At 43.7% G+C, this 115343-nt stretch carries 107 protein-coding genes, 2 tRNA genes, 1 other RNA gene, 5 pseudogenes and 1 CRISPR repeat array (1 of these 116 running past the window's edge); of the genes and pseudogenes, 72 read left to right on the plus strand and 43 right to left on the minus strand.

The genetic code is table 11. The features are described from left to right. From DK423_RS00005 to rfbB, 7 genes are all read left to right on the plus strand, one after another. Positions 1-2909 (plus strand): glycosyltransferase (locus tag DK423_RS00005; RefSeq protein WP_162541083.1); only part of this gene is annotated, 2909 nt, incomplete at its 5' end. Further along, a complete protein-coding gene (locus DK423_RS00010) occupies positions 2900-3445 on the plus strand; it encodes an acyltransferase family protein (protein ID WP_032996570.1) in 546 nt (181 codons plus the stop codon). The genes DK423_RS00005 and DK423_RS00010, both read left to right, overlap by 10 nt. After that, positions 3442-4389 carry a glycosyltransferase family 2 protein gene (locus DK423_RS00015; RefSeq protein ID WP_005556354.1) on the plus strand — a complete coding sequence of 316 codons (948 nt, stop codon included), beginning with the start codon at positions 3442-3444 and terminating at the stop codon, positions 4387-4389. The genes DK423_RS00010 and DK423_RS00015 overlap by 4 nt, the downstream gene beginning before the upstream one ends. Beyond that, complete coding sequence (locus tag DK423_RS00020; protein WP_005556355.1) at positions 4352-5770, plus strand: sugar transferase; 1419 nt, start codon at positions 4352-4354, stop codon at positions 5768-5770. Before DK423_RS00015 ends, DK423_RS00020 begins: the two co-directional genes overlap by 38 nt. 546 nt (positions 5771-6316) lie before the next feature. Further along, a complete protein-coding gene (gene xthA, locus DK423_RS00030; protein WP_005556358.1) occupies positions 6317-7120 on the plus strand; it encodes an exodeoxyribonuclease III in 804 nt (267 codons plus the stop codon). After that, positions 7120-7914: a TIGR01619 family protein gene (locus tag DK423_RS00035; RefSeq protein WP_005556360.1), complete on the plus strand. Its 795-nt coding sequence runs from the start codon at positions 7120-7122 to the stop codon at positions 7912-7914. The genes xthA and DK423_RS00035 overlap by 1 nt, the downstream gene beginning before the upstream one ends. A 24-nt stretch (positions 7915-7938) precedes the next feature. Beyond that, on the plus strand, positions 7939-8967 hold the full coding sequence (gene rfbB / locus DK423_RS00040) for a dTDP-glucose 4,6-dehydratase (protein ID WP_005556362.1): 1029 nt from the start codon (positions 7939-7941) through the stop codon (positions 8965-8967). 77 nt (positions 8968-9044) lie between these two features. Here rfbB and DK423_RS00045 read toward each other — a convergent pair whose 3' ends face one another. Continuing rightward, the gene (locus tag DK423_RS00045) at positions 9045-9785 is read right to left on the minus strand and encodes a hypothetical protein (protein WP_061886553.1); all 741 of its coding nucleotides are present in this window, start codon (positions 9783-9785) and stop codon (positions 9045-9047) included. Between the two features lie 271 nt (positions 9786-10056). Then, positions 10057-10710 (minus strand): GTP cyclohydrolase II, encoded by a 654-nt coding sequence (gene ribA / locus DK423_RS00050; RefSeq protein ID WP_005556366.1) that lies wholly within the window; start codon positions 10708-10710, stop codon positions 10057-10059. A 76-nt stretch (positions 10711-10786) separates the two neighbouring features. On the opposite strand from ribA, the gene DK423_RS00055 reads away from it, so the two are divergent. Together DK423_RS00055 and nagK are read left to right on the plus strand one after the other, a co-directional pair. Then, entirely contained in the window at positions 10787-11527 is a 741-nt protein-coding gene (locus DK423_RS00055; protein ID WP_005556368.1) for a phosphatase PAP2 family protein, read from the plus strand. 50 nt (positions 11528-11577) lie between these two features. After that, a complete protein-coding gene (gene nagK, locus DK423_RS00060) occupies positions 11578-12492 on the plus strand; it encodes an N-acetylglucosamine kinase (protein ID WP_005556370.1) in 915 nt (304 codons plus the stop codon). Positions 12493-12548: 56 nt separating this feature from the next. On the opposite strand, the gene DK423_RS00065 is transcribed toward nagK, so the two are convergent. Continuing rightward, positions 12549-13133: a DUF1439 domain-containing protein gene (locus DK423_RS00065; protein WP_005556372.1), complete on the minus strand. Its 585-nt coding sequence runs from the start codon at positions 13131-13133 to the stop codon at positions 12549-12551. A gap of 87 nt (positions 13134-13220) precedes the next feature. Here DK423_RS00065 and DK423_RS00070 point away from each other — a divergent pair, with 87 nt between their 5' ends. From DK423_RS00070 to DK423_RS11465, 3 genes are all read left to right on the plus strand, one after another. Continuing rightward, on the plus strand, positions 13221-13856 hold the full coding sequence (locus tag DK423_RS00070; protein WP_005556374.1) for a hypothetical protein: 636 nt from the start codon (positions 13221-13223) through the stop codon (positions 13854-13856). Between the two features lie 65 nt (positions 13857-13921). Continuing rightward, positions 13922-14662 (plus strand): lipopolysaccharide kinase InaA family protein, encoded by a 741-nt coding sequence (locus DK423_RS00075; RefSeq protein WP_032996572.1) that lies wholly within the window; start codon positions 13922-13924, stop codon positions 14660-14662. After that, entirely contained in the window at positions 14659-14787 is a 129-nt protein-coding gene (locus DK423_RS11465) for a lipoprotein (protein ID WP_005542417.1), read from the plus strand. The genes DK423_RS00075 and DK423_RS11465 overlap by 4 nt, the downstream gene beginning before the upstream one ends. Positions 14788-15000: 213 nt before the next feature. On the opposite strand, the gene tesB is transcribed toward DK423_RS11465, so the two are convergent. Beyond that, complete coding sequence (tesB, locus tag DK423_RS00080; protein WP_005556378.1) at positions 15001-15867, minus strand: acyl-CoA thioesterase II; 867 nt, start codon at positions 15865-15867, stop codon at positions 15001-15003. A gap of 136 nt (positions 15868-16003) precedes the next feature. On the opposite strand from tesB, the gene ffs reads away from it, so the two are divergent. Beyond that, positions 16004-16102: signal recognition particle sRNA small type (ffs, locus tag DK423_RS00085), an RNA gene on the plus strand. 24 nt (positions 16103-16126) lie between these two features. Here the strand turns inward: ffs and cydC are convergent. The 5 genes from cydC to DK423_RS00110 form a co-directional block, all read right to left on the minus strand. Further along, entirely contained in the window at positions 16127-17860 is a 1734-nt protein-coding gene (cydC, locus tag DK423_RS00090; RefSeq protein ID WP_109043835.1) for a heme ABC transporter ATP-binding protein/permease CydC, read from the minus strand. Continuing rightward, entirely contained in the window at positions 17860-19623 is a 1764-nt protein-coding gene (gene cydD, locus DK423_RS00095) for a heme ABC transporter permease/ATP-binding protein CydD (protein ID WP_109043836.1), read from the minus strand. Before cydD ends, cydC begins: the two co-directional genes overlap by 1 nt. Before the next feature lie 103 nt (positions 19624-19726). Continuing rightward, the gene (trxB, locus tag DK423_RS00100) at positions 19727-20680 is read right to left on the minus strand and encodes a thioredoxin-disulfide reductase (protein WP_005556383.1); all 954 of its coding nucleotides are present in this window, start codon (positions 20678-20680) and stop codon (positions 19727-19729) included. A gap of 58 nt (positions 20681-20738) precedes the next feature. Next, the gene (locus DK423_RS00105) at positions 20739-21596 is read right to left on the minus strand and encodes a co-chaperone YbbN (RefSeq protein WP_005556385.1); all 858 of its coding nucleotides are present in this window, start codon (positions 21594-21596) and stop codon (positions 20739-20741) included. Between the two features lie 330 nt (positions 21597-21926). After that, the gene (locus DK423_RS00110) at positions 21927-22748 is read right to left on the minus strand and encodes a D-hexose-6-phosphate mutarotase (protein WP_005556389.1); all 822 of its coding nucleotides are present in this window, start codon (positions 22746-22748) and stop codon (positions 21927-21929) included. A 76-nt stretch (positions 22749-22824) separates the two neighbouring features. Between DK423_RS00110 and DK423_RS00115 the strand changes: the two genes are divergently transcribed. From DK423_RS00115 to rnd, 5 genes and pseudogenes are all read left to right on the plus strand, one after another. Beyond that, positions 22825-24741 carry an ATP-dependent DNA helicase gene (locus tag DK423_RS00115; protein ID WP_061886556.1) on the plus strand — a complete coding sequence of 639 codons (1917 nt, stop codon included), beginning with the start codon at positions 22825-22827 and terminating at the stop codon, positions 24739-24741. A 21-nt stretch (positions 24742-24762) separates the two neighbouring features. Next, positions 24763-25485: a tRNA (adenosine(37)-N6)-threonylcarbamoyltransferase complex dimerization subunit type 1 TsaB gene (tsaB, locus tag DK423_RS00120; protein ID WP_005556393.1), complete on the plus strand. Its 723-nt coding sequence runs from the start codon at positions 24763-24765 to the stop codon at positions 25483-25485. 31 nt (positions 25486-25516) lie between these two features. Then, positions 25517-26074 carry a Slp family lipoprotein gene (locus DK423_RS00125; protein ID WP_005556395.1) on the plus strand — a complete coding sequence of 186 codons (558 nt, stop codon included), beginning with the start codon at positions 25517-25519 and terminating at the stop codon, positions 26072-26074. Positions 26075-26115: 41 nt separating this feature from the next. Then, positions 26116-27785 (plus strand): annotated as a pseudogene (gene fadD / locus DK423_RS00130) (long-chain-fatty-acid--CoA ligase FadD). A 66-nt stretch (positions 27786-27851) separates the two neighbouring features. After that, positions 27852-29009: a ribonuclease D gene (rnd, locus tag DK423_RS00135; RefSeq protein ID WP_005556401.1), complete on the plus strand. Its 1158-nt coding sequence runs from the start codon at positions 27852-27854 to the stop codon at positions 29007-29009. A gap of 87 nt (positions 29010-29096) precedes the next feature. Here the strand turns inward: rnd and DK423_RS00140 are convergent, their stop codons facing one another. Further along, positions 29097-30482, minus strand: a complete 1386-nt coding sequence (locus DK423_RS00140) for a cytochrome-c peroxidase (RefSeq protein WP_005556403.1) — start codon at positions 30480-30482, stop codon at positions 29097-29099. Between the two features lie 339 nt (positions 30483-30821). Between DK423_RS00140 and DK423_RS00145 the strand changes: the two genes are divergently transcribed. After that, a complete protein-coding gene (locus DK423_RS00145; RefSeq protein ID WP_005556405.1) occupies positions 30822-31031 on the plus strand; it encodes a hypothetical protein in 210 nt (69 codons plus the stop codon). A 56-nt stretch (positions 31032-31087) separates the two neighbouring features. Further along, positions 31088-31510: a DUF417 family protein gene (locus DK423_RS00150; protein ID WP_005556407.1), complete on the plus strand. Its 423-nt coding sequence runs from the start codon at positions 31088-31090 to the stop codon at positions 31508-31510. A 69-nt stretch (positions 31511-31579) separates the two neighbouring features. Here the strand turns inward: DK423_RS00150 and DK423_RS00155 are convergent, their stop codons facing one another. Then, a complete protein-coding gene (locus DK423_RS00155; protein WP_005556409.1) occupies positions 31580-32071 on the minus strand; it encodes a DUF302 domain-containing protein in 492 nt (163 codons plus the stop codon). 209 nt (positions 32072-32280) lie between these two features. On the opposite strand from DK423_RS00155, the gene DK423_RS00160 reads away from it, so the two are divergent. The 5 genes from DK423_RS00160 to DK423_RS00180 all read left to right on the plus strand — a co-directional run bounded on the left by DK423_RS00160 (position 32281) and on the right by DK423_RS00180 (position 36205). After that, the gene (locus DK423_RS00160; protein WP_005556411.1) at positions 32281-33102 is read left to right on the plus strand and encodes an endo alpha-1,4 polygalactosaminidase; all 822 of its coding nucleotides are present in this window, start codon (positions 32281-32283) and stop codon (positions 33100-33102) included. A 524-nt stretch (positions 33103-33626) separates the two neighbouring features. Then, positions 33627-34553, plus strand: a complete 927-nt coding sequence (locus DK423_RS00165) for an SPFH domain-containing protein (RefSeq protein WP_005556413.1) — start codon at positions 33627-33629, stop codon at positions 34551-34553. Positions 34554-34575: 22 nt separating this feature from the next. Next, on the plus strand, positions 34576-35022 hold the full coding sequence (locus DK423_RS00170) for an NfeD family protein (protein ID WP_005556415.1): 447 nt from the start codon (positions 34576-34578) through the stop codon (positions 35020-35022). 8 nt (positions 35023-35030) lie between these two features. Then, positions 35031-35642 carry an NAD(P)H-dependent oxidoreductase gene (locus DK423_RS00175; protein ID WP_109043837.1) on the plus strand — a complete coding sequence of 204 codons (612 nt, stop codon included), beginning with the start codon at positions 35031-35033 and terminating at the stop codon, positions 35640-35642. Beyond that, complete coding sequence (locus DK423_RS00180) at positions 35642-36205, plus strand: TorD/DmsD family molecular chaperone (protein ID WP_005556418.1); 564 nt, start codon at positions 35642-35644, stop codon at positions 36203-36205. Before DK423_RS00175 ends, DK423_RS00180 begins: the two co-directional genes overlap by 1 nt. A 57-nt stretch (positions 36206-36262) precedes the next feature. Here DK423_RS00180 and DK423_RS00185 read toward each other — a convergent pair whose 3' ends face one another. Then, on the minus strand, positions 36263-37198 hold the full coding sequence (locus tag DK423_RS00185) for a Kdo(2)-lipid IV(A) acyltransferase (RefSeq protein WP_005556420.1): 936 nt from the start codon (positions 37196-37198) through the stop codon (positions 36263-36265). A gap of 114 nt (positions 37199-37312) precedes the next feature. Between DK423_RS00185 and hldE the strand changes: the two genes are divergently transcribed. After that, complete coding sequence (gene hldE, locus DK423_RS00190) at positions 37313-38743, plus strand: bifunctional D-glycero-beta-D-manno-heptose-7-phosphate kinase/D-glycero-beta-D-manno-heptose 1-phosphate adenylyltransferase HldE (protein ID WP_061886731.1); 1431 nt, start codon at positions 37313-37315, stop codon at positions 38741-38743. 43 nt (positions 38744-38786) lie between these two features. Here hldE and DK423_RS00195 read toward each other — a convergent pair whose 3' ends face one another. The 4 genes from DK423_RS00195 to DK423_RS00210 all read right to left on the minus strand — a co-directional run bounded on the left by DK423_RS00195 (position 38787) and on the right by DK423_RS00210 (position 41045). Beyond that, entirely contained in the window at positions 38787-39167 is a 381-nt protein-coding gene (locus tag DK423_RS00195; protein ID WP_005556425.1) for a SufE family protein, read from the minus strand. Beyond that, positions 39164-40363: an aminotransferase class V-fold PLP-dependent enzyme gene (locus DK423_RS00200; RefSeq protein WP_005556427.1), complete on the minus strand. Its 1200-nt coding sequence runs from the start codon at positions 40361-40363 to the stop codon at positions 39164-39166. The genes DK423_RS00195 and DK423_RS00200 overlap by 4 nt, the downstream gene beginning before the upstream one ends. Positions 40364-40368: 5 nt before the next feature. Further along, entirely contained in the window at positions 40369-40869 is a 501-nt protein-coding gene (locus DK423_RS00205) for a thermonuclease family protein (protein WP_005556429.1), read from the minus strand. Positions 40870-40959: 90 nt separating this feature from the next. Next, positions 40960-41045: transfer RNA gene (locus DK423_RS00210), tRNA-Leu, on the minus strand. Positions 41046-41287: 242 nt separating this feature from the next. On the opposite strand from DK423_RS00210, the gene DK423_RS00215 reads away from it, so the two are divergent. From DK423_RS00215 to DK423_RS00225, 3 genes are read left to right on the plus strand one after another with little or no spacing between them, the layout of a single operon-like run. Then, complete coding sequence (locus DK423_RS00215) at positions 41288-41698, plus strand: CidA/LrgA family protein (RefSeq protein ID WP_005556431.1); 411 nt, start codon at positions 41288-41290, stop codon at positions 41696-41698. After that, the gene (locus DK423_RS00220; RefSeq protein WP_005556434.1) at positions 41698-42390 is read left to right on the plus strand and encodes a CidB/LrgB family autolysis modulator; all 693 of its coding nucleotides are present in this window, start codon (positions 41698-41700) and stop codon (positions 42388-42390) included. Before DK423_RS00215 ends, DK423_RS00220 begins: the two co-directional genes overlap by 1 nt. A gap of 1 nt (position 42391) precedes the next feature. Then, positions 42392-43744, plus strand: coding sequence for an anti-phage deoxyguanosine triphosphatase (locus DK423_RS00225; protein ID WP_061886732.1), 1353 nt, complete (start codon positions 42392-42394; stop codon positions 43742-43744). A gap of 36 nt (positions 43745-43780) precedes the next feature. Here the strand turns inward: DK423_RS00225 and DK423_RS00230 are convergent, their stop codons facing one another. Beyond that, positions 43781-44074 (minus strand): addiction module antidote protein, encoded by a 294-nt coding sequence (locus DK423_RS00230; protein WP_005556438.1) that lies wholly within the window; start codon positions 44072-44074, stop codon positions 43781-43783. 1 nt (position 44075) lies between these two features. Next, positions 44076-44378: a type II toxin-antitoxin system RelE/ParE family toxin gene (locus tag DK423_RS00235; protein WP_005556440.1), complete on the minus strand. Its 303-nt coding sequence runs from the start codon at positions 44376-44378 to the stop codon at positions 44076-44078. Between the two features lie 152 nt (positions 44379-44530). Between DK423_RS00235 and DK423_RS00240 the strand changes: the two genes are divergently transcribed. The 7 genes from DK423_RS00240 to DK423_RS00270 all read left to right on the plus strand — a co-directional run bounded on the left by DK423_RS00240 (position 44531) and on the right by DK423_RS00270 (position 51745). Next, entirely contained in the window at positions 44531-46432 is a 1902-nt protein-coding gene (locus DK423_RS00240) for an ABC transporter ATP-binding protein (protein WP_005556442.1), read from the plus strand. Positions 46433-46613: 181 nt separating this feature from the next. Next, positions 46614-46994: a 6TM ABC transporter family protein gene (locus DK423_RS00245; RefSeq protein ID WP_032996573.1), complete on the plus strand. Its 381-nt coding sequence runs from the start codon at positions 46614-46616 to the stop codon at positions 46992-46994. 8 nt (positions 46995-47002) lie between these two features. Continuing rightward, positions 47003-47983, plus strand: a complete 981-nt coding sequence (locus DK423_RS00250; RefSeq protein WP_109043838.1) for an ABC transporter transmembrane domain-containing protein — start codon at positions 47003-47005, stop codon at positions 47981-47983. Between the two features lie 344 nt (positions 47984-48327). Continuing rightward, positions 48328-48597, plus strand: a complete 270-nt coding sequence (locus DK423_RS00255) for a PTS sugar transporter subunit IIB (RefSeq protein WP_005556448.1) — start codon at positions 48328-48330, stop codon at positions 48595-48597. Between the two features lie 23 nt (positions 48598-48620). Next, on the plus strand, positions 48621-49976 hold the full coding sequence (locus DK423_RS00260) for a PTS ascorbate transporter subunit IIC (RefSeq protein ID WP_005556450.1): 1356 nt from the start codon (positions 48621-48623) through the stop codon (positions 49974-49976). A 10-nt stretch (positions 49977-49986) separates the two neighbouring features. Beyond that, positions 49987-50811 (plus strand): transketolase, encoded by an 825-nt coding sequence (locus DK423_RS00265; RefSeq protein WP_005556451.1) that lies wholly within the window; start codon positions 49987-49989, stop codon positions 50809-50811. Then, a complete protein-coding gene (locus DK423_RS00270; protein ID WP_005556452.1) occupies positions 50801-51745 on the plus strand; it encodes a transketolase family protein in 945 nt (314 codons plus the stop codon). Before DK423_RS00265 ends, DK423_RS00270 begins: the two co-directional genes overlap by 11 nt. 168 nt (positions 51746-51913) lie before the next feature. Here DK423_RS00270 and prmB read toward each other — a convergent pair whose 3' ends face one another. Then, positions 51914-52864, minus strand: a complete 951-nt coding sequence (gene prmB / locus DK423_RS00275) for a 50S ribosomal protein L3 N(5)-glutamine methyltransferase (RefSeq protein ID WP_005556453.1) — start codon at positions 52862-52864, stop codon at positions 51914-51916. A 62-nt stretch (positions 52865-52926) separates the two neighbouring features. Here prmB and smrB point away from each other — a divergent pair, with 62 nt between their 5' ends. Continuing rightward, a complete protein-coding gene (smrB, locus tag DK423_RS00280; protein ID WP_005556454.1) occupies positions 52927-53433 on the plus strand; it encodes an endonuclease SmrB in 507 nt (168 codons plus the stop codon). Here smrB and yccS read toward each other — a convergent pair. From yccS to DK423_RS00300, 4 genes are all read right to left on the minus strand, one after another. Beyond that, complete coding sequence (gene yccS, locus DK423_RS00285; RefSeq protein ID WP_061885894.1) at positions 53430-55571, minus strand: YccS family putative transporter; 2142 nt, start codon at positions 55569-55571, stop codon at positions 53430-53432. The two genes, smrB and yccS, sit on opposite strands and share 4 nt — an antisense overlap. A gap of 8 nt (positions 55572-55579) precedes the next feature. After that, a complete protein-coding gene (locus DK423_RS00290) occupies positions 55580-56053 on the minus strand; it encodes a YccF domain-containing protein (RefSeq protein WP_005556456.1) in 474 nt (157 codons plus the stop codon). Further along, a complete protein-coding gene (gene mgsA, locus DK423_RS00295) occupies positions 56053-56511 on the minus strand; it encodes a methylglyoxal synthase (protein ID WP_005556457.1) in 459 nt (152 codons plus the stop codon). Before mgsA ends, DK423_RS00290 begins: the two co-directional genes overlap by 1 nt. A 62-nt stretch (positions 56512-56573) precedes the next feature. Next, positions 56574-57254, minus strand: a complete 681-nt coding sequence (locus tag DK423_RS00300) for a curli polymerization inhibitor CsgI-related protein (RefSeq protein WP_005556458.1) — start codon at positions 57252-57254, stop codon at positions 56574-56576. Between the two features lie 144 nt (positions 57255-57398). Here DK423_RS00300 and DK423_RS00305 point away from each other — a divergent pair, with 144 nt between their 5' ends. Further along, entirely contained in the window at positions 57399-57671 is a 273-nt protein-coding gene (locus DK423_RS00305; RefSeq protein WP_005556459.1) for an acylphosphatase, read from the plus strand. On the opposite strand, the gene afeD is transcribed toward DK423_RS00305, so the two are convergent. The 6 genes from afeD to DK423_RS00335 all read right to left on the minus strand — a co-directional run bounded on the left by afeD (position 57646) and on the right by DK423_RS00335 (position 62294). After that, the gene (gene afeD, locus DK423_RS00310; RefSeq protein ID WP_005556460.1) at positions 57646-58494 is read right to left on the minus strand and encodes an iron ABC transporter permease subunit AfeD; all 849 of its coding nucleotides are present in this window, start codon (positions 58492-58494) and stop codon (positions 57646-57648) included. The genes DK423_RS00305 and afeD overlap by 26 nt on opposite strands. After that, positions 58491-59348 (minus strand): iron ABC transporter permease subunit AfeC, encoded by an 858-nt coding sequence (gene afeC / locus DK423_RS00315; protein WP_005540332.1) that lies wholly within the window; start codon positions 59346-59348, stop codon positions 58491-58493. The genes afeD and afeC overlap by 4 nt, the downstream gene beginning before the upstream one ends. Next, a complete protein-coding gene (afeB, locus tag DK423_RS00320) occupies positions 59348-60238 on the minus strand; it encodes an ironABC transporter ATP-binding protein AfeB (protein WP_005556461.1) in 891 nt (296 codons plus the stop codon). The genes afeC and afeB overlap by 1 nt, the downstream gene beginning before the upstream one ends. Continuing rightward, positions 60238-61119 (minus strand): iron ABC transporter substrate-binding protein AfeA, encoded by an 882-nt coding sequence (gene afeA, locus DK423_RS00325; RefSeq protein WP_005556463.1) that lies wholly within the window; start codon positions 61117-61119, stop codon positions 60238-60240. Before afeA ends, afeB begins: the two co-directional genes overlap by 1 nt. A 96-nt stretch (positions 61120-61215) precedes the next feature. Continuing rightward, complete coding sequence (locus DK423_RS00330; RefSeq protein ID WP_005556465.1) at positions 61216-61545, minus strand: TusE/DsrC/DsvC family sulfur relay protein; 330 nt, start codon at positions 61543-61545, stop codon at positions 61216-61218. 86 nt (positions 61546-61631) lie between these two features. Beyond that, positions 61632-62294 carry a Bax inhibitor-1 family protein gene (locus tag DK423_RS00335; RefSeq protein ID WP_032996613.1) on the minus strand — a complete coding sequence of 221 codons (663 nt, stop codon included), beginning with the start codon at positions 62292-62294 and terminating at the stop codon, positions 61632-61634. 454 nt (positions 62295-62748) lie between these two features. Between DK423_RS00335 and DK423_RS00340 the strand changes: the two genes are divergently transcribed. The 8 genes from DK423_RS00340 to DK423_RS10985 all read left to right on the plus strand — a co-directional run bounded on the left by DK423_RS00340 (position 62749) and on the right by DK423_RS10985 (position 71709). Beyond that, positions 62749-63027: a hypothetical protein gene (locus DK423_RS00340; protein ID WP_005556469.1), complete on the plus strand. Its 279-nt coding sequence runs from the start codon at positions 62749-62751 to the stop codon at positions 63025-63027. 93 nt (positions 63028-63120) lie between these two features. Then, positions 63121-63717 (plus strand): type III DNA modification methylase, encoded by a 597-nt coding sequence (locus DK423_RS11555; protein WP_325048005.1) that lies wholly within the window; start codon positions 63121-63123, stop codon positions 63715-63717. 171 nt (positions 63718-63888) lie between these two features. Further along, positions 63889-66603, plus strand: a complete 2715-nt coding sequence (locus tag DK423_RS00350; RefSeq protein WP_061886734.1) for a DEAD/DEAH box helicase — start codon at positions 63889-63891, stop codon at positions 66601-66603. Positions 66604-66717: 114 nt separating this feature from the next. Next, on the plus strand, positions 66718-67392 hold the full coding sequence (cas5c, locus tag DK423_RS00355; protein WP_005556486.1) for a type I-C CRISPR-associated protein Cas5c: 675 nt from the start codon (positions 66718-66720) through the stop codon (positions 67390-67392). After that, on the plus strand, positions 67389-69167 hold the full coding sequence (cas8c, locus tag DK423_RS00360; RefSeq protein ID WP_061885970.1) for a type I-C CRISPR-associated protein Cas8c/Csd1: 1779 nt from the start codon (positions 67389-67391) through the stop codon (positions 69165-69167). Before cas5c ends, cas8c begins: the two co-directional genes overlap by 4 nt. 12 nt (positions 69168-69179) lie before the next feature. Further along, positions 69180-70046 (plus strand): type I-C CRISPR-associated protein Cas7/Csd2, encoded by an 867-nt coding sequence (gene cas7c / locus DK423_RS00365; protein ID WP_005556491.1) that lies wholly within the window; start codon positions 69180-69182, stop codon positions 70044-70046. 92 nt (positions 70047-70138) lie between these two features. Then, complete coding sequence (locus tag DK423_RS00370) at positions 70139-70729, plus strand: O-methyltransferase (protein WP_005556493.1); 591 nt, start codon at positions 70139-70141, stop codon at positions 70727-70729. 431 nt (positions 70730-71160) lie between these two features. Beyond that, a CRISPR array of direct repeats spans positions 71161-71525; the repeat unit is 33 nt; unit sequence AGCGGCCATCTTCGGGTGACTGTGTGTTGAAAC. 113 nt (positions 71526-71638) lie between these two features. Then, positions 71639-71709 (plus strand) — tRNA-Val (locus tag DK423_RS10985). Between the two features lie 157 nt (positions 71710-71866). Here DK423_RS10985 and metE read toward each other — a convergent pair. Then, positions 71867-74140 carry a 5-methyltetrahydropteroyltriglutamate--homocysteine S-methyltransferase gene (metE, locus tag DK423_RS00375; protein WP_005556496.1) on the minus strand — a complete coding sequence of 758 codons (2274 nt, stop codon included), beginning with the start codon at positions 74138-74140 and terminating at the stop codon, positions 71867-71869. Between the two features lie 289 nt (positions 74141-74429). Between metE and DK423_RS00380 the strand changes: the two genes are divergently transcribed. From DK423_RS00380 to DK423_RS00390, 3 genes are read left to right on the plus strand one after another with little or no spacing between them, the layout of a single operon-like run. Next, on the plus strand, positions 74430-75362 hold the full coding sequence (locus DK423_RS00380) for a LysR family transcriptional regulator (protein WP_005556500.1): 933 nt from the start codon (positions 74430-74432) through the stop codon (positions 75360-75362). A gap of 4 nt (positions 75363-75366) precedes the next feature. Further along, positions 75367-76095: an AzlC family ABC transporter permease gene (locus DK423_RS00385; RefSeq protein WP_005556502.1), complete on the plus strand. Its 729-nt coding sequence runs from the start codon at positions 75367-75369 to the stop codon at positions 76093-76095. Beyond that, a complete protein-coding gene (locus DK423_RS00390; protein WP_005556504.1) occupies positions 76096-76428 on the plus strand; it encodes a branched-chain amino acid transporter permease in 333 nt (110 codons plus the stop codon). A gap of 66 nt (positions 76429-76494) precedes the next feature. Here DK423_RS00390 and DK423_RS00395 read toward each other — a convergent pair. Beyond that, positions 76495-77475: pseudogene (locus tag DK423_RS00395) on the minus strand (insulinase family protein); the annotation flags it as partial. Then, positions 77475-77834: pseudogene (locus DK423_RS00400) on the minus strand (TonB-dependent receptor plug domain-containing protein); the annotation flags it as partial. The pseudogenes DK423_RS00395 and DK423_RS00400, both read right to left, overlap by 1 nt. Positions 77835-78125: 291 nt before the next feature. Between DK423_RS00400 and DK423_RS00405 the strand changes: the two are divergent. The 8 genes and pseudogenes from DK423_RS00405 to yciH all read left to right on the plus strand — a co-directional run bounded on the left by DK423_RS00405 (position 78126) and on the right by yciH (position 84416). Further along, a pseudogene (locus DK423_RS00405) lies at positions 78126-79020 on the plus strand (VirK/YbjX family protein). After that, positions 79010-79693 (plus strand): (d)CMP kinase, encoded by a 684-nt coding sequence (gene cmk / locus DK423_RS00410; protein WP_176607396.1) that lies wholly within the window; start codon positions 79010-79012, stop codon positions 79691-79693. The pseudogene DK423_RS00405 and the gene cmk overlap by 11 nt, the downstream one beginning before the upstream one ends. Before the next feature lie 97 nt (positions 79694-79790). Next, positions 79791-81437 carry a 30S ribosomal protein S1 gene (gene rpsA / locus DK423_RS00415; protein ID WP_005556515.1) on the plus strand — a complete coding sequence of 549 codons (1647 nt, stop codon included), beginning with the start codon at positions 79791-79793 and terminating at the stop codon, positions 81435-81437. Positions 81438-81498: 61 nt separating this feature from the next. After that, the gene (locus DK423_RS00420; RefSeq protein ID WP_005556517.1) at positions 81499-81786 is read left to right on the plus strand and encodes an integration host factor subunit beta; all 288 of its coding nucleotides are present in this window, start codon (positions 81499-81501) and stop codon (positions 81784-81786) included. A gap of 100 nt (positions 81787-81886) precedes the next feature. After that, positions 81887-82183 carry a LapA family protein gene (locus DK423_RS00425; protein WP_005556520.1) on the plus strand — a complete coding sequence of 99 codons (297 nt, stop codon included), beginning with the start codon at positions 81887-81889 and terminating at the stop codon, positions 82181-82183. After that, on the plus strand, positions 82183-83361 hold the full coding sequence (gene lapB, locus DK423_RS00430) for a lipopolysaccharide assembly protein LapB (protein ID WP_005556522.1): 1179 nt from the start codon (positions 82183-82185) through the stop codon (positions 83359-83361). The genes DK423_RS00425 and lapB overlap by 1 nt, the downstream gene beginning before the upstream one ends. A 39-nt stretch (positions 83362-83400) precedes the next feature. After that, positions 83401-84093, plus strand: coding sequence for an orotidine-5'-phosphate decarboxylase (pyrF, locus tag DK423_RS00435; protein WP_005556524.1), 693 nt, complete (start codon positions 83401-83403; stop codon positions 84091-84093). A 5-nt stretch (positions 84094-84098) separates the two neighbouring features. Next, positions 84099-84416 carry a stress response translation initiation inhibitor YciH gene (gene yciH, locus DK423_RS00440; protein ID WP_032996583.1) on the plus strand — a complete coding sequence of 106 codons (318 nt, stop codon included), beginning with the start codon at positions 84099-84101 and terminating at the stop codon, positions 84414-84416. A gap of 35 nt (positions 84417-84451) precedes the next feature. On the opposite strand, the gene DK423_RS00445 is transcribed toward yciH, so the two are convergent. The 6 genes and pseudogenes from DK423_RS00445 to DK423_RS00470 form a co-directional block, all read right to left on the minus strand. Continuing rightward, entirely contained in the window at positions 84452-84802 is a 351-nt protein-coding gene (locus DK423_RS00445) for a SirB2 family protein (RefSeq protein WP_005556528.1), read from the minus strand. Between the two features lie 67 nt (positions 84803-84869). Continuing rightward, positions 84870-87542 (minus strand): DNA topoisomerase (ATP-hydrolyzing) subunit A, encoded by a 2673-nt coding sequence (gene gyrA, locus DK423_RS00450; RefSeq protein ID WP_005556531.1) that lies wholly within the window; start codon positions 87540-87542, stop codon positions 84870-84872. 167 nt (positions 87543-87709) lie between these two features. Then, positions 87710-88150, minus strand: coding sequence for a ferric iron uptake transcriptional regulator (fur, locus tag DK423_RS00455; RefSeq protein WP_005556533.1), 441 nt, complete (start codon positions 88148-88150; stop codon positions 87710-87712). Between the two features lie 18 nt (positions 88151-88168). Further along, positions 88169-88693: a flavodoxin FldA gene (gene fldA, locus DK423_RS00460; protein WP_005556534.1), complete on the minus strand. Its 525-nt coding sequence runs from the start codon at positions 88691-88693 to the stop codon at positions 88169-88171. Further along, positions 88665-88987: pseudogene (gene ybfE / locus DK423_RS11220) on the minus strand (LexA regulated protein). Before ybfE ends, fldA begins: the two are co-directional and overlap by 29 nt. A 122-nt stretch (positions 88988-89109) precedes the next feature. Then, positions 89110-89910, minus strand: a complete 801-nt coding sequence (locus DK423_RS00470; protein ID WP_005556536.1) for an alpha/beta fold hydrolase — start codon at positions 89908-89910, stop codon at positions 89110-89112. Positions 89911-89996: 86 nt separating this feature from the next. Here DK423_RS00470 and seqA point away from each other — a divergent pair, with 86 nt between their 5' ends. The 12 genes from seqA to DK423_RS00530 all read left to right on the plus strand — a co-directional run bounded on the left by seqA (position 89997) and on the right by DK423_RS00530 (position 105652). Continuing rightward, the gene (seqA, locus tag DK423_RS00475; protein WP_005556539.1) at positions 89997-90614 is read left to right on the plus strand and encodes a replication initiation negative regulator SeqA; all 618 of its coding nucleotides are present in this window, start codon (positions 89997-89999) and stop codon (positions 90612-90614) included. Between the two features lie 5 nt (positions 90615-90619). Continuing rightward, on the plus strand, positions 90620-92035 hold the full coding sequence (gene menE, locus DK423_RS00480) for an o-succinylbenzoate--CoA ligase (RefSeq protein WP_005556540.1): 1416 nt from the start codon (positions 90620-90622) through the stop codon (positions 92033-92035). 8 nt (positions 92036-92043) lie between these two features. Then, positions 92044-95367, plus strand: coding sequence for a mechanosensitive channel MscK (gene mscK, locus DK423_RS00485; RefSeq protein WP_005556541.1), 3324 nt, complete (start codon positions 92044-92046; stop codon positions 95365-95367). Between the two features lie 20 nt (positions 95368-95387). Continuing rightward, complete coding sequence (gene aroC, locus DK423_RS00490) at positions 95388-96461, plus strand: chorismate synthase (protein ID WP_005556542.1); 1074 nt, start codon at positions 95388-95390, stop codon at positions 96459-96461. A gap of 21 nt (positions 96462-96482) precedes the next feature. After that, positions 96483-97355, plus strand: a complete 873-nt coding sequence (gene mepA / locus DK423_RS00495; protein WP_061886735.1) for a penicillin-insensitive murein endopeptidase — start codon at positions 96483-96485, stop codon at positions 97353-97355. Positions 97356-97358: 3 nt separating this feature from the next. Beyond that, positions 97359-98126 carry a TSUP family transporter gene (locus DK423_RS00500; RefSeq protein WP_005556546.1) on the plus strand — a complete coding sequence of 256 codons (768 nt, stop codon included), beginning with the start codon at positions 97359-97361 and terminating at the stop codon, positions 98124-98126. Positions 98127-98448: 322 nt separating this feature from the next. Continuing rightward, a complete protein-coding gene (gene lpxM, locus DK423_RS00505; RefSeq protein ID WP_005556548.1) occupies positions 98449-99405 on the plus strand; it encodes a lauroyl-Kdo(2)-lipid IV(A) myristoyltransferase in 957 nt (318 codons plus the stop codon). A 21-nt stretch (positions 99406-99426) separates the two neighbouring features. Next, on the plus strand, positions 99427-100038 hold the full coding sequence (apt, locus tag DK423_RS00510; protein ID WP_005556550.1) for an adenine phosphoribosyltransferase: 612 nt from the start codon (positions 99427-99429) through the stop codon (positions 100036-100038). Between the two features lie 32 nt (positions 100039-100070). Continuing rightward, complete coding sequence (dnaX, locus tag DK423_RS00515) at positions 100071-102116, plus strand: DNA polymerase III subunit gamma/tau (protein WP_005556551.1); 2046 nt, start codon at positions 100071-100073, stop codon at positions 102114-102116. 2 nt (positions 102117-102118) lie between these two features. Further along, positions 102119-103009: an endonuclease/exonuclease/phosphatase family protein gene (locus DK423_RS00520; RefSeq protein WP_005556553.1), complete on the plus strand. Its 891-nt coding sequence runs from the start codon at positions 102119-102121 to the stop codon at positions 103007-103009. Between the two features lie 142 nt (positions 103010-103151). Next, positions 103152-104105, plus strand: coding sequence for a glycosyltransferase family 2 protein (locus DK423_RS00525; RefSeq protein ID WP_005556555.1), 954 nt, complete (start codon positions 103152-103154; stop codon positions 104103-104105). A gap of 2 nt (positions 104106-104107) precedes the next feature. Beyond that, a complete protein-coding gene (locus DK423_RS00530) occupies positions 104108-105652 on the plus strand; it encodes a glycosyltransferase family protein (protein WP_109043839.1) in 1545 nt (514 codons plus the stop codon). A 40-nt stretch (positions 105653-105692) separates the two neighbouring features. Here the strand turns inward: DK423_RS00530 and DK423_RS00535 are convergent, their stop codons facing one another. Beyond that, positions 105693-106046: a RidA family protein gene (locus DK423_RS00535; protein WP_005556558.1), complete on the minus strand. Its 354-nt coding sequence runs from the start codon at positions 106044-106046 to the stop codon at positions 105693-105695. Positions 106047-106147: 101 nt separating this feature from the next. On the opposite strand from DK423_RS00535, the gene DK423_RS00540 reads away from it, so the two are divergent. Further along, positions 106148-106864: a YwiC-like family protein gene (locus DK423_RS00540; protein ID WP_005556560.1), complete on the plus strand. Its 717-nt coding sequence runs from the start codon at positions 106148-106150 to the stop codon at positions 106862-106864. Then, a complete protein-coding gene (locus tag DK423_RS00545; RefSeq protein WP_032996585.1) occupies positions 106861-107580 on the plus strand; it encodes a tetratricopeptide repeat protein in 720 nt (239 codons plus the stop codon). The genes DK423_RS00540 and DK423_RS00545 overlap by 4 nt, the downstream gene beginning before the upstream one ends. Positions 107581-107629: 49 nt before the next feature. Here the strand turns inward: DK423_RS00545 and DK423_RS00550 are convergent, their stop codons facing one another. The 3 genes from DK423_RS00550 to parE form a co-directional block, all read right to left on the minus strand. Beyond that, positions 107630-108241, minus strand: a complete 612-nt coding sequence (locus tag DK423_RS00550; RefSeq protein WP_005556564.1) for a glutathione S-transferase family protein — start codon at positions 108239-108241, stop codon at positions 107630-107632. A gap of 278 nt (positions 108242-108519) precedes the next feature. Further along, a complete protein-coding gene (gene parC / locus DK423_RS00555; protein ID WP_005556566.1) occupies positions 108520-110775 on the minus strand; it encodes a DNA topoisomerase IV subunit A in 2256 nt (751 codons plus the stop codon). Positions 110776-111076: 301 nt separating this feature from the next. After that, the gene (parE, locus tag DK423_RS00560) at positions 111077-112975 is read right to left on the minus strand and encodes a DNA topoisomerase IV subunit B (protein WP_005556568.1); all 1899 of its coding nucleotides are present in this window, start codon (positions 112973-112975) and stop codon (positions 111077-111079) included. A gap of 502 nt (positions 112976-113477) precedes the next feature. Here parE and DK423_RS00565 point away from each other — a divergent pair. Further along, on the plus strand, positions 113478-114365 hold the full coding sequence (locus DK423_RS00565; protein WP_005556570.1) for a YadA C-terminal domain-containing protein: 888 nt from the start codon (positions 113478-113480) through the stop codon (positions 114363-114365). Between the two features lie 102 nt (positions 114366-114467). Here the strand turns inward: DK423_RS00565 and ettA are convergent, their stop codons facing one another. After that, positions 114468-115343, minus strand: partial view of an energy-dependent translational throttle protein EttA gene (gene ettA / locus DK423_RS00570; protein ID WP_032996587.1) — the 3' portion only. Its footprint extends 795 nt past the window's final position; 876 of the gene's 1671 nt are visible here — the last part of the coding sequence; its start codon lies beyond the right edge, outside the window; its stop codon occupies positions 114468-114470.

Below are 115343 nucleotides of genomic sequence, written 5' to 3' on the forward strand. Positions count from 1 at the left end.
TAAGTAAATATAAAACTATTGAACGAAATGATTTACAGTTAGAAAATATCTCTTCTAGATATGAAGGTAAAATTAAATCTCTTGAAAATAAAATCCATTTTAATCTTAAAAAGCACGAAGATGAACTTAGATATCTTAAAAATAAGATTAACTTTAATCTTAAGGAATATGAAATTAATTTACTAGTAGAGAGAAATAAGATTGAAATTTTAAATAATAAGATTATTTCAAAGAATAATATTTTGAGAAAGTTATATAATAAATATCGAAAAAATGTTAGATCCCAAAATGATTATATAGTATCACTGTCTAATCAAAGGTTAGTTTTGGAGAAAAATTTATCTGAAATAATTAATGACAGGGAAAAAAAGATAAGAGACTTAGATGCTATTTTAACAGGAATTATGCAATCTAGAGGTTATAAACTACTTATGAAAATAAAGAAAATCTTTAACAAGACAGATTATGATATCCTCAGAAAGTCTGGATTGTTCAATTCTGAATACTATTTAAATAATAATCAAGATGTTAGAGAAGCTAATGTAGATCCTATTCAGCATTTTTTAGATTATGGTTGGAAAGAAGGGCGAAATCCTTCTCCTAAATTTGATCTAAATGGTTACCTTGATTCTTATAATGATGTAAAATCAGCTAATATTAATCCATTGTTGCATTATGTAAAATATGGTAAAAAAGAAGGAAGAAAGATCAAACCTGTAGAATTTGGGATGTTATATTTAATTAAAAATATGATTTTTTTAATAAAGAAAAATCCTAGTTTAATTTCTAAATTCTTTTTCTTATTAAAGTCAAAAGGCATTAGATATGCTATTCAAAAATCAAAAAATAAATCTAATTTAGAAATAAATAAAAAAACAAAAAATGAATCTAACTTAAAAATAAATGAAAAAACAAATGAAGTAGAATTATTATTAGATGAATTACTCCTTTCATTAAATATTGAAAATCTATCTAGAATTAAGAATTTCTATCATAATTATACAAATAGACCTATAGATATAATTATCCCTGTTTATAATGGATATGAGTTTCTTGATAAATTATTTGAAAGTATAAAAGAAAATACTTCTTTACCATATAGATTACTTATATCTGATGATAAAAGCTCAGATGAGAGAGTTGTACCTTTTATTGAAAGATTTATTGAACAAAATCCTGATATAGATGCTATTTTCATAAAAAATAAGGAGAATTTAGGATTTCTAAAAACAGTTAATCTACTTTCGACATATGCAGAGAACCACTTAGTCTTATTAAATACTGATACGGAGCTACCTGAATTTTGGTTAGAAAGATTAATGTACCCTATTTTTACAAATAACGATATTGCAAGTACAACACCATTTACTAATTCTGGTACTATTTGTAGTTTCCCAAATTACTTAGTTGATAACAAATATATTTATGGTAATTTAACTTTAGAGAAAGTTGATAATATCTTTAAATTAGTAAATGTAGATAGCACTATGTTAGAAGTTCCTACAGGGGTCGGATTTTGTATGGGGGTTAATTTTAACGTAGTAAAAGAAATTGGTATGTTTGATGAAATTTATGGAAAAGGATATGGAGAAGAGAATGATTGGTGTCAAAGAGCCATAAGTGCTGGTTATAAGAATATTCATATTACTAATTTATTTGTATACCATAAACATGGTGGATCATTTTTGTCTGAAGATAAGATACGAAATATAAATGAACATTATCAAACTCTTCTTAATAAATTTCCAACATATGATAATCAAATACAGAAAATAATAAAAGATAACGCGTTAAATGGCTTGAGAATATTAGTAAGATCTATTATTAGTTTTAAACATTCAACAAAAGAAAATGTTTTAATAGTAGATCATGAATTAGGTGGTGGGGCTAATTTATATCAAAAGCAGAAAGTAGAAGAAATGATTAATCAAGCTAAAGGTATTATAGTTTTTAGCTACAATATTACTAAGAATATATATTCTTTATCGTTCCTTACATCTGAGTTTAATCAGTGTTTTGTTATAAAAAATATTAATTTAATACTAGATATTTTAGATTTTATAAATATAGAAGAAATTATATTAAATGGCGTAGTATCTTTTCCTAATGTATATGAAATTCTTAATCTGGTATTAAGAGTTAAAGATAAGTGTAATGCAAATTTAGTATTTCCATTGCATGATTACTTCTGTATTTCTCCTAGTTATACATTACTTACTGAAAATAATATATATAATGGAGTACCAAAAGACTTAAACGCTCATAGTAAATTTCTTAAAAATAGTGATGGAGAATTTAAACTATTTTGTAAAGAAAACAATGCACTTGTTTGGCAAAGTAAATGGGAACATTTTTTATCCTCTTGTAATAAAATTCTATGTTTTTCGCACTCATCTGAAGATATTTTAATAGAAGCTTATCCTGCTTTAAAAGATAAATTATCTTATATCCCTCACGATATTAGTGGTACTTTTGAAAATGTTTATCGTAAGCAGAAGAATAGTAAACGTGTTATTGGTATATTAGGAAATATTAATTTAGCAAAAGGTAGCTCAATTATAAAAGAGATTATTGAATATATTGATAAACACAGTTTAAATATTCAAGTCGTTTTAATTGGAAATTTAGATATTGAAATACGTTCAGACTCATTTATAAAAACAGGTAGTTATAAAAAGTCTGATGTGCCATCGTTATTGATTAAATATGAAGTTAATGAATTTTTAATTCCTTCTATTTGTCCAGAAACGTATTCTTATACTACAGACGAAATCATGCAATTAGGTTATCCTATCACTGTATTTAATCTAGGAGCACCAGCTGAGCGAGTTAAGTTATATGAAAAAGGCAGAGTTATTAATCTAAATTCTAAGAATTATATTGAGGAAATTTGTCAGTTATGGTTTTAACATTAAAGGATATTTATAATCAAAAAAATAACTATTTTGATGATTTTAGATTTATTTTAGCAACATTAGTTGTTTTTTATCATTCATATGAATTGGTTTCAAAACCAGAACATGATTTTATTAGTAAAACAATGTTAGGGCAATCAAGTTTAGGTGAAATAGCTGTCTACAGTTTTTTTACAATTTCTGGCTTTTTTATGATTCAGAGCTTGGAGAATTCTAAGACAGTTATAAGATACTTTAGAAATCGAATTTATAGAATTATTCCAGCCTTTTGGTTCTCTTTAATCTTTTTTTCATTATTTATAATCCCATTATTTTCTAATGTTTCATTTTGGGGAGATGGTGGAAGCTTAGATTTTATCGTAAAATCAGGAATATTTCATGTTTTAATAATATCTAAACTAGAAGTGATGTTTACTACATTTTCTATATGGATTTCCATTCCTTTAATAGTTATATTAACATTTTCAATTGGTTTTATATTAGGAATGATAATGAAAAAACATTCAATTCTGAGTAAATTATTAGGATGAAAGTATTATTATGCATACCAACCTACAACGCAGATCAGCAATGGCAAGCTTGGATTGCAGCCTATCAGCAACAAACCAGAAAAGCCGATGAGGTGATTGTGGTAGATTCTTCTTCCTTCGACCAAACGGTAAAATGGGCGGAGGCGGCAGGCTTTTCTGTACATAGTATTTCACAATCTGCGTTTAAGCACGGTAGAACCCGCAATCAAGCGGTTAAATTTGCTAAAAGTTTTACAGATATTATTGTGTTTATGACACAAGACGCGATTTTGGCTTCGCCTGATTCATTGGCAAATTTAGTGGCACCTTTTGAGAATCTTGAAGTTGCGGCGGTGTGTGGCAGGCAGTTGCCCCACGCCAATGCAACGCCTCTTGCCGCTCACGCACGTTATTTTAATTACCCGGCGCAATCGAAGTTAAAATCAAAAGCGGATATTATATCTTTAGGCATTAAAACGGTTTTTGTGTCTAACTCTTTTGCGGCGTATCGTCGTTCGGTGTTTGAAGAGCTTGGGGGCTTTCCTGATAATACAATTTTAGCGGAAGATATGTACTTAACCGCCAAAATGGTGTTAGCGGACTATAAAGTTGCCTATTGTGCAGAAGCAACGGTATTTCATAGCCACAACTATACCTTATGCCAGGAATTACAACGCTATTTTGACACGGGCGTGTTTCAGCAAGAACAAGGATGGATTCAGCAAACCTTTGGAAAAGCGGCTTCAGAAGGAAAGAAGTTTGTGCTTTCTGAATTCCAATTTCTTGTAAAAAATGCACCGCACTTGTTACCCAAAGCCTTGTTATCAAACTTTATCAAATGGCTTGGCTTTAAACTGGGGTATCATTATCAAAAATTGCCTTATGCGTGGTGTAAGGCATTAAGTATGCACAAAGGATATTGGAAAGATGAGAAAAACAGAAGGTTCCGCGCCTCTCATCAATAAAATCAGTTTGATTTTCACCGATATGGTTTCGTATTTTTTTGCGATTGCGGTGGGCTACTGGCTTTCACCTTTAGATGATTTTTCTCGCGATATTTTGGAACTGAAAGGTTCCATCTATCGGGCGAGTTCCTTTTTCTTGGCGATGTTAGCAAGCATCTGGATTTTGTGGGTATTTTATCGTCATTACACTTATCGTAAACCGTTTTGGGATGAGTTGAAAGACACCTATTTTTCACTCTTTGTGATTGCCTTTGTTAATTTGGCGCTGTTGGTGTTTGCCAAAGTACCCGATCCCGTGGAAACATGGGTTTATGTCTATGGCGTGCTTTTCCTCTGTTTTCCTCTCTTTCGGATCATTTGTAAAAAAGTCCTCAAATTTAACCGTTTGTGGGATATGCCAAGCGTGATCATCGGCACGGGGCGCAATGCTTTTCGTGCATACAAGGCGATTCAGGCTGAGTCCAACCTTGGTTATAAAGTGCAAGCTTTTGTTTCTCAACAAGAAAGTTGCGTGCTGGCAAAACACCTGGACTTTATGTCTGAACGGGAATTTTTAAAACATTTGCACCGCTACGAAAAAGTGTTTATTGCCCTGGAACACGATCAGGCAGATTTATTGGCATATTGGGTGAAAAAACTCTCGGCGCTGAATTTTCGCAATGTATCTATTATTCCGTCGTTACAAGGCATTCCACTTTATGGGGCGGAAATTTCGCATTTCTTTAGCTCTGAAACCATTGTGCTGCGGATCCCCAATAAGCTCGCTAAGCGTTCAACCCGTTTGATAAAACGAACGTTTGATATTGTGGTTTCCGGCCTATTGTTGATTCTGTTTGCTCCGCTTTTCTTGGTGCTATTTTTGATGATTCGTAAAGATGGCGGGAAAGCAGTGTATAGCCAAGTTCGGGTCGGGCGAGATCGCAAAGTCTTCAAATGCTATAAACTCCGTACGATGGTGGTTAATTCTCAACAAGTGCTGCGTGAATTATTGGCTAAAGATGAGGAAGCCCGCGAGCAGTGGAATAACGAGTTTAAACTCAAGAATGACCCTAGAATCACGCCAATCGGCAGAATTTTGCGTAAAACCAGCCTTGATGAGCTGCCTCAATTATGGAACGTCTTTAAAGGTGAAATGAGCCTTGTTGGTCCTCGCCCTGTAACGAGGCAAGAGTTGAAACACTATGGCGATGATTTAATTTACTACGAAATGGTTCGCCCGGGGCTTTCAGGCTTATGGCAAGTGAGCGGGCGTAACGACATTGGCTACGCCACCCGAGTATATTTAGATGCATGGTATGTGAAAAACTGGTCGTTGTGGAATGATATTGTGATCTTGGCAAAAACCGTCAACATTGTGTTGAGAAGAAAAGGGGCATATTAGCCCAAGCAGCTGGTTGATTTTCTCTGATAAAATGCAAAACATACTAAGCTCAAACTTAGTACGTTTTTTATTTACCCGCTGCCACATTCTTAAAGGCGAGTATTTTTCTCGCTTTGGTATGTTGACGATGTAGCCTATTGGTTCCGTATTTTTCAAAGTGTTGTAACCAAACTATAACGGAAGAATGGGTGTCGAGATGGAAGTATTGTGTGACTTCACGAATGCCTCAATGCTCTTCTAAAATAAGTTTGATGATGTGATTGAATTCGATTGAATAATGTTTACTCATAAAAAGCTGCACTTTAACTGGTTAGGTGTGGTATCCAATTTTTAAGTGGCGGATCATCGATGCCGATATGTTAAAAATTGGTTTTTATGGAATGATTTTGCCATTTTATGCTGAACCTTAAAAACTGTATTAGTTCGAAATGGGACTTATTAAAAGCTTGTTCATTAGATAAGCATCTCAAAAAAGCAGAATAAACTTCTGCTTTTTTGTTTGTTGCAAGTATAATGTTGTCCTTACACAAAGCAAAGGAACAAAACATGAAAGTCATGTCGTTTAACATAAACGGGTTAAGAGCCAGACCACATCAATTAGAAGAAATTATTGATAAATATCAACCGGATGTGCTGGGATTACAGGAAATCAAAGTGGCGGATGAGGTCTTTCCTTATGATTTGGTGAATCACCTCGGCTATCACGTCAATCATTTCGGGCAAAAGGGGCATTATGGCGTTGCGTTATTGAGTAAACAGGCGCCGCTGTCCGTCAGAAAAGGGTTTCCGACAGATGATGAGGAAGCGCAAAAGCGGATCATCATGATTGATTTGGAGACGAAATTCGGCCAGCTTACGGTCATTAACGGTTATTTCCCGCAAGGGGAAAGTCGTGAACACCCGACCAAATTTCCGGCGAAGCAAAAATTTTACGCGGACTTACAGCGTTATTTAGAGCAGGATCATAACGCACAAAACCTGGTGATTATCATGGGGGATATGAATATCAGCCCCTCCGATTTAGATATCGGTATCGGCGAAGAAAATCGTAAACGTTGGCTGCGTACCGGTAAATGTTCTTTCCTACCGGAAGAACGCGAATGGTATCAGCGTTTATATGCGTACGGCTTGGAGGATACTTTCCGTCACATGAATCCGACGGTTAATGATAAATTCTCCTGGTTTGATTATCGCTCCAAAGGATTTGACGACAACCGCGGTTTGCGTATTGACCACATTTTAGCAAATAAAGCCTTGGTGGCACATTGTGTGGATACCGGTATTGCCTTGGATATTCGCGCCATGGACAAACCTTCCGATCACGCACCGATTTGGGCGGAGTTTAAATAATGCCGTTGAAAAATCCCGAACCGAATTGGCAAAATTACCGCACATTAATTAATGGCAAAATTGCCAGTTGTACGGTTAATTTGGATATTTTTGAGGCATTCTCTCCACAAAAATACAATAAAGTCGTGCAGGTTTCTTTGCCTTATGAGCCTGATGAAAGTGCCATGCCAACCTTGGCTGAACATCATCGTGTCATTACGGAATTGTTCAAAATTCTGATTCAGGTTTCGGCACTATCCGATGTACTTTATGCCGGGCATATCATTGGTGACGGGCATTTGCAGTTGCATTTTTATTGCGATGAACCGACCGCACTTTTTGATGTGCTTGACCAATTCAAGGAACATATTGATCACACGGGCGTGCAGGATGATCCGAATTGGGATACTTATTTTGACTTTTTGCTGCCGTCGCCATTGGAAATGAAGCTTAACGTTACGGAAGAAATTCTGGATATGTTGTTGCAAAACGGAAGAAATTTGGCGGATAACTATCTCATTGAACACACCTTTCGATTTGCCGATGAACAGCTGATGTATCAATTTATGGAAGAAACTAATCTCAGTGACATTTCTTTCAACACCATGAGTTACAGCAATGCGCCTATTACTTTTTCTGATTCTGATGCGGAAAATAAAGAAAGCTTTTACATTGTTAAAATCGAACAGGAAATGTCTTTGGATACGGATGAAATTTTTGCTTATGTTGAACAGTTTGATCGTTTGGCGGAAAAATTTTCCGGTGAATATGTGGGCTGGGAGAGTGACACGATTAATCAGGTGAAAGCGAATTAACCCTTCTATAACAATAACTAATCTATGCAAATTCTCATTACCGGCGGTGCCGGTTTTATCGGTTCGGCGTTGATTCGGTGGCTGATTCAACATACTGAACATGACATCATTAATGTTGACAAGCTCACCTACGCCGGCAATTTATGTGCCTTGCACACCGTGGAAACCCATCTGCGTTATCACTTTGAACAGGCGGATATTTGCGATGGGCAAATGATGGCGCATATATTGGCGCAATATTGTCCTGATGCCGTCATTCATTTGGCGGCAGAAAGCCATGTGGATCGGTCGATTGAGGCACCTGCCGCGTTTATGCAAACCAATATTATCGGCACTTACACTTTGCTGGAAGCCGCCCGTCGTTATTACGAAAAATTGACAGCCGAGAAAAAAGCGGGATTCCGTTTTTTACATATTTCTACCGATGAAGTGTATGGCGATGTGGTGGAAAATCACGTCTTATCGAAGGAAGACACCGCGTATGCGCCAAGTAGCCCGTATTCCGCGTCAAAAGCCTCTGCCGATCATTTGGTTCGTGCCTGGCAGCGCACTTATGACTTGCCGACAATCATCACTAATTGCGCCAATAATTACGGCTCATACCAATACCCCGAAAAACTGATCCCGCTCATGATCTCCAATGCACTAAATGGCAAACCGTTACCGGTCTATGGCAACGGGCAGCAGATTCGTGATTGGCTTTATGTGGAAGATCATGTTCGCGCCTTGTATTTAGTGCTTATGAGAGGCAGCGTAGGCGAAAGCTACAATATCAGCAGTCATTGCGAAAAAACGAATTTGGCTGTGATTCACGCCATTTGTGATCTCTTGGAAGAATTGGCGCCTAATAAACCGATGGATGTAAAGCGTTATGCCGATTTAATTGTTCACATTACCGATCGTCCCGGTCACGATCGCCGCTACGCCCTTGATGCCACAAAAATTCGACAAGAATTAGGCTGGCAGCCACAAGAAAATTTCTCCTCCGGAATGCGAAAAACCGTGCAATGGTACATAAATAATCGGAGCTGCTTGGATAAAGTGCGGTCATAAAAACGTTGTTTTTTTCACCGCACTTTTTGAACCGAGTATTAGTTTTTATTCACAAAGTCCGCCTCAAAAACAGCTGTTTATTCAGGTTGTTTCGGTATGCTTTCCATGTTGATTACTTGAACGTGACATAAAGAACTAGGATCGATTTTGTATAGATAAAAGTTACCATTGGTCGCGTGAATACTTTTAGCTAAGATGAAGGTATCGCTGTATTTTGCTAAAACGTAATAGGCTATACCTTCAATTTCCAAGGAATCAAACACTGTTTTGAAATACGGGCGGCTGTAGCCGACAATAAAGGCACAGATTACAAAATAGCAATAAGTAGACAACATTACATAACTTTTATTTCTATACAGAAAAGTAATAGTAGTATTGAGCGAGATTGTACTTATGTGTTTCCGAATGTAATGCTTAAAGAGCAGGGTAACAATAAACGTTATAATGATGTAAGTGAGTATAAAAAGATAACTTATTTTCCCAACAGTCAAAATATAACCAATAACACCTGGGATAAAGAAAACGGTACATAAAATATAGGTCCTTAGCAGACTAAGACAAGCATCTGTCATATAAGGCTGGGCTTTCTTCAGTCCGAATAAGCCGATTAAATAGGTGCCAAGAAGAATAATGTTGACCCAGATCACATAGCCGAAACTACGAGCTACATTGCCCGTGCCTACATCTACATACCACCATGGAAAGCCGTAAAAATAAGATTGTCCCCAACCATAGGCATAAGCAGTGGACCAGCCTAAAACAACTAAAAATGCCATAGAAATGGAAGATGAAATAAGTTTACTTAAGGTTTTGAACATAAATATCTATTTGTATCTATTGTTGTTAAAATATAAATGAGAAGCATTTTATTTAAAATTCGTCTAAATTCAAGTTTAAGCAGAACTGTTTGTGTAAAAATTACCCTATTATTAGTGTGGATTTGTTGAGATGAATAGTATGAGTAAAATAAACTTACTATCGTGCCGGACAGCTGAAAGAGGTTGTATAGCGGTGTAAAATGGGATCAGAAAGCACAGTCCTTGTTCCGGTACTGTGCCTAAAAGCCTATAAGTGCGGTGAATTTTTGTGTTATTTTTTCGGCACTTCTTCCTGGCAATACGGGCATTCCATTAAATGTTGTTCGCCGTTATGCACGATAAAATGCCCCATTTTTTTCGCTTTGGTGTCCAAATAGGCGGTGTTATAACGATTCTCACCCACATTTAACGGCACCCGCTCAACCACGTTGATACCTGCCTGTTTCATGGTTTCGATTTTGTTCGGATTATTGGTGAGCAGACGAATTTGTTTTACGCCCAATAAATCAAAAATATCCGCACATACGCCAAAATTGCGTTCATCGGCGGCAAAGCCTAAAGCCAGGTTGGCTTCGATGGTATCCATGCCCTGATCTTGCAGGGAATAGGCGCGGATTTTGTTGATTAAGCCGATGCCTCTGCCTTCTTCGCGGTGATAAATTAATACGCCGCGCCCTTCCTGTTGAATTTGACGCAACGCCGCTGCCAGTTGGAAACCGCAGTCGCATTTTAGGCTGTGTAATGCGTCGCCGGTTAAACATTCGGAATGAATGCGCGCCAATACCGGTTCGTCCGAATTGCGGATGTCGCCTAAAACCAATGCAACGTGTTCTTTTTGGGTGTCGGGAAATTCAAAGCCCACGATTTTAAACAGACCGAACTCGGTCGGTAAATTCGCTTGGGCAACCAATTCAATTTTTGTCATAACTTGTCCTTAATTAGTCCTTATTCTTTTTCTCTTGTCGAATTCTGATGATAAAATGACAGTCCGATTTTCATTTATGGTTATGAATATGTTAAAAAGATTGTCATTATATACGCTATTGCTTTGTCTTGCCCCTGTTTTTGTCTGGTTATCCGCATGGCAGTGGAACGGAAATCAGGTTTTTGAGGATTACGAACATCCTTTATATTGGCTCACGGAAACCGGCAGTGTGCCTTATGCCGTTATCACTTGCGGCGTTTTTGCGCTGCTCTTTTTACCATTATTTTCTAATCGTAAACAATGGATTTTAGCTGTTGCTGTAATGGCTTTTTCGATGGTGGTGACGCAAGGGTTAAAATCCGGTTTAAAAAATGCGTTTGCCGAACCGCGTCCTTTCGTCACTTACATCGCCGAACAAACCGGCACGGGTACCGACGCTTTTTATGCGCAAGATCGTAAAGCGCGGGCACAAATCGTTGACCAATTCTATCAAGCCCAACCTTCGGTGCCTGAATGGATTAAAGGGCATTATGCCGATGAAGTGGGCTATTCCTTCCCTTCCGGACACACCATTTTTGCCGCCAGCTGGCTGATGTTAACCGTGGGCTTTGTGCAATTAATCGGCAACAGAAAAGGGCGCGCAAAATTATTACTCGGCTTTATGAGCATTTGGGCGCTATTGATGTTGGTCAGTCGCCTACGTTTTGGTATGCATTATCCGATAGATTTATTGATTTCCGTGTTAATGGCGTGGCTGGTGCATTGGGTGATGTTCGCGTTTTTAGCCAAAAAGCGGTATTTCCAAAAAGCGGAATAAGTTTGCCAAAAGTGGGGTCGTTTTTTTAGGTATTTTAACAGGAGAAACAGATGTTATACGGATTAGATATCGGCGGAACCAAAATTGAGTTGGCAGTGTTTAACTCGCAGTTGGAGAAGCAATATCGCGAACGGGTGGAAACACCGAAAACCAGCTATGAAGATTGGCTGAATAGCATTGCCGATTTGGTGAAAAAAGCCGATGAAGAATTCGGCTGTAAAGGTTCCGTCGGCTTAGGCATTCCGGGCTTTGTGAATCAAGCCACCGGCATCGCGGAAATCACCAATATCCGCGTGGCGGATAACAAACCTATTTTGCGCGACTTATCCGCTATTTTAGATCGCGAAGTGCGCGCCGAAAATGACGCCAACTGTTTTGCCTTATCGGAAGCCTGGGACGCGGAAAACGCCCAATATCCTTCCGTATTAGGTTTAATCTTAGGCACCGGCTTTGGCGGCGGTTTCGTGTTAAACGGCAAGATTCATTCCGGGCAAACCGGCATGGCGGGCGAGTTAGGGCATTTGCAATTGAACTACCATGCGTTGAAATTGCTCGGCTGGGACAACGCACCGATTTACGACTGCGGTTGCGGCAACAAAGCCTGTTTGGACACCTACTTATCTGGTCGCGGTTTTGAAATGTTATACCGCGATTTAAAAGGCGAAGCCTTATCCGCTAAAGAAATTATTCAACGTTTCTACGCCGGCAATAAAAGTGCGGTGGATTTTGTCGGCGTTTTTGTGGAGCTTGCCGCGATTTCCATCGGCAACATCATTACCGCCTTTGACCCGCATTTAATCGTGCTCGGCGGCGGATTGTCCAATTTCGATTATTTATACGACGCCTTGCCGAAAGCCTTACCGCCGCATTTAATGCGTAGCGCTAAGGTACCAGTGATTAAAAAAGCCAAATACGGCGATTCCGGCGGTGTGCGTGGCGCCGCAGCGTTGTTTTTATCCCGTTAATGCTGAATGCAATAAAAAAGGCTGAATCGTTGTTCAGCCTTTCTTTTTGCCTGAGATTATGGTTTTAGCAAATTATCAAAGGTATCCACTTCCAATCTGCCTTGTTCTACCCGAATGGCTTTGGCGGCTTGTTTAATCATCATATCCCGTGGATTTTTTTCGTCTAACGTATAAACCGGCGTGTTGCTCAAATAGGTTGCGATATTGTTGGTGAGTAACGGCACCAGACTTTGAATTTGTCCCATGTATTGTTCCGGCGAGCCGGACCAGCGCAGTACGCGAATATCTTTCAAATAAATCGCGCCTTTTTGCGCATCATAATAAGGCACGGTGTCGAAAGTGAGATTCAATTTGGCGGAAAACTGATCGGTAGGTAGTTTGAATAAGCCATCGACAGTGCCGCTCAATTCCAGGCGTTTTTCTGCAGATTGCCCGATTCTGGCGCTGAAATCGTGCAGATTGTAATCCACACCGGCAAGACCGGGAATGCTATAGTTATTTTTATAATTATTGTGCCGAGCCAGCAATTGGTTGATTTCATTCTCGCCGATGGCAAGGGCAAATGCGGATGTTGATAATGTTGAGGTCAGCAAAAATGCACAAAGTAATGTCATAAATTTCGGTTTTAACCAAGCAAACATAGGTGTTCTCCAAATCGTAAGGTTTAAAAAAAATAAAAAAACGGTTAAACTAGACCGCACTTTTGTCAATTCAAGGAGCTTATTTTCATGCATAAACATATCACCAGGGTGACCTTATGCTCATCAATTTTACTGTTATCGGCGTGTGGTTCGTTATTCGAAATGAAAGCCGAGGGTACGCCTGGTTACATCACTGAAGCAGCGCCGGCAAATGCCGATGTGAAAGCCTTGCTGAAAAAAGCGGAAACTTTGCCGACATTTGAGTATGTCAACAACAATACGCAATATACAGCTTACTTAAATGGACAACCGGAATTGATTAAAGTTAGCAACGGTAGTGACAATAAATTATTTTTCTATAAAGGCGGCAAAGTTTCCGTCGTGCAGGAAAATGGCAAAGTTCATCACATTGACACGGCAAACCAAGAGCAAAAAGCCTTGATTGCCGAAGCGAAAAAGTTGCACAAAATGTTGGGCACAAACAATGCGGACAAAGGCGCGGCTAACGTGAAAACCGGTAACGATGCCAAATTAAATTACCTTTGTATTGCAAAAATTCAACAGGTGGCGCAAACTTCACGCGTATTTCGTAGTTCTGCTAACCATGCTAACAGCAATTCCCGCTTAACTGCCGATGTGCGTTTAAACGGTAATCGGTTCTATAAAATGGATTGTCAGTTAGCCGGCAACCGGGTTGCAAAATTAAGTTTAATTAAGAAATAATCAGCAGGATTGCACAAAAAGTGCGGTTAATTTTGGCCGCACTTTTCGTTTATAGGGATTCTATTATGTCAGGCTCAGTGAAGTTTTCCTTTGCGCAATATGTTCGGCAGCTCTTGGCGGAACATAAAGGGGAGCGGGTCTATTATTTTACCTACGGAAACAAAAATTATTGGCTGAAGCAGCCGGAGCAATTAAAAGGCGTGTGGCATTTGCTAAAACCGCATCCGCAGCAGGCATTTCAAAACGAGCTTCGGAGTTTGCAGTATCTTGCACAACGACAAGCACCGGTGCCGAAATTAGCCGCTTTTGGTGAAGATTATCTGGTGCTGGAAGATGGTGGCAAGAGCGTAGCGAATTGGGTTGACGACAATATTCCAACGCAAACCAAACAACAGATTCTGCTGGATTGCGCTAAAGCCTTGGCGCAGTTACATCAACAGGGACTGGTACACGGGCGCCCGGCAATTCGGGATATTTTATGGCATGACGGCAGGGTGTTATTTATTGACTTTGAAGTGGATGCAACAAAACGGAACTTACCTCGTCAGAAAGTGCGCGATTTGATTTTGTTTATTTATAATTTATGTCGCGAGGAAAATATTTCCGATGAAACCATTCGCATGGTTATGCGCGGTTACCAACAAGATTGTGAGCCGCAGGAATGGCAGGATATGATGTCTTCCGTATGCCATTATCGTTTTTTGTATTATTTATTATTGCCGTTTAAATATATTGCCAAAAAAGATTTAATCGGGGTGTATCGTTTATTTAGGAATGTGGAAAAAGTGAAAAGGGGCGAAGCATGAAAAAAATCATCCTGGCAGTTTTTATTCTATTTAGCCTGGCGGCGTGTTCCGTAGGTGTCGGCGCAAGTGGCGGTTCCAATGGCGTCGGTGTGGGGTTCGGTGTCGGCACCGGTGTACGTTTATAAAAAAATGCCTGATAAATTTCGTTATCAGGCATTTTTTCAGTCTTAATATAAGGCGTTAACCCGCTTTATAAATCCGGTTTAATTCATGCCGTGTGAGTTGTATCGGAAAGTGCGGTCATAAAAACTCCGTTTTTTGAACGTTGGCTATGCCAGCGGCCCCGAAGGGGTGAATAAATCACTTCAGTGATTTATGAATATTTTTTCCCTCGTTTTTTATTGTTCTTCCGGAAGATAACGAATCAGTCCTTCCTGCTGCGTAGTGGCGATGAGTCTGCCGTCGGCGGAGAAGAACTGACCGCGCGCCAAACCGCGGGCGGCATAGGCGTTGTTGCTTTCGATGGCGTACAGCAGCCAGTCGTTTATGTCGAAAGGGCGATGGAACCAAATTGAATGGTCGATAGTGGCGACTTTCATACCTTTCTGTAAAAAGCCTTTTTCGTGCGGATGAAGTGCGGTCAAAATGCAGTGAAAATCTGAAAAATAGGCGAGCAGGCATTGTTGAATGTGGTAATCCGTCGGCGCTTCGCCATTAGTACGCACCCAAGAGAATTGTCGCGGTGGCAGCTTGCGCCCGTGGAACGGGTTATTCAGGTATTTGGTGCGAATATCAAAGGGGCGTTCCGCCGTAAATTTATCGCGTACTGCTTCTGGAATCATTTGCGCCATTTGCTGGATCACCGAGCTTTCCGACATGAGTGCGTCGGGGGCTTCCACTTTTGGCATTTCACTTTGATGCTCAAAGCCTTGCTCCAAAGTTTGGAAAGAGGCGGTGATGTGGCAAATCGGTGATTTGTGCTGAATGGCTTTGACGCGCATGGCGGTGAAATTTCTGCCTTCGCGTAGAATTTCCACATCATAAATAATCGGATATTGGCTATCGCCCGGGGATAAAAAATAGGCATGGCAAGAATGTAAAAAGCGATCCGTCGGCGCCACCTGAATGGCGGCGGAAAGAGCTTGTGCTACGACTTGTCCGCCGAAAACCTGGCGAAAGCCTAAATCCTGACTTTCGCCGCGAAAGAGTAAATCGTCGATTTTTTCCAGTTTTAACAAGTCGATAAGTTGATGAAGTGCGGTCATTATTTTCCTCGTTTGTTTAAAGTTAGGGTACTTTCCCTTTCATACGGAGATAACATTTGCAATTCGGCGGGGCTTATTGCATAATGCGAACCCTTAATCGCAGGTGTGAAGTCTTGCGGTTAATTCAATGGAAACCTTTTCGGTCCCTCGCAATGAAGTCTGGTTTACCAGGTCAGGTTCGGAAGAAAGCAGCCAGAGTCAGAATTTTCGTGTGCCGAGATCAAGCCGGGAAGGTTTCCACCTTTCCGGCCTTCTCCATTTAAATACGTTGTGTCAATTGCTTGAAGAAGCCATTTTCTTTATTGATTAGCTCCTGATAAACACCTTGTTCGATTAATCGGCTGTTATCAATCATGACCAGTTGATCAAATTGTTCAATCGCCGTTAAGCGGTGCGTCACCATAATTAATGTTTTGTCGCGACTATGTGTCAAAATTGCCTGCAAAATATTGCGTTCCGTTTCACGATCCAAACCTTCCGTCGGTTCATCTAACAGTAAAATCGGGGCGTCATTTAGTAACACTCTAGCCAAGCCCAAGCGGCGTTGTTCACCGCCGGATAACGGACGACCGCCGTCACCCAGCCATAAATCCAAACCCTGTTCCTGGTTCACGAGTTTTTCCAAGCCGACTTGGAGTAGCACGGCAATCATTTTTTCATCGCTTAGCGGAGCATGATTGGCAAGTTGCAGGTTGTTGCGCAAGGTGTCGCTGAAAACGTGTACCCGTTGGGTTAAGAAGCAAAATTGTTGGCGCAGACTGCTTTCGCTATATGTCTGAATGGCTTTACCCGCCAAAAGCATTTCACCCTGATTGGTATCATAGTTACGCACCAGTAATTGCAATAAAGTGGATTTACCGCTGCCGGTTTTGCCTAAAATGGCAATTTTTTCGCCGGCTTGAATGTTAAGGCTGAAATCAATTAGTGCCGGATTGGTTCGCTGTGGGTAAGTGAAATGCAGATTTTGGATTTGCAATAACGGCTGTTGTTTATCGATTTCTATTTCTTGAGTGCCGGAAAAATCCACTAACGGCTGTTGTTCGATAATGTCCGTCACCCGTTCGGCGGAAGCAACCACTTGCCCGATGTGCAAAAATGCCGCGCCGATAGGCATCAGGATTTCAAAAGAGGCGAGGGCGGCAAAAGCAAATAAACCGATAAACGCCATGCGGTATTTATCGTTGCCCAAATCCGCCTGGGCGGCAAACCACAAGGTGGCACATAACAGCAAACCGTTGGCGAATAATAAAAGTGCGGTGGAAAATCCTGATAAATTGGCTTCCCGTTGTTGGTAGGCTTGCCATTGTTGTTCCGTTTGGTTCAGTTTTTCTTTGACTTTGTCCTCGCCGTTGAACAGCAATAATTCCGCTTGCGCCTGGATAAATTCAATAAATTGCGTGCGGTAAAGGGCGCGGGATTGGGTGAGTTTGGCACCGAATTTGTTACCCAAATGGTAAAAAATCGTCGGGATAACCAGCAAAAGCGCCAGTAACGTGAAACCGATAAACAACGCGAGCGGAGCGTTGATAAAACTCAAGCCAAGGGTAATGAACGCAATCACCACGATGGCGCTGATAAAGGGCGCAATAAGGCGAAGATATAGGCTGTCGAGCGTGTCCACATCAGCAACCAAGCGGTTTAATAAATCGCTGTTACGATAACGGTTGAGCACCGCAGGGCTTAGCGGAATGATTTTACTAAACACCTGCACGCGCAGTTTTGCTAATACGCGAAAGGTGGCGTCATGGGCGACTACTTTTTCAAAATAGCGTGCTACAGTGCGCCCGATTGCTAAGCCGCGTACGCTGGCGGATGGGTAGAAAAAGTTAAATAGCGAACCGAAACCGGCAATGGCGGTGGCAGCAAGAAACCAGCCGGAGAGGGTGAGCAACCCGATACTGGAAGCCAGCCCTAAAATCATCAGCAAGCCGCCTAAAATTAGCGGCAACTTGGCGAATTTAAATAAACGAAGAAAAGGCAATAATGCGCGCATTAGTGAATATCCTGTTGTCGTTGGGCTAATAATTCGGCGAAGAAACCTTGGTGTTGCAGTTGGTCAAAATGCCCTTGCTGGATAATTTGCCCGTGGCGCATGACCAAAATATTGTCGCATTGTTTCAGATCTTCAATGCGGTGGGTAATCATGACTGTGGTTTGTTGTTGGCTAATTTGTTGTAATGCCTGTAACACCTGATTTTCCGATTGGGCATCCAGGCTGGCGGTAGGTTCGTCCAGTAACAGCAAATCGCCCTTGCGCAGCAATGCTCGAGCCACTGCCAAACGCTGCGCCTGTCCCACGGAAACGCCGATACCGCCTTCTTTAATTTCTGCCTCCAGACCAAGCCGATCGGTAAACTCTTTTGCTTGTGCCAAATGCAAGGCATGATCAATTTCCCGTTCGTCGGTTTGAATATCACCCAGCAATAAATTTTCTTTGATGGTGCCTTGTAGCAACAACGGGTTTTGCCCCACCCAAGCGATATGTTTACGCCATTGCATTAAATCCAGATCGCGCAATTCCTGTCCATTGATTTTCAGGCTGCCTTGATAGGGCAGAAAGCCTAACATGGCGTTGATGAGCGAGGTTTTGCCGGCGCCGCTTTGCCCGACGATGGCAATGTGGTTACGTGGCGGAATAGAAAAATTCAGGGCTTCCGTCAGCGGTTTGCCTTGCGGTGACAAGACCACCAGATTTTCACCTGAAATTTCCACCGCACTTTTTCCTTCAAATGCCGCTTTTTTATCGCCTTGGGCGATTAAATAATCGGCTTCCAGAAAATCCACAATGGCATCCGCCGCCCCGATACCGGCGGCGCGGTCGTGATAATAGGTGCCGAGATCGCGCAACGGTTGATAAAATTCCGGTGCGAGAATCAAGCAGAAGAAACCGATAAACAATGTGATTGGCGTGTCGTAAGTGCCGAATTCGATTTGTCCTAAATAACTGAAACCGAAATACACCGCCATTAATGCGATAGAGATGGAAGTGAAAAATTCCAGTACGGCAGAGGAGAGGAACGCCATTTTCAGCACGTCCATCGTGGTTTCACGGAAGTCTTCCGTGCTTTCTTCAATGTAGTGGGTTTGTTCCGCAGTGCGGTCAAATAAACGTAAGGTTTCCAAGCCGCGTAGCCGATCTAAAAATTGCCCGCTTAAACGGGCGAGGGTATCCATGTTCTTTTGGCTGCTGTCCGCCGCTGCTTTGCCCACTAAAATCATGAAAATCGGAATCAGCGGTGCGGTGCCCATTAAAATTAAACCCGCTGCCCAGTTTAACGGAAACACGGCGATTAGAACAATGATCGGCACAATAGCGGAAAGCACCTGTTGCGGCAAATAGCGGGCGTAGAAATTGTGCAGGTTTTCCACCTGCTCCAACATGATCGTCGCCCAGCTGCCCGCCGGTTTGTTGTTAATGGTGGCAGGCCCCACCTGATGAATTTTATCCAGAATTTGCCGGCGAATACTATTTCGTAATAATTGACCGCACTTAAAGCCGATTTTTTCCCGTAACCATAAAATCAGCGCGCGCAATGCAAAGCCCGCAATCAAGCCGACAAAATAGGGTACAAGACCACTAATTGCTTTATTAACAATAATGAGTTCATACAGCAATGATGCCAGTAAATAGGTTTGCGCCACGAGAATGACGGAAGAAAGGGAAGCAAGGAGGATGTTAAGGTTTAAATATTCTTTAATTGGCTTTTGCTGCGTGCGTAACCATTGTTGCAAATACTTTTGACGGGATTTGTCCATAAGTTGCGGTTTTTACAAAAGATAGAAAAAACATAAGGCGGGCTTAAAGCCCACCGTGTTATAACATCATGATTTTATTGACGGAACACAACGCCCGTCTGATTTATTTTTGCGCGTCTAAATAACGCTCGGCATCCAATGCCGCCATACAACCGGTGCCGGCAGAGGTAATCGCCTGGCGATAATTGTGATCCATCACATCACCGGCGGCAAAGACACCCTCCACGGAAGTGGCTGTGGCATTACCTTCTAAGCCCGATTTCACCACAATATAGCCGTTGTTTAATTCAAGCTGACCTTGGAAAATTTGCGTGTTCGGCGCATGACCAATGGCGACGAATACGCCGTCTAACATCACGTCTTCGGTGGCTTCGGATTGCACGTCTTTTAATCGTACACCGGTCACCCCCATGTTATCACCTAATACTTCATCTAAAGTGCGGTGGGTATGCAGAATGATTTTGCCTTCTTCTACTTTTTTGTATAAGCGATCAATAAGGATTTTTTCCGCGCGGAAGCTGTCGCGACGGTGAATCAAATGCACTTCGCTGGCAATATTGGCTAAATACAAAGCTTCTTCCACCGCCGTATTGCCACCACCGATCACTGCAACGGGCTTATTGCGATAAAAGAATCCGTCACAGGTGGCACAGGCGGAAACACCACGACCTTTGTAGTTTTCTTCGGTTGGTAAGCCCAAATATCGGGCGGAGGCGCCGGTGGCAATAATTAACGCATCACAGCTAAAGGTTTGTGCATCACCGTACAATTTGAACGGACGGGAGGAAAGATCGACACGGTTAATATGATCGAAGACGATTTCCGTTTCGAATTTTTCTGCGTGCTGTAGCATTCTTTGCATCAGTTCCGGACCGGTGGTTTCACCGAAATCGCCCGGCCAGTTTTCAATTTCATTGGTGGTAGTTAATTGACCGCCTTGTTGTAAACCGGTTACTAATAATGGTTTTAAATTAGCGCGTGCCGCATAAATCGCAGCAGTATAGCCGGCAGGGCCGGATCCTAAAATAAGTAATTGAGCGTGTTTAATTTCAGACATAAATAATCCTTTTTAAAATAATAGTTGAAAGGGCAGGTACATTATAGAAGATTTCCCGTCAGTACAACAACGAATAGATCAATCGGCGGTATTTATTAGCCACGGGATCATTGTTACCGATGGCGGCTAAAATCGCTAAAAATTCCTGTTTGATTTTACCTTCTTCCGCGCTTAAATCCTGACGCAAAATCTTAAATAACAGATCCAGCGCTTCTTCATTGCGGTTGGCTTGATGTAATTGCAACGCCAGTTTTAAGGCAAGATCGTTTGTCGGCTGTTGGGCAAATTCTTCTTGTAATTGCTGGATTTCCGGCGTGTCGGCAGCTTTAATCAATAATTCAATTTGCGCCTGTAAGCCCTGCCAGCGGCTGTCACGATCCTGCAGCGGAATCTTATTTAAAATCTGCTGCGCCGGCTCGGTTTTCTTCATGGCGATATAGGTTTCCGCATAGAGCAGCGCAATTTCACTGTTTTTCTGGTCGGACAACTCCCAGGCGTCTTTTAACAACGGCAATGCCTGTTCATAATTTTCGACCGCAAGCAATTCCAGCGCCTGATTAAACTTAATTTCTTCCTCTTTCGGCAAAATCGCACTCAAACGTTGTTGCAATGTGGTGTTATCCAATACCCCTTGAAATGCATCCAACGCTTGCCCGTCTCTGAATAAATACGTAGTTGGCAACGCCTGAATGCGGAATTGCGCCACCACCATTTGTTCTTTTTCACAATCCACTTTGGCTAACACAAACTGCCCTTGGTATTGATTGGCGTAGCTTTCCAACGTTTTAACAAACGTCACGGAATCGGCCTGGCTTGGTGCATAAAAGACAATGGCTAACGGGTAATTTTGGGAAAGTTGCAGGATTTCGTTAAGGTTATGTTCGTTGAGGTCGCGAATATAGGGAAAGTCGGTCATGATCGTCTCTTATTTTTTAGGTGAAATTAACGGGGCGCATTATAGCAAAGTGCGGTCAGTTTTTTTAGTGTTTTTCATTTGAGTGTTTTTAAAAAAGGCGCGCGGGGAACGCGCACCGGCGTAATTATTCATATCTCGTCAAAAGTGCGGTGGTTTTTTCGAGTGTTTTTTGAACTCAAAAAACACGTTCAATATCCACCGCACTTTTTCTGTCTTTTCCGGTGCATTCGGTAAATAACTCTCCCCTGTAATAGGGATGGCGCGCGTCTCCCGATGCGTGCTTATTTTCAGAGATTGGGAACATACGTCAGAAATAACTAAAATCATTCATTATTCCACCCGCAATCGCACCGCCACCGTTTCCCCCACGTCAAGATAGCGACTGATCCGTGCCGTTTCCACGCAGACCATGGTTTGATAGCCGTTTTCCGTCATGTTGCCCGTTGGTTTTTGCCATGGGTTCCACAGTACTACATCGCCGGCATTGTGGTGTTCTACAATAATCGTGCGTTGATTGCCGTGGTCGTGAATTTCCGTCGGTTGTGGTGGCGCGTTGTAAATGCAATCCACATTTTCGGCGATATGGCGCGGTGACGGAACGCTTTCCGTTTGACGGGTGAGGGAGTTGAAACATTCCGTCGGCAGGTTGGCAATGTCGGTACGGCTGATGTCGCCGATGTTGAAATAACTGTGTAGCGCCAGTTGCACCTTCTCCATTCCCGCTTCGCCGTAATGGGTAAAGCGCAGGTCGCAGTGTTCGCCGAAAAGCATTTCCACTTTCGCCAAGATGATATGTTGTGCTGAAAACAACGAAAAAACTAACCGCACTTTATCGGCGCGAATGTCGTAGTCGCTTAATTGCCACAGGCTGATGCGGGCGAAACCGTGCGCGGGCGTGCCGGCATTGTTAAACCACGGGTAGCAAATAGGAATGCCACCGCGAATTGCCGTGCCGGTTTCAAAGGGTTCGATTTCGCTTAACCACAGTACGTCCTGTTTACTGTGCGCCGGCTGCCAACTGAATAAATGCGCCCCTTGTAACGCGATTTTTGCCGTGCCGACAGCGTGTTGTAAATGTAAAACGGGAATCTCGTTATAAGTATATAAGCTCAGTTCGGGCGTGATTTGTTGTTGTCGTTGAATGTTGATCATCATCTTGTCCTTGTTGATTCAGAAAGAAGGGAAATCTGCTATACTGTGCCGACTTTTTTAACAGATGAAAAAGATAATGGCGTATTCGGAACAAATTAGCAAGGTATTTTCCCATGACGGCGAGTTAAGCGCGCATATCAAGGGCTTTCGTCCCCGCGCGGAACAGCAGGACATGGCGATGGCGGTGGGCAAAGCCATTGAACGGCATGGGGCGTTGGTGGTGGAAGCCGGCACTGGTACGGGTAAAACCTTTGCCTATTTGGCGCCGGCGCTGTTGGCAAAAAAGAAAACCATTATTTCCACCGGTTCCAAAAACTTGCAGGATCAGCTGTTTAATCGCGACCTGCCTGCCATTCAAAAAGCCCTGGGGTACAGCGGCAAAATCGCGTTATTAAAAGGGCGTGCCAATTATTTATGTTTGGAACGGCTGGAACAGGTCATTGCGCAGGGCATACTGGGCGATCGCAGCGTGTTGCATGATTTATCCAAAGTACGTAAATGGCGCAATACCACGAAAACCGGCGATTTGTCCGAATGTATTGAAATTGCCGAAGACAGTCCGATTCTGCCGCAATTAACCAGCACTGCCGAAAGTTGCCTTGGCAGTGATTGCCCGAATTATGCCGATTGTTATGTGGCGCTGGCGCGTAAAAAAGCGCTCAATGCGGATTTGGTGGTGGTTAATCATCATTTATTTTTTGCCGACATGGCGGTGAAAGAAAACGGCTTCGGTGAATTGATTCCCAATGCGGAAGTGATCGTGTTTGACGAAGCTCATCAGCTCCCCGACATCGCCAGTCAATATTTCGGGCAATCGGTCACTTCTCGCCAACTGTTTGATTTGTGCAAAGATATTCAAATTACGTACCGCACTGAAGTGAAAGACATGAAACAACTCGGTGTGGCAGCGGATCAACTGGTAAAAATCGTGCAGGATTTCCGGTTAATTCTGGGAGAAGGCAATCTGCGTGGCAATTGGCGGCAAATGTTGCAACAAAGTGCGGTCAAAAAATCCTTTGATTTTTTATTGGAAAAACTTAATTTTACGGCGGAAGTGGTGAAGCTCGGCTTGGGGCGTTCGCAAACCCTGGACAGCATTTTCGAGCGTATCGCCCAGTTACAAAATTTGCTGAAACGCCTCACGGAAACGGAAATTACCGGCTATTGCTATTGGTTTGAATGTATCGGGCGTCAATTCGGTTTGCACATTACGCCGCTGACCGTGGCGGATAAATTCGGCGAGCAAATGGCGAAGCAAAAATGCGCCTGGATTTTCACTTCGGCGACCTTGGAAGTAGGCGGGACTTTTGAACATTTCTGCCATCGGTTAGGCATTCAAAACGCGACGCAGAAAATTCTGCCGAGCCCGTTTAATTACGCGCAACAATCCCTGCTTTGCGTGCCGCGTTATCTGCCGGTAACCAATCACAGCAGCACGTTCAGTCAATTGGGTAAAATGTTGCTGCCGATTATTGAGGCCAACCAAGGGCGTTGTTTTGTGCTTTGTACCTCTTATGCCATGATGCGCAGTTTGGCGGAATATTTCCGCGAACACAGCGAGCTGACCATTTTGTTACAGGGCGAAACGGCGAAAGGCACTTTGTTGGAACAATTTATTTCGCAATCCCACAGCGTGCTGGTGGCGACCTCCAGTTTCTGGGAGGGCGTGGATGTACGCGGTGACGCGTTGTCCTTGGTGATTATTGACAAACTGCCGTTTACCGCGCCGGATGAACCGCTGCTGAAAGCGCGCATTGAAGATTGCCGTTTACAAGGCGGCGATCCCTTTAATGATATTCAGATTCCCGAAGCGGTGATTACCTTGAAGCAGGGTGTCGGGCGCTTAATTCGTGACGTCACCGATCGCGGCGCGGTCATTATTTGCGATAATCGCTTGGTGATGCGTTCTTATGGCGAAACCTTTTTGCGCAGTTTGCCGAATTTTAAACGTACGCGGGATTTGCACAAAGTGGTACAATTCCTCACAACATAATAAAGAAGAATCGGAATAACGATGAAAAACGTCACATTGCTTGCTTTAGATACGGCAACAGAAGCCTGTTCCGTCGCCTTGTTACGCGGTGGGGAAAAGATACATTCGGAACAATTTGCACAACGTGAACACACCAAGCATATTTTGCCGATGGTGGATGAAATTTTGGCGCGGGCGGGGATTAAACTCCATCAGGTGGATGCCTTGGTTTTCGGGCGCGGTCCGGGCAGTTTTACCGGTGTTCGAATCGGAGCGGGCATTGTGCAAGGGTTGGCGTTCGGTGCCAATTTGCCGGTGATCCCTGTGTCCAACTTAGCCGCCATGGCACAAGCCGCTTATGTGCAATATCAGGCGGAAAATGTGCTGACCGCCATCGACGCGCGCATGAATGAAGTGTATTTTGCCCAATGGCAAGCGCAAAAAGTGCGGTCGGATTTCGGCACGTTTTTAGCTTGGCAACCCATCATTGCCGAGCAGGTGTGCAGCCCGTCGAAAGTGCTTGAGCAGGTGGAGCAACAGATTCGTGGCGATACGGTTCTTGCCGGCAGCGGTTGGGCAGCGTACCCGCAACTCACCGAGGCTAATCTTGGTAAAAGCACCGATATTACCCTGCCTTCGGCATTGTATATGCTGGATTTGGCGCTGCCGAAGTGGTTTGCCGGCGAGACCATCAGCCCGTTGGAAATCGAACCGATTTACTTACGTAACGAAGTCACTTGGAAGAAATTACCGGGACGGGAATAGATCTTAATTACCTTTTAAAAGGAGAATTAAAATGAACAAAAAAACACTTTTATTTTGCACCGCACTTTCCCTTGTGTTAACCGGCTGTGTGTCGGCGCCGCAGGGTTTGGAAGCTAAACAGTTCGAAGCGTTAAATCTGAAAAATGTGCAGGCGCAGGATTACGATTGCCGCTGCCTGAAAGTGCGCTTGGGCGGTAAAGTGGTTTCTGCCAAAGCATTAAAAGATAAAACCAAAATTGAAGTATTGAATCAAACAGTGGCGTACTTTTCCGCAAAACCTATCGTGGATAGCCACAGCAGCGGACGTTTTATCGCCTATTTAAACGGCTTTGTGGATCCGGAAAATCTGAAAGATCAGTATGTGACAGTTGGTGGCGTGCTGAGCGGCAAAGAGCAGGGCAAAATTGAGCAGGCGGATTACAGTTATCCCGTGGTTCAAGCCGATCAATACCGCATTTGGAAGCTGGTGAAAGAATATTATTACGACCCTGACGACATTTATGATTACGCGCCGTTTTACCCTTACGGCTGGGGATTTTCGTCCCGCTTCTTTTGGGCCCAACCGCGCGTGCGCTATAATTTATATTAATTAACCGATTAACAATAACCAAACTTCCCTAAGGAACGGCAATGGAAAAACTTTGGTTTAAAAATTATCTGGAAGGTGCGGAGCGTCAATTAGACACCTCGGAATACGATTCGATTTTAGATATGTTTGAAAAAGCGGTACGCGAACATCCCGATCGCGCCGCTTATATTAATATGGGCAAGGTGTTGACATTCCGTAAATTGGAAGAACGTAGTCGTGCTTTTGCCGCCTATTTGCAAAATGAACTGAAATTGGAACGCGGTGATCGCGTGGCATTAATGATGCCGAACTTGTTGCAATATCCCATTGCGTTGTTCGGGGTGTTGCGCGCCGGATTGGTGGTGGTCAACGTGAACCCGCTTTATACCCCGCGCGAGTTGGAACACCAGCTGCAGGATAGCGGCGCCAAAGCTATTGTGGTGGTGTCGAATTTTGCCTCCACCTTGGAAAAAGTGGTGTTTAACACCGTTGTGAAGCATGTGATTTTAACCCGCATGGGCGATCAGCTTTCTTTCGGTAAACGCACTTTGGTGAATTTCGTGGTGAAATATGTGAAAAAGCTGGTGCCGAAATATAAACTGCCGAATGCGGTAACTTTCCGTGAGGTGTTGAGTGTGGGAAAATATCGCCAATATGTGCGCCCGCAAATGGAACGGGACGATTTGGCGTTCCTGCAATATACCGGCGGCACTACGGGTGTCGCGAAAGGGGCGATGTTATCCCACGGCAATATTATCGTGAACGTATTCCAAGCCAAATGGATTGCTTATCCGTTTGTGGGCGATCGTGGACGTGAACGCTTGGCGATCCTCGCGTTGCCGCTTTATCATGTCTTTGCGCTAACGGTAAACTGCTTATTATTCATTGAGTTAGGTGTGACCGCTGTGTTGATTACCAACCCGCGCGATATTGAAGGCTTTGTGAAAGAGATGAAAAAGCACCGCTTTGTGGCGATAACCGGGGTGAATACCTTATTCAATGCCTTGTTAAACAATGAGAATTTCAAAGAAGTGAATTTCTCCGCATTGAAACTTTCTGTCGGCGGCGGCATGGCGATTCAACAAGCCGTAGCCACCCGCTGGCATGAATTGACCGGTTGTAACATCATCGAAGGCTATGGCATGACGGAATGTTCTCCGTTGATTGCCGCCTGTCTGGTGAATGTGGTGAAACATAACGGCAGTATCGGCGTGCCGGTGCCGAATACGGACATTAAAATTATTAAAGAAGATGACACGGAAGCGGCTATCGGAGAAGCGGGCGAGTTATGGGTGAAAGGCGGGCAGGTTATGCAAGGCTATTGGCAGCGCCCGGAAGCTACCGCCGAAGTGATTAAAGACGGCTGGATGGCGACCGGCGACATTGTGATCATGGACGAAAGTTACAGTTTGCGCATTGTGGATCGCAAAAAAGACATGATTTTGGTATCCGGTTTTAACGTGTACCCGAATGAAATCGAAGATGTAGTGATGCTGAATAGCAAGGTTTCCGAAGTGGTTGCCATCGGCGTGCCTCATGAGGTTTCCAGCGAAACCATTAAAATTTTCGTAGTGAAAAAAGACGATTGCGTAAACATTGCCGCGAACATTTAACGGGCTACAAAATCCCGAAAGATATTGAATTCCGCGAGGAATTGCCGAAAAGTAATGTGGGCAAGATTTTGCGTCGCGTGTTGCGTGACGAGGAGCTGGCTAAGCGTCCGGCGGATTAAATCGTCATTTCAAAAACATTAATTAGGAAAAGAGAATATCGCACGGCATTCTCTTGTTATTTCATTATGTCTCAACTGAAAAAAGAAGTTCAAAATCCACCGCACTTTTCGGTGGTGACCGATGATGCCGAATTGGCACGCGTATGTCAGGCGGCAAGACAGCAAAGTGCGGTCGCATTAGACACTGAATTTGTGCGGGTACGGACCCTGTATCCGAAGCTCGGTTTAATTCAACTGTATGGCGGTGATGAAGTCGCCTTAATTGATCCGACGCATATTCAGGATTTTTCGCCGTTTATTGAATTGCTTGCAGACTCTAATGTAGTCAAAATCCTGCACGCCTGTAGCGAAGATTTAGACGTGTTTCAGCATTATTTCCAACAGCTGCCGCGCCCGATGTGCGATACCCAGGTGGTGGCGCACTTTCTGGGCTTTGCCGGCTCCACCGGTTTCGCTACCTTGGTGCAACATTATTTCCAAATTGAAATTGACAAAGGCGCGTCCCGCACCGATTGGCTGGCGCGCCCGTTATCGGATGCGCAGTTGCAATATGCGGCGGCGGATGTGTGGTATTTGTTGCCGTTGTATGAACAAATGCAGGCACAGCTGGCGCAAACCGAGTGGCAAAGTGCGGTGGAAAATGAATGTGAATTTTTATTGAACAAACGGGCGCAGACAACCAAAGAGCCTGATAGCGCTTATTTTGCCATTCCCAACGCCTGGAAGTTAAACCGATTGGAATTAATGCGCCTGAAACTGATGGCGAAATGGCGCATGGAAGAGGCGATGAGGCGCGATCTTGCGCTAAATTTTGTGGTGCGCGCAGAAAATTTATGGCAGGTGGCAAAAAGCAATCCGAAGCATACTTCTACATTGCTGGAACTGGGGTTAAGCACGGCGGAAGTGCGTATTCACGGTAAGAAATTGCTACAAATTATCGATCAGGTTAAACGTATCGAGCCCGAAGATTACCCGCCGCCGATTCAACGGCTCGCCGATGATCCGCGTTATAAAGCCACATTGAAAGCCTTGCAGCAACATTTAATGCAAATCACCCCGCCGAATTTGCCGAAAGAACTTATTGCCGGTAAACGCAATTTGGAAAGCCTGATGAAATGGCATTGGTTAAAAAATACTGAAGATGATTTGCCCGAGCTGCTGACGGGGTGGCGTAAGCCTTTTGGCGAGAAGTTGCTGGCGGCATTGAAAGCCTTTGATGAATAGCCATTACAACGAAAAGAAAAGTGCGGTGGATTTTTACAGCGGTTTAAAAACGCCTTGAAAAACCACCGCACTTTTTGTTAGCCGGGCTTATTGTAATTTCTTGCCTTCAAACTCACCATTGAGGCTTTCCAAGAAGGACGTAATATCATCAATGTCTTGTTGCTGCGGTTTGGCATTGCTTTGATATTTCAACATAATACGAACGGCTTCTTTCAGATCTTTTGCCGACGCATCGTGCATATAAGGCGCGGTCAACGCAATATTGCGCAGTGATGGCACTTTGAAACGGTGCATATCATACGGATCTTGGGTTTGTGCGAAACGACCTTGGTCGGCATCGGTGAGCGGTGTGCCGCGATCTTTGAAATAATCGCCGTAAATACCCATGTATTCGTAAGATTGTCCGCCCATGTTCACGCCGGTGTGACAGGTGTCGCATTTGTGCTGTTTAAATAGCTCGTAGCCTTTGACTTGTTGTGCGGTTAATGCGTTTTTATCGCCTTTCAGATAGCGGTCGAAATCGCTGTTCGGCGTAATTAAGGTTTTTTCATATTCGCCAATAGCGTTGGTAAGAGTTTCTTTGCTGATTTGCGGGTAGACTTGTAAGAATTCTTGTTTAAAGGCTTCATCTTGTTCAAATCGCGCCACAATCTCTTCCCAGGAATGGGAGCCCATTTCTACCGGATTTAATGGCGGTCCGCTCGCTTGGTCGGCTAAATCTACGGCACGCCCATCCCAGAATTGCGCGAAGTTAAATGCGGCGTTGAAGACGGTCGGTGCGTTGATGCCGCCTTTTTTGCCGTCAATGCCGGTGGAGGTGTCTAAACGGTCAACACCGCCTTTGTCCAATTGGTGACAGGTGTGGCATTGAATCGTGCCATCGCCGGATAAACGACCATCCATAAAGAGTTTATGTCCAAGAGCAACTTTTGCCGCATCGGTCATAATTTCATCGGGAATCGGTTGAATCAAACGATGGTTGTCGGTGCCTTCGGTATTTGCCGGTAAAAAGGCTTTACGTTGTTCACGAATCCAGTTTAGTAATGCGGTTTTTTCGTCTTCGTCAGGACGGCTTCCCCAGTGAATATGAAGAAATTTGGCAATCGGCATTTCGTCATTTTCAATAACCCGTTCAAGTTTTGCCAAATCCACTTCCGATAATTTGCTTGGATCTTTTAAGCCTTCCAGCAACTTATTTAACAGGAATACACGGTTGCCTTCTTTGATGTCATTTTGCAACATGGAACCAACCAACGGAACATGGGCATAAAAGGGGAGTTCTGCATTTGGTGTATGGCAATACTGACAGCCGTTGTTAAAAAAGACTTTTGCGATTTTTTGTTGCTCGGCAGAGTAACTACCTTCGGCCAATAATTTTTCCATTTGTCCTTTATCATACTGATGAACGTACCCCACCACCCCTAAATAGCCGAAAATAGCGACAACCGCCGCTTTCAGTGCAAATTTTTTCATAATCATCCTCCAACATTTAAAAATAAAAAGGGGAAGGGATTATCGGTTAAATATGAGAGGAAATATATGATTCAAATCAATAAATTCAATTTGAAAGAGCAATGGATGAAATAGATTTTAGTGATTAAATCTCTATTTAGAGCATTCACTATAAATATATTTTTATATGAGAGTATCTGTTTTTTAAGTTGATTTGCAAATTTTAAAAAATTTTTTGTAAGAAAATGGGAATGTCTCCGTCTAACGTTATGTGTGTGGGAGTTTATTATGACTTTTTCACTTCGTGCTTATTCAAGCAAAATATTTTTACATTTAATACTATTATTTAAGGAGTTTATCATGAAAAAAATTAATTTATTAACCGGCGTACTTGCTCTTACTATTGCATCATTAGCATCAGCTAGCACAACAAATATGAAAGAAAGTGTGATGCATTCAGACGATATTAAACAAGAGATTAGCTATAACATGGGAAATGATCTGGGAAGTATGAATTATCATAAACCGACTGTTAGAGAGTATGATAGACGTATGAAAGGGGATAAATAATTTTCGGAGGCTTATCATGAAATATGATAAGCCATTATTATACATGGAGAATTTATATGAAAGAAGTTCTTAGAAAGCTTTGCCTTTCTAATATTGATATTATCGTATTAAGATTTTCAGTTGTTTTTATTATCGCATTATTTGGTAATTATAAATGGTTTGATTTTGAGGTAGAGGCTTTAAAACCTTTAATATCTCCAACATGGCTAAGTTTTTTATATGAATTTTTGGGATTTCATGGAACTAGTTATTTGTTAGGTTTTATTGAAAGTGTTACTTATATTTTCTTAGTTGTTGGTATTTTTAAACCTAAGTTTGGCGTATTTGGTAGCTTGTTTACTATCGCTCTTGGTGTGGTAACACTTAGCCTTATACCGCAAATCGGTGTTAATGGTTTTATTATTAAAGATATTATACTTATTGGTTCCGGTCTTGTATTGTTAAAGCACGACCTAAATAAAATTCCATTTGTTAAATAATTATAATAAATAAGTTCGCCTAAATTTAGGCGAACTTATTTTTGTATTTATAAACTATTATAAAATAGCCTATTCAGTAACACTTTCAGTTATTAACTTCACCAGTTTATTCATTTTCTCTATATTCCCTGTCGTAACATTATGTTTTTCTGCTATAATCTCGTTTTTGTTTAGACTTACGAATATTTCACCTTGGTTATTCTCCCATACCAAAGCTTTTAGTGGTAAATCAATAGCTAAAGTTGGAGATTCAATCATCATTGGAGTACCTATTTGTGGTTTTCCAAAAACAATTACACTTGAAAATGGCATGCTCAATCCGGCTTCTTTTGCTGCAGCTTGATGGTCAATTATCGTGAATATTTTTATGTTCTTATCATTTAAAGCTTGCCGGATTTTTGCAATAGTGTTCTCTGCAGAATATTTACTTTTGAATGTTTTTAAATATAGACTGCTATTTTTTACTGATTGGTTAGACTCACTGTCAGTATTGGACGCAGCCTGAATGCTTCCCGTTGATAAGGCAGTAATTATTGCTAATGCTAAAACTTTTAATTTCATAAAGATCTCCTGGTTACAAGTCTGTTCTTCATTCTATACTTAATTTATATAGTTATCTGTTATTGATGAAAGATGTAAAATCAATTTGACCTAAATCATAGGTAGATAATTGCTTCTTAAAGTAGATCAGCATACTATTTTAATTTTCAGGTTAATTAATATATAGGCTAATTGCTGGTAGTACTTAAATTTTAAGAAAGGATCGTTAGATGAGAAACAAGATTCAATTTTTGATGCTATTTAGCATATTTTTTCTTATATCTATATTTTTTTGTAGAGTGGCCCTTGCAGTTCCTTCAAAAAATGATAGCTATGGTGTATTTCTTGGTATTAATGGAAATGAAGAAGATAGATTGCAAGGATATAATATTGTTGTGATCGATCCTGCTATGTTTCAATCTTCTCAAGTTGAGAAATTGCATGCCTCGGGGAAAACTGTGTATGGGTATATTAATATTGGAGCAATTGAAAAATACCGCCCGTATTATAGTCATTTTCAGTCAATCATGCTTGGTATCTATGAAGCTTGGCCGGATGAGCGATGGGTTGATGTATCCTCTCCGGTATGGCAACGTTTTGTCGTTAATGAGCTAGGAAAAAAGTATGCTGATATGGGGTTGGATGGTTTTTTCCTTGATAATGCAGATGTTTATTATCATTATCAAAAAAATGAAATATTTCAAGGGCTTGTAGCAATTTTGACTGGGCTTCGATATTATAATATTCCACTTATTATTAATGGGGGAGATCTTTTTGTAAAAAAATGTATTAATCAAAATATCGTTTTAATTGATGGCGTTAACCAAGAAAGTGTTTTTACCACTATTGATTTTAATAAAAAAAAATATGGAATCCAGCAGAAATCGGCAACAGCCTATTTTCAAAAATACCTAGAATATGTTAAAACTCATGGATTATCTGTCTATTTACTTGAATATAATGCAAGTGAGGCGCTCTCAAAAAAAATTGACAAATATGCAAATGAAAATGGCTTTCTTTGGTATAACGCGAAGGGATTAGAGCTTCGGTAACTTGTGTGAATACAGATATAATAAATAAAAAGTTAGCAGTTAATTTAATAGTTTTGATGTTAATAGCTAATTGATAGATTGTGAAGGATGCGAACTTTCGACTAAAAGATTAGAATTCCTTGCGCACAGGGTTAGTAAAAAAGTACTGGATTTTACGTAATGTACCCGGCTAATACGTTTGGATCCATCTACTAACGCTACTGAGTAAATCAACGTGATCGAGTTTTAAGTTGCATTTCTATATCAACAGTAATTTTTCCAATATCGCCAGTAAGAGTAAATGACTGTAGCAGTTTAAAGGTAGAAAAGCTTTATTATATTGTAGTGAAAACTACTATACAGCCCGAACAGAGTCAATCGTTTAACACATTAAATTTATTTTTTGATGTTGTGTAGGATTTTTAACTATTACAAAAAGTGCGGTTGGTTTTTAAAGTGTTTTTGACGATGGATTGCTATATACAAACTTTCAGCTAATTGCTATCCTTTGACAGATAACTGTCTATTATCTTAAGGAGAAAATTATGTATTTTTTAGATGGCTTACCAATCGCTTCCATTATTTTTATCGTGCTTGTCGGTGTTGTGCTTTATTCAACATTGAAAACGGTGCCACAAGGTTATAACTGGACGATTGAACGTTTTGGTCGTTATACCCGTACATTAATGCCGGGATTAAATTTTGTCGTTCCATTTGTTGATCGTGTTGGTCGTAAAATTAATATGATGGAACAAGTGTTAGACATCCCATCCCAAGAAGTTATTTCAAAAGATAATGCGAATGTCGCTATTGATGCGGTATGTTTCGTTCAGGTTATTGATGCGCGTAATGCCGCTTATGAAGTTAATCACTTAGAACAGGCTATTATCAATCTTACCATGACAAATATTCGTACGGTTTTAGGTTCCATGGAGTTGGATGAAATGCTATCTCAGCGCGATTCCATTAATAGCCGTTTGCTATCTATTGTAGATGAAGCGACAAATCCTTGGGGGATTAAAGTAACCCGTATTGAAATCCGTGATGTGCGTCCGCCACATGAATTAATCGCCGCGATGAATGCCCAAATGAAAGCTGAACGTAATAAACGTGCAGATATTTTAGAGGCGGAAGGTGTGCGTCAGGCTGAAATTTTACGCGCAGAAGGTGAAAAACAATCCCGCATTTTGAAGGCGGAAGGTGAGCGTCAAGAAGCCTTCTTACAAGCTGAAGCCCGCGAACGTGCCGCTGAAGCGGAAGCGAAGGCGACCCAAATGGTATCCGATGCGATCGCTAACGGTGACACGAAAGCGATTAATTACTTTATTGCGCAAAAATATACTGAAGCGCTAAAAGAAATCGGTGGTTCGGATAACAGTAAGGTCGTCCTGATGCCTTTAGAAGCCGGCAACTTAATCGGTTCCATTGCCGGCATTACCGAATTATTAAAAACCGATAAAAAAGTAAACTAATAACAAGAAAGTCGAGGTGGGTATGGAATGGTTAGCAGATTGGGGCGTTTGGCACTGGCTTATTCTTGGTTTTATCTTGCTCATTGCCGAGGTTGTCATTCCCGGCGTTTTTCTTCTATGGTGGGGATTAGCCGCCATCGTTGTTGCCGGTATCATGAAATTTATTCCTGCCCTACCGCTTTCTGCATTGGCGGTAATTTATGCGGTTATCGCCATTATTCTCAGTATTATTTGGTGGCGCTATCAACACGGTAAAGATCAAATTGATCAGTCTAAATCCGTTCTCAATCAACGGGATCATGCCATGGTAGGGGCGCGGGGAAAAGTCTTGACTATTGCCGAAAACGGCATTGGCAGAGGGGCTTTCGGAGATACTACATGGCGGATTAAAGGTCGTGATTTAGCGGTGGATGATATTGTTGAAGTTGTTTCTGTTGATAGCATCACATTGAAAGTTAAGAAAATTTAAGGAAAGAAATGAAGCATTTAATTATTTCTGCACACCCCAATCAACAAAGTTTTAATCGCGCCATAGTAGAGCGTATTGTGAAAGCCTCTCATGAATTAGGGGCGGAAATCACGGTTCGCGATCTTTATACATTAAATTTTAATCCCGTTTTGTCTTGGAATGAATTAAGCGCTGGGCCTGAAGGCATTGTACTGGCGGAGATTAAATTTGAGCAAAATTTAATTAAAGAAGCGGATTTGATTACCTTAGTCTATCCCCTTTGGTGGATGGGGTTTCCCGCTATTTTAAAAGGTTATTTGGATCGGGTGCTCAGCTACGGATTTGCGTACCAAACGGAAAATGGCGGGTCGGTGGGATTGCTGGGTGATAAAAAAATGCAACATTTTATTACCATGGGTAACAATCTTGAGCATTATCAGAGCATCGGTTTTGATAAAGCATTACAAACCTGTTTAGTTGACGGTTTGTTTAATTTCTGCGGTATTACCGATATTCACCATGATATTTTCGGTGACATTCATTTATTGGATGAGGCGGGTTATCAACAAATTTTGGATAATGCGGCGCAAAAAACGCAGGAAAATCTGACCGTACTTTTGGCAAAGGATGGAACCAAATAATGCAGGAAAGTGTGCAACTCAATAATTTTTCTTTGATTAGTCGTTTATTCGGCAATTTATTCTACCGCCAACCGAAAGATCCCATTTTATCCGGCGTTTTTGCTTGGTTGCAGCAAGGCAACTTATCCCAAGTCTGGGCGTTAAACGAAGACAGCGACGGTAAAAGTGCATTGGATGCCTTGCAAATACCCATTGATTTGACGTTGCTGAATCAAGAATATCAAAAACTTTTCGGTGAGTCGGGAAGTGTGGCGACACAAATTTCTGCTTATGAAATTTCCGTTGAAGGTTTCAAGGATTTTCGGCAAATGCGTAACCTGCCTGAAGCGGACAATATCGATCATTTCGCCATGTTACTATTGACGGCTTCTTGGCTGGAAGATAACACCGATTCATTGAGCGTCCAACAGGAACTGTTTGAGCGTTTTCTTCTGCCTTGTGCAGCGAAGTTTTTAGTGAAAGTTGAAAAGCAGGCGACATTGCCGTTTTATCGCGCTTTGGCATACTTAACCCGTGAAATGCTTTCTGCGATGGCTGATGAGTTGGATTCGGAAGAGTTATAAAATCGTTTAAACGCAGTTAAAAAATAAAGGTGAGTTTTGCGTTCACCTTTTTCATATCTAATCTTTATACAAATTATCTTGTTCATTCGGTTGGGTTTTAAAGCGCCGATGGAGCCACATATATTGTTCCACGCCGTTTAAAATTTCTTTTTCAATGACTTGATTCATGCGGGTGGCAATTTCTGTTTCCGTGTGTAAATCGGAAAAATCCACAGGTGGTGAAATTTTAACCGTGTAGCCGGAATTATCTTTGTTTCTTAGCGGTGAAAACGGAATCACTTTACTGTTCGGTGAAGACTTCAATAAATAGTAACTGCCCGTTGTGGTTGCTGCGTTAGGAACGGCAAAAAACGGCACAAAGACCGCATTTTTTCTGCCGTAATCATGATCCGGCGCATACCAAATAATATCGCCGTGACGAATGGCTTTAATCATGCCGCGTAAATCTTTGCGATCTAGCATATCTTTATTGGAACACAACCGCCCTTGGGTTTGTATCCAGTCGAATAACGGGTTGTCGTTCGGGCGATAAACACCGATGCCCGGTTGATGAATGCCGACAATGCGTGCGCCTAATTCCAGCGTTAAAAAATGTACACCGACAAAAATAATGCCATCCACCAAATTCGCTTTTAAATATTCCAAGCCTTCAATTTTTGACCATTTTTTGATGCGACGATCAGACCAAAACCACGCCATGCCGGTTTCAATAATCGCCATGCCGGTGGCGCGTAAATTAGCTTGCAGAATCTCGTTGATTTGTTGTTCGGATAGATCGGGAAAGCAGAGTTCTAAATTGCGTTTGGCAATTTTTGCACGTCGTTTGCCTATGCCGGTTTTGGCAAATAACCAACCTAATCCGTGCCCGATTTTGCATAAAATAGGATAAGGAAGCAGTAATATCAGACGGAAAATGCCGAGGGCAAGCCAAAAGCCCCAATGTTTGGGATGGAGAAATTCAATTTTGAAATTCGGGAGAACGGATTTTGCCATATAAGGAATTACAGGATTATTTCAATTGGTTTAGTTTAGCGGAATTTTTAGGAAATAGCATTTCCCCTGTGGTAGTATTAGCGAAATTTTTTATTCTGTATAAGAGAAAATCAAATGGCTCAATATTCTGCACAATTTAATCATGCAAAAGTTTTGGTATTAGGCGATGTGATGTTGGATCGCTATTGGTTCGGTGCAACCAACCGTATTTCACCGGAAGCGCCGGTGCCGGTGGTGCGTGTTCAGCAAAATGAAGAGCGTGCGGGCGGTGCGGCAAACGTGGCGATGAACATCGCTTCGTTAAATGTACCGGTGCAACTGCTTGGCTTAACCGGTCAGGACGAAGCGGGCGCGGTGTTAACGTCATTATTACAACAACAAAAAATCGATTGCGACTTCGTACAGCTTGTTACCCACCCGACAATTACCAAATTGCGTATTTTGTCCCGTCATCAACAATTATTACGTCTTGATTTTGAAGAAGATTTTCAAAATGTAACCAGCGCGGATTTACTGAAAAAATTAGAAAGTGCGGTCAAAAATTACGGCGCTTTAATTTTGTCTGATTACGGCAAGGGCACATTAAACGAAGTGCAAAAAATGATTCAAATTGCCCGTAACGCCAATGTACCGGTGCTCATTGATCCGAAAGGTACGGATTTTGAACGTTATCGCGGTGCGACCTTATTAACGCCGAATATGTCCGAATTTGAAGCGGTTGTGGGCAAATGCAACTCCGAGCAGGAAATTATTGACAAAGGGCTGAAACTCATTTCAGAGATAAATTTAACCGCACTTTTAGTGACCCGTTCGGAAAAAGGCATGACGCTGTTGCGTCCGAACCAGCCCGTATATTACCTGCCGACGGAAGCCAAAGAGGTCTTTGATGTCACCGGGGCGGGCGATACCGTGATTAGCGTGCTGGCGACAGCCTTGGCGGATGGTCGCAGTTTTGAAGAAGCCTGTTATTTAGCCAATGTTGCCGCCGGCATTGTGGTGGGCAAATTGGGCACGTCAACGGTTTCAACCGTGGAACTGGAAAACGCCATTCATGGCAGAACCGGCACCGGCTTTGGTGTGATGACCGAAGCGGAATTGAAAGACGCCGTTAAACTGGCGAAAGATCGCGGTGAAAAAATCGTCATGACTAACGGTTGTTTTGATATTTTGCATCCCGGTCATGTGTCTTATTTGGAAAATGCCCGTAAGCTTGGCGATCGCCTTATCGTCGCCGTCAATACGGACGATTCGGTCAAACGTTTGAAAGGCGAGGAGCGCCCGATCAATAATTTGGCTTCCCGCATGGCGGTGCTTGCCGGACTTTCTTCTGTGGATTGGTTAGTGCCGTTCGGTGAAGATACGCCGCAGCGTTTAATCGGCGAAGTGTTGCCGGATTTATTGGTGAAAGGCGGTGATTACAAACCGGAAGAAATTGCCGGTAGCAAAGAAGTGTGGGCGAACGGCGGTGATGTGAAAGTGCTGAATTTTGAGAATGGTTTTTCCACCTCAAATATCATCAAAAAGATTAAGCATTTGGAAAAATAAGCGCAGATAAAAATAAAGCGTGGTTTGTCTACGCTTTTTTCTTTTATAGGCGATGTAAAATTTCCTCAATGTGCTTTAAGCCATTTAAACGGGTGGAACTCAATCGTTGCGCAATGCCTAATTCCGTGAAATACGCCGTCAGATCAAATTGGTGCAAGGCTTCCGCTGGTTGATTGTCAATACGCTGCAATAAAATCCACAGCAAGCCGTTCATAATGCGCGCTTCGCTGTAAGCCTCAAAGTGAAAAGTGCGGTCATTTTTTTCGATGGATTTAAACCACACCTGCACCTCACACCCCGGAATGGTTTCCATCTTTGCCAAAGCGTCTTCACCTGGAACGGGAAAATTTTTCCCCGCCTGAATAATCAAGCGATAGCGATCTTCCCAATTCTTAGCGGCGATTAACTGCTGTTCAATATTCATCGTAATAATGCCAGGCTTTTGTCTAAGGCGTTAAAAAAGGCTTCCACTTCCGCTTCTATGTTGTACGGCGCAAAGGATAAACGCAACGTGGCGGCTTGTCCTAACCGTGCCAAATAAGGCTGGGCGCAGTGTTCGCCGACCCGTAGCGCGATATTTTGTTCCGCCAGCAAGGTGGCTAAATCGGACGCGTTGACGTCTTCAAAAATAAAGCTCACCACCGAACTTGGTTGCGGGGAATTAAACAGCTTACATTGCGCATAACCGCTCAAACGACGGCGGGTGATTTCCGCCAAATGTACGGCGGTTTCTGCCATGTCGCCGATGTCCCATTGCGCCAGCCATGCCAATACCGCGTTGAAACCGATAACGGCGGCAATGTTCGGTGTACCGGCTTCCAAACGATAAGGCAATTCGGCAAAGGTAATTTGTTGTTTGCTGACTTTATTGATCATCTTGCCACCATATTGCAACGGTTGCAGCAAATCCAGTGCGGACAATTTCCCGCTTAACACACCAAGCCCCGTCGGACCATAAATTTTATGGGCGGAAAACGCGATAAAATCCGCGTCGAGTTCTGCCAAATCGATTTTTATATGGCTAATCGCCTGCGCCGCATCCAACAAGACTAATGCAGAACTGTTGGCGCGAATGTACCGAATCAGTTGTTTTACCGGTTGTTGCGTGCCGGTGACATTAGAGGCAAAATTTAGCGCCACCAATTTTGTGCGTGAATTGAGTGTTTCCCGCAACGCCTCGGCATCAATCAACCAATCATCGCCAATGGGCAAAACATGAATTTTGGCGCCGCTTTTTTCGGCAATTTGATGCCAAGTCACAAAATTGGCGTGGTGATCCGCTTCACTAATGATGATTTCATCGCTGGCTTGCAAATGTGGCAGTAAACCGTTTGCCACCGTGTTAACCGCCTGCGTCGTGCCGGATGTCCAAATCACCGCCCGTTCGTCTTCTGCATTAATTAACCGCTTCACCCGCGTACGTGCCAGTTCGTAAAGTGCGGTCTGTTTTTCATCATATTGGCTACGATGAACGGAACCGGCGGATTGGTAAAAATCCACCGTCGCATCAATTAAACACTGCGGTTTCAACGTGGTCGCCGCGTTATCTAAATAGACTACCGCATCGGAATGGGTGAAATAAGGAAAATATTGACGAAATGTCACGGGATCAAAATTCATGTGGTTTACCTTCTTTGTTGACGCCATAAGTGCGGTTCGATGGGGCGACGATCCTGCCATAAGCCGATACGCCGTTTTTTTGCCCGTTGTTCCGCTTCGCGATAAACGGGATCCTGAGCATATTGTTTATACGCCCACGCCATACCCTGTTGGACCATGATTAAATTAACGTTTTGCCCTTGCACATCATACGCGGTGGCTAACTTGCGATGATAGCGATCCTCGCCGGAAATATCCAGTTTGATCTCACGTTGATGAATCAATGATGCGAGCATTTGACGGGATTTCTTGCCGAACGGCTGATTGTGTTCGGGTGCATCAATTTCCGCCAAACGCACTTTGATTTGTTTATGATTGCCCATTAAGCAGGTAAAACTGTCACCGTCACTGATGCCGACAACGCGACAGGCTAAGGTGTGGGCGTGAACGGTGAACGGGAGCAATACCAGCAGAAGGCAGAAAAATCCTTGTCGCATAATTGATAACGGCGCTAAAAGTGCGGTCATTTTTTCCGGTAAATTTTAAGGGAAGGGTTAACTTCGGTGACAAAAAAAGCTGCGTTTTACGGCAGCTTTTATTTTTCAGAAACTTATCATTGGTGCCTAGGGTCGGACTCGAACCGACACGTTTATTCAACGGCGGATTTTGAATCCGCTGCGTCTACCAATTTCGCCACCCAGGCAGCATTGATAAGTTTCGTAAAAACGAGCGGTATTATAAGGGATTATGTTTCAGTTGCAAGCAAAAACTTTGCAATTTTGTTTAGCTGTTTAAAATTCAACACATTCAATAATTTTGATCTATGTGAAATTTTTCCCTTACTTTCTTTATCTACTAGTGTAGTGGCTTTCCGGAAAAAATTCCCCTTCTTGTAAAATAAGAGTAGAATTATTTTAAATTTTAAAAAAAAGTTGAGTTTTCACTATGTATCGGAAAGTTTTTGACTTAGCAAGATCGTTACTCCTGTTATATTTCATGCTGTATTTGGGCGGGCTTACCGCGCATTTTGTTCCCATTGGCATTCCCTCCAGTATTTGGGGATTATTGTTGCTCTTTATGTGCTTAATTACGCGCATTATCAAAATCGAATGGGTGATGTTTTTCTCTAATCTTCTGATCCGCTATATGGCGTTGTTGTTCGTGCCGGTCAGCGTCGGGATCATTAAATATTCCGGTCTGCTTATGGATCAAATGAAAGAATTGTTGTTGCCGAATATCATCAGCACCTGCATAGCCCTTGTGGTGATCGGTTTGTTTTCCGATTATTTGTTCTCACTGAAATCCTTTAGTCGTTTAAAACGCAAAGTCATCAAAAAAAGAGCAAAGGGGGAATAATGTCTTATTTGGTTTATCTTTATACTTTGCTGACCATTGTTGCGTTTACTTTGGCGGTAAAAATTAACAAACGCTGGAAATCCGTCGTACTGAACAGTTTTGTGCTGACGGTGCTGATTTTAGTGGTGGTGTTGCTGATTTTCAAATTGCCATATGAAAGTTATATGGAAGGTAACGCGCCACTCAATAATTTATTGGGCGTAAGTATTGTTGCGTTGGCTATTCCGTTATATGAACAGCTTCGCCAAATTCGCAACTACTGGCAAATTATTTTAACTACAACGGTGGCGGCTTCTGTATTATCTATGTTAAGCGGGGGGATCTTTGCTTTATTGCTTGGCGCACAGCCTGATATTGTAGCTACTGTGTTGCCGAAATCCGTGACGACTCCCATTGCCATGGCAGTCTCCGAAAATCTTGGCGGGATTCCTTCCGTGGCGGCGGTGGGCGTGGTGGTTGCCGGTTTACAGGGGTCTATTTTCGGCTATTTATTATTAACTAAAATGGGCTTGAAAAATAAAGAAGCCATCGGGTTATCCATGGGTGCCGTTTCTCACGCGTTAGGCACGGTAAGCTGTATGGAAAACGATAAGAAAGCCGGCAGTTATAGTTCCATTTCTTTAGTATTGTGCGGTATCATTAGCTCAATTTTGGCACCTCTTGTCTTCAAATTGATCTACATATTGGTATAGCATGAAAAATCAGATTAATCCCCGTTGGCAGCAACGTTTTATTGACGATAAACCAAGGGAAAAAGACCACCGTCCGCCGTTCCGTCGAGATCGCGGACGTATTCTCCATTCCGCCGCCTTTCGTTGTTTACAGGCAAAAACCCAAATTCACGCCGTGGGCGAAAATGATTTTTATCGCACCCGTTTGACGCATTCGCTGGAAGTGGCGCAAATCGGCAGCAGCCTTGTGGCGCAAATGAAATTTGCCGAAGCCTTTAATGCCGTGGCACAGCAGCTTTCCATGGAAAAAAGCGAACTGCAAAAACAGCTGATTCCGTTGTTGCCGTCCAATGATCTGATTGAAAGTTTATGCTTTGCCCATGACATCGGTCATCCGCCTTTCGGGCATGGCGGCGAAGTGGCGCTCAATTATATGATGCGTAACAACGGCGGCTTTGAAGGCAACGCACAAACTTTCCGCCTGCTCACCAAACTTGAGCCTTATACGCCAAATGCGGGTATGAATTTAACCCGACGCACCATTCTTGGTATCGTGAAATATCCCACCATTTTGGATGTGTCCTCCGTGCAATATGCGCAGTTAGCCGAAAGCCGACACAGCGATCCCCGTTATGTCAAAATCGCCGATTGGCGACCGGGCAAAGGGCTGTTTCGTGACGACATCGCCATGTTCGATTGGTTGCTGGAACCCCTTTCCGAAAACGACCGCGCGTTGTTCGGTTCATTGCAAAAAGTGCGGTCAAATCCCGGAGAGATTTTAAAGACCCGCTTTAAATCCCTGGATTGCAGCATTATGGAACTGGCGGACGACATTGCTTATGGCGTGCATGATTTGGAAGATGCTATCGTCGTAGGCGTGGTGAACGTACAACAATGGCAGGAAGCCTTGAGCGCGCTGAAAAACAGCCGATCGGACTGGATGCGTCAACATATCGAACACATCAGCGAAAAACTGTTTTCCGATCAACATTACTTACGCAAAAATGCCATTGGCGCGTTGGTCAACTATTTCATCACTAACGTACGCTGGAAAATTCAGCCGGAATTCAACGATCCGCTATTGCATTATAACGCCGAATTACCGCAAGAAATGGTGGACGTACTCAACGTGTTTAAAAAATTCGTGTTGAAATATGTCATCCACAATGTGGAAACCCAACGTGTGGAATATAAAGGTCAACGCATTTTGACGGAAATGTTCCAAATTTTTGAATCGGATCCGCAACGCCTGCTCCCCACCAACACCGCTAACCGCTGGCTGAAAGCGGAAGAGCAGGGCAAAAAACGCGTCATTTGCGATTACATCGCCGGTATGTCCGATGCGTACGCGCTGAAGGTGTATCAGCAGCTTTAGAAAAATAAGCCGTGTTTAATCACGGCTTATTTTTTATCAGGCTACTGCATCTTTAGCATTAATAGAAAGGCTAAGCCCCAATGCTGAAATAATTTTTAGAATCGTGTCAAAACGTGGTTTTTCACTTGATAGGGTTTTGTACAAACTTTCACGTCCGATGCCGGTTTTTTCCGCCAGTTCCGACATGCCTTTTGCTCTTGCGACCGTATTCAGCGCTTGTATAAATTCAGCCGTTGTGCCTTCTTCTAAAACCGTTTCAAGATACATTGCCATCATTTTTTCATTTTTCAAATAACGCGCTGCATCAAATTCTCGGGTTGTTACTGTCATTTTATTCTCCGTTTTTAATCTGTTGCCAGAGTGCTTTTGCATTCTTAATATCTTGTTCTTGGCTGGATTTATCGCCACCAAGAATTAATAAATAGGTAATATCGCCTTTTCTGGCATAGTAGACTCTGTACCCTTTCCCTTTTGTAATTCGCATTTCATATACGCCATTACCCACCGATTTATGATCGCCGAAATTACCGAGTTTTGCCCGTTCAATTCGAGCGACAATATTCACAATTGCAAGCTCGTCGGTTAAATTTTCCAACCAGCCTGAAAATTCCTCGGTTTCTTCTATTATATACATGATTAAACTTTCCTTTGGTTTGTATCCTTAAGTGTACATTTAGAAATGTTTTTTGCAAGAAATATTATTTAATGCCTTATTTCTTTCGCTTTAAACGGCAAAATGGCTAAAATAGTGCGGTTCATTTTTCACGAGTTTTTTATGGAGTTTTTGTGGCACTCATCAGCTTAACCAACGGATATCTTTCTTTCAGTGACGCGCCTTTATTGGATCATGCGGATTTACATATTGAACCGAACGAGCGCGTTTGTTTAGTCGGGCGCAATGGTGCGGGGAAATCCACCTTGCTTAAAATTATTGCCGGCGATGTGGTGATGGACGACGGCAAAGTGCAATATGAAAAAGACTTGGTGGTGTCCCGTTTGGAGCAGGATCCGCCGCGTCATGCGGAAGGCAATGTGTTTGATTATGTGGCGGAAGGCATTGAGCATCTGGCTGATTTATTCAAGGAATACCATCATATTTCCGTGCAATTGGAACAAAATTACAGCGAACAGGGGCTTAATCAGCTCGCACAAATTCAAGCCAAATTAGAACACGCCAACGGTTGGCAATTTGAAAATAAAATTAATGAAGTGCTGGCAAAACTGGAACTTAACCCGAATACCAAACTCGCCGATTTATCCGGCGGTTGGCTGCGCAAAGCCGCCTTGGCGCGCGCGTTGGTGTGCAGTCCTGATGTCTTGTTATTGGATGAACCCACCAACCACCTGGACGTAGACGCTATCGAATGGCTGGAAAATTTCCTGATGGAATTCAGCGGAAGCATTGTTTTCATTTCCCACGACCGTTCTTTTATTCGCAAAATGGCAACCCGCATTGTGGATTTGGATCGCGGCAAATTGGTTTCTTATCCCGGCAACTACGATTTATATCTCACCACCAAAGAAGAAAATCTGCGGGTGGAAGCCTTACAAAATGAATTATTCGACAAACGTCTAGCGCAGGAAGAAGTGTGGATTCGTCAAGGCATTAAAGCCCGCCGCACCCGTAATGAAGGACGCGTGCGCGCCTTAAAAGCCATGCGGGAAGAGCGTCGCCAGCGTCGGGAGGTGTTAGGCACGGCAAAATTGCAATTAGACACTTCCAGCCGCTCCGGCAAAATCGTATTTGAAATGGAAAATGTTAGCTACGACATCGACGGCAAGCAACTTCTCAAGGATTTCAGCACCACCATTTTACGCGGAGATAAAATCGCCCTTGTCGGTCCGAACGGCTGCGGCAAAACCACCCTTATTAAATTGTTGCTCGGCGAAATTCAGCCGACAAAGGGTTCTATTCGCTGCGGCACAAAATTGGAAATCGCCTATTTCGATCAATATCGCGTCGATCTCGACCCGGAAAAATCGGTGATGGATAACGTCGCCGACGGCAAACAAGATGTGGAAGTCAATGGCATAAAACGCCATGTATTAGGCTATTTGCAGGATTTCCTGTTCCCGCCAAAACGTGCGATGACGCCGGTTAAAGCCCTTTCCGGCGGCGAACGCAATCGCCTGTTATTGGCGAAATTATTGTTAAAACCCAATAATTTGCTCATTTTGGACGAACCGACCAACGACTTGGACGTAGAAACCTTGGAATTGTTGGAAGAGATCCTCACGGATTATCAAGGCACTTTGCTTATCGTCAGCCACGATCGTCAATTTATTGATAACACCGCCACCGAATGCTATATCTTCGAAGGCAACGGCGTACTGAATAAATACGTCGGCGGCTTCTTCGACGCCAAACAGCAGCAAGCCAATTATTTCGCCCAAAAAGCCGAACAGAACGCCGCAAAAAATAAAAATGTTTCCAACAAGCCGAAGGCCGTCAAACTTTCCTACAAAGAACAACGCGAATTGGAACAGTTGCCACAATTGCTGGAAGATTTAGAAGAAAAAATCACTGCACTTCAAACCGAAATCGGCGACCCGAATTTCTTCCAGCAACCTCACGACATCACCGACGCCAAACTCAACGCACTGGCAGACGCCGAAGCCGAACTGGAAACGGCATTTATGCGCTGGGAAGAATTAGAGGAAAAGAAAAATCTGGCGGAAGGGAAATAACCACGTTTTTGCGTGTTAATGTGAAAAAGTGCGGTGGATTTCAAAAACATTTTTAAAAATGACCGCACTTTGATCTATTTTTCCCCATGATAGCGCGCGTCTCCCGACGCGTGCCTGTAATTAAATAAATTCAACGAATTGCAAAATAAATTATGAAATGTCTGCTAACAGAGGAGAAAAAATGATTAATATAATTAACTATATTAAGAGCAATTTTGATAGCAAACAGAAAAAATTATTATTAATCACAATCATTATTTGTTCGTTAAGCTCTATTGTTGTATCTATTTCTCCTGTTATATTGGCTTCAATTATTAATCAGATAACATCTGAAAATTTACTTGGTAATATAAATTATATTATTTTTCTATCAATAATTTATGTGATTATATTATCTGCTGGACGCCTCCTTCCTATTTTATCAGGTGCAATGATTATGCTTTTGCAAATTGATAGGAAATTGGTTTTTCACATTCATTCTTTCTTTATTTATATCATCAAAGAAATACATTTTTTGAAAAGAATAACTCTGGATAGATTTCCCAACAGTCAGTTCAATTAAATAATGAAATGCATTCATTGTTTAATTTGTTTATTAATGGATTTGTTGATCCGATTTTAAAATTAATAATATCGATGTCTGTGATCTTATTGAGTGGAGATGCTACAGTATTATTTTTATTCATGATATATATTATTCTTTTTAGTATAAATACGCAGTTTTTTACTAAAAAATTAACAAAAATAAAACAAGATTTAATGAATGCAGGAAGAGATACCTATAAGATACAAATAGATTCTGTGGAAAATATATTGTTAGCGAAGAATAATAATGCTTTTGATATTCTTTTTAAACGCTATGCCGGTTATCTTGGTATAGAGAAAAACGTAGCAATTTCGTATATTAAATGTACGAATAAGATGATTCTATTAAATACGTTTCTTAGTCTTTTTTTGTTAGGCGGATGTTTTGTATATTCTCTCTATTCCGTTATTAATGGGTGGTATTCTATCGGTCATTTTGTCATGATAACTTCATATATTATGATGTTATCCGCACCTATAGAGTCCTTATCAAATAACTATAGTCAACTTTCCCAATCTGTATCGGTTTTAGATGACTTTGTTAATAAGATGAATACTCAAGTTTTCGATAATGATAAATATAATGAAAAGGATATATTATCTTCTATAACAATATCCGATTTATCTTTTAACTATACAAATAAAATAGAGAAGGCATTAGATAATATTAATTTAAAAATTGATAAAGGAAGTTTTGTTACATTCACGGGGAAAAGTGGATCGGGTAAAACAACATTAGCAAAATTACTTTCTTACTATTATGCTGATTATCATGGTGAGATATTTCTTAACAATAAAAGTATTTATACATATCCAGAGGATTTCCTTAGAAGAAAAATGTATTCTGTTTCTCAAGATTCAGATAGGATTTATATTTTTGATAATAGGAAAATTGTTGATCAGGGTTTATTAACAGAATTACTCGAAAGAAACGCGTATTTACAACATATTATGAAAACGTCTTAAATTTTAATTGCACCTTCATTAACTAATATCTCCATGATAGCGCGCGTCTCCCGACACGTGCTTATTTTCAGACATTAGGACACGCGTCAGGAGACGCGCGCCAGCAGTGTGTGGTTATTTTTAAGAGTGTTTTCATGTAGGGGCGGGTCCACATTTGTGCTTGTGCTGTTCCAAACGTGGACGCTTAAATCATCAGATGCAATTCCTATTCTCATAACTTCGGAAGCCTTTCCCAAAATGTCGTCCTGATCACAGTTTTCAAACTTATACATTGATGAGATATGTGTTCCGTCATAGACTGCATCTCAGTTGCTGAATCAATTAACCCCAATAGGAGAAAAATTATGAAAATTATGGCTGTTTGCGGTTCCGGTTTAGGGAGCAGTTTTATGATGGAGATGAATGCCAAAAAGGCGCTTGCTAAATTGGGGATTGAGGCCGAGGTAAATCATACGGATTTGGCGTCTGTGACGGTGGATGATGCGGACGTGTTCATTATGGCGAGCGACATTGCCGAGAGCAGTTCCATTCCGGCGGAGAAAATCGTGGTAGTGAAAAATATCGTGAGTGTCGGTGAATTTGAAGAAAAATTGGCGGCGTATTTTAATCGGTAGTGAGTTGTTAAAGGAGGAGAGTGATGGACTCTATACTTTTCTTTATTTTAGACATTTTAAAAGTGCCTTCCATTTTGGTCGGTCTTATTGCGTTGGTCGGCTTGTTGGTGCAAAAGAAATCCTTCCCTGATGTGGTGAAAGGCACGATTAAAACCATTTTGGGCTTTATCGTGCTGGGCGGCGGTGCTGGCGTGTTGGTGGGTTCGTTGACGCCGTTGGGCGGGATGTTTGAACATGGCTTTAACGTGCAGGGGATTATCCCGAATAACGAAGCCATTGTGTCCATGGCGGTGGAAAAATACGGCACGGCGACTGCACTGATTATGGCGTTCGGTATGGTGGCGAACATTTTGGTGGCGCGTTTTACCCGCTTAAAATTCATTTTCTTAACCGGTCACCACACCTTTTATATGGCGTGTATGATTGCGGTGATTTTAACCGTTGCCGGTTTGGAAGGCGTGGAATTGATTGTTGCCGGATCCTTGACCTTAGGCTTGATTATGGCGTTCTTCCCGGCGCTGGCGCATTTTTATATGAAGAAAATCACCGGCAGTAACGATGTGGGCTTCGGGCATTTCGGCACCTTGGGTTATGTGTTGTCCGGCGCCATCGGTCAGGCGGTGGGCAAAGGGTCCAAATCCACGGAAGAAATGGATTTGCCGAAGAACTTGAGCTTCCTGCGTGACAGTTCCATTTCTATTTCGCTGACCATGATGGCGATTTATTTCATTCTTGCTATTGCTTCCGGTAGCGAATATGTGACGACGCATTTCAGTAACGGACAACATTATTTGGTGTATGCGGCGATTCAAGCCATTACCTTCGCAGCGGGCGTGTTCATCATCTTGCAAGGGGTGCGTTTGATTTTGGCGGAAATCGTGCCGGCATTTACCGGGATTTCCGAGAAGCTCGTACCGGACGCCAAACCAGCGCTGGATTGCCCGATTGTCTTCCCGTATGCGCCGAATGCGGTGTTGATCGGTTTCCTTTCCAGTTTCGTGGGCGGCATCGTTGGCTTGGCATTGCTCAATCAATTAAACTGGGTATTAATTCTGCCCGGCGTTGTACCGCACTTTTTCTGCGGTGCCACAGCAGGTGTGTTCGGTAATGCCACCGGTGGTCGTCGCGGCGCAATTTTAGGCGCATTTGCGCACGGCGTGTTGATTACCTTCTTGCCGGTATTCTTATTACCGGTCTTGGGTTCTCTCGGTTTTGCCAATACTACCTTCTCCGATTCGGATTTCGGCGGAGTGGGTATCCTGTTGGGCTACATGGCGCAATACTTCTCCAAAGAGATGATTTTAATCTCTGTGGTGAGCGTCTTTGTGTTGCTGGTGGGCTATAACTACGTTGCGAAAAAACCGGCTGTGCAAAAATAAGGTGAATGATATGGATACTACAAAACTTCAACAGTTTGCTCAGAAAATTCGTCTTAACACATTAAAATCACTGGTGCATTTGGGCTTTGGTCACTTCGGTGGCAGCCTTTCCATCGTAGAAACCCTTGCCGTGTTATACGGCAAGGTAATGCGCCTCAAACCTGAAGATCCGCATTGGCAGGAACGCGATTATTTTGTGCTATCCAAAGGGCACGCAGGTCCCGCCCTGTATGCCACCCTCGCCTTAAAAGGCTATTTTCCTCTCGAGCAACTTTTTACTTTAAATTCCGACCGCACTTTTTTGCCAAGCCACCCCGATCGTTTAAAAACACCTGGTGTGGATGCCACTACAGGTTCGCTTGGTCAGGGCATTTCTATCGCGACAGGCATTGCCTTGTCTCATCAATTACGCGGCAAGCCGAATCGCACTTTTTGTATTGTGGGCGACGGCGAACTGAACGAAGGGCAATGTTGGGAGGCGTTTCAGTTTATTGCGCATCGCAATTTAACCAACCTTTGCGTCATCGTGGATTACAACAAATTGCAACTTGACGGCTGCCTGACGGACATTATCAATCCGTTCAGCTTGCAGGACAAATTTGCCGCTTTCGGCTTCGCAGTGGAAACCGTCAAAGGCGATGATATTGACGCTTTGTGTTGGGTTCTTTCCGTTGTGCCGACCCGACCGTTGGCGGTGATTTTGGATTCTAAAAAAGGGCAGGGCGTGCCTTATATCGAAAACCTCGCCAATAATCACCATTTGCGTCTGAACGACGAAAGTCGTACGCAAATTCAGTTGGCAATCGACGAATTGGAGGCGGAATATGGCGCTTAAATTAGCACGTGATGCGCTGGAAATGCGCAAAATTTACGCCGACACCTTGCAGGAATGTATGCGGGAAAATCCGTTAGTGATTGAGCTGGATGCGGATTTAATGAGCTGCATGACCATGGATAAAGTGCAGAAAAACCTGCCGAATCAGGTGATTAACTGCGGTATTATGGAAGCCAATGTGGTGGGCATGGCGGCAGGTTTAGCCATTGCCGGACAGATTCCGTTCTTCCACTCGTTCACCGCTTTTGCCAGCCGTCGCTGTTTGGATCAGCTGTTTATGTCGGTGGATTATCAACAGGCGAACGTGAAAGTTATCGCCTCCGACGCTGGCGTCACGGCAGTGTATAACGGTGGCACACACATGTCTTTTGAAGACATGGGCATTGTGCGCGGGCTGGCTCATGCCAAGGTGTTGGAAATCACCGACGGCGCCATGATGAAAAATCTCGTTCGGCAGTTGGTGGCGCTGAAAGGCTTTTATTGGGTGCGCACCATTCGCAAAAGTGCGGTCAAAATTTACGATGAAAATGAAACCTTCACTATCGGCAAAGCAAAAGTTCTGCGTGAAGGTAAAGATATTACGTTGATCGCCAATGGCATTATGGTGGCGGAAGCCTTAAAAGCGGCGGATAGCCTGGCGGAACTGGGCATTGAAGCCACGGTGGTGGATATGTTCACCCTTAAACCGCTTGATCGGGAGTGCGTGATCCAATGCGCCAAACGCACCGGCAGAATCGTCACCTGCGAAAATCACAGCATCCAAAATGGCTTAGGTTCCGCCGTGGCGGAAGTGTTGGTGGAACATTGCCCGGTGCCAATGCGTCGTATCGGCATTAAAGAGCGTTACGGACAAGTGGGATCCTTGGAATTCTTGATGAATGAATACGAACTCACTGCGAATCATATTGTGCAGCAGGTGTTGACGTTGTTTTGATGTTCCCGACTAAAATCATGAACTTGCTACTTCCGTAGTATAAGTAACCCGTACAATGCAAATGACATTCTTAGATAAGATGAATTTATAGCCAAATACTTAACAAACAAAAGTGCGGTTAGTTTAAAAAACGTTTTTTTAGCCGACCACACTTTTTTATGAATCCACTTAAGTAAAGGTGGTCTGATGGGCGATGAGTTCTGCTTTGGTTAAGGCGAAAACACCGACGCCGCCGTTTTGGAGTTCAAGCCAGTTGAACGGGATGTCGGGGAATTGTTCGATTAAATGCACCATGCTGTTGCCCACTTCGCATACCAATACGCCGTCGTCGGTGAGATAATTTGCTGCTTGGCGCAGGATTTGTTTGGTGATGGTTAAGCCGTCGTCGCCTGAGCCGAGTGCCATTTCCGGTTCGTAGTGAAATTCTTCCGGCATATCTGAGCGATCGTCTAAATCCACATAAGGCGGGTTGGTGACGATGAGGTCATATTGTTCTTCCAATAATTGCGAGAATAAATCCGATTGAATCGGAAATACGCGGTGGCTGAGATTGTGGCGTTCGATGTTGATTTCCGCTACGTTCAGCGCATCAAGGGAAAGATCGACAGCATCTATGTCCGCGTCAGGGAATTGTTCGGCACAGGCGATAGCAATGCAACCGCTGCCGGTGCACATATCCAGAATCCGTTGTGGTGCTTTTGGCAATATGGCGGCAAAACTATCCTGAATCAAGGCGCTAATCGGTGAGCGCGGGATGATGACCCGTTCGTCCACATAAAATTCCAATCCACAAAACCAGGCGCTGTGAATTAAATAGGCAATGGGAAGGCGTTTTTCAAGACGAATCATTACTAAACGGATGAGTTCCAATTTTTCTGCGGCGGTTAAGCGGGCATCGTATAATTCGGCGGGAAAATCGGGCGGCAGGTGAAGGCAGGAAAGTACCAGTTGGTGCGCTTCGTCCCAGGCGTTGTCATAGCCGTGTCCGTAGAATAGTTCGGCGCGATTAAAGGTGCTGTAAGTCCAACGCAGAAAGTCTTTGATACTGTGCAGTTCGTCTTGCACGTTGGCGGAATAAATATCGTCGATCAATTCCTGATTAAAGGTAATTTGGTTCATGATTTGCTCTTATCAATGTTAGAATTGCGCGTAGTTATACCATATTTGAGAGAGGAAACGAAATGTTAGATGATGAAGCGATTTCGCTGTTCCGTGCCGAAATGAAAGGCGTCAAGCCGTTAAAGCAGGACAGATTCGTGCCGCCGCGCGCTACTAAGAAGAAAAGTCAGATGGCGGTCAAAGAGGCGCGCGAGCAGCAGGACACATTGTTTTATTTTTCCGATGAATACGAACCCTTGTTGAACGATGAAAGTGCGGTCAAATATTTACGTGAAAATGAGGATTCCCATTTGCTTAAACAATTGCGGCGCGGGGATTTTTCGCCGGAGATTTTTTTGGATTTGCACGGCTTAACCCGCGAGCAGGCGAAGTTGGAATTGGCGGCGTTGATTCAAGCCTGTGAGAAAGAGCATATTTACTGCGCAAGTATTATGACCGGTTACGGCACTTACACCTTAAAACGGCAAATCCCGCGCTGGTTGGTGCAGCATCCGAAAGTGCGCGCGCTACATCAAGCCCCGAAAGCGTGGGGCGGTGATGCGGCAATTTTGATTTTAATCGACGTTTAAACAGTTTTTTGAAATGCACCGTAAAGGGATGGCAGAATTTGGCTGATCATGCTTAACTGTTGAATCGGAATGTTAAATTGTACTTGTTCTGGTTGGGCGTTAGTACTTAGATTGGCTTGCACCTGTTTTAAACGTAATTCAATGTTCTCGTGCAGCTTTTCAAAAATATCCGGTGGCAGTTTTTCCAGATGTTCCAAAATATAAATAATCTTTTTCGCCGCCGGATAAAATTCCGCTAAAAATACCGCGCTTTGCTGTATTTTTTTCATTTTGCTGCGGTACGCGCCGAGCGCTGAAATATAACTGAGCAGCGAATAATTGATTTTTAACAGTTCAAATCCTGTTTGCAAATGCGCCTGATATTTCTTCGGTTCATGATTCATGTTGGAAATAGTGGCACTTAGTGCCGTCGCATATTCGTGGGCGTAACGGCGCACGATACGGTATTTCAGATTATCCCCTTTGCCGAATTGCAGCTGGCTGACCACATAAAGCAAATATTGTGCATCGCTTTTTACTGCCTGTCGGCTCACTTTATCCAGTTGTAAATATTTCCAGTCCGGCCACAAATAAGACACCGCAAACCAAGAAATCGTGGCACCGATGAGGGTATCAATGACCCGTGAATAAAGTGCCTGTTCCACATCAAACCCCATGACATCAAAACTGAAAATCACCTGTAGGGTAATAAAAAAGGTGGAGAAACTGTAATTATTGGTACGGAAAAAGAAGAACAGGGTGCTGGTCAGCACAATTAAGCCCAGTTGCAATTCCAGTGTCGGGTTGGTGTATGGCAATAATGAACCGATAACTACGCCGAGAATTGTGCCGATAATCCGTTGTTTGAGGCGCAATTTGGTGGCAGTATAGTTCGGCTGGCAGACGAACACGGCGGTGAGCAAAACCCAATAACCGCGATCCAACGGTAAAAATTCGCCGATCACGCAACAAACAAACACCACAATAGACAGACGCACCGCATGGCGGAAGAGCTGGGATGCAAAACTGCAATGACTACGAATCGCCAACAGGATATTTTTTAACCCGGTGATTTGCTCCGTGTAAATTTGCGCCCGTTCCGTTTGTTCCATATTGCCCGCTTCCTGATCAATGTGGCGTAGCTGATAATCCACGCTTTTCAGATTGTCCAACAAGGTTTGCAGATTGAGTAGCGTCTCGCTTTCTTCCCCGTGAGCGGTGCTGTAAAACTCAAAAGATTGGTTCAAACCGTTAATGGCTTTTTCCACCCGCGTGTCATAGTGATAGGTTTTATTACGCTGTAAACTTAAAGCAATGTTGCGGCAGGCTTGGGCTTGCAGTTCCAATAAACGTTGAATGCGGAAAATTAAATCGGTGTTTTTTAAATGTTCCGCTAGTTTTTGATAATCAAAGTGGCTGGAACTGATACGCTCGTGAATGTCCTGTGCGGCAAAATAATAACGAATCATTTTGGTGGTGCGGCTGTGGCGATGTTGCCCGCTAATACGGTAAAAAAGTGCGGTGCGGGAATCGTTGAAAGCGTTGGTGAGTTCGCTGTTTTTCATCGCTATGGCAATGTGTTTATTTTCGATTTGATCGATTTCATCGGGATCGAAAAACATGGATTTGGCATCCAGATAATTGGCTAATGCCAAAAAGGATTTGGCAACGCTTTCCTGCACCGGGCGATTGGGGAAAAATAGATGCACGCACAGGGTGGTGACGCTATAAAGCAGTGTACCGCAGAGGATCATCAGCGGGTTGATATACCAAAGGGTATCGGGCAAATAGGCCAGCGTGGTGTATAACGCCACCACCAAGGTGCCGAAGGCTATGGTACTGTAACGCTGTCCCAAAGCGCCGATCATGGTAAAAGCAAAGGTCATGAGCGTCATTAACAGCATAAATTGCAGGTTATGCCCAATGCTCAGTTGCACACTCAGGGTTGAAACGGAGAAAGCGAGCAGGGTGTAAAATACGTTTTTAATACGACCGGTTAAACGGTTATCCAAGTCCACTAAGCCGCCGGCGATAATGCCTAGCACCAAAGGCATACTTTGTTCGGAGATATTAAAATACCAAATTGCCAGCACTGCGAGGTTTACGGCGATAAAAATCGGAATAGACGCAATAACTTTGGCGTTAAACCAGCGATTCATATTTAACCTTATTTATAAAACTGCTTATATTGTTGTTCGGTGAATTGTTGGCGGATTAAGGCGACGGTGTCTTTCGGCAACACGCGTTGCCCCACCGGATATAAAGCGATGGCGGCGATTTTGAAATGCGCCAAGCCGGTCGGAATACCGACGATGGTCAGGCATTGGGAGATGCCGCAAAACACATTGCCGAGGCAAAGCCACCAGCCGAACAGAATGAACCAGGCAATGTTAAGCACGGATCCGATGGAATTTTCCACCGCACTTTTCGGTTCCAGATATTTAACGTGAATAATGTCGTTACCGAAAGGCACGAGTGTCATTTTGGTGATTTCCCAACAACTGCGGGTGTATGGCAAAGTGACGATTAAAATGGCGCTCATCACAGTGGCAAAAAGCCATGCCAAGGTGACGGCGAAGCCACCCAGAACAAAATTCAGAATATTTAAAACGAGAGCAAGTGTTGCATTATTTCCGTTCATTATTTCAGTCGCTCGGTTAAATAGCCTTGGTAATCGGGAATGCGAATATCGGCAGTTTCATTAAACAACGGCGAGGTGACCAAAAAGTCTGCGCTGGCGATATTCATGGCTACCGGGATATTCCACACCGTTGCAATACGCATTAAGGCTTTGACGTCCGGATCATGGGGTACGGCATTCATCGGATCCCAGAAGAAAATCATTAAATCAATTTTGTTTTCGGCGATCAATCCGCCCAGTTGCTGATCGCCGCCCATCGGACCGCTCAGCAGACTATTTACTGCCAAGCCTGTTTCCCGATGAATCAGATTGCCGGTCGTGCCCGTGCCGTACAAAGTGTGATTTGCCAATAAAGTGCGGTGGTTTTTACACCAGTTTATGAGATCCTGTTTACAGTGATCATGTGCCACTAAGGCGACATGTTTATTTTTAGGTAGCGCACGATAAGTGGTTTGCATCAGCTCTCCTTAAACAAAAAGTGAGCGGAAGGCTCACTTTTCAAATTTATCTGGAATTAATCTTATTTTTGTTTTTCCACCCAATTAATAAAACGGGTTTGCGTTTCTTTGTCGGCTTGTTGATACCAGTATTGGAGCATTTGCTCGGCAACATTCTCGCCTTGTAAGGTGACTTTGCCTTTCGCCACTTTACCTGTGGCCGCACCACCGGCTACCACGGCGGCGGTCGGCGCGGCAGTTGAAGCCGTTGCGGTTGCAAAGGCAGGCACGGCTGCTACTGCACCGGAAGCGTTGTATTCACCTAAATCTTTAATCAGGCTAACGCTTGGGAAGAAACCTTCTTGTTTTAAGTATTCTTGTTGGGTTTGTATGTTCGCGCCGGAAGCGGTTTTTACGCTGATCACCGGGACTTTTTTAAAGGCATTGAAAGCACGTTCGTTGGATAATTTCGGGGCGGAAATGACGATGTCTTGTGTTGAACCTTGAAAGGTAACGACAATTGGATCGGTTTCAAGTAAGGCGCTGTCTGAACTGGTTTTTATAATCTCGGATACGCGCACTACCACTTGGTGCTTTTGGGTGTCATTAATATTGAAACTGTGGGCTTCCTTTAATAAGGATTTTGAAGTTTTTTGACCGTCAATGGCGAGGAAATCGATGTTGGATGAACTGGTGATCATACCTGCAAAGCTGGCGGTACTGGCTAAAAGTGCTGTAGCTAATGCAGCTAAACGAAATTTCATATTTGCTCCTGTTTTGAGTAAAATTAAGTGACATTTTATAGCATAAAGCGTTGGCTGTATGCTATTCCAAATTAGCGGAAATGAAAATAGAAAATTGTATTTAATGGCTGGTTTTTTGTTTTTATTCAATTTTAGGAGACGAAAATGCTGAAAAAACGTTTTTTGGTTTATGGTTGCGTGCAGGGTGTCGGCTTCCGTTATTTCACTTGGCAGCAGGCGACAAAAATCGGCGTGACGGGCTTTGTACGCAACCTTGCCGATGGCCCCGTGGAAGTGGTGGCCATCGGCTCTGAGGCGCAAATTCAGGCATTAAGCGACTGGCTGCATCATGGTCCGCGCACGGCGACGGTGCAACAGGTTTTTGCAGAAGATTATCTCAGCAGTAAAATATTTACGACGTTTCAAGTGTTGCATTAAAACGCAGGCGGATTTTGCTGTAAATAAGTGCGGTCAAAAATTCGGTCGCTTGTAGCAAGATAATGCAAGGACCGGTCGCGCCGTCGATATAATAGCTGATGATCGTGCCTAAAATGCTGGTGCTGACTGAAGTCATTAGGGCAATGGCGATCATATAATCAAATCGCTTGGTTAAAATAAAGGCAGTAATACCTGGTGAAATGAGCATGGCGACCACTAAAATAACCCCTACTACCTGCATGGCGCTAATGATGGTTAAGGCAAGTAAAATCAATAAGCTGTAATGTAGCAGACGCGGCGATAAACCAACAATTTTGGTTTGGTTGGGATCGAAACAATAAAGTAGGAAATCTTTTAGACGGAGGAAGATGACAAGAAAAATCAGCGCCGTCATAAAGAAGGTTTGCCAAACCTCGGCATCACTGACACCAAGTAAATTACCGAATAAAATATGGGTTAAATGTTGCTCTGTTTCAATTTTGGTAAACAACACAATCCCTAAGGCAAACATACCTGAAAATACAATACCCATTGCGGTATCTTCTTTAATTCGGCTGTTTTCTTTTAAATAGCCTACACTAATAGAACAAACCAAGCCCGCGATAAAAGCACCGATACTTAACGGTAATCCCAACCAGAATGCGACCACAATTCCCGGTAACACGGCGTGTGAAATGGCATCTCCCATTAACGACCAGCCTTTTAACACTAAATAGCAGGACAGCATTGCACAAATAACGGACACCAACAGCGCGGTAATTAACGCGTTTTGCATGAAAGGGTAGCTGAAAGGTTCGGTAATCCAAAGATAAATGGCGTTCATTTTTGCACCTCTTCTTGTGCGATGGGTTTATGTTGATGGAGCAAGCCGTATTTCGGTGAAAAAATGAATGCCAACAAGAAAAGTGCGGTCTGAATACAAACAATAACGCCGCCTGTTGCGCCGTCTAAGAAATAGCTTATATAAACGCCTACGGAACTGGAGGAAATGCCTAAAACTACCGCAATAAGGACCAAGGTTTTAAAACGATCGGTGAGCAGGTAAGCGGTGGCACCCGGAGTGATAACCATGGCGATAACCAAAATGGCACCGACGGTTTGTAACGCGGCGACCACGCAGGCACTGAGCAAAGTGAAAAATAGGATTTTGTAGTAAATCGGTGAAAAGCCAACGGAAGTAGCGTGCACTTCATCAAAGAAAATCAGCAAAAGGTCTTTCCAAAAGATCAGCAGTAACACTAAACAAACGCCGATGATAATGCCGACTTGCAGAATATCTTCATCGGCAATGCCCAGAATGTTGCCTAAGATAATGTCTTGTACGTTAATCGACGTCGGGTTAAGGGAAATAATTAGTAGGCCAAGGGCAAAGAACGTGGTAAAAATAAAGCCGATGACTGCGTCTTCACGGAGTTTGGTAATGGATTTAATCCAAAGAATGGCGATGGCGGCGAGGATACCGGAAAAAAATGCGCCAAGCGCGTAGGGCAGGGAGAGGGCATAAGCAATGGCAACGCCGGGTACGACGGAATGGGAAAGGGCATCACCAATCAGTGACCAGCCTTTCAGCATTAAATAAGCGGATAAAAACGCACAAATGCCGCCCACCGCTGAGCTGATTAAAATGGCTTTCACCATGTAATCGTAGGAGAAGGGTTCTAATAACAGGTCCCACATTATGCGTCTTCCCTCGGTTTGGTATATCTGACAGTAGGTGCCGGCGGATCGATTTTAGTTTTACCATAGAATACCGCTGCCCGTTCATCATCGGTTAATACTGTAACGGCGCGTGGATCCTCGTCATCATGCAAGTCTTCGCCCAAGAGTTTAATGTGCCGCAAGACACCGCCAAAGACCAATTCCAGGTTGTGTTGGTTAAAAGTAGTTTCGGTCAAACCTGCAGCAATTACCGTGCGGTTAATCATCACCACGCGATCACAAAAATCCGGTACGGAACCTAAATTGTGTGTGGAAACCAGAATTAAATGCCCTTCACTGCGTAACTGACCTAATAAATCAATAATGGCGTTCTCTGTTTGCACATCTACGCCGGTGAAAGGTTCGTCCAATAAAATAATCTTACTTTGTTGTGCGAGCGCGCGGGCAAGAAATGCCCGTTTTTTTTGTCCACCGGAAAGCTCGCCGATTTGGCGATGGGCAAGGTGTTCAATGTTCACCCTTTGCATGGCTTCCTGCACCTTTTGCTTGTCCGTTTCACTCGGACGGCGCAGGAAGTTCATGTAACCATAGCGCCCCATCAGCACCACATCGTAAACAGAGACCGGAAATTGCCAGTCCACGTCTTCCGATTGTGGCACATAAGACACTAAATTTTGTTTTAAGGCTTGTTTAATTGTGAGATTGCAAAGAGAAATACTACCTCGTTGCGGTGTAATTAACCCCATCAGACTTTTAAACAGAGTTGACTTACCGCTCCCGTTTACGCCGACCAAAGCGCAGGTCGTACCACCTTCTAGTTTAAAAGAAACATCATGAATGGCGGTATGACCATTGTTGTAACGAACGACTACGTCTTCAACGCAAATAGAGGCAATATTTGATGACATTATTTTTCAAATCCTTTAGCAATGGTAGAAACAGTCACTTTTAACAAATCAATATAAGTCGGCACAGGACCCTTGGCACCGGAAAGAGAGTCAACATAAAGTACGCCACCGTATTTTGCACCGGTTTCTTTTGCTACTTGTTTTGCCGGTTTCGGGGAGATGGTACTTTCACTGAATACGACCGGAATATTGTTAGCTTTGACGGTTTCAATTACTTTGCGTACTTGTTGTGGCGTGCCTTGTTGCTCAGCGTTAATCGGCCACAAATAAGCCTCTTTAAAACCGTAATCACGTGCTAAATAACTGAATGCGCCTTCACTAGTCACCAACCAACGCTGTGCTTCCGGCACTTGTGCTAATTTTTCACGCAACGGTTGATCAAGTTCTTTGATTTTCTTGATATAAAGTGCGGCATTTTTTTCGTATGTTTCTTTATTTTGCGGATCGTATTTGATCAACGCATTTTTAATATTTTCAACATAGATTAACGCATTGGAAGGCGACATCCAGGCATGCGGGTTCGGGTTGCCGGTGTACGGGCCTTCATGAATTGACATAGGTTCAATGCCTTCGGTTACAACAACCGCCGGTTTATCTTTTACATTTTGGAAGAATTTTTCAAACCAACGCTCAAGGTTCAAACCATTCCATAACACTAAATCGGCAGATTGTGCCTTGACAATATCTTTCGGGGTCGGCTCGTAATCGTGGATTTCTGCTCCGGGCTTGGTGATGGATTCTACGGTTGCAGCATCACCGGCGACATTTTGTGCCATATCCTGAATAATCGTGAACGTAGTGACAACTTTAAATTTCGCATAAGCTAGACTACTGCTTAAACTTAACACAAGTATGCTGACTAATGTGGCTAATAAACGCATATTTTTTCTCCTTGGCTTTTTAATTATAAAATAACAACATAAGTTGCACGGGCATTATATTCTTTCTATTTTTAAATGCAAATGATTCTCAAAAAATTATAGACATTTTGCCGGCTTGGGGAGGCCTGCCAGCTTAGCTGTCTGTTTTGCCGGACCATCGGGAAATAAACGTTGCAAATAACGGCTATTGCCTTTATCTTGTCCCAGTTTTTGTGCTGTGGCTTTGACCAACATACGAATGGCGGGAGAGGTTTTATATTCTTGATAGAAATTGCGTACAAAATGGATAATTTCCCAATGGGCATCTGTTAATTCCAAGTTTTCTAACTTTGCAATTGCCAATGCAACATCAGGATTCCATTCATTTATATTCAATAAATATCCCGATGCATCGGTTTCAATGCGTTTGTTATTGACTTCAAGCATCGTTAAAACCTCATCATTTATATGGATTTGATTATATAAAAAACGCCCCGGAAAAGGGGCGCTGAATTTATCTATTAAATTAATAATTAATCTCTGGAAGAGAAGAATGAAAGTAAGTTTAACAAGCTGATAAATAAGTTATAGATTGATACGAATAAACTTACTGTGGCACGGATATAGTTGGTTTCACCGCCGTGAATGATGTTGCTGGTTTCATACAAAATTCCCATGGTGGAGAAGATCACGAACAACGCGCTGATGCCCACATAAAGTGCCGGGAATTGGAAGAAGAAACTGGCGATCATGCCAAGTAACAACACCACGAATAAGGCTAAAATGGTGCCGGATAAGAAAGACATGTCTTTTTTCGTGGTCAATACGTATGCGGAACACGCAAAGAATGTCGCTGCAGTACCCGCCAATGCCAACACGATGGCGTCACCCAAGCCTGCACTCACATACGCATTTAAAATCGGTCCGACGGTATAACCCAAGAAGCCGGTAAACGCGAACGTGGACAAAATCCCCAACGCACTGTTTGCTAACGCATTGGTTAAGAAAAGTAAACCGTAGAAACCCACAAGCATCAGAATTAACCCCGGTCTAGGTAAATTCATCGCCATGGAAACATAGGCCACCACAGCAGAAAATGCTAACGTTAAAGCCAGTAGGAAATAAGTGTTACGCAACACTTTATGTGTGCTCAGCAACGATTCTTCCTGCGTGCTAACAATAATACGAGATTGCATAAAAGCTCCTTTAATTAAAGAAAATAACAGGTTAAAACCTTTGTGTAAGGTAAGGGTTGAGAAGGGAAAAGTCAATTCTTGGCGGTAAATATTTTTCATGGGCACGCCTACAGCGGGAAAAGTGCGGTCCAAAAAATAGGTGTTTTTATGTTTCAAGTAAGAAGATAAATAAATTTAATAATTTCAGTAAATTAAATAATTTTTGCTATTGACTATGAAATTCCGCCGATTAAATTATTCAGAAAAATGAATGACAATAATGCCATCTGCTTATCCGAAGAACATATTTGGTATTAAAACCTAAGGGAAACTATCATGTCTTGTTTAGGAAATGATCCTTATTATGTCAATTCTCCTGTTATGAACCTTAGCGTTCGCTACTTTAATTAGTGCTGTTTTTTATCAAATTAAACTATTGCCTACTGTTTCGGAATAATAGAAAACCACGCAGCTATTGACTATCCTGTTCGGCAGTGACAATGAAACCCTTATCGACCGCCTGCACCACGCCGACCACATCGGCGGACTGCTGCGCAAACTCCAACCCTACACCGTCCAAATCCCCGAAAAAGCCCTTGGCGTGTTGTATCAGGTAGGACGGATTGAACCGATAAACAAAGCTGTTTTCGGAGAGCAGTTCTACGCGTTGATCGGGATGGATTTGTATGACGATGTGGCGGGTTTGAGTTGGGGGAATACGGAGTTTTTGAAGGGGGAGAGTTTAGTGTTTTAGACAACTTATAATTTTTAGAAAAAATTTGCTTTTACATTTCAAAGCGCATATCATCAACCAGATTTAAAAACATATTCGGAGAAAACCAAGATCATGCTTCATCACCAGCTTACTCCTCATCAAACCCAATATTACGCCTGGCTGCTTACTCGTCAAGCCGAGAGGAGCAACGTTGAATCGTTGGCAAGCACCTTAGTCGATGCCCAAGTCGATTTGAATCCGCACCAAGTGGATGCAGCTTTGTTTGCCTGCCAAAATCCCCTATCAAAGGGCGTGATTTTGGCGGATGAAGTGGGCTTAGGCAAACACGGCTATTCCAGTGAAAACGATTTTATCTATGTAACCACGCAAACCCTGACCGCCGAACAGCTTCAAGCCTTGTCGGAAGAAGTGGGCGCCAGCCGCAGCCTTCTGATTTGCTGCTCCGCTTGGCGCGGGATTACAGTGGAAAAAGCTGCAGAGCGTTTCCCGAATCTTTCCTTAAAAAAAATCCCGAAAATGATTCTGGCTCGCTGCGAATGGGGACACGACGATTACAGCCTGAACGTCGCCAACCTGCCGATGGCGGAAAACGAGCCTGAAGAGAATCCAAGGTCGTCTGAAAACAAACCCGCCGCTAAAACAAAGGCAAAAAAAGCCAAAAGTGCGGTGGAAAATCAGGGCGGATTGTTTGACGGGGAGGACGCGTAATGCACGGACAATGCGTAGGGTGGGCTTCAGCCCACTAATCCGAAACCTTATTGGTGCAGCAGGCTGCTGCACTAATAGGAAGTTACTCGAAATTTTCGAATAACTGCCTACTCAATAATAAAGCAGTAATTAAGTCATCCTTAATCACTGGCACGAAAAAGAGATAAAACCATGAGCATTAGAACTCAAAACTACATCAACGGGCGTTTGTCTTTGCGCGTACCGCAAGTGGAGAGCTTGGCAAGATTGAAACAGGCACTGGATGCTGCGCCGGAAATGGCACAAAAAGAACGCGATGTGGCGGCAGTGTTAAATACTTTAAAAGCCGAATTTCCGACCTTGCAGGATTTTGAACGCGATTTTCCATCTTTGTGTTTTGCCTTGGCAACGGGCGTGGGCAAAACCCGTCTGATGGGGGCGTTTATTGCTTATCTGCATTTAGCACATGGGATTAACAATTTTTTTGTCCTTGCGCCGAATTTGACTATTTACAATAAATTGATTGCAGATTTCACGCCCAATACGCCGAAATATGTGTTCAAAGGCATCAGCGAGTTTGCGGTTACGTCGCCGAAATTGATTACCGGTGATAACTATGAAAGCCAAAATTTGAGTATGGGGATGGATAATCTTTTCGGCGAGATTACCATCAACGTCTTCAACATTTCCAAAATCAATTCCGAAGTGCGCGGCGGTAAAGAGCCTAAAATCAAACGGATGCGCGAAGTGTTGGGGGACAGTTATTTCAATTATTTATCTAACCTGCCCGATTTGGTGCTATTGATGGACGAATCACACCGCTATCGGGCGCAGGCGGGGATGCGGGCGATTAATGAATTAAATCCGCTGTTCGGCTTGGAATTGACCGCCACGCCTTTTGTGGAATCCACCAAAGAGCCGATTCCGTTTAAAAACGTGATTGTGGATTATCCGCTGGCGCGGGCGATGGCAGGCGGTTTTGTGAAAATGCCGGCGGCGGTTACGCAGCGCGATTTCGATGCGAAAAACTATACGCCCGAAGAAATTGAAAAAATCAAACTAGAAGACGGCGTGCGCGTGCATGAAAACACCAAAGTGGAGCTTTTGACTTATGCACGGGAAAATAATGCCGCCGTTGTAAAACCTTTTATGCTGGTCATCGCCCGCGACACTACGCACGCGGCGCAGCTTTTGACATTGCTGGAATCGGACGCGTTTTATAACGGACGTTATAAAGGCAAAGTGATTCAGGTGGATTCGAGCAAATCGGGCAAAGACGAAGAGGAAATGATTGAACGGCTTTTGGCGGTGGAAAGCGTAGATGAGCCGACGGAAATCGTCATCCATGTCAATATGCTCAAAGAAGGTTGGGACGTTACCAATCTTTATACGATTGTGCCGCTGCGCGCTGCCAATGCCAGAACGCTGATCGAGCAATCCATCGGACGCGGTTTGCGCCTGCCTTATGGAAAACGTATGGGCGTGGAAGTAGTCGATAGGCTCAATATCGTCGCCCATGACCGTTTTCAGGAAATCATCGACGAAGCCAATAAGGGCGATTCGGTATTGAAGTTGCAGCAAGTGATTTTGGATGCGCCGAGTGCGGACGATAAGAAAGTGAGCGTGCAAGTTGTGAGCCAAATGGAAACTTCGTTGGGTTTGGTGAATACGTCGTCTGAAAATCCGGAAGAGAGCCTGTTGCAAACCCAAGCTTCGGCGGATTATCAACCTGTCTTTCAAACCGAAAACGAAAAACGCATTGCCCGCGCGGTCATGGAAACCGCCGCCAAATACGCCGCCCGTCCAAGTGAAGCGCCGGCTTCCCAAGCGTTATTGAGCGATGAAATCCGCCAAAAAATCATCAAGGAAGTTCAGACGACCTTATTGTCTGTGCAAGGTGAACTGCTGACGGATAATGAGGTGGATATGGCACAAATCGTCGCCAAAACAACTGAAATCATGGTTTCGCAGACCATCGATATTCCGCGCATTACCGTTGTGCCAAGCGGCGAAGTCAGCGCCGGTTTTCACCCGTTTAAACTGGACGTAAGCAGCCTGCACCTGCAACCGGGCGCACGCGAAATCACCATTCATAATCTGCATACCAACGAACAAAGCAGCCTTTCTGCCGAATTGGGTTTGAAGGAAAAGCGCCCCGAAGACTATATCGTGTTTGCACTGATTGATTTTGAGGATATTGATTATCTTACTCAAGCCGATCTGCTTTACGACTTGGCGGGGCAGATGGTGGCATATTTGCATAGTTATTTGTCGGAAAGCGAAGCGTTGGAAGTATTGGATAAAGACCGTCGTTTGATTGCCAAAGAAATTCACGCCCAAATGCAGGCGCATTTTGAGGAGACCGCCACCGCTTACGAAGTCCGTGTCAGTCAAGGATTCAGCACACTCAAACCGTGCAATTACACGGTAAGCGCCGACGAACCTGTGCATTCGGTGCGTCAAACGCCAAAGGATGTCGGCAAAATCAAACAAATGCTGTTCGGCGGATTTGCCAAATGTCTGTATCCGTTTCAAAAATTTGATTCCGACACCGAACGCCGCGTTGCCGTGATTTTGGAGAGCGACGCACAAAAATGGTTTAAACCCGCACAAGGGCAATTTTTGATTTATTGGAAATCGGGCTTGGATTCAAAAGAATATGTGCCTGATTTTGTAGTCGAAACCGAAGAGGGCATTTGGCTTGCCGAAACCAAAGCACGCAATGATTTGAGCAGCCCGGAAGTGCTGGCAAAAGCCGAAGCCGCCGTGAAGTGGTGCCAACACGCTTCCGATTATGCTTTGCAACATGGCGGCAAAGCGTGGCGTTATGTCTTGATTCCGCATGACGAAGTCAGCAAAGCGAAAAGACTGGCGGATTTTTTAAGGTTTGAGAAAAAGGTTGTCTGAAAACGGTTCGCACCCGTAAAGTGCGTGGATTGAAACTAAAATTGATAGGTTAACAGTAAACCTGCCCGCCCCTTCTCCCTGAAGGGGCGTGTGTACAACCAAAAGGAGAACCAAATGAACCGAATCCGCCTGCACATTTGGGGCGATTATGCCTGTTTTACCCGTCCGGAGATGAAGGTGGAGCGGGTGTCTTATGATGTGATCACGCCGTCTGCCGCGCGTGGGATTTTGGCGGCGGTGCATTGGAAACCGGCAATTCGCTGGGTGATTGACAGGATTTATGTGTTGAAGCCGATTCGCTTTGAGTCAGTGCGGCGCAATGAATTGGGCGGCAAGATTTCGGCGGGTAAGGTCGGTGGGGCGATGAAGCGCAAGAGCGTTGCCGATTTATACACGCTGATTGAGGAAGACCGCCAACAGCGTGCGGCAACGGTGTTGAAAGACGTGGCGTATGTGATTGAGGCGCGCGCGGTGCTGACGGCGAAAGCGGGTGCGGATGAGACCGTTACCAAGCATATTGAGATGTTCAAACGCCGCGCTAAGAAAGGGCAGTGTTTCCAGCAGCCTTGTATGGGCGTACGCGAGTTTCCCGCTGATTTTGCCTTTATTGACGAAGGCGAGCTGCTGCCCGAATCGGCGTTATCGGCAGACGAACGCCACCGCGATTTGGGCTGGATGCTGCACGATATTGATTTCGACCACGGCAACACGCCGCGTTTTTTCCGTGCGGAAATGAAAGACGGCGTGATTGATGTGCCGCCGTTTCACGCCGAGGAGGTGAAAGCATGATTCTTGCCTCTCTTGCCCGCTATTACTACCGCTTGGCGGCAGAAAATGATGAAGTCGGCAATCCGAAAGTGCCGCCTTACGGGTTTAGCGAAGAGAAAATCGGCTGGATTTTGGTGTTGGATAAGGAAGGTCGTCTGAAAACCGCTGTGCCGCATCTGACCGCCGATAAAAAGCCGCAGCCGAAATTGATGAGCGTGCCGCGTCCCGAAAAACGCACGTCGGGCGTGAAGCCGAATTTCCTGTGGGACAAAACCGCCTACACACTGGGCGTGGAAGCCAATAAAAACAAAGCCGAGGCGAAGGAAGAGCCGTTTACATCGTCTGAAAAAACTTTCGCCGCCTTCCAACAATATCATCTCGAATTGCTGCAAAACAGCGAAGACGAAGGCTTGCAAGCCTTATTTCTGTTTTTGCAAAACTGGCTACCTGAAAATTTTGCCGCAGCCAATCTTCCCTCTGAAATACTTGATGCCAACATCGCATTTTCTCTCGAAAAACCGACCGCACTTATCCATAAACGCGACGCCGCGCAAATCTTGTGGGCAGGCCGTCTGAAAAGCGACGAAGCTGTTGAGGGCTTGTGTCTGATCAGCGGCGAAAACGCCCCGATTGCGCGGCTGCATCCGGCGATTAAAGGCGTGTTCGGCGGGCAGAGTTCCGGCGGTTCGATTATCTCCTTCAACCAAGAAGCCTTTGCCTCTTTTGGCAAGGAACAAGGCGCGAACGCCCCCGTGTCCGAGCAATCCGCCTTCGCCTACACCACCGCGCTGAACTATCTGCTGCGCCGCGAAAACGGACACTGCCTGACCATCGGCGACGCCAGCACCGTCTTTTGGGTGGAAGCCGCCAACAACGCTACCGCCCAAGCCGCCGAAGGATTCTTCGCGCAAGTGTTCACCCCGCCCGACGACAAGCAGGAAAGCACCAAAATTTTCAATGTGCTGGAACAAATCGCCAAAGGCAGACCGTTGCGAGACATCGCCCCCGAACTCTCGCCCGACACCCGTTTTTATATCTTGGGGCTGGCGCCGAACGCCGCACGAATTTCTATCCGCTTTTGGCTGGATACGACTTTCGGACAGTTGGCGGGGAATTTGGCGCAACACTGGCAGGATTTGGCGATTGAACCGAGAGCATGGAAAACGCCGCCGTCGATTTGGCGCTTGCTGTTACAAACGGCGGTTTTAGGCAAAAGCGAAAACATCTCGCCCATTTTGGCTGGCGAAATGACCCGCGCCGTTATCTGCGGCACGCCGTATCCATTGAGCCTGCTGTCCCAACTGATTGCCCGAGTCCGTGCCGACGGCGATGTGAACGGCTTGCGCGTGGCTATGATGAAAGCCGTGTTGCAGCGGCGTTTTAGAAAAGGTTTGATTAAAGAGGAGATTCCGATGAGTTTAAACACCGAAAGTGAAAACAATGCCTATCTGCTGGGACGGTTGTTTGCCGTGTTGGAGCGCATCCAATATCAGGCGTTGGGCGATTTGAATGCCGGCATTGCCGACCGCTATTACGGCTCCGCCTCCGCCGTGCCGTTTTCCGTCTTCCCGCGCCTGCTGTCCGGCGCCAAACACCATTTGTCGCGCCTACGTAAAGACAAAGGTGGCGCTGCGGTGAATCGGGAAAAAGAGTTGGGCGAAATTATCGCCAAACTGCTGGAAACCTTCCCGCGCCATTTGAGCATTGAAGAACAGGGCAGGTTCGCCATCGGCTATTACCACCAGAAACAAAGTTATTTTGCCGAAAAAGAATCCGCCGAAACCATTGAAAACTAAGGAGACCTGAAAATGACTGCCATCCAAAACCGCTATGAATTTGTTTACTTTTTCGATGTAACCAACGGCAACCCCAACGGCGACCCCGACGCGGGCAATATGCCGCGCCTCGATCCCGAATCCAGCAAAGGATTGGTTACCGATGTCTGCCTGAAACGCAAAATCCGTAATTTCATCGAAATCAGCGCGGAAAATCAGCCCGGCTATGAAATCTACGTCAAAGAAAAAAGCGTGCTGAATCTGCAAAACAAACGTGCTTATGAAGCCTTGGGTATCGAATCCGAAGCCAAAAAACTGCCGAAAGACGAAGCCAAAGCCCGCGAGATCACCGCCTGGATGTGTAAAAACTTCTTCGATATCCGCACTTTCGGCGCGGTGATGACCACCGAAGTGAACAGCGGGCAAGTGCGCGGCGCCGTGCAACTGGCGTTCGCCCAATCCATCGACCCCATCGTGCCTCTGGAAATTTCCATCACCCGCATGGCGGTAACCAATGAAAAAGATTTGGAAAAAGAACGCACGATGGGACGTAAATACATCGTCCCTTACGCCCTCTACCGAGTCCACGGCTTCATTTCCGCCAACCTCGCCACCAAAACCGGTTTTTCAGACGACGATTTGGCAAAACTCTGGCGAGCCCTGCAATTGATGTTCGAACACGACCGCTCCGCCGCCCGTGGCGAAATGGCAGCGCGCAAACTGATCGTCTTCAAACACGACAACTCCTTCGGCAGCCAGCCTGCACACAAACTGTTTGATGCCGTGAAAGTCGAACGCGTCAACGGCGAATCGGGAACACCCGCAAGTAGCTTCGGCGACTACAAAATCAGCGTGCATTCAGACGACCTCAAAGGCGTTAGTGTTGAAGAATATTTGTAAAAACGTTTGAAAAAAACAACCGCACTTTTAGTTAGCACCCGCAGTGCAAAAGGGAGTAACACCTAATTCCTTAAATTAAAAAAGGAAATAGTATGAACAAACAGAGAAAAGACTATATCGCCAACCTATATCAAACCTATCATAATGCTGATATTGAGCAACCCGACCGATTGAACCGTTGGTGCAGTATCGAGCCCGAATCGGCTGAATTTTTAGCTTTCTTAGTGCTTGCCAAACAAGCAAAAAAATTGTTGGAAATCGGTACATCAGGCGGTTATTCCAGCTTGTGGCTGGCAGATGCCGCAGAACAAACCAGCGGACATTTGATCACTTTGGAAATTGAAAAGGAGCGTCGGCAAACGGCATTGAAACATCTTACAACAACAAGATTATCTGATGTAGCGACCGCATTATGTACTGATGCGGGTACATTTTTACAAAATAGCCAGGACAGTTATGACTTTATTTTTCTGGATGCTGAGCGCCCCGCTTACCCCGTGTATTGGACGTATTTAAAAACGTGCTTGCAAGCTCCGGGCAGTGTATTGGTGGTGGATAACGTGTTATCCCATGCCGAGCAGGTGCAGGATTTTATTGCTTTGATCAATGCCGACAATGATTTTGAACAGACTGTATTGCCCATTGGTGCAGGGCTACTGTTAGTCGTAAAAAATAACCGTTAACTGTAGATTGGGTTGCGACGTTCTGTTTAATTCAACTTACAAATGCTTTTAGTCACTCCGAAAACCGATTGGTTAAAAACAAAAAGTGCGGTCAAAATCCAAGTCGTTTTTAAAATATACGGAAACTGCAATATATTCCCTGCATTATTCCATCAGGCACATTTTTATTTGGGGAATTTTGTTGGTGCTATCTTTTTTAATAGTATTAACGGCGTACCTTCAGCGATGTGCTTGTTATTCAGTTCGCTAGCCCATGCTTCTCATCAAATTCCTGCAAGCTAGCGATCCTTATTTTCTTTAACAATTTGCAATAGTTAATTCATTTGTATAACGATGACATGCTCGTTATACTTATTCCACTCTCTATTTTGAAATAAGTTAGCGAAAGACAGTAAGTAATCTACTGATTTTTCTTGTTTTTTCATATAGGTAGCGGCCATCTTCGGGTGACTGTGTGTTGAAACTCCTCTAGTTTTAACTGCTCTTTCAACTTTTCGAGCGGCCATCTTCGGGTGACTGTGTGTTGAAACATTACCTGCACCAATCGATTTATTAGTAGTAATAGCGGCCATCTTCGGGTGGCTGTGTGTTGAAACATCCCACGTCTGCGCAATATATTTTGAGCAATATGCGGCCATCTTCGGATGACTGTGTGTTGAAACAAAAACGGTGATGATAAATGCGCCGTTTTGCCTGAGCGGCCATCTTCGGGTGACTGTGTGTTGAAACAATGACTTTGAATTGTTTTGCAGATCTAGGCAAAAGCGGCCATCTTCGGGTGACTGTGTGTTGAAACAGATGGTGTACTAAACCTGATGTAATGCTAGTATGCAGCCACCCTCGGGTGACTATGTGCTGAAATTACTTGGTATACGCTTTTTATGAGCATTTAATCGGTTAAAAATATATGAGCTTGTTGCCTAATGGTAGGGCGGCGTTTAACAAAACGCTCTGTGCGAGTTTGATACTCGCCAAGCTCACTATTTATTGCCCTGCACAATTTTATGTAATCCTTTCTCAATTTTATTCAACATACGGGTAATCTCCAAAAAAACACCTCTAAAATCGACCGCACTTTTCCCCATAAATAAAAAAGCTGAATCTCTCTCGAAATCCAGCTTTTCTTTTACCTATTTATTACGCTAATTCAGTGCGTAATTTTTTCGTGACGTCAACCATGACTTTCAGTTGTTCTAGGGTTTCTTTCCAGCCGCGGGTTTTAAGTCCACAGTCTGGATTTACCCATAAACGCTCTTTTGGCACCACTTGTAACGCTTTACGGAGTAAGTGTTCGATTTCGGCGGCGGTTGGGACGCGTGGGCTATGGATGTCGTACACGCCCGGGCCTATGTCGTTCGGGTATTTGAAATCGCCAAATGCCGTTAACAATTCCATGTCGGAACGGGAGGTTTCAATGGTAATCACATCTGCATCCAAGCCTGCGATTGCCGGTAAAATGTCGTTAAATTCGGAGTAACACATGTGTGTATGAATTTGCGTGTCATCTTGGCAACCCATTGAACTTAAACGGAATGCTTCGCCCGCCCATTGTAAATAAGCGTCCCAGTCGGCGCGTTTGAGCGGTAAGCCTTCGCGGATTGCCGGTTCGTCGATTTGAATCACTTTAATGCCGGCTTTTTCCAAATCCAACACTTCATCAGAAAGTGCCACGGCGATTTGTTTACATACGATTGCACGCGGAGTATCGTTGCGCACGAAAGACCATTGTAAAATCGTTACCGGACCGGTCAACATGCCTTTCATCACTTTTTTCGTTAAGCTTTGGGCATATTGCGACCAGCGTACTGTCATTGGTTCAGGACGAACCACATCGCCATAAATCACCGGTGGTTTTACACAACGGGAGCCATAGCTTTGCACCCAACCGAATTTGGTGAAGGCAAAACCGTCTAATAATTCGCCGAAATATTCCACCATGTCGTTACGTTCCGCTTCGCCGTGAACCAACACGTCTAAATCCAATTTTTCTTGTTCACGCACCACCAATTCGATTTCTTTTTTCATTGCCGCTTCATAATCCGCAAGAGATAATGAGCCTTTTTTGAAGGCTGCACGCGCATGTCGAATTCCGGTGGTTTGCGGGAAAGAACCGATATTCGTGGTTGGCAATAGAGGCAGTTTTAACCACGCATTTTGTAATTTGATACGTTCCGCAAACGGGGATTTACGTTGATCCGCGCCTTTTGGCAAGTTCGCCAGACGTTCCGCCACTTCAGGACGATGAATATCTTTTGACGTTGCACGAGCATCCGCGGCAGCTTGGCTGGCATCGAGTTCCGCTTGTACTGCGGCTCTGCCTTGCTCAAGTGCGGTCTTAATCACACGTAATTCTTGGATTTTTTGCAAGCAGAAAGCAAGCCAGTTATAAAGTTCCGGTTTGTTTGCCTGTAACTGGGTTTCTACGGATAAATCGTAAGGGGTGTGCAGCAGAGAACAGCTTGGCGCAATCCACAAACGATCGCCCAGTTTGGCTTTTAATGGTTCTACCACGTCCAACACTTGGTTTAGGTTCGCACGCCAAATGTTACGACCATCAATCACGCCCACCGACAAAATTTTGTCGTAATCAGCGAAAGCAGAAAGTTGTTCAGGCGCACGCACTAAATCAATGTGTAAACCCGCAACCGGCAAGGCTTTTAATAATGCCGCGTGTTCCGCGACAGAACCGAAATAAGTGGCTAACAATAATTTTGCGTTCACTTGTGCGCTTAATGTGGCGTACACGTCTTTATAAGCAGTAACCAATTCTGCCGGCAAATCGACGGTTAAAGCCGGTTCGTCAATTTGAATATAATCTACGCCTTCTGCCGCCAATGCGTTTAAGATTTCCACATAAACCGGCACGAGTTTGTTTAATAAATCAAAGCGATTAAATGCCGAACCTTTTTCTTTGCCTAACCACAAGAACGTTAACGGACCGACAATAGTAGGTTTAACGTTCAAGCCAAGGGCTTTGGCTTCGCGAATTTGTTGCACGTAATGCGCCGGATTGGCTTTGAATTGGGTATCCGCGTGAAATTCAGGCACAAGATAATGATAGTTGGTGTCAAACCATTTGGTCATTTCAATGGCGAATTGGTCTTTGTTACCACGCGCCAGTTGGAAATATTGGTCAAGGGTTAAATGTTGGCTGTCGAAGCCGAAACGTGCAGGAATCGATCCTGTTGCCACTTGTAAATCTAAAATGTGATCGTAGAAGGTGAAATCCGCCACAGCTACATAATCAGCATTTGCCGCCGCTTGGTGTTTCCAGTTAATTTCGCGCAAGGCTTTGGCGATGTCTAATAAATCGGCTTCTGCGATTTCACCGCGCCAATAACGTTCTTGTGCAAATTTAAGTTCACGTTTTGCGCCCACGCGCGGAAAGCCGGATAAATGAAAAGTTGTCATATTAATTCCTCAATGTGTTAAATGATTTAGACGGCTAAACGTCTATACGTGGGTTAGAATGACGGAAACCGGGTTATTATGCAAATTAATAATTTTCTAAAAGTTTATGAAAGAAATTAATGATCCTGTGTCTTATTGGTTTGCGGTGGCAATCATAAAAAATGTTTTTAAAAACGACCGCACTTTTCATCGATTTCTTTGCTGATTTCTTCTATGCAACGTTAAAGTGCGGCGCGTTTTCGTGTATGATACGGCTTCATTCTTTTTCGAATTTAGATGAATCTTTCTCATGAAACCGATCTTCCTTGAACTCAGACATCTCAAAACCTTGCTTGCCCTGAAAGAAACCGGCAGCGTTTCCCTGGCGGCAAAGCGGGTTTATCTCACTCAATCGGCGCTGTCCCACCAAATTAAATTATTGGAAGAGCAATACGGCTTGCCGTTATTTGAGCGTAAAACCCAACCGTTGCATTTCACGGCGGCAGGGGAGCGTTTGATTCAGCTTGCCAATGAGATCCTGCCGAAAGTGATTGAAGCGGAGCGCGATTTGGCACGGGTGAAGCAGGGCGATGCGGGCGAGTTGCGGATTGCCGTGGAATGTCATACCTGCTTCGACTGGCTGATGCCGGCAATGGATTCTTTCCGTAAACACTGGCCTTTGGTGGAGCTGGATATTGTCTCCGGATTCCACACCGATGCCGTCGGTTTATTGCTGAACCACCGTGCCGATTGGGCGGTGGTGCAGGAAGTGGAAGAAAATCCGGGTGTTGTATATAAACCTTTGTTTTCGTATGAAATGGTCGGCTTGTGTGCAAAAGATCATCCCCTGGCGACGAAAGAGATTTGGCAGGCGGAAGATTTTACCGATCAAACTCTGATTACCTACTCTGTGCCAGACGATATGCTGGATTTATTGCGTAAAGTGCTACACCCGAAAGGCATTAACCCGACCCGTCGCACCAGTGAACTCACCATTGCGATTATTCAACTGGTGGCAAGTAAGCGTGGTGTGGCGGCATTGCCGTTTTGGGCGGCGAAGCCTTATTTGGATCGCGGTTATATTGTGGCGCGTAAAATCACCCATCAAGGTTTGCACAGTAATCTCTATGCAGCCTTTCGTGAAGCCGACGCGCATATTGCCTTTGTTGATGATTTTTATGAAACCGTTAAAGTACAAAGCTTTTCAACTTTACCTGAATTATCCATATTAGAAGAGAGCTAGCCGTATGTCTGATGTTAAGACAACTCCTCATCCTATATTTGTCGCTGCCAAAGCGGCATTACCGTACAGTTCACCAATGATTGCCGGTTTTTTATTCCTTGGTATGGCATACGGCATTTATATGAAATCCCTAGGATTTGGTGTGTGGTATCCGTTTTTAATGGCACTGCTGATTTACGGTGGTTCGGTGGAATTTATTATTGCCGGCGCGCTCACCTTACCTTTCGCTCCGCTTAATGTGTTATTGATTACACTGATGGTCAGCGGACGACAACTTTTTTACAGCATTTCCATGTTGGAAAAATACGGTAAATATTTGGGCAAGAAACGCCCATATCTCATCGCTTCCCTAGTGGATGAATCCTTCTCTCTCAATTATATGGCAAAAATTCCACCGCACTTGGATCGCGGCTGGTATATGTTTTTCGTCAGCTTTTATTTGCAAATCTATTGGGTGGCAGGTGCGGTACTCGGTAATTTATTCGGCAGCATTATTCCTTTTGATCTAAAGGGTATTGAATTTGCTATGACGGCATTGTTTTTAGTGATTTTTGCCGAAAATTGGTCACGGGAAAAATCCCATAAGAGTTCTGTGTTGGGGCTGGCAATTGCGTTTATTGCGTTGTTAATTTTCGGCAAAGATTACTTCCTGCTGCCAACGCTAATCGGTATTTGGGCGGTGCTGACACTCCGTCGCCCCAAATCGGCATCAAAATTGGAGAGGGTGGAATAAATGAGCTTAACCGAACAGATTCTCACTATCGCCATCGCGGTATTGGCGGTGCAGTTCACTCGTTGGCTGCCATTCTGGATTTTCCCCGCCAACCGCCCGATTCCCGAATATATCCGTTATTTGGGCAAAGTGTTACCTGCCGCCATGTTTGGTATGCTGGTAGTGTATTGCTATAAGAATATTGACGTATTGACCGGTTTTCACGGCTTGCTGGAATTTATCGCCGGCGCGGTGGTGTTGACGCTGCATTTCCGAAAACGCAATATGTTCCTTTCTATCGCTGCCGGCACTGTGCTGTATATGTTGCTGGTGCAACAGGTTTTCGTGGCGTAAAAACGTTCTTCGAGATAACCGCACTTTTTCTGACATAATAAGTGCGGTTATTTTTTTAGGTGTTTTTTATTGACGTAAAATTGCTTCAAAGCGGGCCGCTTTGACTAAAACTTTTCTTGCTAATGCCTCAAGGTGAGGCTTGTCGGCGAGCTGTTCCAATCGTTGATACAAATAAACCGACTGTGGGTTGCCTTGCTGCCAATAACTGTCCTCAATCATGCCTGCCACAGAAACGAGTGAATCAAACTGACGTTTGATGAGTTGCTGTTGCTCAGCTTGTTTTTTGCGAAGTAGTGTTTCATCTATACCGTTTTCAATAATTTCATCCAAAATTTGATGGGTCAATTTGATTAATTCTTCAGCACGATTAGGTGCGCAACTGAACGCAATTTTCCCTTCAATTTGCGGCGTATGCGGATCTTGGCTGAACCAACTATTGACGGAATAAATGCCCGATACTTTTTCACGTAAAACAAGGCGAAGTTTTTCTTGTACAATTTCAGCAAGGATTTCTAAGGCATATTTCTGTTCCGGATGCCATTGATTTTCAGCGGTAAGATAAATTTCCACATCAGCACGTGGTTCACTTAATCCGCGCATAATGAATGCTTTTTTAGGAGTATGAATATAACCGGGCTGATAAGCACGGGCCTGTGTTTTTATTTCCACTGTCGCTAAATATCGCTTTGCCAATTTTTCGACCTCGGATCGGGAAATATCACCAATAATGAAATAAGTGAAATCCGTTTTACCTAAAATCTTTTCTTGATAAATTTGACTTAATTGTGCAGCTGTAAAGCTAAGCTGTTCATTTTGATTTTGAGTATAAACCGTAGCAGTGTTAGGTCTGCGCAAATAGGAAATAGCTTGCATAAACTTTGTTTCGGCATCAATTTGTTTAAAATAATCCTGTGTTTCCCGATGATATTTTTGTAACACATTATCTGAAACGGGAGCGGATTGGAGTTTCAGACGGAAAAGTGTCAGCAAACTACTGAGATCTTGCGGTTTTGCCACGCCGGTAAAACCTTGCTTATCGTCATCAATAAATCATTATTTACGTTTACGTTATCGACAAAGTAAGCCGTTTGATTTGCATCGGCTCCATTGATTGAGATATTTTGCGGCTTAATTTCGCCACGCTGAAAACCGTCTTGATCGCTGTCTTCATAACGAATGTGCGGATTGGAACGTAGATAATCGGTGATGTTCTTATTGGTTGTCGGTATTTTTTCCATCTCATTGGAAGTAACAGCCTGGGTGGAGGAAAGGGATTTATTGCTATCTCCGTATACTATAATTTCCGGTAACATATTGGATTTGCTTGTTGATTTTTCTTCCGAAAGAACATGCTGTGCATACAGCACTGTACAAATGAAAAATGCGATCTTAGTTTTTTTATACATAGTATTTCCTCAGATTCTGACCATAGATAAAAACGATTCGCATTATATTTTTGTTTGGCTTAATGTAAAGCATAAATTTATAAAATATTGGATTAAAATTTTGTCACTTTAACTACCTTCCGTAGCGAAATATTCAGAGTAGCTTTTTAGTTAATTAATCGGGTTCATATTTTAGTGAAGTGACAGATTAAGTGCGGTAGTTTTTCCTAGTGTTTTTACGGCGCATAGGCGCATTTAAAATAACAAGGCTTTTTGCTATAATCCTGCGCTTAATTTATTGAATTGATTTTTATGGGGTTTATGGTGTCAACCTTCCATTTTCCGACATTTCATGAAATGTTTCCCGTTGAAAAACGTAAATTAAAATTATTGCGGGAAGGGTTGCGCTATGGGGCGCGTCGTTTGTTTTTTGCCGGGCAATGTTCGGCGTTGGTTAAGTTTATTCACGACAATCCCTTGTGGCAGCCGATTTTTACTCAGCACCCTTATCGGGTGAATACGTTATTAAGCCAATATTGCGATAAAGGTTTTAATGTGACACAACGCTTGCAGGCGATTGAAACCAATTTTTCCATGGCGGAAAAACAGTTCGGCAAGGTGTTATGCGAAACGTTAATCGCGCGGCAACCGGCATTGCTCTCACAGTTAACCGATGAGCTGGCGTTGAATTTAACGCTGAATCATATCGACCCTTACGAAGGCTTTTTTGCCATCGGTTTAACGGATGCGAACCAACGTACTATTTATTCCGCCGGTTTTACTTTTTTAGCGAACAATCGTGTATTGATCGCTTCCATTCAGGGACCAAAAGGCGATGAAGCGCAGGATTTAGTGCGCCAGGCAACGAAAGCATTGCATGGCGTGCGCCCGATGTTTATGTTGGTGAATGCGTTTAAGGTGTTGGCGGAAGCATTACATTGTCGCTTGCAAGGCATTCCTCATAAGCGCCAAGCGAAATACCGTTGGAACGATTCGGCGAAATTGTTGTTTAACTACGACGAATTCTGGCAGGAAAATGAGGGCGAATTGGCGGAAAATTATTGGCAAATTCCGACCGCACTTGAGCGTCGCCCGTTAGAAGAAATTCAGAGTAAAAAACGTTCTATGTATCGCAAACGTTACGATATGTTTGACAAAATGACGACAGAAATTCAATCCCTTTTTGACAGAGAAAAATCATGAATAAAATCATTACAGTGGACGGCCCGAGTGGCGCCGGTAAAGGTACGTTATGTTATGCGTTGGCAGAAAAACTGGGGTTTGCCTTGTTGGATTCCGGCGCAATTTATCGGGTGACGGCATTGGCGGCGCTAAAAAGTGCGGTGGATTTGACGGACGAATCTGCGCTTGCCGAGTTGGCGCAACATTTACAAATTGAATTTGTGGCGCAAGATGGTGAAGTACAAATTTTGCTCAATGGTGAAAATGTCAGCGGTCAGATTCGTACGCAGGAGGTTGCCGACGCCGCCTCAAAAGTGGCGGTTTTTCCACAGGTGCGGGCGGCGTTATTGCAGCGTCAGCGTGACTTTGCTACTACGGGAAAAGGCTTGATTGCGGACGGTCGGGATATGGGCACGGTGGTGTTCCCCGAAGCGCAAGTAAAATTGTTTTTAGATGCTGGCGCGGAAGAGCGCGCAAAAAGACGTTATAACCAGTTGCAAAATAAAGGGATTAGTGGTAACTTTGCACAGATTTTAGCCGAGATAAAAGCGCGTGATTTGCGCGATAGAAATCGTGCCGTCGCCCCTTTAAAACCTGCTGATGATGCGTTTTTGCTTGATAGCACCGCATTGAGTATTGATGAAGTGATTCGTCAGGCGCTTACATATATTCAGCAACGTATTGATATTAAAGCTTAAATTTCACGGTTTATTCATGGATGAATGAACTTTATTATCAGCCCCACTTTTTATGGATTAGAAGTGGACGTTATTTACTTAAAATTGAAGATTAATTATGACAGAATCTTTTGCTCAACTCTTTGAAGAATCATTGAAAGACCTTGAAACCCGCCAAGGCGCGGTCGTTAAAGGTACCATCGTTGCTATCCAAAAAGGCTTCGTACTTGTAGATACCGGATCTAAATCCGAATCAGCTATTCCTGCCGAAGAATTTTTTAACGCACAAGGTGAATTGGAAGTTCAAGTCGGTGATGTTGTTGATGTCGTGCTTAAAGCGGTGGATGACGGTTTCGGTGAAACTGTGGCTTCCCGTGCCGATGCAAAACGTAACGAAGCTTGGATTGTATTGGAAAAAGCATACGACGAACAAGCGACTGTTCTTGGTTTGGTTAACGGTAAAGTTAAAGGTGGCTTCACAGTTGAGTTAAACGGTGTTCGCGCATTCTTACCGGGTTCATTAGTTGATACCCGCCCTGTTCGTGATGCAGATCACTTACTTGGCAAAGAATTAGAGTTCAAAGTAATCAAACTTGATCAAAAACGTAACAACGTTGTTGTTTCCCGCCGTGCCGTTATCGAATCCGAAAGCAGCCAAGATCGCGAAGAAGTATTGGCGAACTTGTCTGAAGGCGCAGAAGTTAAAGGTACCGTTAAAAACTTAACCGACTACGGCGCATTCGTTGATTTAGGCGGTGTTGACGGTTTATTACACATTACCGACATGGCTTGGAAACGTGTTAAACATCCAAGCGAAATTGTTAATGTTGGTGACGAAATCACTGTTAAAGTATTGAAATTCGACAAAGATCGTACCCGTGTATCTTTAGGCTTAAAACAATTAGGTCAAGATCCTTGGGCGGCAATCGCTGAAAACCACCCGGTAAACAGCAAATTAACCGGTAAAGTGACTAACTTAACCGACTACGGCTGTTTCGTTGAAATTTTAGACGGTGTTGAAGGTTTGGTTCACGTTTCCGAAATGGATTGGACTAACAAAAACATTCACCCATCTAAAGTGGTTAGCTTAGGTGATGTTGTTGAAGTGATGGTATTGGAAATCGATGAAGAACGTCGTCGTATTTCTTTAGGTTTAAAACAATGCAAACCTAATCCATGGACTCAATTCGCCGAAACCCACAACAAAGGTGACAAAGTTGTCGGTAAAATCAAATCCATCACCGACTTCGGTATCTTCATCGGTTTAGAAGGCGGTATTGACGGTTTAGTTCACTTATCCGATATTTCTTGGAATGTTCAAGGCGAAGAAGCCGTACGCAATTACAAGAAAGGTGACGAAGTCGCTGCCGTGGTATTGCAAGTGGATGCAGTGAAAGAACGTATTTCTTTAGGTATCAAACAACTTGAAGAAGATCCGTTCAACAATTTCGTTGCAATCAACAAAAAAGGCGCAGTATTAAATGCTAAAGTTGTTGAAGCAGACGCTAAAGGTGCTAAAGTTGAATTAGACGGCGGTGTTGAAGGTTATATCCGCGCAGCTGATTTAACTAACGAAGTGGCTGCCGGCGATGTTGTTGAAGCGAAATACACCGGTGTAGATCGTAAAGCTCGTATCGTTCATTTATCTGTTCGTGCGAAAGATCAAGCTGAAGAAGCTGCGGCAGTTGCAAGCGTGAATAAGCAAGAAGATGTTGCTATTCCAAATGCAATGGCTGAAGCTTTCAAAGCTGCTAAAGGTGAATAATTCACTTTTTGTTAATAAACCGGCATAGCAATATGCCGGTCCTAAAGAGTTAGGAGAATATATGACAAAGTCAGAACTTATTGAACTTCTGGTGCAAAAAAACAGCAACATTCCTGTTAAGCATGTTGAAGAAGCGGTAAAAGCAATTTTAGAGCAAATGTCATATGTGTTAGAAAATGGCGAACGTATAGAAGTGCGTGGATTCGGCAGTTTTTCTTTGCATTGTCGCCAACCGCGCATCGGACGTAATCCTAAAACCGGCGAACAAGTCAAATTGGATGCCAAGTGTGTGCCGTATTTTAAGGCAGGCAAAGAATTAAGAGAACGTGTCGACGTTTATGCAGCATAATTTATTTTACTAACTAACTTTTCATAACGGCACTTTTAAGTGTCGTTTTTTATATGTATTTTTGGCATAATGCTCACACATTTATCTAAAGGAGAAACAAATGATTAAATATATTTTGGGATTGATCATTATCTTAGCCATTGTGCTGGTTGCCGTTACCATTGGTGCCAACAATGATCAAGTCATCACTTTTAATTATATTGTGGCGCAAAGCCAATTCCAGCTTTCTACCTTAGTTGCCATTTTATTCGGTCTGGGGTTAATTCTAGGATGGTTTATCACCGGATTCTTCTACCTCAAATTAAAGTTAAAAAATATTGCGCTGAATCGCCAAATCAAACGTCAAACCCAACAAATCAACGAATTAATGACCGGCAGAGATAAGGTTTCTCAATAATGCTTGAACTCCTCTTCCTTCTTTTGCCGATAGCCGCTGCGTACGGTTGGTATATGGGGCACCGTAGTGCTAAAAAAGATCAGGATGATGTCAGCAACAAGCTTTCCCGGGATTATGTTACCGGGGTGAATTTTTTACTTGCCAATCAAACAGAAAAAGCTGTCGATTTATTTTTGGATATGCTGCAAAAGCAGGAAACCGAGAATGAAATCGATAGCACTTCACAATTTGAAGCGGAATTAACTTTAGGGAATTTATTTCGCTCCCGTGGCGAGGTGGATCGTGCATTACGTATTCACCAAGCCCTTGATAACAGCCCGCATTATTCTTTTGAGCAAAAACTGTTAGCCAAACAACAATTAGCCAAAGATTTTATGACTGTCGGCTTTTTTGATCGGGCGGAAAATCTGTATATTTTGATGGTGGATGAACCGGAGTTTGCCGAGGGCGCATTACAGCAACTGGCGGTGATCTACCAAAAAACCAAAGAATGGAAAAAAGCCATGAATGTGGCGGAGAAATTGGCAAAAATCGCACCGAAAGCCAATAACGTGGAACTGGCGCAATATTATTGCGAATATGTGCAACATTTGCCGGCGGGCAGTAAAGAAAATCGACAGCAAATCTTATTGCAGGCGCTTAAAGTCTCTCCCAATTGCGTTCGCGCTTCGATGATGTTGGCGGACTTGGCGATTCAACAAGAAAACTATAAAAGTGCGGTCGGTTTTTTGGAAGAAATTTTAAATCAGAACCTGGCGTATATCAGTGAAGCCTTGCCGGCGTTGAAACATTGTTATCAAAAATTAAATCAGTTAGATAATTTTGAACTCTTCTTAATCAAAGCCAGCCACCAAAATAACAACAGCGCGGTGGCGTTAATGCTTGCGGAACTGATAGAAGAAAAAGACGGTTATTCTGCCGCTCAATTGAAGCTATACCAACAATTGCAACAAAATCCGAGTACGCCGATTTTTCATCGGTTTATCCAATATCAAATTGATGATGCAGAGCAGGGCAGAGGCAAAGAGAGTTTGATTTTATTGCATAAAATGGTAGGTGAGCGGATTAAACAGACTTTTGATTATCGCTGTAGCAATTGCGGTTTTCAAACCCATAAATTAATGTGGTGTTGTCCTTCCTGTCGTCAATGGGAATCCATTAAACCGGTTTGCGATTGAACATAATTAATCGTGACTTTGCTTTATAAGGAGAAAAATATGAAGAATAAAGTCATTATTGCATTGGATTATGAAAAAGAAGCTGAAGCCTTGGCTTTGGTTGATCAACTGGATCCGAATTCATGCCGTTTAAAAGTCGGAAAAGAAATGTTTACGACGCTTGGCACGAATTTTGTAAAGCAGTTACACGAGCGTCATTTTGATGTTTTTCTTGATTTGAAATTCCATGATATTCCGAACACGGTAGCAAGAGCGGTGCGTTCAGCCGCCGATTTAGGCGTTTGGATGGTGGATTTACACGCCAGTGGCGGGTTGCGCATGATGGAAGAAGCCAAGAAAATCCTTGAGCCTTATGGCAAGGATGCACCGTTGTTAATTGGTGTCACCGTGCTGACCAGCATGGAAGATTTGGATTTATTGCAAATCGGTATTAATGTGTCGCCAATGGAACAAGTTATTCGTTTAGCGCACTTGACCCAACGCGCAGGCTTGGACGGCGTGGTTTGCTCGCCGCAAGAAGTGGAAATTTTGCGCCGTAACTGCGGTGAGAACTTCCTGTTGGTGACGCCGGGGATTCGTCCGATTGGCACCGATTTCGGTGACCAACGCCGCGTGATGACGCCGGCGGCAGCAATTCGTTCCGGTTCCGATTATTTGGTGATTGGTCGCCCGATTACCCAAGCAGAAAATCCGGCAGAAGTGTTAAACGCCATTAATGCGTCTATTGCGTGATACCTATGACAAGTCATTTAGTGTATTCCACCGACATCGGACGTATTAAAGCCGATAAACCGCAAGAACCAATTCCGCAGGGCGACGGCATTGTGCGTATTCAGTTGCAAAAAAGCGGTCGAAAAGGAAGTGGCGTAAGTATTATCAGTGGGCTTGGACTGGCAGAGTCCGAGTTAAAAACCTTAGCGGCAGAATTAAAAAAACGCTGCGGCTGCGGTGGTGCGGTGAAAAATCATACCATTGAAATTCAAGGCGAAAAACGCGACTTGCTGAAGCAGCTACTGGAGCAGAAAGGCTTTAAAGTAAAGCTGGCGGGCGGTTAAAACAAAAAGTGGGTTTGATGCCCACTTTTTTATTTCTAGTGAAAATAGCCTAATAATATCGTGGCGATAAGTGCCGTAAGGGCGAGGAAGAAAAAGTACGGTCGGATTTGAGATTGTTTTTTGCTGAAGAATTTTGCCGAGAACAGGATGTAGCCCACAAGCAGTACAATCTTCGCCACAATCCAAATTGGCAAACCGTAGTTGAATACAAATAACATAGCGACACCGCTCAAAATAAGCAAAGTGTCCGTTAAGTGCGGTAGGATTTTCAGGAGTTTTAGCGCGCGCCAGTCTTTTTGCGTTAACTGCATTACCCCACGCACAATTAACAATCCTAAACTTAAAAAGGCACAGACGATGTGCAAATAAACCAGATAAATACCCATTTTTCACTCCAATAGTAAAGGCAGTAGTAAACCACTACTGCCTTAAAATAGAAATAACCTAATCTTGTTATTCTTCGTTATTTTCTACCGCACTTTCTATCGGCTCTGTCAGATTTTCACTTTCTTCATCATCCACTTCGCAAATACGTTCTAAACTCACAACCTGTTCTGCTTCGCTGGTGCGGATTAAACGAACGCCTTGGGTGTTACGTCCGACAATGCCAACTTCACTTACGCGGGTGCGAACAAGGGTGCCGGCATCGGTGATTAACATGATTTGGTCGTTTTCTTCCACTTGTGCCGCCGCCACGACTTTGCCGTTACGCTCGCTCACTTTAATGGAAATCACCCCTTTGGTATTACGGGATTTGGTCGGATACTCATCCAGTTTTGTCCGTTTACCGTAGCCGTTTTGCGTTGCAGTGAGGATTTCGCCGTTATTTTTCGGAATCACCAAAGAGACCACTTTGTCAATGTTCAAATCCAGGGTTTCTTCTGCGTTATCATCAGAAACGTCCTCAATTTCCACCGCACTTTCGTCGTCATTCAAATCGTTGGTTAAGGCAAGTTTGATACCGCGCACGCCGGTTGCTAAGCGCCCCATGGCACGAACGGCGGATTCGCTGAAACGCACCACGCGACCTTGAGAGGAGAACAACATGATTTCATTGCTGCCGTTGGTAATATCCACGCCGATTAATTCGTCTTCATCACGCAAGTTCAGCGCAATAATCCCGCTGGAGCGCGGACGGCTGAATTCCGTTAATGCAATTTTCTTCACGATACCGCCGGCGGTTGCCATCACGACGAATTTATCTTCTTCGTAGGCGGCGACCGGTAGAATGGCGGTGATCCGTTCGTTTTCATTTAACGGCAAAATATTCACGATTGGTCGTCCGCGCGAACCACGACTGGCTTGCGGCAGTTGATACACTTTCAGCCAATATAGACGCCCGCGGCTGGAGAAGCAGAGAATAGTATCGTGGGTGTTGGCAACCAGTAATTTTTCGATGAAATCTTCTTCTTTCATCTTGGTTGCCGATTTGCCTTTACCGCCGCGACGCTGTGCTTCGTAGTCGGTAATCGGTTGATATTTCACATAACCTTCGTGAGAAAGGGTCACCACCACATCTTCCTGCGCGATCAAATCTTCCAGATTAATATCGCCGGACGCCGCCGTAATTTCGGTTCTGCGCGGATCGTTAAACTGTTCACGGATTTGCTCCAATTCTTCACGAATCACTTCCATTAAACGCTCAGGGCTACGCAGGATGTACAATAATTCACCGATAGCGTCTAACAATTTTTTGTATTCGTCCAGAATTTCATCGTGACCTAAGCTGGTTAATTTTTGCAAACGCAAATCTAAAATGGCTTGTGCCTGTACTTCGGTTAAATAATATAAGCCGTCACGAATGCCATATTGTTCGTCCAAATCTTCCGGACGGGCGGCATCAACGCCGCTCGCTGCCAACATATCGGCAACATGACCCAGCTGCCACGGGCGGGCGAGCAATTCACGTTTGGCGCTTTCCGGATTCGGTGCTTTGCGGATTAATTCGATAATCGGATCGACGTTTGCCAAGGCAACCGCCAAGCCTTCTAAGATGTGCGTACGTTCACGGGCTTTACGTAATTCAAAAATCGTACGACGGGTCACCACTTCGCGGCGGTGTAAGACGAACGCCTCAATAAGTTGTTTCAAATTCAATAGGTTAGGCTGACCGTGATCCAGTGCAACGATGTTAATCCCGAAAGTGACTTGCATTTGTGTCAACGCATACAGGTTATTTAACACCACTTCGCCGACCGCATCACGTTTGATTTCGATGACGATACGCATACCGTCTTTGTCGGATTCATCGCGCAATCCGCTGATGCCTTCGATTTTTTTGTCTTTGACGAACTCGGCGATTTTTTCGATAAGTTTCGCTTTGTTCACTTGATATGGAATTTCGTTCACGATGATGCTTTCGCGACCTTTTTCATCGGTTTCGATTTCCGCGCGGGCGCGCACATAAATTTTTCCGCGTCCGGTTTTGTAAGCCTCTTCAATGCCTTTACGCCCGTTTATTAATGCCGCTGTCGGGAAATCCGGGCCGGGAATGTGGCTCATTAATTCATCAATAGTAATGTCGTTGTTTTCAATATACGCCAGACAGCCGTCCAAGACTTCGCCCAAATTGTGCGGAGGGATATTGGTCGCCATCCCCACCGCAATCCCGGAAGAACCGTTTACCAATAAGGCGGGCACTTTGGTCGGAAGCACTTCGGGAATCATTTCCGAACCATCATAGTTAGGCACGAAATTGACGGTTTCTTTGTCCAAATCAGCCAATAATTCATGGGCGATTTTGGTCATACGGGCTTCCGTATAACGCATTGCCGCCGGCGCGTCGCCGTCCACGGAACCGAAGTTACCTTGACCGTCCACCAACATATAACGTAAGGAGAACGGCTGCGCCATACGCACTAAAGTGTCATATACCGCGCTGTCGCCATGCGGGTGGTATTTACCGATCACGTCACCGACGATACGGGCGGATTTACGATAGGGTTTGTTGTAGAGGTTGCCCCCTTCATGCATCGCAAATAATACGCGACGGTGTACGGGTTTTAAGCCATCGCGCACATCGGGCAGAGCGCGCCCCACAATAACGGACATGGCGTAATCAAGGTATGAAGATTTCAATTCTTCTTCAATGCTTACCGGCGTAATATCTTGGATTAAATCAGACATTTAGAATTTCCTAATGATTGAATTTAATAGTAAAAAATTGGCGTGATTATAGCACGGAGAGGCACTTTTCCCTAAGAAAAATCTCGGTTTATAGGCGAAAAGTGCGGTTGATTTTTCAGATGTTTTCAGAGATAGAAAGGGCGGTTTTGAAACCGCCTTTTTCATGGTTATTTTTTGTTATTTTCTGCGCAATGATTAATGTCGCTACACTTGCCGTAAAGGTACAGGTTGTGGCTGGAAAGCTCAATACCGTGTTGTTTACTGATTTCTTTCTGGCGACTTTCGATTAACTCATCATTGAATTCAAAGACTTTGCCGCAATCGGTGCAGATAATGTGGTCATGATGTTGGGTTGGCGCCAGTTCGAAAACCGATTTATTGCCTTCAAAGTTATGGCGAATAAGAATTTTTGCTTGATCAAACTGGTTTAATACGCGGTATACTGTTGCTAAACCGATGTCTTCGCCATTTTCCAATAACATTTTGTAAACGTCTTCAGCCGAAAAATGGTGTTCTCTGTGCTTTTGCATTAAAGCGAGAATGGTTAAACGGGGTTCGGTAATTTTTAATCCTACTTTTTTTAATAATTTAATATTTTCTTCAGACATAACAGCTCCTTTTTGCTATTAAGCTAATTCGGCTAAGCACATCTCTTCATAGACTTGTTTAACCCATTTATTTACACGTTCGGATGTTAATTCAGGCTGGCGATCTTCATCAATGCATAAGCCGACAAATGTATCACTGTCGATTAATGCTTGTGAAGATTCAAAGCTATAGCCTTCGGTTGACCAGTTGCCTACGATAATAGCGCCGTGCGGTTCAATAATATTGCGAACTGTTCCCATGGCATCACAGAAATAATCTGCGTAATCCTCTTGGTCGCCGCAACCGAAAATTGCTACGAGTTTATCCGTAAAATCAATTTGTTCTAATGTCGGGAAGAAATCATCCCAGTCGCATTGCGCTTCACCATAATACCAAGTCGGGATACCGAATAGCAGAAAGTCGTAAGCTTCAATATCTTCTTTGCTGCTTTTTGCGATGTCGCGAATATCGACTAATTCACTACCTAATTGTTTTTGAATCATTTTGGCAATATTTTCTGTATTGCCTGTGTCACTACCATAAAATAAGCCGACAACAGCCATTTTGTTCCCTATTTTCTAACTGCTTAACACTAAAATAATCTTGTAAAATTGTTACGATTAACTCGAAACGGTTTAGGTTTCGTGTTGACACACATCTTCATAACTACTGAACCAAATCCGTGCGCAACTCTAGCTTAACACGTTTTTACCCACAGGATTTACCGTATTTTAGCTGAGTGAATTTATTACTTCGAATTGGTTGCCCCGACTAAACAGATTGATTTTTGGATACTTAACTTTACGGATCTCGCTAAATAAATCTAAAGTAATACAGTCGGAATCTTGTTTTGCCATTTGTGGATTATTGGTTTGTCAATTCACATTTCAGTAAAAGAGAATTATTTGTAAAGTGATAATGATAAGCCACAACGAAACCCGCGTCGAACTATACCATAAATTTGGCATTAAATGAAACTCTATTTAGATTTGTATTCGTTATTAATTTTATTTAAAAAGTTCGTGATAGCACGAATTACAAATTGTGGTTTCTCGGCGTGTACCCAGTGATCGCTGCCGTTAATGGTGAAAGAACTCGCCTGCGGACATTGGGCCAAAATGCGATCGGTATATTCCGGCAGGATATAGGACGAATTGCCGCCTTTAATTAACAGGCAGGGTTGTTGAATGTGGCGGGTTTGCCAGCCCATCAGGTTAGGGTAATTGCGTTTAAGTGCGGTCAGATTAAAACGAAAATAATCGGCGCTTGTGGCATCAAAAGACTTCAGCATAAACTGTTGCACGCTTTCATCATGAATATGTTGCGCTAAAATCGGTTTGGCTTCCTGACGGGTATGAGGCTGCGTGTTTTTCACCGCAAATAACCCGTTGAAAACCGTGTCATGTTCATGTTCGCCGTAAGCAGTGGGCGCAATATCAATCACCACCAGTCCTTTTACCAACCCGGGATAATTCGCCGCCAGCACCATGGCGGTTTTGCCGCCCATGGAATGCCCGACCAAAATCACTTCGCGCAGCGACAAGGATTGAATGACATGAAACACATCTTCCGCCATCAAATCATAGTTCATTTCTTCACTGTGAAAGCTCGCGCCGTGGTTGCGCAAATCCACCCGCAAAATGGAATAGTCTTCACTAAATGCACGGGCAATAATGCCCAAGTTATTCATATCGCCGAATAAACCGTGAATAAAAACCAAAGTGGGTTTGTTAATTGCTTGTTTTAATTCATTAAATTGAAAGTTGAGTAATTTTTGCATCGGGTGAATTTTTGGCTAGAGAATTTATTAATAGCTCGCTATAATGTGCCAAAAGATTAAATAGATCAAGCAAGTGGAGAGAGAAAATGAAAATTATCGAAGTGGACGAAGAACTTTATCAATATATTGCCGGCAGCACGCAATCTATTGGTGAAAGTGCATCCGATATTTTACGGCGCTTATTAAACCTTTCCCCGCACAACACGTATTTCAGTTTACCGGAAAATCAACCGACTATCGTCACATCTCCATCAGACGCCAAAGCAGAAGCAGCGGAACAAACCACGATTTTTGAAGAAGAAATCAGTAAACCGGTGACGAGAAAACAATCTGATGAAGTTATGCAAAAAACCATCAGTAAATTGGAAACCCTGTTACATTCTGAAGAATTCAAACAGGAAACCAAAGCGGTCATTCGTTTTTTGGCGATTTTGACCATTTTGTACCGCACCAATCCGGAAGGGTTTGCGCTTGCCACCGAATCGTTACAAGGGCGCACCCGCGTCTATTTTGCCCGTGATGAAGGCACATTGCTGATGGCGGGCAATCATACCAAACCGAAGCAAATTCCCGATACACCGTATTGGGTGATTACCAATACCAACAGCGGTCGTAAAATGCTCATGTTGGAAGGCGCAATGCAATCCATGCACTTGCCGGAATCGTTAATTGATCAAGTGCGGTCATTTTTTACGGCAAATTAAATCTTATGGCTCTTGGTAGCAAATTCGCACAATCTCCTTTATTTTCCGAACGAATCGCCTTGCAAGTTTTGCAAGGCGACGTGTTTACATGGCGCCAACTTCTCGACAAAACACAACAAATTTCCACTTATTTACGCCAATTGGGTGTAGCAAATCAGTCCGGCATTGCATTGTGCGGAAAAAATAGCCTTGAGCTGCTGTTATTTTATTTGGCTGCGATTCAAGCGGGGGCGCGGGTGTTAATCCTTAATCCGATGTTCCCGTTGGAAAAACGTGTTGCCCTTTGTCAATCCAATCATACGGATTTTTACTTTACGGCAGAACAGAAGGCATTTGCCGGCGAGCAACAAAAGTGCGGTCAAATTTTCAAGTGTTTTTTAACCCTGAGCGACGCCATGGCACAGGCAAATCAAATTCACGATTGCTTGGATGTTGATATTGATTTTTCTCAACCCGCCACCATGACGCTCACCTCCGGTTCCACCGGCTTACCGAAAGCCGTAGTGCATAATGTACAAGCTCATTTGGATAACGCCCGCGGCGTGTGTGAGCTGATGAACTTCGATGCAGCGGGTTCGTGGCTGCTTTCCTTGCCTTTGTACCATGTTTCCGGACAGGGGATTGTGTGGCGCTGGCTTAGCCGTGGCGCCACTCTGGTGTTACCCGGTGAAGATTTTTACGCCGCGGTGAATCAGGCGACCCATGTTTCATTGGTGCCGACGCAGGTCCAACGTTGGCTGCAATATTTGCAGGAAAATCCGCTGCCGTTACAAACCCAAGCGGTGCTGCTTGGCGGCGCGCATATTCCCTTAACGCTGACCCGGGCGTTGCAACAGTTGGGGATTAAAAGCTATTCCGGTTATGGTATGACGGAAATGGCGTCCACAGTGTTTGCCAAAGAAAGTGATGAAAAAAATGGCGTGGGAAACGTCTTAGCGGGGCGTGAATATTGCCTGCGCGACGGCGAAATTTGGCTGCGCGGCGCGGGTTTGGCGTTAGGCTATTGGCAACAGGGAAAAATTGTTTCGCTGCTTAACACACAAGGGTGGTTCGCCACCAAAGATAAAGGGCGATGGGAGAATGGCGAGCTTGTGATTTCGGGGCGAATTGATAATATGTTTATTTCCGGCGGGGAAAATATTCAGCCGGAAGAGATTGAAAAGGTAATATTGCAGTCCGATTTAGTTAAGCAGGTTTTTGTGTTGCCGGTGGCGGATTCGGAATTCGGTCAGCGACCGGTCGCCATCATTGAGTGGCTGGAAAAATCCAAAAGTGCGGTGGAAAATTTGCGCGAATTTTTACAAGGGCGGTTGGAACGATTTAAACAGCCCGTTGCCTATTATAATCTGCCGTTAAATTTAACCGACGGCGCTATTAAGATTTCACGGAAAGCGCTCGCAAATTGGCTGGCGCAGCAATGAGGATAAGTATGAAAATAAACGCTTTTTTGACCGCACTTTGCGCGGTATTGTTGTTAAATGTTGCCGTTTCGCAAAGTGCATTTGCCGATCAGAATAATGCGTTAGCGACGGAAAAATCCTTAAAAGCCGATTTGGCGAATGCGCAGAAACTGCCCGATGGCGATGAGAAAAAAACATTGGTCGCCGACCTGCAAACCTCTTTGGATTTGTTACAGCAAATTCAGGCGCAGCAAAAAGCCAACGATGAGCTACAGGCAACCATTAACGGTGCTGATGTGGAAATTCAAAAAGACAGCACGGATCTGCAAAATCTGAAAAAACAGCTGAATACGGCAAGTGCCGATGATTATAAATCCGCCACCTTGACCTCGTTACAATCCGCCTTTGAAAAGCTAAATGTGCAACAACAAGACACGCAAGCGGCATTAAATGTCGCGAATGGCTTGTTGGCGGGGCAAAGTTCCGTGTCCGAACGGGCGCAAACTGCGTTGGCGACGAATTTAAAACGCACGCAGGAACTCAATCAAAAACTTGCTGAGTCTTCTACAAGCAGTGTGTTGAAACAGCAATATCAGTTAGAGTTACAACTGATCGAACTGCGCAATGCCAATAATCAATTTTTGTTGAAAAACAGCGATCAACTTACCGTATTGTATAAAAGCCGTTACGATTTATTGAGCGTAAGAGTGCAAGTACAGCAGCAACAGCTTGCGCTGATTCAAGAAGTGATTAACCAAAAGAATTTGGCGCAATCGCAAAATCAAGTGGAACAGGCGCAGCAGCAACAGCAAAGTGCGGTCAAAAATAATTTTATTCAGCAAGAGTTGGAGCGTAATGCACAGCTGAGCCGCTTTTTACTGGAACAAACGGAAAAAACCAATACGTTGACACAAGACGAATTGCGTATGCGCAACGTGTTGGAAAATTTAACCCAAACCCAACGCACCATTGATGAGCAGATCAGCGCTTTGCAGGGCACATTGGTGTTGTCACGCATTATTCAGCAACAAAAACAAAAACTGCCTACCAATCTCAATATTCAGGGTTTGTCGAAACAAATTGCCGATTTGCGCGTGCAGATTTTTGATATTACCCAGCGCCGTAACGAGTTGTACGATTTAGATGTTTATATTACGAAAGTACAATCCGATGAAAATCAAACCTTCATCGATGCGGAAAAAACACAATTAACCAATTTGTTGACGGAACGCCGTAAAATCGCTTCCGATGTGATTAAGTCATTAAATAATCAGCTGAATTTGGCGATTTCCTTAGAGTTGACCCAACAGCAGATTACGCAAATCAGTGATCGGATTCAGGCTAAACTGGATCAGCAAAGCTTCTGGGTAAAAAGCAACAACCCGATCAACCTGGATTGGATTAAAACCTTGCCGATGTCATTGAGCGCGCAATTTGACGGCATCGTTAAAAAATTAAGTTTCCCGAGTAATTTTGACAATCTGCCGTATTTATTGACTTATGTGTTTATTTTGGTAGTCATTGGCGGGATTATTTTTAAATTCAAACCGGCAATTAAACATCGCTTTGCGTTAATGAACGGTGAAATCAATACGCTGCGCTCCGACAGCCAATGGCATACGCCGATTGCGTTGTTTTACACGGCAATTTTGTCCTTGTCGGGAACGTTATGGTTTTTGGCGATTTGTCAGCTTATCGGCTTTTTCTTCTTCCGTAATCCGGCGGAATTCTGGCAATGGTCGCTGAGTATGGCAGGCTATTGGTGGTTCTTTAGTTTCCTGCTGGCGGTATTGCGCCCGAACGGCATTTTAGTACGTCATTTCGGCTTTTCACAGGAAACGGCAGAAAAATTCCAATCCATTACCAAGCGGATTATTGTTGCCATAGTTTTTTTGCTGAACACCTCGGTTTTTAGCAATGTGATGGACAGCGGTTTAGCTAATGACATTCTCGGTGAAATCAACACTATTGTTGCGTTAGGGTTCTGTATCCTTATTATTGCGCCGCGATTTAATCGCGCGGTAACGGTCTTCGGCACTAACTCGCAGGATAATCGGGATAAAATTATCCTGAAAATCGTGCGTATTTTATTGCGCTTGGCGCCGGTCGGGTTAATCGTATTGGTGGTGTTGGGCTACTATTACACTGCATTAAATCTGCTTTCGCACATTATTAATACTTACATTGCCTGGGTGGTGTGGTCGCTTGCCCGCCATACTGTCTATCGTGCCATTACCGTGGCGTCACGCCGTTTGGCGTATCGTCGTTTGCAGGAAAAACGTCAGCAAAAACAAGCGGATTCTAATGATGGCTCGCCTTCTGACGATGTGGTGATGATTACCGAGCAGGAAGAAGGTTTGGCGTTAAATCAAGTGCGCAGCCAGTTATTGAGCTTCGCCGATTTATTCATCTGGACGGCACTGTTTGCCATGTTCTATTATGTATGGTCGGATTTGGTCACTGTGGCAAGTTATTTGCGCGACATTACGTTGTGGCAGCAAATTTCTACCACGGAAGCGGGCGTGGTAACGGAAAGTATTTCATTATTTAACTTGCTTGTGGCGTTGGTCATCATCAGTATTACCTACATTCTGGTGCGCAATATTCCGGGGATTTTGGAAGTGATCGTATTTTCTCGGGTAAGATTGTCGCAAGGTACGCCTTATACCATCAACACCTTATTAACCTATATTTTAGTGGCTATCGGCGGTGCCTGGGCGTTTGCGACGCTGGGAATGTCGTGGTCAAAATTGCAATGGTTATTCGCCGCACTTTCCGTCGGTCTCGGTTTCGGTATGCAGGAAATTTTTGCGAACTTTGTGTCGGGCATTATTTTATTATTTGAGCGTCCGATTCGGGTCGGCGATACCGTCACTATCAATGATGTGAGCGGCACCGTAGCGAAAATTCGGATTCGTGCTATTACGTTGATTGATTTTGATCGTAAGGAGGTCATTGTGCCGAATAAATCCTTCGTGACCGGGCAGGTGATTAACTGGGCGTTATCCAATACGATGACACGTTTAGTAATTCGCGTTGGAGTTGCTTATGGTTCTGATCTTGAATTAGTGAAAAGCTTATTACTCCAGGCAGCAAATGAACAGCCGACAGTGCTTAAAGATCCTGAACCGCGTGCATTATTTTTATCCTTTGGGGCAAGCACATTGGAGCATGAATTGCGTGTTTATGTGGGGCAACTTTCCGAGCGAACAAACACCATTGACTCACTCAATCGACGAATTAATGAATTATTTACAGAAAATAATATTGATATTGCCTTTAATCAGCTTGATGTGTTTATCAAAAATCAAGATACCGGCGCTGTTATGCCACTGATTGAAGTAAAATCTTAATTGTATAAAGAGAGAACAACATGGCAGGAAATACCATCGGACAATTATTTCGCGTCACCACCTTCGGCGAATCCCACGGCATTGCCTTGGGTTGCATTGTGGACGGCATACCGCCGAACATGGCATTATCGGAAGCGGATATTCAACCGGATTTGGATCGTCGTAAACCCGGCACATCCCGCTATACCACACCGCGCCGCGAAGACGATGAAGTGCAGATTTTATCCGGCGTCTTTGAAGGAAAAACCACCGGCACCAGTATTGGCATGATCATTAAGAACGGCGATCAACACTCGCAGGATTACAGGGAAATTAAAGATCGCTTCCGCCCGGGACACGCAGATTTTACTTATCAACAAAAATACGGCATTCGTGATTATCGCGGCGGTGGTCGTTCTTCCGCCCGCGAAACCGCCATGCGAGTGGCGGCGGGTGCCATTGCGAAAAAATATTTGCGCGAACAATTCGGTATTGAAGTGCGTGGTTTCTTAAGCCAAATCGGCGATATCAAAATTGCGCCGCAATCCGTTGAACATATTGATTGGGCGGAAGTGAACAGCAATCCGTTTTTCTGTCCCGATAAAAGTGCGGTGGAAAAATTTGATGAATTAATTCGTGATCTGAAAAAACAAGGGGATTCTATCGGTGCTAAACTGACCGTCGTGGCGGAAAATGTGCCCGTCGGTTTAGGCGAACCGGTGTTTGATCGGCTGGATGCGGATTTAGTCCATGCATTAATGAGCATTAATGCGGTAAAAGGCGTGGAAATTGGCGACGGTTTCGCCGTGGTGACACAAAAAGGCAGCCAACATCGTGACGAAATGGCTCCGCAAGGGTTTCTTTCCAACCATGCCGGCGGGATTTTAGGCGGCATCAGTTCGGGACAACCGATTATCGCCACGATCGCCCTCAAACCCACTTCCAGCATTACCATTCCCGGGCGCTCGGTGAATCTTAACAATGAACCTGTCGAGGTTGTCACCAAAGGTCGTCACGATCCTTGTGTCGGCATTCGCGCCGTGCCGATTGCGGAAGCCATGACGGCGATTGTATTGCTGGATCATTTGTTGCGTTTTAAAGCGCAATGCCGATAACGCTGAAAAACGGATACCATCATGAATAAAACCCTTCTTCAACTCATCAAAAGTGCGGTCGTTTTCAGCAGCGTTTTTTATGCCGCACACACCGCTGCCGCGCCGCAGGATTGGCAGCAAATTAAACGCCCGATTCCTGCGGAAAACGGTAAATCGGAAGCCATCGGCAGTTATTCCAATGGCTGTATTATCGGCGCCCGGCCTTTGCCTTATAAAGGTGACGGCTATCAAGTGATTCGTATGAACAAAAACCGTTATTACGGGCACCCCGACATGATCAGCTATCTGCAACGTTTGGGGCAACGCGCTAAGGCGGCGGGCTTGCCGACCATGTTGGTGGGGGATATTGCCATGCCGGGCGGCGGGCGTTTTCTGACGGGGCATGCCAGCCATCAAATGGGGCTGGATGCGGATATTTGGCTGCGCATGGGCAGTATGTCCGATAGCGACGCACTGAATTCCGACGGCAAAGGCTTGTTGGTGGTGAATCGTAAAGCGCAGCGGGTGGACGACCGCATTTGGAACGCTAACCACGCGAAATTAATTAAATTGGCGGCGGAAGATGCGAAAGTAACGAGTATTTTCGTTAATCCGGCGATCAAATTAAAACTCTGTGAAACCGCAGGCGCCGATCGTGCCTGGTTACATAAAGTTCGACCTTGGTTCGGGCATGACTCCCATTTCCATGTGCGTCTGACCTGCCCGCAAGGGGCGCAACATTGCGAAAATCAAGCGCCCGTACCTGCCGGTGACGGCTGTGGGGAAGAACTCTATTCCTGGTTTAAACCGGCAAAACCGGGTTCTACGCCAAGCAAACCGAAAGTTACGCTGCCCGAACCGTTTTTGTGTCAGCAAGTATTGAACTCGCCGAATCGAAGCGAGTGGCTGGAGTGATGTATGGAATTCGGACTTGATATTTTAGCCATTTTATTTGTCGTTGCCTTTATTGCGGGGTTTATTGATGCGATTGCCGGTGGCGGCGGTTTAATCACTATCCCCGCGTTACTGATGACGGGGCTTCCGCCGGCGGTTGCGCTCGGTACCAATAAACTGCAAGCCTGTGGCGGTTCCTTTTCCGCTAGCCTTTATTTTCTGCGTAAAAGAGCGGTCAAATTTTCGGAAGTTTGGTTGATTTTGTTGATGATCTTCCTCGGATCTGTCGCCGGCACCATTTTAATTCAATTAATTGACGCGTCTTTGATCAAGAAAATTCTCCCGTTTTTGATTTTGGCTATCGGTATCTATTTTTTGGTCACGCCTAAACTCGGCGACGAAGATCGCAAACAGCGCCTTTCTTATCCGGTTTTTGCATTTTGTATCGGCACGCTCATGGGCTTTTATGACGGCTTTTTCGGTCCCGGTACCGGTTCCATCATGAGCCTGGCTTGCGTGACGTTACTTGGCTTTAATTTGGCAAAAGCCACTGCCCACGCCAAAGTGATGAATTTTACCTCTAATCTGGCTTCTCTGATTTTCTTCTTAATCGGAGGACAAATTTTGTGGACAGTTGGGTTGATTATGCTGGCAGGGCAATTCATCGGCGCGAACTTAGGCGCCAAAATGGTCATGACCAAAGGCAAAACGCTGATTCGCCCGATGGTGGTCGTGATGTCTTTTATCATGACGGTAAAAATGGCGTTTGATCAAGGTTGGTTTAACTTTTAACGGCATAAAGTGCGGTCAATTTTTTGATTGTTTTTATGAACTTTGATGGCGTCCTGATGGCGCGTGTTTTCCAACCACATGTCACTATTTAATAAAAAAGAAAAGCTTGGCTCCCCTCGTTTACGGGGGGAGCTGGGCGAAGCCCTGAGGGGGCGGAATCTCAATGTTTAAACATGATTCGGTTAAACTGTAGAGATAGTTTCTCCCCCCCTTCCGCCCTTCGGGCACCTTCCCCCGTAAACGGAGGAAGGCAAGATGTCTTGAACAACAATAATTTTTCAATGCATCCTGTAATTCTCAAAACCGAATGAAGAACAAATAAATGACAGATTCTCAACAAAACATCCGTTTAACGGCGCGTGTCGGCTATGAGCCGCATTTTTCATGGTCGTATTTAAAGCCGAAATACTGGGGCATTTGGTACGGTATTTTGGCGCTGCTTTTGCTTGCCTTTATCCCTTTCCGCCTGCGCGATAAGTTTGCCGCGAAACTTGGCGTGTTTATCGGGCATAAAGCCAAAAAACAACGTAAACGGGCGCAAATTAATTTGCAATATTGCTTTCCGCAATGGTCGGAACAGCATCGCGAGCAGGTGATTGATGAGATGTTCGCCGTGCTGGCGCAAGTGATGCTGGGCATCGGTGAGATTGCCGTATGTTCAAAAAAACATTTACAAAAACGCAGTGAATTTATCGGTATTGAACATATTAAACAGGCAAAAGAACAGGGTAAAAATGTGATTTTGCTGGTGCCACATGGCTGGGCGATTGATGCGTCGGGGATTATTTTGCACACCCACGGTATTCCCATGACATCCATGTATAACCCGCACCGTAATCCTCTGGTGGACTGGCTTTGGACCATCACCCGCCAGCGTTTCGGCGGTAAAATGCACGCCCGCCAAAACGGTATTAAGCCGTTTTTGAGCGACATTAAGCAGGGGCAAATGGGCTATTATTTGCCGGATGAAGATTTTGGCGAAGAGCAGAGTGTGTATGTGGATTTCTTCGCCACCTACAAAGCTACCTTGCCGGGCATTAATAAAATGGCGAAATTGGCGAAAGCGGTGGTGATTCCCATGTTTCCGCGTTATAACGCGGAGGTCGGGAAATATCAGATGGAGATTCATCCCGCCATGGCATTAAGTGATGATCCGGAACAATGTGCGCGCGCCATGAATGCGGAAATTGAAAGTTTTGTCACTGAAACACCGGCACAATATGTATGGATTTTACAGCTGCTGCGCACCCGAAAAAATGGTGAAGATCTTTATGATTAATGTTCGGCAATCCGTCGATTTATGATAATATGCGCGCCGATTTATAATTTTAATCCGTGCGAAAAAATAACCGCACTTTTAGGTAAAAAAATGGAAAAACAACTTGCACTTATCGCTTCTTCAATTAAGTCCATTCCCGATTATCCGAAACCGGGCATTATTTTTCGCGACATTACCAGCCTGGTAGAAACGCCGGCGGCATTTCATGCGGCGATTGATCTCATCGTGCAACACTGCAAAGACAAAGGCATTAATAAAGTGATCGGTACCGAATCCCGTGGTTTTATTTTCGGCGCGCCGGTGGCGTTGGCGTTAAATGTGCCGTTCGTGTTGGTGCGCAAGCCGGGCAAATTACCCCGTGAGACCATCGCACAATCTTACGAATTGGAATATGGGCAAGACACTTTGGAAATTCACACGGATTCCATTCAACAACATGATAATGTCTTAGTGATCGATGATTTGCTGGCGACCGGTGGCACTGTTGAGGCCACCGTTAAGTTAGTGCAACGTCTTGGCGGTAAAGTGAAGCACGCTGCCTTCGTGATTAATTTATCAGAATTGGGTGGTGAACAGCGTTTACTTGGATTGGGTGTAGAACCTTATACCTTGGTTAATTTCGCCGGTCATTAATTTTTCAGATTAGGCAAGCGGGAAAATATAGTATGAGTTATCAGGTATTAGCAAGAAAATGGCGTCCGAAAACCTTTGCTGACGTTGTGGGTCAACAACATATTTTGACCGCACTTGCTAACGGTTTGCGTGAAAATCGCCTGCATCATGCCTATTTGTTTTCCGGCACGCGTGGTGTGGGGAAAACCTCCATCGCCCGTTTATTCGCCAAAGGGCTTAATTGTATTAACGGCGTGACCGCCGAACCCTGCGGCGTGTGCGAGCATTGCAAAGCCATTGAAGAAGGCAACTTTATTGATTTGATCGAGATCGACGCAGCATCCCGAACCAAAGTGGAGGACACCCGCGAGTTACTGGATAACGTGCAATATAAACCGGTGCTTGGGCGCTACAAAGTGTATCTCATCGATGAAGTGCACATGCTTTCCCGCCATTCTTTCAATGCGTTGCTGAAAACCCTGGAAGAACCGCCGGAATACGTCAAATTTCTGCTTGCCACCACAGATCCGCATAAATTGCCGGTGACGATTTTATCCCGTTGCATGCAGTTCCATTTAAAAGCCTTGGAACAACCGCAAATCGCCGATCACTTAGCGTATATTCTCAATCAGGAACAGATCCCTTTTGAATCCTTGGCGTTAGATAAACTTGCCGGCGCCGCACAGGGCAGTATTCGCGACAGTTTAAGCCTCACCGATCAAGCAATAGCCATGAGTAACGGCAATGTTACGCTCAATATCGTCAACGATATGCTCGGTTTGCTGGACGAAAGTCAAGCCATTGAGATGATTTATGCGTTACAGCAGGGTAACGGTGAAAAACTGATGCAGGTGGTGAATGCCGTGGCGGACAAAGCCGGCGATTGGGATGAATTGTTGCGTGAAGTGGCGGAAAATCTGCATAAAATCGCCATGCAACAATTATTGCCGCAGGCTGCTTTGGATGAACGCAGTCAAATCGGCTTTTTAGCCAAACACATTGCGCCACAGGACGTTCAATTTTTCTACCAGGTCGTCGTTACCGGTCGTAAAGAATTAACTGCCGCACCAACGGCACGCATGGGGGCTGAAATGGTGTTATTGCGCGCGTTGGCGTTCCACCCGAAATTAACGGGGAATTTGGCGAATGCAGAACTTAACGCCGAAGCCAATCCTCCGAGTCCGCAAAGTGCGGTGGAAAATTCCATTAAATCTCCACTGCAATCCACCGCCCCTGCGATTGAAATGCCGGTGGTTTCACAGACGATCAAAGCCAACTATCAAAGCCGTAAAAAATCGGTGACGGATGACGCACCGACAAAAATGGAAAAAACGGAATCCGTTCAATCAACAGAGGCATTGGTCAATTCTCCCGTGCTGGATGCCTTAAACGGACTGGACCAGCTGGATGCCATGCCGAGCACGCCCTCTCAAGAAAAAAAAAAGTCTGAGCGCCTAGCACAACATTCATCGGAAAAACTGACCGCACTTTCTCATGCAACCGCGCATTCTGATACCGAAAGTGCGGTGGAAAATCAGAGTGAATCCGATAGCGACGAAACGGATGCGGATGTGCTGTTAGACGAGGATTATCGTTGGGAATGGAGCAACCCCGAGCTTGCCAATATTGAGCAAAGCCCCAAGCCTTCTGAAATCAAAGCCGCCATTTTGCAGGACATCACGCCTGAGTTACAGCAAAAAATCGTCAATCTGACTCAAACGCAAGATCGTTGGGCGCAGCTGATTGAACAAAGTGGCGTGGAAAATCTCACCAAAGAATTCGCCTTAAACACCTTTATTTGGCAGGAAAGCGAAGAGGAATTTAAACTTGGTGTACGTTCCAGCCACAGCCATTTAAATCAGGATAAACACCGCAAACTGTTACAGCAGGCGCTTTCCTCGATGTTGCAGAAAGACATCGCACTGACCGTAGAAATTAATGACGAGGAACAATATCTGACGCCGACGGATTATCGCCGTAAAGCCTATGCCCAATTGCGTGAGCAGGCGAAACAGGATTTATTGCAAGATCAAAAACTGCAATTGTTAGAACGCGAGTTTGATTGTCAGGTTGATGTGAAAAGTATTCGTCCGGTGTAATCATGGCAAAGAAAACAACGCATTTTATTCGCAAATTTCTTGCCGCGCTTGGCATATGCACGGCAGGTGTTATCGCCTACCTTTTTTACAGCATCGCGATTTTCTCGCCTGTCAAAATCCATTTCTCCGATGCTTCCAATCTGACTTACCAACCGTTCACAAAACACGAAGATTTAACCTGTTATCAGGCGGCGCAAAAACCGCAGGAAATGACACAGAATAGATTCCGTTTGCTCATTTGGAATTTACACAAAGGGCAGGATGCAGGTTGGCAGCAAGCACTTTCTCGCTTTGCCGAAGGGCGCGATTTTCTGTTGCTGCAAGAGGTGCTAAATACGCAACATCTGGCGACGCAATATTCATCGCAATTTCCGACCGCACTTTATGCTTCCGCCTTTGCTTATTTACAGCAACAATCGGGCGTTGAAATTCTCTCAAAATTTCCACCGCACTTTTATTGCGCGGGTTCAAAACCGGAACCCTGGATCCGCATTCCGAAAGTCGGCGCTGCCATGAGCTTGCCTCTGGCGGGAGGAAAAAACCTCTTATTGGTCAATGTGCATTTAATTAATTTTGAATTAAACCCTACCGCATACGGCGAGCAATTACGCACGCTCATGCAACTCATTTCCCACCATCAGGGACCGCTGATTTTCGCCGGGGATTTTAATTCCTGGAGCAGTTACCGTCTGTCGCGTATTTATGAGTTAATTGCGGAATATGGCTTACAAGAAGTGACTTTTCCGCAAGATCATCGCCTGCGCTTTTTAGGCAACCCGCTGGATCATATTTTCATTCGCGGATTGAATGTCATCAACGCCACCACAGAACCGACGGAAAGCTCCGACCATGCGCCGTTGTTGCTGGAGATGGAGCTAATAGCAGATAAATAGAATTCATTCTATTTATTATCTTTCTTTGGTGTTTTACTGTACTTTACAGTTATTCACTTCTATACTTATCCGGTCGTTAGATATGATTACTATCTGTTTATATCATAATTTTTAAATATTTTTCCAAATGATGAAGGCTTTTATGTCGGAACCTATACTTACAATTGTTTTGCCTTGTTATAACGAACAGTCTGTTTTATCTAAATCCATACCGATTATTCTTAATCACTTATTAAGTTTAATAAATAATAAGAAAATTAATAAGAATAGTAAGTTATTGCTGATTGATGATGGTTCAAAAGATAATACCTGGCTGGAAATAGAAATGCTGGTTAAGCAATATCAGCAAATCAAAGCATTAAAACTGACCCGCAATTTTGGGCATCAGAATGCCTTATTGGCAGGAATGATGTTTTCAGCTAAACAGCTAAAAACAGATATTTGTATTACTATGGACTGTGATTTACAAGATGATCCCGGTACTTTAGAGAAAATGTTAGAAAAATATTTTTCTGGCTATGAAATTGTATATGCTGTAAGAAAGAGACGTGCAAAAGACAGCTTATTCAAACGGAATTTTGCTTTATTATATTATAATATTTTAAAAAAGATGAATATTAACGTTGTCCCTAACCATGCAGATTATCGTCTAATGAGTGCCAGAGCTTTGTCCGCGTTGGAATGTTTTAGGGAAAGTAATTTATTTCTTCGCGGTATTGTTCCACTTTTAGGATTTTCAAGTGCTACAGTGTATTATGAACGTGAAGAAAGAATTGCCGGATTTAGTAAATATAACATTCCTCGTATGATGCGTTTAGCCATAGATGGAATATGTGGTTTTAGCGCAATTCCTTTATTATTTATATTATGGTTAGGAATTATTGTTAGTTTAATTTCACTGGCGATGGGTGGATGGGCATTAATTGTAAAAATTTTTGGTAGTGGTATAGTGCCCGGATGGGCATCTACTGTTGTGCCTATGTATTTTTTAGGCGGTGTACAACTTTTTACTTTAGGTATTATAGGTATCTATATTAGTAAAATATTCGATGAAGTCAAAGATAGACCTAAATATATAATAGAGAAAGAATTATAATAATGAAAATATTTACCCTATTAACTAATAATGAAAGAAATTTATTTTATCTGGTTCTGCTTGTTACTGTTCTTTTTTTATTTTATCCACCATATTTACCCATGGTTGATTTGCCGCAGCATGCAGCCCAAGTAGTTATGCTTGATGATCTGTTTAAACAACAGAGTAAGTGGTCTGATTTAGTTCAGTTGAACTGGGATACTCCTTATTTAACAGGCTATTTTGTTTGGTGGTTACTATATCAATTCACGGATATTGTTATATCTTCTAAACTGTTGGTGGTTTTTATATTTCTATTTAATGCTTGGGCAGTTTTTCTTTTGAGAAAAAGCTTTCAAGCTGAAAGTATTCTGGAATGGGCTGCTATAACAAGCTTTTTTGGGTTTGCTTTCCAATGGGGATTTGTTACATTTCTTTTAGCGATACCTATTGGTATTTTATTTTTTCTTTCTAATAAAAATTGGCTTGAAACTAAGAAATATCGTTATTTTATAGGTATCGTATTATTAGGTATTTTATCTTACTGTAGCCATGTTTTAATTTTTTCATTCTTCTGTTTTATTTCATATGGATACTTTTTAGCTATTCATTTTAAACAAGAATCTTATAAAGCGGGGGGGGGGGTAATATTTACACTCCCTTATCTGCTATTTGCAATAATATTAATTCGGTATTTGGGTAAAACAGATTTACTGCAATTTAAAGATTATTCTGAAAATTATGTATTCCTACCTGTTTGGTACAAAATATTTACACTGATTTACTATCCTTGGAATATGGATTATGCCATATTATATAATGTTGCTTGGATAGTGTTTTTTATTTTACCGAATTACATGGGTTATACCTTAACTAAGGATATTAAACGTTATATTCCTTTTGTCGGTTTTCTCATTATTTGGTTTAGTTTACCTCATGCACTTAATCAAACAGCATTTATATATGAACGATTTTCTATTTTTATGCTTCCTTTTTATTATTTGATTTTTGAAAAAAGGTCAACTAAAAAGAATAACGGTAACATAATTTTATTTAATTTAATGTTTTTTATATTTGTTTTCTTATTAATGGGGAAGGTCTATTATAATAATATTCAATTTAATAATGATCCGAATATGAGAGCATATTCAAAGATAATAGAGTCTATGCAGTCCCAAAAAAGAATATTAACTTTATTTAACGAATCTTCAGAGACCAGTGGATTGCTTACTTCAAGTACGGAATATTTACATTTTGGTAGCTGGTATCAGGCGCAAAAACATGGATGGTCCGATTTTAATTTTGCCGTTTATTCACCTCAAATAGTTAGATTCAAACCTAATAAAGTACCAAATATATCAAGCCGTTCAGGTGTGGTAAATAAAGATTGGATTATTAGCCTTGATAATTGTGAAGATTATGATTATTTATTGATGAAAACCAAAGAGTCACCAATGATGATTTTGACATGGTTGACAGAAAATCCTCGATGTAAAGCATTCATTTTAGAGAATCAGCAACAGGATTGGTTACTGTTTAAAAAAATTAAAGAAAATGAAGCGTTATAACTTTGTAAAATGAAAACTAAATATTGGATCCGAAATATTGTTAAACCGCCGCCGTCACTACAATTTCCACTTTCCAGCGAGGATCTGCCAGTTTGGCTTCTACGGTGGCGCGCGCCGGTGGATTTTGTGGATCGACCCATTCATCCCATGCCTGATTCATCAGAGCATAATCCTGCATATCGGCAAGATAGATCTGCGCATTTAAAATTTGACTTTTGCGGGAATTGGCTTTGGTAAGTAATTTATCGATGAGCTTTAAGACTTCTTGTGTTTGGGCATAAGCATCCTGTGCTAAGGTGGCTTCCGGAACTTGTCCCGCCAAATAAGCAACACCATGATAGACCACTAGCTCGGCAAGGCGGGCGTTAGTATCGATACGTTGAATTTGTGTCATAATTTCTTCTCCGTAATAAAAATAATTCGTAAGGATTATATCAATCTTCCGGAAAAACCTCTAAAATTCTTAAACTTTTCAACTGATAATTAGTCTCAATTATGACGCTATTGATTTCTAATCAGCATGGCGCAATCGTCATGGCACTTATGCCATTTCTGTACGGTATGTTGCTTACTCACCCTATTTGGCAGCACCTTTTCTTTCTACTGGCATGGTTTTCATTATATTTAATGACTTACCCATTTCTGAATTTGTTCAAAGGCAGAAATTTAGAACTGTACATAAAGTGGTCGTGGATTTATTTTTTTGCTACAGTGATTTTTGCGATTCCGGTGCTGTTGCATAACTGGCGGACGGTGCTTTTTGTGGTCGCCATGATGCCGTTAGTGTTGGTCAGTATTTATTATGTGAAGAAAAAGGATGAGCGTGCTTTTTTAAATGATCTGGTGGGAATCATTATTTTTGCCATTGCGGGCATGGGATCCTATTATTTTCCCGACCGCACTTTTGATGACAAAATCTGGCTGGTGGCGTTGTATCCGAGCTTGTTTTTTATCGGTACCACCTTATATGTCAAATCCGTCATGCGTGAGCGAAAAAATCCGTTATATTTGAAGTTATCTATCGGTTTTCATGCGCTTTATGTGCTCGGATTTATCTTGTTACAACAGTATTTAATGGCGTTGGCATTCGTTCCGCCGTTAATTCGTGCAATTTGGCTGCCGCATAAAAAAATGTCGGTAAAACAAGTGGGGCTGACCGAAATGGGTGTTTCGCTGCTGTTTTTTGCCAATTTGCTTTATGCAACGTTATGAAGATGATGAAAAAACAGTTAAAACATTTTGTGATAGTATTGGGATTACTGGGTTTTTCTGTACAAGCGGCGGAAAATGTGGCGTTTTCGGTCGCCGAACGTGTACAAGAAATGTCGACGTTTGTACAGAATAAACTGAATAATGATGAATTGAGGAATCTGGCAAGATATTTCTATCAAAGTGACGATGTCCGTTCGGCATTCAATGTGATGCGTATTTTGGCGTTACGTGGTGATAGTAACGCGCAACTGGATTTAGGGCGTTTGTATTTTGGCGGTGACGGCGTAGAGAAAAATTACGAAAAGGCCTATTGGTGGTTTAGTGAGGCGGCAGAAAAGGGTAGTGTGAAAGCGCTCACCAATTTGGGCATTCTTTATACAGGCGGCTACGGCGTGAAAAAGAATCTGGAATATGGCATTAATTTATTGGAGCAGGCCGCCGAAGTCAGCGATTCGCAAGCCATGTTGATTTTAGGCATGCTGTATTACAACGAAAATAAAATTAAGAATTTTAACAAGGCATTTCAGTGGTTGGAAAGAAGCGCACGACAAGGCAACGAAGAAGCGATCTTTCGTTTGGCACTAATGTATGAACATGGTGAGGGCACTCAACGTAACCGCCCGCTTGCTATTTCCATTTACAAGGATCTTATTGCACAACAAAGTTATTTTTCTGATGCCGCCCGTGAACGGTTAGAGATTCTGAGCTATCACTAAATAAAAAATCCGCCTTTATAAAGACGGATTTTTTTATTTAATCCAAGAGTTAAATCAACCCTTCGGCTTTTTGTACACGTTTTACAATGTCTAATGCTGCAATGCGTTGTGCAAATTCGGTTAAGTGTGTTAGGGATGAAAAATCCAGATCGACAAATTTACACCAGCTTAAAATTGTAAATAGATAAATATCAGCGACGGATACATCTTCGCCTAGGTAATTCTGCTTTGATAAGCAGTGATTAGCTTGCGTCAGCATACCCAGAATATTTTCTTTCGCTGTTTTTTGAATCGCTTGTTTTAGGGACTCGTCTTGAACGTAAGGTGGTACATGAAATAGTGGGACAAAGGCTTTGTGTAGGTCAGAATTCAAGAATGCCAACCAGCGAAATGCGATAGCTTTGCCTTTGGCTGAGTCGCTGCCAAAGAGTTTTGCCTGCGGGTAAAGATCGTCTAAATAAGCTAAAATCGCCAAGTTTTGGGAAAGTACAAGATTACCGTCAACGAGCAGAGGAACTGCACCTTGTGGATTGAGCGCTAAGTATTCCGGGCTCTTCATATACTCCTGTGTTACTGCTTCGGCTTCATAAGGCTGATTGATTTTTTCCAATGCAAAATGCGGTACGAATGAGCATGCACCCGGTTTAAAATATAGTTTCATATTAACTCCTTGAATAAAATTATAATTTTTGCCTGCTTAACGATGGTATAAATAACTACCGAGGGCATTGTAGCAGATTTATGTAATATGCCCACCTGATTGAATCTATTGATATTTCCATTTATAAACAATATACGTCATGCTGGCTTAGTTACGTTCAGTAGTGAGTGAAATTCTTTTTATTTTGTTTATAGCAAGAGAGAAAAACATCGGTAAAAATAACCGCAGTGCCTTATGAAAGGATGCGAGTAGCAGCCTTTAAGGGCAATTTAAAATTTTCACTCCTGTGGTGTTACCACTTCAATTTCTACATTGCTGTGTAAGCCCCGTGGCAATTGCGTGCCTTTGCGACCGCGTTCGGCGCGGAATTTTTGCAGATCTTCCGGTTTCAGCGCGATTTTACGTCTGCCGGAATGGAACACTAGACTCGAGTTTTCTTCAATCAACAATAACCGCACCAACAGTTCGGAACGCGCTTTGGCATTGGCAGACGGAATCGTGACGATTTTGTTGCCCTTGCCTTTGGATAATTCCGGCAAATCTTGCGCCGGGAAGATAAGCATACGACCGGCGGAGGTGAGCGCCACCAAAAGTGCGGTGGAATTTTTCAGCGTTAACGGCGGCAATACTTTGGCGTTTTCCGGCAAGGAAATCAGCGCCTTACCGGCTTTGTTGCGGGCAATTAAATCAGCGAATTTACAAATAAAGCCGTAGCCTGCGTCAGATGCCATGAGCAATGGTTGATCTTCATTTTCAATTAGTAACTGATCGATGGTGGCTCCCGCCGGTAAAGTGAGTTTGCCGGTGAGTGGTTCGCCTTGTGAACGGGCGGACGGCAACGTCAGCGGATCCAGCGCGTAACTGCGCCCCGTGCTGTCGATAAACACCGCCGCCTGATTGCTTTTGCCGTAGGCGTGCGCCAAATACTTATCGCCCGCTTTATAACTCAAGCCCTGCGGATCAATGTCGTGTCCTTTGGCACAACGCACCCAGCCCATTTCCGACAAAATCACGGTGACCGGTTCCGTCGGCAGTATTTCGTTTTCCGCAATGGCTTTGGCTTCCGCACGTTCCACTAACGGCGAACGGCGCGGGCTGGCATAGGTTTTGGCATCCTGCTGAATTTCTTTTTTCAGGAGCGTGTTCAAACGGCGTTCGGAGCCTAAAATCTCTTCCAAAGATGACCGCTCTTTTTCCAGCTCCGCTTGTTCCGCTTGCAATTCATGTTCTTCTAACTTCGCCAAGTGGCGCAAACGTAAATTAAGAATCGCTTCCGCCTGCTCGTCGCTTAAATTAAAACGCGCCGTTAATTCCGCTTTCGGTTCGTCTTCGTGGCGAATGATGTGGATCACTTCATCAATGTTTAAAAAGGCGATCATCAAGCCCTGCAAAATATGCAAACGGGCGAGCACTTTATTCAGACGGTATTGCAAACGACGGGTGACCGTGGTGCGACGGAAACTGAGCCATTCGGTGAGGATTTCCAACAGATTTTTCACCGCCGGTTTGTGATCAAGACCGATCATGTTCATGTTCACGCGATAACTTTTTTCCAAGTCCGTCGTAGCGAATAAATGCGCCATCATGGCATCCGTATCCACCCGATTGGAACGCGGCACAAGCACAATGCGCACCGGGTTTTCATGATCCGCTTCATCGCGAATATCTTCCACCATCGGCAGTTTTTTCGCATTCATTTGCTCGGCGATTTGCGCGATGATTTTCGACGGTGAAGATTGATGAGGCAAGGCGCTGATAACAATTTCGCCGTCTTCTTTTTTCCAGGTGGCGCGCATTTTGATGGAACCGCGACCCTGTTGATAAATTTTACGAATATCTTCTTTCGGCGAAATAATTTCCGCTTCCGTCGGGAAATCGGGGCCTTGCACTACGGTTAATAACTCGTCCAGCGTGGTTTTCGGATTGTCCAATAACATCACTGCCGCATCGGCAATTTCGTTAATGTTATGTGGTGGAATATCCGTCGCCATCCCTACCGCAATGCCGGTGGTGCCGTTGAGTAAAATATGCGGCAGGCGCGCCGGCAAATATTGCGGCTCTTCCAGCGTACCGTCGAAGTTCGGCTGATAATCCACCGTGCCTTGCCCAAGTTCGCTCAACAGAATGTCGGCAATTTTAGACAAACGGGATTCCGTATAACGCATGGCGGCGAAGGATTTCGGATCATCCACCGCCCCCCAGTTGCCTTGCCCGTCAACCAGCGGATAGCGATAAGAGAATGGTTGCGCCATCAGCACCATGGCTTCATAGCAAGCGCTGTCGCCGTGCGGATGGAATTTACCCAACACGTCCCCCACGGTACGGGCGGATTTTTTGTACTTCGCTGTAGCGTTCAGCCCGAGTTCGGACATGGCGTAAATAATGCGTCGCTGCACCGGCTTTAAACCGTCACCAATAAACGGCAAGGCGCGGTCCATGATGACGTACATGGAGTAATTGAGGTACGCACTTTCGGTGAAGTGGCGTAATGGCATTTGTTCGATGCCTTCGTAGTTGATGGATTCTGTTGTCATTTGTATTTCATGTTTTGGTTGTGTTAATCGGTTTCGTCCTATGGTGAGTTGCTTTTTTTCTTTTCTTAAAAATTAACGCCCGTTCGGGCAATTTATACGGGGATCCGTTATTTCGAGCGTTATTCTAAAAAGTGCGGTTGATTTTTCGGATGTTTTTTTATTTAAAAAATGATTTTCAAATCGACCGCACTTTAAGAGCTATTTATTGGGTTTTCTTTGTTTGCCGCCCATCGGGCGAAATCCGATGTTAATTTAATAATGGGCTGAAATTATTAAAAATAATCGAATTATACTCTTACACCTACACCGCCAAATCCACCTGGTCACCTTTTGCCTGTAACCAGTTTTTACGGTCTTCGGCACGTTTTTTTGCCAGTAACATATCCATGGTTTCGATGGTTTCCCGGTTTTCTTCGCTTTGGGCTTCAAAAGTGAGTTGGACTAAACGGCGGGTGTTGGGATCCATGGTGGTTTCGCGCAGTTGCATTGGGTTCATTTCACCCAAGCCTTTAAAACGCTGTACATTCGGTTTGCCTTTTTTCCCTTTAAGACGATCTAAAATCGCGTCTTTTTCGCTTTCATCCAAGGCGTAAAACACGTCTTTGCCTAAATCAATACGGTATAACGGCGGCATTGCCACATAGACATGGCCCTGTTCCACCAGTTTCGGGAAATGGCGCAGGAACAAGGCGCAGAGCAGGGTGGCGATGTGTAAGCCGTCGGAGTCCGCATCGGCAAGGATGCAGACTTTACCGTAACGTAGTTGGGATAAATCGCTATTGTCGGGATCAATGCCCAACGCCACCGCAATATCATGCACCTCTTGTGATGCCAAAACTTGTTCCGGAGACACTTCCCACGTATTCAAAATCTTGCCGCGTAACGGCAGGATCGCCTGATATTCACGATCCCGCGCTTGTTTGGCGGAACCACCGGCGGAATCGCCTTCTACGAGGAATAATTCGGTGAAATTGATGTCTTGCGAGCTACAATCGGCGAGTTTACCCGGTAGCGCAGGGCCACTTACCAGTTTTTTGCGTACCACTTTTTTCGCCGCACGCAGACGACGTTGAGCGGAGCTGATTGCCATGTCTGCCAACAGTTCCGCTTGCTGAATGTTTTGGTTGAGCCATAAACTGAAGGCATCTTTGACTACGCCGCCGATAAACACCGCACTTTGACGGGAAGAAAGTCGTTCTTTGGTTTGACCGGCGAACTGTGGATCCTGCATTTTGAGGGAAAGCACATAAGCGCAGCGATCCCATAAGTCGTCGGCGGTCAGTTTTACGCCGCGCGGCAATAGATTGCGAAACTCGCAGAATTCGCGCATGGCGTCTAATAAACCTTGACGCAAACCGTTGACATGGGTGCCGCCAAGCGCAGTGGGAATCAGGTTCACATAGCTTTCACCAATGAGTTCACCGCCTTCCGGCAGCCACAATAATGCCCAAGATACCGCTTCTTTTTCGCCGTTAAATTCGCCGATAAAGGGCTGTTCCGGCAATGTGACCAAGCCATTGACCGCTTCCATTAAGTAGTCATTTAAGCCGTCTTGATATAGCCAGGTGTCTTCGGTGTCGTTGACGTTGTCGATAAATTTGATTTCCAAGCCGGAACAAAGTACGGCTTTGGCGCGTAATAAATGGCGTAGGCGGCTGACGGAGAATTTTTCGCTGTCGAAATATTTTGGATTCGGTTTGAAATGCACGGTGGTACCGGTCGTGCGGCGACCGCAGGTGCCGATAACAGTAAGATCTTCTACTTTTTTGCCGTTTTCAAAAGCGATTTTATAGATTTCGCCATTGCGTTTAACGGTAACATCAACCCGCTCCGATAAGGCGTTTACGACAGAAATTCCGACCCCGTGCAAACCGCCCGAGAAGGTGTAGTTTTTATTGGAGAATTTACCGCCGGCGTGCAATTTACTCATGATCACTTCCACACCGGAAACTTTTTCCACCGGGTGAATATCCACCGGCATCCCGCGTCCGTTATCAATGACTTCAATGGATTGGTCTTTGTGCAAAATCACTTCAATTTTGGTGGCAAAACCGGCAATAGCTTCGTCCACGCTGTTATCGATAACTTCTTGTGCAAGATGGTTCGGGCGGGTGGTGTCCGTGTACATGCCGGGACGCAGCTGGACAGGTTCGAGGTCTTTTAAAACGGTAATTTCGTTGGCGGAATAATTCGTTGTCATAATGGGTTAATTCATAAAATCGGGAAGCAAAATTGCGCGGGATTATAGCAAAAAACAACGGAATTTTTAACCGCACTTTAATGGATTTGGCAAAAAGTGCGGTCGTTTTGGCGGGTGTTTTATTTTTTTGAGTAATGGCTCGTGTGGTGATAGCTTTAAAAAAGGTCTCGGCAGGTAACTATTTTAACCGATTAAAATATAATTTTTTTAGATTATAAGTTTGGAGGGAAAGATTTAACCTTGTTTAAAGAAGGATTAATAAATGGTTTTTTAATATGCAAGATTAAGTATTGTTTCTATTTTAGGGTAAAACAATAGTCGTAACCTATTGAATTGATACATTTATATTAGAAGGGATTCATATTTTTTTGTGGTATAAATTCAAGCCGAAAAGGAGGCATGTTAAATCAGACTCTTTTTTAATTTTATTATGGAAGAATGGTTTTTCGATTTCGAAAAATTAGACTAAAAATTAAATAACTTTATTTTTTAAGGATGAATTATGACATATCAATTATTTAAACACCACCTCGTTGCTTTAATGGTCACTGGTGCAATTTCTGTCAATGCATTGGCTAAAGACTCTTTTCTGGAAAATCCTTCTGCTAATCTTCCACAACAAGTCTTTAAAAACAGGGTGGATATTTTTAATAATGAGACGAACATTAATGAAAATAAGAAAGATATTGCTATTAATAAAGCAAATATTGCTAGTATAGAAAAAGATGTTATGCGTAACACTGGGGGGATCGATAGATTAGCTAAGCAAGAGCTTGTTAACAGGGCAAGGATTACTAAAAATGAGTTAGATATTCAGAAAAATACTAAATCAATTGCAGAGAATACAGCTTCTATAGCCCGTATTGATGGAAATCTGGAAGGCGTTAATCGGGTGCTTCAAAATGTAGATGTGAGATCTACCGAAAATGCGGCAAGATCCCGTGCTAACGAGCAAAAAATCGCCGAGAATAAAAAAGCAATTGAAAATAAAGCGGATAAGGCTGATGTAGAGAAAAACAGAGCCGATATTGCAGCAAATTCCAGAGCGATTGCAACCTTTAGATCTTCAAGCCAAAACATCGCGGCATTAACGACCAAAGTTGATCGTAATACTGCGCGTATTGATCGATTAGATAGCCGAGTCAATGAATTAGACAAAGAAGTAAAAAACGGTTTGGCTTCCCAAGCGGCACTAAGCGGCTTATTCCAACCGTATAATGTCGGCAGCCTTAACTTGAGTGCAGCTGTTGGTGGTTATAAATCTAAAACAGCACTAGCGGTTGGTTCAGGTTATCGTTTCAATCAAAATGTAGCCGCGAAAGCCGGTGTGGCAGTAAGTACCAATGGTGGCAGCGCAACCTATAGCGTCGGTTTAAACTTTGAGTGGTAATTCACTTAAAGTGCGGTCAGAATTTTAGGTGTTTTTGACTGCAGCAATAAAATAAAACCCGCTTTCATTGAAAGCGGGTTTTTTGTGTTTAGCGATTAACGATTATTTCGCAATGCGTTTATATTTAATTCGATGCGGTTGAAGTGCTTCGGCACCGAAAGTTTTCTTCTTCCATTCTTCATAATCGGAGAAGTTGCCTTCGTAGAAGGTGACTTTGCCTTCATCGCCGTAATCTAAAATGTGGGTGGCGATACGATCTAAGAACCAGCGGTCATGGGAAATAACCATGGCACAGCCGGGGAATTCCAAGATAGCATTTTCCAGTGCGCGCAAAGTTTCCACATCAAGATCGTTGGTCGGTTCGTCCAATAACAGCACGTTGCCGCCGGCTTGTAATAATTTCGCCAAGTGCAAACGACCGCGTTCACCGCCGGAGAGTTCGCCTACGCGTTTTTGTTGATCCACGCCTTTGAAGTTGAAGCGCCCTACATAAGCGCGGCTTGGGATTTCAAAGTTGCCGATGGTTAAAATATCTTGCCCATTGGATACTTCTTCCCACACGGTTTTTTTGTCGTCCATAGCATCACGGAATTGATCTACGGAAGCCAACACCACGGTTTCGCCCAAGGTGATGGTGCCGGAATCCGGTTGTTCTTTGCCGGAAAGCATACGGAAGAGGGTGGATTTACCTGCGCCGTTGGCACCGATAATGCCGACAATAGCCCCTTTCGGAATGCTGAAGGATAAATCGTCGATTAATGTGCGGTCGCCGTAGGACTTAGTTAAATGTTGCACCTCAATAACTTTGTCGCCCAGACGTGGACCGGGCGGGATAAAGAGTTCATTGGTTTCGTTACGTTTTTGATATTCGCCGGAATTAAGTTCTTCAAAGCGCGCCATACGGGCTTTACTTTTCGCTTGGCGGCCTTTCGGATTTTGACGCACCCATTCCAATTCTTTTTCAATGGATTTTTGGCG

It is taken from the genome of Aggregatibacter actinomycetemcomitans (assembly GCF_003130205.1).
GTDB lineage: Bacteria > Pseudomonadota > Gammaproteobacteria > Enterobacterales > Pasteurellaceae > Aggregatibacter > Aggregatibacter actinomycetemcomitans_A.

Bases quoted from the DNA above. Each gene is read 5' to 3' on its own strand.
- DK423_RS00215 (WP_005556431.1), top strand. From the start codon at position 41,288: ATGTATCGGAAAGTTTTTGACTTAGCAAGATCGTTACTCCTGTTATAT.
- DK423_RS00105 (WP_005556385.1), bottom strand. From the start codon at position 21,596: ATGACCGACTTTCCCTATATTCGCGACCTCAACGAACATAACCTTAAC.
- DK423_RS00220 (WP_005556434.1), top strand. From the start codon at position 41,698: ATGTCTTATTTGGTTTATCTTTATACTTTGCTGACCATTGTTGCGTTT.
- DK423_RS00020 (WP_005556355.1), top strand. From the start codon at position 4,352: ATGAGAAAAACAGAAGGTTCCGCGCCTCTCATCAATAAAATCAGTTTG.
- prmB (WP_005556453.1), bottom strand. From the start codon at position 52,864: ATGAACCAAATTACCTTTAATCAGGAATTGATCGACGATATTTATTCC.
- yciH (WP_032996583.1), top strand. From the start codon at position 84,099: ATGACAAGTCATTTAGTGTATTCCACCGACATCGGACGTATTAAAGCC.
- rnd (WP_005556401.1), top strand. From the start codon at position 27,852: ATGTCTCAACTGAAAAAAGAAGTTCAAAATCCACCGCACTTTTCGGTG.
- cas5c (WP_005556486.1), top strand. From the start codon at position 66,718: ATGAACCGAATCCGCCTGCACATTTGGGGCGATTATGCCTGTTTTACC.
- DK423_RS00230 (WP_005556438.1), bottom strand. From the start codon at position 44,074: ATGACAGTAACAACCCGAGAATTTGATGCAGCGCGTTATTTGAAAAAT.
- DK423_RS00160 (WP_005556411.1), top strand. From the start codon at position 32,281: ATGAGAAACAAGATTCAATTTTTGATGCTATTTAGCATATTTTTTCTT.
- DK423_RS00180 (WP_005556418.1), top strand. From the start codon at position 35,642: ATGCAGGAAAGTGTGCAACTCAATAATTTTTCTTTGATTAGTCGTTTA.
- afeB (WP_005556461.1), bottom strand. From the start codon at position 60,238: ATGTCATCAAATATTGCCTCTATTTGCGTTGAAGACGTAGTCGTTCGT.
- DK423_RS00335 (WP_032996613.1), bottom strand. From the start codon at position 62,294: ATGCAATCTCGTATTATTGTTAGCACGCAGGAAGAATCGTTGCTGAGC.
- DK423_RS00045 (WP_061886553.1), bottom strand. From the start codon at position 9,785: ATGTTCAAAACCTTAAGTAAACTTATTTCATCTTCCATTTCTATGGCA.
- metE (WP_005556496.1), bottom strand. From the start codon at position 74,140: ATGACAACTTTTCATTTATCCGGCTTTCCGCGCGTGGGCGCAAAACGT.
- DK423_RS00155 (WP_005556409.1), bottom strand. From the start codon at position 32,071: ATGAAATTAAAAGTTTTAGCATTAGCAATAATTACTGCCTTATCAACG.
- DK423_RS00145 (WP_005556405.1), top strand. From the start codon at position 30,822: ATGAAAAAAATTAATTTATTAACCGGCGTACTTGCTCTTACTATTGCA.
- DK423_RS00075 (WP_032996572.1), top strand. From the start codon at position 13,922: ATGTCAGGCTCAGTGAAGTTTTCCTTTGCGCAATATGTTCGGCAGCTC.
- DK423_RS00305 (WP_005556459.1), top strand. From the start codon at position 57,399: ATGCTGAAAAAACGTTTTTTGGTTTATGGTTGCGTGCAGGGTGTCGGC.
- DK423_RS00140 (WP_005556403.1), bottom strand. From the start codon at position 30,482: ATGAAAAAATTTGCACTGAAAGCGGCGGTTGTCGCTATTTTCGGCTAT.
- DK423_RS00265 (WP_005556451.1), top strand. From the start codon at position 49,987: ATGGATACTACAAAACTTCAACAGTTTGCTCAGAAAATTCGTCTTAAC.
- DK423_RS00150 (WP_005556407.1), top strand. From the start codon at position 31,088: ATGAAAGAAGTTCTTAGAAAGCTTTGCCTTTCTAATATTGATATTATC.
- cas7c (WP_005556491.1), top strand. From the start codon at position 69,180: ATGACTGCCATCCAAAACCGCTATGAATTTGTTTACTTTTTCGATGTA.
- DK423_RS00245 (WP_032996573.1), top strand. From the start codon at position 46,614: ATGATTAATATAATTAACTATATTAAGAGCAATTTTGATAGCAAACAG.
- ribA (WP_005556366.1), bottom strand. From the start codon at position 10,710: ATGACAAAAATTGAATTGGTTGCCCAAGCGAATTTACCGACCGAGTTC.
- DK423_RS00035 (WP_005556360.1), top strand. From the start codon at position 7,120: ATGCCGTTGAAAAATCCCGAACCGAATTGGCAAAATTACCGCACATTA.
- yccS (WP_061885894.1), bottom strand. From the start codon at position 55,571: ATGAATCGCTGGTTTAACGCCAAAGTTATTGCGTCTATTCCGATTTTT.
- DK423_RS00015 (WP_005556354.1), top strand. From the start codon at position 3,442: ATGAAAGTATTATTATGCATACCAACCTACAACGCAGATCAGCAATGG.
- fur (WP_005556533.1), bottom strand. From the start codon at position 88,150: ATGTCTGAAGAAAATATTAAATTATTAAAAAAAGTAGGATTAAAAATT.
- DK423_RS00385 (WP_005556502.1), top strand. From the start codon at position 75,367: ATGTCTGATGTTAAGACAACTCCTCATCCTATATTTGTCGCTGCCAAA.
- DK423_RS00370 (WP_005556493.1), top strand. From the start codon at position 70,139: ATGAACAAACAGAGAAAAGACTATATCGCCAACCTATATCAAACCTAT.
- DK423_RS00255 (WP_005556448.1), top strand. From the start codon at position 48,328: ATGAAAATTATGGCTGTTTGCGGTTCCGGTTTAGGGAGCAGTTTTATG.
- menE (WP_005556540.1), top strand. From the start codon at position 90,620: ATGGCTCTTGGTAGCAAATTCGCACAATCTCCTTTATTTTCCGAACGA.
- DK423_RS00550 (WP_005556564.1), bottom strand. From the start codon at position 108,241: ATGAAACTATATTTTAAACCGGGTGCATGCTCATTCGTACCGCATTTT.
- DK423_RS00445 (WP_005556528.1), bottom strand. From the start codon at position 84,802: ATGGGTATTTATCTGGTTTATTTGCACATCGTCTGTGCCTTTTTAAGT.
- pyrF (WP_005556524.1), top strand. From the start codon at position 83,401: ATGAAGAATAAAGTCATTATTGCATTGGATTATGAAAAAGAAGCTGAA.
- parC (WP_005556566.1), bottom strand. From the start codon at position 110,775: ATGACAACAGAATCCATCAACTACGAAGGCATCGAACAAATGCCATTA.
- DK423_RS00300 (WP_005556458.1), bottom strand. From the start codon at position 57,254: ATGAAATTTCGTTTAGCTGCATTAGCTACAGCACTTTTAGCCAGTACC.
- DK423_RS00125 (WP_005556395.1), top strand. From the start codon at position 25,517: ATGAACAAAAAAACACTTTTATTTTGCACCGCACTTTCCCTTGTGTTA.
- DK423_RS11465 (WP_005542417.1), top strand. From the start codon at position 14,659: ATGAAAAAAATCATCCTGGCAGTTTTTATTCTATTTAGCCTGGCGGCG.
- DK423_RS00205 (WP_005556429.1), bottom strand. From the start codon at position 40,869: ATGACCGCACTTTTAGCGCCGTTATCAATTATGCGACAAGGATTTTTC.
- mgsA (WP_005556457.1), bottom strand. From the start codon at position 56,511: ATGCAAACCACTTATCGTGCGCTACCTAAAAATAAACATGTCGCCTTA.
- rpsA (WP_005556515.1), top strand. From the start codon at position 79,791: ATGACAGAATCTTTTGCTCAACTCTTTGAAGAATCATTGAAAGACCTT.
- DK423_RS00065 (WP_005556372.1), bottom strand. From the start codon at position 13,133: ATGTTTGCTTGGTTAAAACCGAAATTTATGACATTACTTTGTGCATTT.
- DK423_RS00175 (WP_109043837.1), top strand. From the start codon at position 35,031: ATGAAGCATTTAATTATTTCTGCACACCCCAATCAACAAAGTTTTAAT.
- smrB (WP_005556454.1), top strand. From the start codon at position 52,927: ATGTTAGATGATGAAGCGATTTCGCTGTTCCGTGCCGAAATGAAAGGC.
- DK423_RS00260 (WP_005556450.1), top strand. From the start codon at position 48,621: ATGGACTCTATACTTTTCTTTATTTTAGACATTTTAAAAGTGCCTTCC.
- afeC (WP_005540332.1), bottom strand. From the start codon at position 59,348: ATGTGGGACCTGTTATTAGAACCCTTCTCCTACGATTACATGGTGAAA.
- dnaX (WP_005556551.1), top strand. From the start codon at position 100,071: ATGAGTTATCAGGTATTAGCAAGAAAATGGCGTCCGAAAACCTTTGCT.
- lapB (WP_005556522.1), top strand. From the start codon at position 82,183: ATGCTTGAACTCCTCTTCCTTCTTTTGCCGATAGCCGCTGCGTACGGT.
- lpxM (WP_005556548.1), top strand. From the start codon at position 98,449: ATGACAGATTCTCAACAAAACATCCGTTTAACGGCGCGTGTCGGCTAT.
- seqA (WP_005556539.1), top strand. From the start codon at position 89,997: ATGAAAATTATCGAAGTGGACGAAGAACTTTATCAATATATTGCCGGC.
- DK423_RS00290 (WP_005556456.1), bottom strand. From the start codon at position 56,053: ATGAACGGAAATAATGCAACACTTGCTCTCGTTTTAAATATTCTGAAT.
- xthA (WP_005556358.1), top strand. From the start codon at position 6,317: ATGAAAGTCATGTCGTTTAACATAAACGGGTTAAGAGCCAGACCACAT.
- DK423_RS00530 (WP_109043839.1), top strand. From the start codon at position 104,108: ATGAAAATATTTACCCTATTAACTAATAATGAAAGAAATTTATTTTAT.
- DK423_RS00170 (WP_005556415.1), top strand. From the start codon at position 34,576: ATGGAATGGTTAGCAGATTGGGGCGTTTGGCACTGGCTTATTCTTGGT.
- DK423_RS00010 (WP_032996570.1), top strand. From the start codon at position 2,900: ATGGTTTTAACATTAAAGGATATTTATAATCAAAAAAATAACTATTTT.
- cydC (WP_109043835.1), bottom strand. From the start codon at position 17,860: ATGCGCGCATTATTGCCTTTTCTTCGTTTATTTAAATTCGCCAAGTTG.
- DK423_RS00165 (WP_005556413.1), top strand. From the start codon at position 33,627: ATGTATTTTTTAGATGGCTTACCAATCGCTTCCATTATTTTTATCGTG.
- DK423_RS00425 (WP_005556520.1), top strand. From the start codon at position 81,887: ATGATTAAATATATTTTGGGATTGATCATTATCTTAGCCATTGTGCTG.
- tesB (WP_005556378.1), bottom strand. From the start codon at position 15,867: ATGACCGCACTTCATCAACTTATCGACTTGTTAAAACTGGAAAAAATC.
- DK423_RS00250 (WP_109043838.1), top strand. From the start codon at position 47,003: ATGCATTCATTGTTTAATTTGTTTATTAATGGATTTGTTGATCCGATT.
- DK423_RS00200 (WP_005556427.1), bottom strand. From the start codon at position 40,363: ATGAATTTTGATCCCGTGACATTTCGTCAATATTTTCCTTATTTCACC.
- DK423_RS00525 (WP_005556555.1), top strand. From the start codon at position 103,152: ATGTCGGAACCTATACTTACAATTGTTTTGCCTTGTTATAACGAACAG.
- DK423_RS00270 (WP_005556452.1), top strand. From the start codon at position 50,801: ATGGCGCTTAAATTAGCACGTGATGCGCTGGAAATGCGCAAAATTTAC.
- nagK (WP_005556370.1), top strand. From the start codon at position 11,578: ATGTTATACGGATTAGATATCGGCGGAACCAAAATTGAGTTGGCAGTG.
- DK423_RS00055 (WP_005556368.1), top strand. From the start codon at position 10,787: ATGGTTATGAATATGTTAAAAAGATTGTCATTATATACGCTATTGCTT.
- DK423_RS00115 (WP_061886556.1), top strand. From the start codon at position 22,825: ATGGCGTATTCGGAACAAATTAGCAAGGTATTTTCCCATGACGGCGAG.
- aroC (WP_005556542.1), top strand. From the start codon at position 95,388: ATGGCAGGAAATACCATCGGACAATTATTTCGCGTCACCACCTTCGGC.
- DK423_RS00545 (WP_032996585.1), top strand. From the start codon at position 106,861: ATGAAGATGATGAAAAAACAGTTAAAACATTTTGTGATAGTATTGGGA.
- cydD (WP_109043836.1), bottom strand. From the start codon at position 19,623: ATGGACAAATCCCGTCAAAAGTATTTGCAACAATGGTTACGCACGCAG.
- DK423_RS00380 (WP_005556500.1), top strand. From the start codon at position 74,430: ATGAAACCGATCTTCCTTGAACTCAGACATCTCAAAACCTTGCTTGCC.
- fldA (WP_005556534.1), bottom strand. From the start codon at position 88,693: ATGGCTGTTGTCGGCTTATTTTATGGTAGTGACACAGGCAATACAGAA.
- parE (WP_005556568.1), bottom strand. From the start codon at position 112,975: ATGACAACGAATTATTCCGCCAACGAAATTACCGTTTTAAAAGACCTC.
- afeA (WP_005556463.1), bottom strand. From the start codon at position 61,119: ATGCGTTTATTAGCCACATTAGTCAGCATACTTGTGTTAAGTTTAAGC.
- apt (WP_005556550.1), top strand. From the start codon at position 99,427: ATGATAATATGCGCGCCGATTTATAATTTTAATCCGTGCGAAAAAATA.
- gyrA (WP_005556531.1), bottom strand. From the start codon at position 87,542: ATGTCTGATTTAATCCAAGATATTACGCCGGTAAGCATTGAAGAAGAA.
- DK423_RS00235 (WP_005556440.1), bottom strand. From the start codon at position 44,378: ATGTATATAATAGAAGAAACCGAGGAATTTTCAGGCTGGTTGGAAAAT.
- DK423_RS00225 (WP_061886732.1), top strand. From the start codon at position 42,392: ATGAAAAATCAGATTAATCCCCGTTGGCAGCAACGTTTTATTGACGAT.
- trxB (WP_005556383.1), bottom strand. From the start codon at position 20,680: ATGTCTGAAATTAAACACGCTCAATTACTTATTTTAGGATCCGGCCCT.
- DK423_RS00470 (WP_005556536.1), bottom strand. From the start codon at position 89,910: ATGCAAAAATTACTCAACTTTCAATTTAATGAATTAAAACAAGCAATT.
- afeD (WP_005556460.1), bottom strand. From the start codon at position 58,494: ATGAACGCCATTTATCTTTGGATTACCGAACCTTTCAGCTACCCTTTC.
- DK423_RS00195 (WP_005556425.1), bottom strand. From the start codon at position 39,167: ATGAATATTGAACAGCAGTTAATCGCCGCTAAGAATTGGGAAGATCGC.
- DK423_RS00535 (WP_005556558.1), bottom strand. From the start codon at position 106,046: ATGACACAAATTCAACGTATCGATACTAACGCCCGCCTTGCCGAGCTA.
- DK423_RS00110 (WP_005556389.1), bottom strand. From the start codon at position 22,748: ATGATCAACATTCAACGACAACAACAAATCACGCCCGAACTGAGCTTA.
- cas8c (WP_061885970.1), top strand. From the start codon at position 67,389: ATGATTCTTGCCTCTCTTGCCCGCTATTACTACCGCTTGGCGGCAGAA.
- DK423_RS00185 (WP_005556420.1), bottom strand. From the start codon at position 37,198: ATGGCAAAATCCGTTCTCCCGAATTTCAAAATTGAATTTCTCCATCCC.
- mepA (WP_061886735.1), top strand. From the start codon at position 96,483: ATGAATAAAACCCTTCTTCAACTCATCAAAAGTGCGGTCGTTTTCAGC.
- mscK (WP_005556541.1), top strand. From the start codon at position 92,044: ATGAAAATAAACGCTTTTTTGACCGCACTTTGCGCGGTATTGTTGTTA.
- DK423_RS00390 (WP_005556504.1), top strand. From the start codon at position 76,096: ATGAGCTTAACCGAACAGATTCTCACTATCGCCATCGCGGTATTGGCG.
- DK423_RS11555 (WP_325048005.1), top strand. From the start codon at position 63,121: ATGCTTCATCACCAGCTTACTCCTCATCAAACCCAATATTACGCCTGG.
- DK423_RS00540 (WP_005556560.1), top strand. From the start codon at position 106,148: ATGACGCTATTGATTTCTAATCAGCATGGCGCAATCGTCATGGCACTT.
- rfbB (WP_005556362.1), top strand. From the start codon at position 7,939: ATGCAAATTCTCATTACCGGCGGTGCCGGTTTTATCGGTTCGGCGTTG.
- tsaB (WP_005556393.1), top strand. From the start codon at position 24,763: ATGAAAAACGTCACATTGCTTGCTTTAGATACGGCAACAGAAGCCTGT.
- hldE (WP_061886731.1), top strand. From the start codon at position 37,313: ATGGCTCAATATTCTGCACAATTTAATCATGCAAAAGTTTTGGTATTA.
- DK423_RS00500 (WP_005556546.1), top strand. From the start codon at position 97,359: ATGGAATTCGGACTTGATATTTTAGCCATTTTATTTGTCGTTGCCTTT.
- DK423_RS00420 (WP_005556517.1), top strand. From the start codon at position 81,499: ATGACAAAGTCAGAACTTATTGAACTTCTGGTGCAAAAAAACAGCAAC.
- DK423_RS00350 (WP_061886734.1), top strand. From the start codon at position 63,889: ATGAGCATTAGAACTCAAAACTACATCAACGGGCGTTTGTCTTTGCGC.
- DK423_RS00330 (WP_005556465.1), bottom strand. From the start codon at position 61,545: ATGCTTGAAGTCAATAACAAACGCATTGAAACCGATGCATCGGGATAT.
- DK423_RS00520 (WP_005556553.1), top strand. From the start codon at position 102,119: ATGGCAAAGAAAACAACGCATTTTATTCGCAAATTTCTTGCCGCGCTT.
- DK423_RS00070 (WP_005556374.1), top strand. From the start codon at position 13,221: ATGCATAAACATATCACCAGGGTGACCTTATGCTCATCAATTTTACTG.
- DK423_RS00565 (WP_005556570.1), top strand. From the start codon at position 113,478: ATGACATATCAATTATTTAAACACCACCTCGTTGCTTTAATGGTCACT.